This is a genomic window from Kribbella sp. NPDC003557 (genome assembly GCF_040610805.1).
In the GTDB taxonomy this organism is placed as follows: domain Bacteria; phylum Actinomycetota; class Actinomycetes; order Propionibacteriales; family Kribbellaceae; genus Kribbella.
This window is the reverse complement of the sequence record NZ_JBEXMY010000005.1, coordinates 756766-872108: the sequence shown is the minus strand read 5'-3', so window position 1 is coordinate 872108 and position 115343 is coordinate 756766. Positions and strand designations below refer to the sequence as shown.

The window sequence follows — 115343 nt, the reverse complement described above, 5'->3', positions numbered from 1 at the left end:
CGCGAAGATGTCAGAGAGAGGTGATGGTGACGCCGAGGGACCGCATGTTCCGGGTCCAGGTCTCCAGCGTCAGCAGCTGCCAGATCTGCTTGGAGTAGTCCTCGCGCCCGGCCCGCTCGTCGTCGACCAGCTTCTGTACGGCGGCCTGCCGCAAGAACCCGCTCCCGACCAGCTCGCCGCGCAGCAGCACGTCGTCCACCAGTTCGCGCAGGTCGTTGCGCACCCACGCCCGCAGCGGCGCGCTGAACGACGCCTTCGGCCGGTAGATGATCTCCTTCGGCAACCACGCCTCGGCGGCCTTCTTCAGCGCCAGCTTGCCGACCCGGCGGTGGATCTTCTCGCTGCCCGGGATCGAGAACGCCGCACGCGCGACGATCGGGTCCACGAACGGCGTCCGGACCTCCGTCGAGGCCGCCATGCTGGACCGGTCCGTGTAGGCGAGGTTGAGACCGGGCAGGAACAGCCGCGAGTCCGCGAGGCACATCCGGTTCACGTGGTCGTCGAGCGTGGTGTCGTGGTAGATGTCGCTGTGCTCGGCGAGCAGCTTCCCGACGTACGGCTCGAGGTCGGGGCTCAGCAGGCCGGCCAACTGGTCGCCGTCGTACATCGTGTAGCTGCGCCGGAACGCGGTCTCCTCGGGCAGGTTCGCGAACGTCTCGAACCGCTTGGCCCAGCGTGCGTACCGCAGGCCGCGCCCGTTCACCGTCACCGGCAGCCGCCGGACGAGCGGTCCCACGACGCCGTTCCGCAGTGCGCCGGGAAGTCGCTGATACTGCGCGCCCATGACACAGGCGAGGTGTTTCCGGTAGCCGCCGAACAGTTCGTCGGCGCCCATCCCGGACAGCAGCACCTTCACGCCCGCGTCCCGCGCGGTGTCGCACATCAGCAGCGTGTTGATCGCGGCCGGGTCGCCGATCGGCTCGTCCAGGATGTCGACGATCCGCGGCAGCAGGTCGACGACGTCGGGCGCGATCTCGATCTCGTGCAGGTCGATCCCGAACTGCTGCGCCAGCTTGCGCGCGTAGACCGCGTCGTCCGGCATCGCCTCGAGCTTCTGGTCCTGGGCGCGGAACGTGATCGTGTACGAGTCGACGCCGGGGTCCATCTGCTTCGCGAGCACCGTGACCAGGCTGGAGTCCAGCCCGCCGCTCAGGAACGTCGACACCGGGACGTCGGCCACCAGGTGCGCGGCCACGGACTCCTCGATGACCTGGCGCAGGTCGGCGCGCGGACCGGCCGCGGCCTCGGTGGCCACCTCGGTCACCCGCCAGTACGTCGCGTGCCGGCTGCTGCCGTCCGGCCGGAACTCCGCCCACGAGCCGGGCGGCAGCTTCTCCACACCGTCGATCGCGCAGCGCTGCTCGGGCAGCCAGTAATAGAGCATCGACGCGATCAGGGCGCCCGGCTCGGTCCGCAGTTCGGAGCCGACGGCTGTGACGAGGGCCTTCAGCTCGGACGCGAAGATCACGCCGCCCTGACGGCGCAGGAAGTACAGCGGCTTGATGCCGAGCGGGTCGCGGGCCAGGTACAGGCTGCCGCTGTCCTCGTCCAGCATCGCGAACGCGAACATGCCGCGGAACCGCTGCAGCGCGTCCGGGCCCCAGCGGCGCCAGGCCTCCAGTACGACCTCGGTGTCGCCGTGGGTCCGGAAATGCACACCGGACCTGGACAGCTCGGCGCGCAGCTCCTTGTAGTTGTAGAGCTCGCCGTTGTAGCAGATCGTCAGGCCCTGCTTACTGAACGGCTGGTCCGCCGCCGACGACAGGTCGATGATCGACAGTCTTCGATGCGCCAGCTGGGCGCTCACATCGGTCTCTTCGAACCGGTAGATCCGGCTCGCGTCGGGTCCGCGGTGCGCGATCCGGTCGCTCATCGCCTCCGCGAGCGCGAAACCGTCGTGCTGCTGGTAGCAGCCGGCGATGCCGCACACGTCAGGACCCCGCGGCGTTCTTGACGCCGGTGATGTCGCCGAGGTGGCTGACGTGCCCGGTGAGCTGGTCGTACACCCCGAGGTACGCCTTCTGCTGGTGCTTCCACGCGAGCACCCGCTCGACCCGTTCGCGGCCGAGCTTGCCCATCCGGCGCCGGCGGACCTCGTCGTCGAGCAGCTCGACGATCGCGTCGCCGTACTGCGCCACGTCGTTCGGCTCGACGTACACCGCGGCGTCCGCGGCGGAGACCTTGGTCTCGACCAGGTCGAAGGCGACGACCGGGAGCTCGAAGGCCATGTACTCCATGGTCTTGTTCATCGTCGACACGTCGTTGAGCGGGTTCTTCGGGTCCGGCGACAGGCCGAGGTCCGCGGTCGACATCACCGCGCGCACCGTCTCGTCCGGCACCCGGCCGGTGAACTCGACATGCTGCTCGAGCCCGAGCTGGTCCCGCAGCGCGACCACCTCGTCGAACGAGTCGCCGCCGCCCATCAGCGTGAACGCGATGTCGGTCCGGCCGAGTGTGTTGACGATGTGGTCCGCGGCGCGCACCACGATGTCGACGCCGTCCTGCGGGCCCATCACGCCGATGTAGGTGACCAGGTGGCGATGACCGCGGCGCAGCGACTCGTCCGGCCCTTTGTCATGGTCGCGGAGCAGTTTGTCCGGGTCCGGCCCGGTGCGGACCACGGTCACGTCGTGGTTCGCCTTGCCGCTGCGGGTGATCGCGATCCGCCGGTACGAGTCGTTGGTCGAGATCACGTGGTCGGCCTGGCGGTGCGTCGTCCGCTCCAGGAACCGCAACCCCTTGTACGGCAGGCTCGCCGTCCCGCCGAACCGGGACTGGAACAGCTCCGGGCACAGGTCGTGGTGGTCGAACACGAACCGGGTGCCGTCGAGCCGGCGCAGCAGCATCGCGATCGGCCAGAAGATGTCCGGCGGGTTGCAGGCCTGCAGCACGTCGAACCGGCCGGCCTTGCGGGCCCGGAAGACCAGGCGCAATGTCATCAGGAACGAGTACGCGTACTCCCAGACGAAGCTGATCTTGCTGCCGCCGGGCGCGTAGGCCTTGTACTTGTGCGCGGTCACACCGTCGATGACGTCGTACGACGGATCGCCCGGGCCCTTCGGGCAGACGACCGTGACGTCGTACCCGGCCGCCACCAGCGCCTGGCACTCCAGCCAGACGCGGCGGTCGAACGGCACCCAGAGGTTCTGGATGATGATCAGCACCCGCGGACGGCTCACCAGCCCACTCCTTCGTATCCGTGCAGCGCCTCGACGTCGGCGCCGAGCCGGCCGCTGAGGTCGATGATCCGGGCCGGCGGCGTCGCCAGGAGCGCGTTGACCGCCGCGCTGTCGGTGGCCGAGACGATGGCCAGGTCGGCGCCTTCGAGCGCCGTCGACGCGTTGTCGGTGAGCACTCGCTGCAGGTGCGGCAGCTTCGAGCTGACATGTCTCAGGTTTGCACCGACCAGACGGGTCGGGTTCACGATTGCGTCGTAGATCCGCAGGTTGTAGCCCTTGCCGATCAGGCGTTCGGCGAGCTCGACGTTCGGGCTCTCCCGGAGGTCGTCGGTGGCGTGCTTGAAGCTCAGGCCGAGCAGCGCGATCTCGCGGCCGGGACCGGCGATCACCCGGTCGACGACGTCGCGCACGCTGCGTTCGTTGGTGGCCAGCGCGCCGGCCAGCAGCGGCAGCTCGGTGTCGTTGGTCCGCGCGAGGTGCAGCACCGAGCGCAGGTCCTTCGGCAGGCAGGAGCCGCCGAACGCGAAACCGGGCTTCAGGTAGTACGGCGAGATGTTCAGGCTGGTGTCCTGCACGAAGATCTTCATCACCTCGCGCGAGTCCACGCCGAAGTGCCGGAAGATCCGGCCCATCTCGTTCGCGAACGAGACCTTGGTGGCGTGGAACGCGTTGCAGGCGTACTTGAGCGCCTCCGCGGTCCGCACGTCGACGGTCTGCACCTCGACACCGAGGAAGGAGAACAGCTCCGTCAGCGCGGCCGCGGCCTTCGGGCTGCGGGTGCCGACCACGACGAACGGCGGCTCGTAGAAGTCCGCCAGGCCGGATCCCTCGCGGAGGAACTCCGGGCACATCGCCGTACCGAAGGTGAGACCGTCCGGCGGCGGGACGTCGGCGAGCACCTTGCCGACCACCTCGTCGACGGTGCCGGGCGGAACCGTGCTGCGGACCACGATGGTGTGGAAGCCGGAGTCCGGCCGGACCACGACCTGCGCGGCCTCGGCGATGTCGCGGACCGCCCGCTTGATGTAGGTCAGGTCGGTGCTGCCCGCCTGCGTGGACGGGGTGCCGACACAGATCAGCGAGACGTCGGCGCCGTCGAGGGCCAGTCGCGGATCGGTCGTCGCGTGCAGCCGTCCCGAGGTGGCGCCGGCCGCGACCAGTTCGTCGAGGCCCGGTTCGACGACCGGGCTGTGTCCCTGGGTGATCGGTTCGACCTTCGCCGTGTCGACGTCCACCCCCCACACGTCGTGCCCGGCGGCCGCCAGACAGGCCGCCGTCACCGACCCCACGTACCCCAAGCCGAACACGGCCACCTTCATAACGCCCCCCACAGGCTCATGACGCGGTTTCGCCCACGTCCCACAGCGCCCATGAGAGCGGCCGCGACGCCGTCCTGATACATGCCGGCCGAAGAAAATCGCCGGAAGGAATTTGCCTGTATCAACGGGCGGTCCCGGTGATCTGTATTGGTCGACAGACCAGTGCTGGGGTGAGGGGACAATCGATGAAGGTTCTGGTCAGCGGGGACCGGGGTTACATCGGAGCGGTGATGGTGCCGTTCCTGCGGGCCGCCGGGCATCAGGTGGACGGGCTGGACACCGGCCTCTACGAGGGGTGCGACCTCTTGGGCGGGCCGGAGCCGATCGGGAACCGTGTGCCGCGGGACATGCGGGACGTGACGGCGGGGGAGCTGGCGGGGTACGACGCGGTCGTCTGCCTGGCCGCGTTGTCGAACGACCCGCTCGGGCACCTCAACCGCGACGCCACGTACTCGGTCAACCTCGAAGGGACACTGAACCTCGCCCGCGCGGCGAAGGACGCCGGTGTCGGGCGGTTCCTGTTCGCGTCCTCGTGCAGCCTGTACGGCGCGGCGGGCTCGGAGGCCGTCGCCGAGGACGCCGAGATGTTCCCGGTCACGCCGTACGGCGAGACGAAGGCGCTCGCGGAGCAGGAGCTGTCCAAGCTCGCCGACGACAGGTTCAGCCCGACGTATCTGCGGAACGCGACCGCGTACGGCGCCTCGACCCGGCTGCGGCTCGACATCGTCGTCAACAACCTCACCGCGATCGCGCTGACGTCCGGCCAGGTCCGGCTGGAGAGCGACGGCACCCCGTGGCGGCCGCTCGTCCACATCGAGGACATCAGCCGGGCGTTCCTGACCGTGCTCGAGGCGCCGCGCGAGACCGTCCACGACGAGGCGTTCAACGTCGGCCGGTCCGAGGACGTCGTCCAGGTCCGCGACATCGCCGAGATGGTCCGCGAGGCGGTGCCCGGGTCGACGCTGTCGATCGCCGACGGCGCCGGACCCGACCTGCGCAACTACAAGGTCGACTTCAGCAAGCTCAACGACACGTTCCCGGACCTGAAGCTCGCCTGGACCGTGCGCACGGGCGTCGACGAGCTGTACGACGCCTACCAGCGGCACGGCCTCACGCTCGACGACTTCAACTCGGCCCAGTTCGTCCGGCTGCGCCGTATCCAGCAATTGCTGGCGGCAGGCCTGGTCGACGACCAGCTGCGCCGGCAGACCGACGCGCAGTTCCCCGGACCGAAGGAGATGGACTGATGGCGATCGCGTGCCGCCTGTGTGGCGCCGAGTTGACTCGGACTTTCGTCGACCTGGGCATGTCGCCGCCGTGCGAGAGCTACCTGCGTGCCGACCAGCTGGACAGCGGTGAGACGTTCTACCCGCTGCACGTGCGGATCTGCGACAACTGCCTGCTGGTCCAGCTCCCGGCGTACGTCGCCGCCGACGACGTCTTCAGCGACTACCTCTACTTCTCGTCGTACTCGACCAGCTGGGTCGAGCACGCGCGCCGCTTCGTCGTCGACATGCAGGAGCGGCTGCGGCTGGACGGCGACAGCCTGATCGTCGAGGCCGCCAGCAACGACGGCTACCTGCTGCAGCACGCCGTCGCGCTCGGCGTCCCGGTGCTCGGCATCGAGCCGGCCGCGAACATCGCGAAGATCGCCAACGAGAAGGGCATCCGCACCGAGAGCTACTTCCTCGGCGAGGAGACCGGCCAGGACGCGGCGTCCCGGCACGGACAGGCGGACCTTGTCGTCGGCAACAACGTGTTCGCGCACGTCCCGGACATCGTCGACTTCGCCAAGGGCCTGCGGGCGCTGGTGAAGGACGACGGCCTGGTGTCGCTGGAGTTCCCGCACCTGCTCCGGCTGATCGAGAACCGCCAGTACGACACGATCTACCACGAGCACTACCAGTACCTGACCCTCAAGACCGCCTCCGCCGCGCTGGCCGCGGCCGGCCTCAAGGTGGTCGACGTCCAGGAACTGGCCAGCCACGGCGGCTCGCTGCGGGTCTTCAGCACCCCGGCCGAGACCGCGGGCGATCCGTCGGACCTCGTCGTCAAGGTGCTGATGGACGAGGAGGAGGCCGGACTGCACACGGTCGAGGGCCATCTCGGCTTCGCGGCCGAGGTCTTCACGATCAAGTCCGACCTGCTCGAGTTCCTGATCCAGGCGCAGCGCGACGGCAAGTTCGTCGCCGGCTACGGCGCGCCCGGCAAGGGCAACACGCTGCTCAACCACTGCGGGATCCGCGAGGACCTGCTGCCGTACACGGTCGACCGCAGCCCGCACAAGCACGGGATGTACCTGCCCGGTACGCACATCCCGATCTTCGCCCCGGAGCGCCTGGCCGAGACGCGCCCCGACTACATCGTGATCCTGCCGTGGAACCTGCGCGCGGAGATCGTCCAGCAGCTCGGCTACGCACGGGAGTGGGGCGCGAAGTTCGTCGTACCCATTCCGCGTCTCGAAGTGATCTGACAGCACTTGTGTGGGGGAAGGAACAGCGCGATGAAGGTCGTGATCTTCTGTGGAGGGTTCGGGCTGCGGATGCGCAGCGGCGTCGACTCCGCACCGAAACCGATGATGACGATCGGCGACCGGCCGGTCCTGTGGCACGTGATGCGCTACTACGCGCACTTCGGCCACACCGAGTTCATCCTCTGCCTGGGCTTCGGCGGCTCGGCGGTCAAGGAGTACTTCCTGCGGTACGAGGAGACGGTCTCCAACGACTTCGTGATGACCAAGGGCGGGCAGCGGATCGAGCTGCTCGACTCCGACATCAGCGAGTGGAAGATCACCTTCGTCGACACCGGGATCGACACCAGCATCGGTGAGCGGCTGCGCCGGGTCCGGCCGTACCTGGAGGACGACGACGCGTTCCTGGCCAACTACGGCGACGTGCTGACCGACGCGCCGATGGACAAGATCGTCGACCACGTGATGACCAGCGACATCACCGCCAGCCTGCTCGCGGTGCCGCCGCAGGCGTCGTTCCACGTCGTCGAGTTCGGCACCGACTCGCGGATCACCGGGCTGCGCTCGGCGGCCGACCTCAACGTGTGGATCAACGGCGGGTACTTCGTGATCAAGAAGGACATCTTCGACGTCCTGCACGAGGACGAGGACCTGGTCGGCGACGCGTTCCCGCGGCTGGCCGCGATGAGCAAGCTGGAGGCGATCCCGCACCACGGGTTCTGGGCGCCGATGGACACGCTCAAGGAACGCAGCCAGCTCGAGGAGCTGTACCGGTCGGGGAAGAAGCCGTGGGCGTTGTGGAGCCACGACAACCGCGGTCACAACGGGCGGGTCCTGGACAGGACCTCCGAGGGGCTGTCCGACGGGCCCGTAGTGGTGGCGATCTGATGCTCCCGTTCCAGCTCGGCCTGATCGACGGGCCGGTCCACCTGGTTGCCCTCGGCGCCCATCCGGACGACATCGAGATCGGCTGCGGCGGCACGCTGCTCAAGCTGGCCGAGTCGGTGCCGGAGCTGACCGCCGAGTTCGTGATCGCGACCGGTACGCCGGCGCGCCTGGAGGAGGCGCGCCGCGCGGCGGAGCTGTTCCTGCCGGAGTGCGAGGTGAGCGTGACCTCGGCCGGGCTGCCGGACGGCCGGCTGCCGGCGCACTGGAACGAGACCAAGGAGTTGCTCGAGGCAACGGCTCGCGAGGGCCGCCGCCCCGACCTGGTGCTGGCCCCGAGCCGCACCGACGCGCACCAGGACCACCGGCTGATCGCCGAGCTCGCGCCGACGGTGTGGCGCGACCACCTGGTGCTGCACTACGAGATCCCCAAGTGGGACGGCGACTTCGCCCGGCCGTGGCTGTACGTCGAGCTCACCGAGGAGCAGCTGCGCGACAAGGTGGCGCTGCTGCACAAGGCGTACCCGTCCCAGGTCCCGCACGACTGGTTCGACGAAGAGGTGTTCGCCGGACTGGCGCGGCTGCGCGGCATGGAGTGCCGGGCGCCGTACGCCGAGGCGTTCACGACGGCCAAGGCCACGCTGACATGGTGAACGAGGGAGGCGCAGTGAGCTTCAGGTGCCGTGGGTGCGGGTCGGTGGACGCCGTATCCGTCGTGGACATCGGTGACCAGCCGTGCGCGGACTACTTCCCGGCCGCCGATGCCCCGGGCCCCGATCCGCGCTGGCCGCTCGCGCTGTGGCTGTGCCGGGACTGCACGCTGGTGCAGCTCGGCCCGGTCGAGGCACAGATCGCCGAGGAGCCGCTGGCGGTGGAGTCGGCGACCAGCCGGGCGCACGCGGAGGCTTCGGTCAAGGAGATCCTCCGTGACTACCCGGAGCTGAGCGGTGCGGTGGTCTTCGAGTTCGGGAGCCCCCACGGCGGGTCCTGGCTCGATCACCTGACGGCGGCCGGCTGCACGCTCGCCGCGGACGGCGAGCAGGCCGGCCTGGTGATCGACGTGCACGGGATCGTGCACGAGCCGCAGTACGGTGCGTCGCTCGAGCTGCGGGCCGAGCGGCTCGCGCCGGGCGGGCTGCTGGTGATGGAGTTCCACCACCTGCTGCCGCTGTTCATCGGCAACCAGTTCGACACGATCCGGCACGGGCACTGGGCGTACGTGTCGCTGCGGGCGCTGCGGAACCTCGCCGCCCTGCACGGCCTGGCGGTCGAGTCGGTCCGGCAGGTCGACATGTACGGCGGCAGCCTGATGGTGATGCTGCGGCACACCGCCGACGCGCGGCCGGACAGCTCGGTCGACGTGGTGCTGGAGGACGAGGACGCCGCGGGCCTCGCGGACGAGGTCCAGCTCGGCAGCCTGCAGGAAGCGGCCTGGCACGCGGCCGGCGCACTGCACGACGAGCTGGTCCGTCACAAGGCCGCCGGACGAACCGTGCTCGGCTACGGCGCCCCGTCCAAGGCGCCGGTACTCCTCGACCTCAGCAAGGTGACGACGGACCTGCTGCCGTTCACCGTCGACCTCGCTCCCGGCAAGCACGGCCGCCGCATCCCCGGCGGCTGCCTGGTCCCGATCCGCCCGATCGCCGACCTGAAGGCAGCCAAGCCCGACGTCGTCCTGGTCCTGACGTGGGACATCGCCGACGAGATCATCACCCAGCTGGAGGCCGATGGCGGCTGGGGCACGACGTACCTCGTGCCGCTTCCCGAACCGCACGAGAGGGGTCGCTAGCGATGCATGGCGTCCTGCGCCGGCTCACCTGGGGCCTGGCCGACCAGGCTGTGACCAGCCTGGTCAGCTTCGTCGTGGGCATCGTCGTCGCCCGGCAGCTCGGCGCGCTCGAGTTCGGCGCGTTCAGTCTCGCCTGGGTGACGTACGGCGTGGTGGTGAACATCTCGCGGGGTCTCGCGACCGACCCGCTCGCGGTGCGGTTCAGCGGCGTCGAGCGACAGGCCTGGCGGACCGCCGTGGCGAGTTCGTCCGGCATGGCGATCGTGGTCGGCTTGCTGACCGGCGCGGTGTGTGCGCTGGCCGGCCTCCTCATCGGCGGCGGGACCGGAGCCGCGTTCCTGGCGCTGGGCGCCGTGCTGCCCGGCCTGATGCTGCAGGACAGCTGGCGGTTCGCGTTCTTCGCGTCCGGCCAAGGAGGCAAGGCGTTCGTCAGCGACATCACCTGGGCCCTGGCCCTCGTCCCGTTGCTGTACCTGGCGTCCCGGGACGCCAGCGTGACCAGGTTCGTGCTCGCGTGGGGCGGCGCGGGGATCTTCGCCGCGCTGGTGAGCGGGTTCCAGGCCGGCGTGCTGCCCCGGGTCTCGCGGGCGTGGCGCTGGCTCAGCGACCACCGCGACCTCGGCCTGCGGTACCTGACCGAGAACCTCACCCTGAGCGGCGCCTACCAGCTGCGGATGTACGGACTCGGCGCGTTCGCCGGTGTCGCGGCCGTCGGCACCGTCCGCGGCGCCGAGATGCTGCTCGGCCCGTTCTTCATCGTGCTGTCCGGCGTCGGCCTGGTCGCGGTGCCGGAAGCCGCCCGGGTCCTGCGCCGGTCGGTGCGCAGACTGTCGGTCTTCTGTCTGCTGCTCGGTGGCGCGCAGGCGGTCGCCGCGCTGGCCTGGGGCGTCCTGTTGCTGTTCGCGCTGCCCGACGAGTGGGGACACGCGCTGCTCGGCGAGGTCTGGCTGACCGCGTCGGCGCTGATACTTCCGGCAACCTTGTCGGTGACCTTCGCCGGCTTCAACACCGGCGCCGCCGCGGGCCTGCGGGCGCTCGGCATCGCGCGACGCAGCCTGCGGGCCCAGCTCTGCGCGTCGACGTTCTACCTGGTCGGCGGTGTCACCGGCGGCGCGATCGGCGGCGCGCTCGGATCGGCCTGGGGCGCCGCCTGCGCGACCTTCTCGGCCGCGTTCGTCTGGTGGTTCACGTTGCGCACCGGGATCCGTGAGCGCGAGCAGCTCGAATCGGAACTGGACTCCGTGCAGGAGATGCCTGAAATGAGGAACACATGAACGCGGTACCGCGGCTGACCGTCGGCCTTCCGGTCTACAACGGCGAGAAGTACCTGGCCGAGTCCCTGGACGCGCTGCTGGGGCAGAGCTACGGCGACTACCGGATGGTGATCTCCGACAACGCCTCCACCGACGCGACCGAGGAGATCTGCCGGGAGTACCTGGCCAAGGACCCGCGGATCAGCTACTACCGGCAGCCGGTCAACATCGGCGCCACACCGAACCACAACTGGTGCTTCGAGCACTCCGACACCGAGCTGTTCAAGTGGGCGTCGTACGACGACCTGTACGGCAAGGAGCTGCTGGGCCGCTGCATCGAGGCGCTCGACGACGACCCGTACCTGGTGCTCGCGCACGCCTACCAGGCGATCATCGACGGCAACGGCGACATCGTGCTCGAGGTCGACTACCCGCTCGACACCGCGAACCCGCACGCCCCGGACCGGTTCCGCAGCCTGCTGTTCGACGTCGGCGGCGACGACTTCTACGGCGTGATGCGCTCCGACATCCTCCGCCGGACGCCGCTGAACGGCAGCTACCACCACTCCGACCGCACGATCATGGCCGAGCTGGCCCTGTACGGCCGGTTCCACCAGGTGCCGGAGCTGCTGTTCTTCCGCCGGGACCACCCGGACCGCGCCGAGCGGGCCAAGCCGACGATCAGGTCGCGCTCGGCGAACATGGAGCCGCGGCGGGCGAGCCGGCTGCGCAACCCCACCGTCCGGCTGGTCGGGGAGTACGTCGGCGGTTTCGTCGGCGGCATCCGGCGGGCGCCGCTGTCGTCGGCGGACCGGCGGGAGTGCTACGGCCACCTGGCGCGCTGGCTGGCCGATCGCGCGGTGCGCCGCTCGACGCGCCGGATCGAGGACACCGCGCCCGCGGCGCCGCCGACCAAGATCCCGGACAGCGCCGCGGTCGCCGGTCATCGGGAGGTCTCGTAGGCATGCGGAGCCCAGGCAGGCAGGATGCGGGCGGCCCACCACGGGTGGCCTTCTTCGGGCTGCTCGGATCCGGGAACCTCGGCAACCACGGGTCCCTCGACGCGATGCTCGCCTTCGTCCGGGACCGGCATCCGGAGGCGCAGCTCAGCTGCGTGTGCTCCGGGCCGGAGGAGTTCGAGCGGCAGTACGGCATCCCGTCGATCGCGATGACCTGGTACCAGGCGCACGGCCCCGGCCGGACCCGTCCGGCCGACGTCGCCCGCAAGGCGTTCGGCAAGGTGGCCGACCTGGTCCGGATGCCCCGGGTGCTGCGCGGATTCGACGTGGTGATCGTGCCCGGTATGGGCGTCTTCGAGACCACGCTGGAGCTGCGGCCCTGGGGTTTCCCGTACGCGCTGTTCCTGATGGCGCTGTCGGCGTCGCTCACCGGTGCCAGGGTGGCCTTCGTCAACGTCGGCGCGAACGTCGCGCGCGAGTGGTCGCTGCGGTTGCTGTTCACCGGCGCCGCGCGCCTCGCGTCGTACCGCTCCTACCGGGACACGTACTCGCGGGACGCGATGCGGCAGATGGGGCTGCGCACGAGCGGCGACGAGGTCTACCCGGACCTCGCCTTCGCCCTGCCCGAGCCGCCGCCGGTCGAGCACCCGCCGCGGACCGTCGGTCTCGGCGTGATGGCCTACCGCGGCACCAACGCCGACCGGGACCAGGCGGACGAGATCTACGCCGCGTACACCGCGAAGATCGTCGAGTTCGCCCGCCGGCTGGTCGACGAGGGGTACCGGATCCGGCTCGTCACCGGCGACCCGTCGGACCTGGCGGTGGTCGAGGCGGTGTACGACGACCTGCGCGCGACCCGTCCGGAGGTCGCCGAGAAGCGGCTGGTCCACGAACCGGCCGCGACGCTGGGCGAACTGATGACGCACCTGGCGGGTGTGGACCTGGTCGTCGCGTCGCGGTACCACAACGTGCTCGCCGCGCTGAAGCTGTCGAAGCCGACGATCTCGATCAGCTACGGGACCAAGAGCGACGTCCTGATGGAGCAGATGCAGCTGGCCGAGTTCCGGCAGCCGATCCGGACCCTCGACGTGGCCCGGCTGATCGACCAGTTCCGGGGGCTGGAAGCGCGCGCGCCGCGGGTGGTGCCGGTGCTGCGGGCCAGGAACGCCGAGTACGTCGAGGCACTCGAGCGGCAGTACGACGTCCTGTCGGCGGCTCTGTTCGGAGCGGCCGGCGTCGCGGCGGAACAGGAGGACCAACGGTGGAAGTGATCGAGGTACCGACGATCGCCGGGGCGCTGCTGTTCCGGCCGTCGCCCCATGTCGACGAGCGCGGATTCTTCTCCCGCACCTTCGACCGGGAGGTGGTGAAGGCGGCCGGGCTCGATCCGGACGCGTTCGTGCAGGACAGCATCTCGCGGTCCCGCCGCGGGGTCGTCCGCGGCATGCACATCCGGTCCGGCCGTGGTGAGGCGAAGCTGGTCCGCTGCTCGTACGGCGCGGTGTTCGACGTCGTCGTCGACCTGCGCCCGGACTCCCCGACGTACCGCAACCGGGAGACCTTCGACCTGACCGGCGACAACCAGGTCACGGTCTACGTACCGGCCGGCTGTGCGCACGGGTTCCAGTCGCTGACCGACCCGGCCGACGTGTCGTACCGGATCGACCGGGCGCACGACCCGTCCGAGGACGTGTCGATCGCCTTCGACGACCCGGACCTCGACATCCCCTGGCCGCTCCCGGTCACGCTGATGTCCGAGCGCGACAAGGCGGCTCCTTCACTCGCCCTGGCGACTGCGAGGCTCTCATGACCAAGTCCTTCGAGAAGTCGGTCCAGGCCAACAAACGGCTGCAGGACCTGATCCCGGGCGGCGCGCACACCTATGCCAAGGGCGAGGACCAGTACCCGTTCGAGATGGCGCCGGTGATCGACCACGGCGCGGGGGCGCACGTCTGGGACGTCGACGGCCACGAGTACATCGAGTACGGCTCCGGCCTGCGCGCGGTCAGCCTCGGCCACGCGCACCCGAAGGTGGTCGAGGCGGTCCAGCGCGAGATCGGCCGCGGCAGCAACTTCGTCCGCCCGAGCATCGTCGAGCTGGCGGCGGCCGAACGCTTCCTCGCGTCGGTGCCGACCGCGGAGATGGTGAAGTTCGCCAAGAACGGCTCCGACGCCACCACCGCCGCGGTCAAGCTGGCGCGCGCGGTCACCGGCCGGCCGCTGATCGCGCTCTGCTCCGACCACGCCTTCTTCTCGATCGACGACTGGTTCATCACCCGGACGCCGATGTCGGCGGGTATCCCGGACGAGATCGGCGAGCTGACGGTCGGCTTCCCGTACGGCGACCTGGCCGCGACCGAGGAGGTGCTGCGCCGGCACGAGGGCCGGATCGCCTGCCTGATCCTGGAGGCCGCGACCCAGCACGAACCGCCGGCCGGGTACCTCGAAGGCCTGCGGGATCTCGCGCACCGGTACGGCGCGCTGCTGATCTTCGACGAGATGATCACCGGCTTCCGGTTCTCCGAGGCCGGGGCCCAGGGCCTGTACGGCGTGGCGCCCGACCTGTCCACCTTCGGCAAGGCGCTCGGCAACGGGTTCGCGGTGTCCGCGCTGGCCGGGAAGCGCGAGTTCATGGAGCGCGGCGGGCTCCGGGACAGCCACGAACGGGTGTTCCTGCTGTCCACCACACACGGCGCCGAGACACACGCGCTGGCGGCCGCCGTCGCGGTGATGGACGTGTACGCCGAGGAGGGCGTCGCGGCCCGCCTGCACGAGCGCGGCGAGCGGCTGGCGAAGGGCGTGCGGGAGGTCGCGGCCGCGGCCGGCGTCCAGGACCACGTGCTGGTTCGCGGCCGGGCCAGCAACCTGGTCTTCGCGACCCTCGACGAGAACCTGGAGCCGTCGCAGCCGTACCGCACGTTGTTCCTCCGCGAGCTCCTGCTCGGCGGCGTGATCGGTCCGTCGTTCGTGGTCAGCGCGGCGCTGACCGACGAGGACATCGACCGGACGGTGGCGGTCGTCGCCGGGGCCTGCGAGGTGTACCGCGCGGCACTCGACGCCGGTGACCCGAGGGGGTGGACGGGCGGACGGCCGGTGAAGCCGGTGTTCCGCCGGTACGTGTAGGAACCACACGACGACGTGCCCTCGCGGGCGCGCCCGCCGATGAGCCTCTCGTCGAGGCAGCGGCTGGGGGACGGGGACTTGGTCCGAGCCGGACTGGCCGGCTCGACGAGAGGGGGGTTTCATCATGCATTCCATCTATGTCGACGCCGAGTTCACCGACGACGAGCGCCGGCGGAAGCTGTACGAGGGCGACCTGTTCGTCTACTCGCCACGGGCATCGACGCTGGCGCTCACCGAGTTCGCCGGGGAGATGGCCCGGGAGGCGTTCGGTCCGCTGGATCCCGAGACGGCGCAGTACGAGATGGCCGTCGAGGACTACGCGGCGCTGCTGGCCGAGCTGAAGCCGCGCTTCATCCACCACCCGGAGTCGAAGCGGCTGATCCAGGACATGCTCGTCGACTTCGGGTGCGACGACGAGCAGACGTACTTCGACGTCCCGCGGATGCGCAGCTCGACGTCGAACGACTACCTGACCACCGGGATCGCGTTCGCGTTCCACCCGCACCGGGACACCTGGTACTCGGCGCCGTACGTCCAGCTGAACTGGTGGCTGCCGATCTTCCCGATCAGCCACGACAACGGGCTGGCGTTCCACCGCAAGTACTGGCAGACGCCGCTCAGGAACAGCTCGCGGGTCTACAACTACGCGGAGTGGAACGAGACCAGCCGGAAGATCGCGGCGACCCAGATCGGCACCGACACGCGCGTGCAGCCGGTGCCGGAGGAGGAGGTGGAGCTGATCCCGCAGATCCGGCCGATCGTGAAGCCCGGCGGCGTCATCCTGTTCTCCGGCGCCCAGTTGCACTCGAGCGTGCCGAACACCTCGGGCCGGACCCGGTTCAGCATCGACCTGCGCACGATCCACCTCGGCGACGCGCTGGAGGGCCGGGCGGCGCCCAACATCGACTCGGAGTGCACCGGCACCACGATGGGCGACTACCTGCGGGTGAGCGACCTGGAGCACGTCCCGGCCGAGGTGATCGCGGCCTTCGACGCGCCGAAGGCCGCGGCCGTCTAGAACCGGTCCCGCAGGAACCGGTCGATCAGCAGGCCGGTGAGCGGCACGACGAGCAGCGCACTGCCTACCCCACCGACGGTGTCGGTGGGGTAGTGCGCTGTCAGGAAGATCTGCGCCCACGCCATCAGCGCGCCGCCGATGACGGTGCCGGCCAGCACGATCATCGTCCCCGCGACCGGTCCCGCGTGGACCAGATCGGCCAGCAGGAGACCGAGCACGAGGCCGAGTGCCGCGATCGCGGCGGTGTGTCCGCTCGGGTAGGACAGGAAACCGTCGTGGATGGTCCGATCGACGACATGCTTCAGGCCGGTGGTCAGGATCCCGATCAGCGCCGACGCCACCAGCGCGGTGACCGCCAGCGCCCGGCGACCGGCGACCAGACACAAAGCCGCGGTCGCCAGGACGACCACGGCCCGGCCGACGGGCTCCCCGAGCGCGTCCAGCGCGAGAGCGACGTCGTGCGCACCGGACGGTGCGCCGTCGACGACGGATTGGGCCCACCGGTCCAGCCGTCCCGCGCGAACATCTCCCCAGTACGTCACCGCGAGCACCACGACGACGAGCAACCCCAGGATCGTCAGCGCCACGGCCGGTTGCCGTAACGCGGGCGCCACCGCCGGCCGCCCGCCGGCCCCCCTCGAACGCGTCGCAGCCTCGTCCATCACCCACCCCCAGCTACGACTGTAGCCACAATTCTGCTGTCGCCGACCTGATCGTCGCTCGCGGCCTGCCCGCGTAGTAATGTTCGGTGACTCGCCGCCGACGCGCGGGTGAACAAGGACACGCTGCACTCCACGCTGGACACTGTTAGTGACCGGCTGGTTGCGGGAGGGAACGAGGGGCCGCTGTGAGCGGAGCAGAAGCGCCTGACGCTGTGGACAGCCGTCGGCCGCTCTGGGTCGTCCCGCACGAGGTCCCGGCGATCGTTCCGCTGCCGTCGCGGTCGACCGAGCCGCGCTGGGTGGGGGTGTACCGCTGGGCCGCGGTGGGCGGGGACCTGCTGGCGGCGATGCTCGGCGTCTCGATCGCGCTGCTGACCCGGTTCGGGTACCACGTCGGCTCGAGCTATCTGATCGTGAGCAGCGTGCTGCCGCTCGCCTGGGTCGCCGCCGTCTCGTTGTCGAAGGGGTACGACCCGCGCTTCTACGGGGCCGGGCCGGACGAGTTCCGGTCGCTGCTGCGGGCCGGCGTCGGACTCACCGCGGCGGTCGCGATGACGTCGTACGTGACCAAGGCCGAGATCGCCCGCGGCTTCGTGGTGCTGGCGATCCCGGTGATGGTGATCGCCGCGTTGCTGCTGCGGTACGCGTTGCGGAAGGACCTGCACCGGCACCGGGTCCGAGGGCGCTGCATGCACAGGGTTCTCGTGGTCGGGCGCAGTGGCCCGGCCGCGACGCTGTGTGAGCACCTCGAGAGCCGCCCGACCGACGGCTTCCGGGTGGTGGCGACCTGCCGGCCGCGGGGCGAGTCCGGTGAGGTCGAGGCGCTCGACGAGCCCGACATCCTGGCCGCCGCCGACCGGCACGCGGTCGAGGTGGTCGCGATCGCGACCGACCCGGAGCTGGCCGGTCAGTCGCTGCGCCGGCTGTCCTGGGCGCTGGAACAGCGCGGTATCGAGCTGATCGTGTCCCCGGGGATCATCGAGGTCGCCGGTCCGCGGATCTCGGTCCGCCCGGTCGCCGGGCTGTCGCTGCTGCACCTGGAGCGGCCGTCGGTCAGCGGCGGGCCGCACCTGATGAAGGCGGTCTTCGACCGGATCGTTGCCCTCGGCATCGTGGTCGTGCTGGCGCCGGTGCTGGCCGGCCTGGCGCTCGCGGTGAAGCTGTCCAGCCGCGGCCCGGTGCTGTTCCGGCAGCAGCGCGTCGGCCGTGCGGGCGTCGAGTTCACGATGCTCAAGTTCCGCAGCATGTACGTCGACGCGGAGGCGCGGCTCAGCGACCTCTACGCGTTGAGCGACGGCAACGGTGTCATCTTCAAGATGCGCAACGACCCGCGGATGACCCCGCTCGGCCGGTGGATCCGGCGGTTCTCGCTGGACGAGCTGCCGCAGCTGTTCAACGTGCTGCGCGGCGACATGTCGCTGGTCGGCCCGCGGCCGCCGCTGGCCGAGGAGGTCGCGCTGTACGCCGCCGACGACTCGCGGCGGATGCTGGTGAAGCCCGGGATGACCGGGCTCTGGCAGGTCAGCGGCCGCAGTGACCTGTCCTGGGACGAGTCGGTCCGGCTCGACCTGCGGTACGTCGACAACTGGTCGATGACCTTGGACCTGCTGATTCTCTGGAAGACCGTGCGCGCGGTGTTCTACGGCGCGGGAGCGTATTGATGGCCAATGAGTTGCCCAGGCATGCACCGGTGTACGTCGCGGGTCACCGCGGTCTGGTCGGGTCGGCGCTGTGGCGCCGGCTCGAGGCCGCCGGGTACACGCACCTGATCGGCGCCTCGTCGTCGGAGCTGGACCTCCGCGATCGCGCCGCGACGTTCGACTTCCTGCGGCACCACCGCCCGGCGGCGGTGATCGACGCGGCGGCGCGGGTCGGCGGCATCCTGGCGAACCGGGACCACCCGACCGAGTTCCTCAGCGACAACCTGCGCATCCAGGTGAACCTGATGGACGCCTGCCTGGAGGTCCGGACGCCGCGGCTGCTGTTCCTCGGGTCGTCGTGCATCTACCCGAAGTACGCCGAGCAGCCGATCCGCGAGTCGAGCCTGCTCACCGGCGAGCTCGAGCCGACCAACGACGCGTACGCGATCGCGAAGATCGCCGGCATCATGCAGGTCCAGGCGGTCCGCCGGCAGTACGGCCTGCGCTGGATCTCCGCGATGCCGACGAACCTGTACGGTCCGAACGACAACTTCGACCCGGCGTCGTCGCACGTCCTGCCGGCGCTGATCCGCCGCTTCCACGAGGCTCGTGAGGCCGACGCGCCCGAGGTCGTGCTGTGGGGGAGCGGTACGCCGCGGCGTGAGTTCCTGCACGTGGACGACCTGGCCGACGCGTGCCTGCACCTGCTGGAGCACTACGACGCGCCGGAGCCGATCAACGTCGGGGTCGGCGCGGACGTGACGATCCGCGAGCTGGCCGAGCTGGTCGCCCGGGTGGTCGGCTACACCGGTGCCCTCAGCAATGACCTGTCCAAGCCGGACGGCACCCCGCGCAAGCTGCTCGACGTGAGCCGGCTGCAGGCGCTGGGCTGGAAGCCGTCGATTTCCCTCGAAGACGGTGTGGCCGCCACCTACCGCTGGTACGTGGAGAACGTCACATGAAGAAAGCATTCATCACCGGTATCACCGGCCAGGACGGTTCGTACCTGGCCGAGTTGCTGCTGGCCAAGGGCTACGAGGTGCACGGCCTGATCCGCCGCGCGTCGACGTTCAACACCAAGCGGATCGACCATCTGTACGAGGACCCGCACGCCCAGGACAAGCGGCTGTTCCTGCACTACGGCGACCTGACGGACGGCTCCCGGCTCGTCACGCTGCTGGCCTCGATCCAGCCCGCCGAGGTGTACCACCTGGCCGCGCAGTCGCACGTGCGGGTGAGCTTCGACGAGCCGGAGTACACCGGTGACACCACCGGGATGGGGACGACGCGGCTGCTCGAGGCGATCCGGATGATCGGGCTGGACTGCCGGTTCTACCAGGCGTCCTCGTCGGAGATGTTCGGCGCGACCCCGCCCCCGCAGAACGAGGACACGCCGTTCTACCCACGCTCGCCGTACGGCGCGGCGAAGCTCTACAGCTACTGGATGACCCGGAACTACCGCGAGGCGTACGACATGTTCGCGGTGAACGGCATCCTGTTCAACCACGAGTCCCCGCGGCGCGGCGAGACGTTCGTGACGCGGAAGATCACGCGCGCGGTGGCCCGCATCAAGCTCGGCCTGGAGCAGCGCCTGTACCTGGGCAACCTGGAGGCGTCCCGGGATTGGGGGTACGCCCCGGAGTACGTCGAGGGCATGTGGCGGATGCTGCAGCACGACACCCCGGCGGACTACGTGATCGCGACCGGCACGTCGTACAGCGTCCGGGACTTCGTCGCGTTGTCCTTCGCGCACGTCGGGCTGGACTGGGAGAAGTACGTCGACCACGACCAGCGCTACGAGCGCCCCACCGAGGTGGACTCGCTGATCGGGGACGCGTCCAAGGCCACCACCGAGCTCGGCTGGAAGGCCCAGGTGCACGTGCCCGAGCTGGTCCGGATCATGGTCGACGCCGATCTGGCGGCGCTGACGGAACGGGACGACTGATGACCGACATCCAGGCCGAGCCCACGACGGCCGCCGACCGCGTCGACGTGCTGGGCATCCACGTCAGCGTGACGAACCTCGACGACACGGTCGGCACCTTCGCCGGCTGGATCGAGCGGGGTGACCGGCAGCTGGTCTGCGTGACCGACATGAACGCGCTGCTGCACGCCCGGGCCGACGAGCGGCTGACCGAGGTCTACAACACGTCCGGGCTCACCGTGCCGGACGGGATGCCGCTGGTCTGGGCGGGCAAGAAGGCGGGCTTCGAGCGGATGGACCGCGTGGCCGGTCCGGACCTGCTCGAGCGGGTGCTGGCGGAGTCGGCGCAGCGCGGCTGGACGCAGTACTTCTACGGCGGGGCCGAGGGGGTGGCCGAGGAGCTGCGCGAGCGGTTCCAGGACCTGCACCCGGCGTTGAAGGTGGTCGGCGTCGAGTGCCCGCCGTACCGTCCGCTGACCGACGCGGAGGACGCGGAGACGGTCGCGCGGATGAACGAGGCCCGCCCGGACATCGTCTGGATCGGGCTCGGCGCGCCGAAGCAGGAGCGCTGGATGGCCGACCACCGCGACCGGCTGAACGCGACGATCCTGATCGGGGTCGGCGCGGCCTTCGACTTCCACACCGGCCGGCTGGACCGCGCGCCGCGGTGGATGCAGCGCGCCGGACTCGAGTGGAGCTACCGGTTGTACAAGGAGCCGCGCCGGCTCTGGAAGCGGTATGTGCTCGGCATCCCGCGTTTCCTCCTGGGCGTTCTCCGGCATCCGCCGCGCCCCCTCTAGAGTGAGGCGGTGAGAATCCGGCGGCCGAAACTCCGGCGGCTGGCCGGACCGGCCGGCCGCGCGGGATGGGGTCTGGCCGATCAGGCGCTGTCGAGCCTGAGCAACCTGGCCGTCGGTGTCGTGGTCGCGCGGTCGAGCACGGTGGCGGACTTCGGTGTGTACGCGCTGGCGTTCGGCGGCTACACGATCGCGTTGAACGTGTCCCGGGCCGTCGCCACCGAGCCGCTCGCCGTCCGGCACTCCGGCGACAGGACCCCTGACTGGCAGCGCGCCGTACGGGCCAGCACGGCCACCGCGCTGCTCACCGGATTCCTGGCCCTGCTGGTCGGTCTCGCCGTCGTCGCCGTTCCGGCCGTGCCGTCGAAGGGCGTACTCATCGCCTTCGCCCTCACCATGCCGGGGCTGCTCCTGCAAGACGCCTGGCGCTGGGCGTTCTTCGTCGTCGGTGAAGGGCAGAAGGCGTTCGTCAACGACTTCATCTGGCTCCTGGTCATGCTGGCGATCTTCGGCGGGCTCTACCTCACCGACACTGCCTCCGCGTTCACGTTGACGTTCGCGTGGGGTCTCGGCGCGGTGGTCGCGGCGGTCGCCGGGCGCTTCCAGGCGGGCGTCGCGCCGCGCCGGCAGCTGATCCGCGAATGGGTCCGCCGGAACTGGGACCTGACCCCGAAGTACGTCGGGGAGATGCTCGCGGTGTCCGGCACCATCCAGGTCTACATGCTCGGCATCACCGCGGCCGCCGGCCTGGTCGCGACCGCGGGTATCCGCGGCGCCCAGGTGCTGCTCGGCCCGGTGAACGTGCTGAACCAGGGCATCCGGATGATCTCCGTCCCCGAGGCGGCCCGCGCGCTACGGCACTCGTACCGAAGGCTGTGGCTGGTCGGGCTCGCGATCTCGCTCGGCGTCGGCGCGGGCGCGCTGGCCTGGGGCGCGGTCTTCCTGCTGCTGCCCCCGGTCGTCGGGCGGGAGCTGCTCGGCCCGGGCGTCTGGACCCAGGCCCACAACGTCCTCGTCCCCGTCATCCTGCTGCAGGCCCTCGGCGCCTCCAACGCCGGCGCCTTCGCCATCCTCCGCGCCCTCACCGCCGCCACCCGCGGCCTCCGCGTCCGCCTGATCTCGTCCGTCGTCCTGATCACCTGCGGCATCGGTGGTGCCTACCTGTGGGGTCCGGAAGGCGCCGCCTGGGGTCTCGCCGGCGCCTCCTTCGCGACCCTCCTGCTCTGGTGGAACGAAGCTCACCGAGCCATCGCCGCCCACCGCCGCGTCAGCGCACGGTGACGGTGGCGTAGCCCCCTCGGACGGTGTGGTTCCCGTCGGAGACCTCGATCCGGTACATCTGCGACGTTCTGGCCGGCGCCGTCGTGTCCGTGAGGGTGACCGTCGGACGGGACCAGAACGCGGAGCTGGCGGTCGTGGTGGCGACGACGGTGTTGGCCGCTCCGCGGAGAAGACGGTACGTCAGGCGTACGTCGTCGTTGTCCAGCGAGGCTTGGACGCTGGCCTTCACCTGACCGGCTGCCGGACTGGACAGCGTCGGCAGTGCCGGGGCGAGCGGTGCGGCACCCGGGCCGAGATTGGTGAACCGGGTCAGGCCTTGCTGCCCGACGCCGTTGACCTTGGTGAAGTCGCCGCCGATCCACAGATCGCTGCCGCCGCTGGCGGACACGAGCGGCCCGACCTCTGTCGGCGGCCCGGCGTCCGTGTTCGGGAACCATGGCCCGAGCGAGCCGTTGGCCGGGTTCTGGAGCAGCAGGAAGTGGTTGCCGCTGCCATCGGGGAAGGCACCGGGGCAGCTGTGGGCGTGTGACCCCTTGAACAGCCACCCGTTCACGACGGTCACCGCCTCGGTCGCGCCCAGGCACGTGTTCTTCCAGACCAGGTTGCCGGTGCCGACATCCGCCGCCCAGGTCCCGTCGAAGCATCCCCGGCCGTCACCCGCGTTCGCGAAGTACACCCGGTTCCCGGACGTCTCGATGTCCTTGACCCGCGACGTGCACCCACTCGACGGCAGCGGTACGGCGGCGGCCGCCGTGAACGGCAGCAGTGCGCCGGTCGAACTGCTGACACTGGCCACCGCCCAGCGGCTCGTCGCGCCGATCCTGGCGAACGTCCCGCCCAGGTAGACCTTCGAGTTGTCGTCGGCCGCGTCGATCGCGTACACGTCGTTGTCCGCGTTCGGGTTCCACGGCAGCAGGGCGCCGGTGACGGTGCTGATCGCGGCCGCCCGGTTGCGGGTCACGCCGTTCACGAGGCCGAAGGATCCGCCGAAGTACAGGCTGGTCCCGCCGACCGCGAGCGCCTTCACCCGGTACGACACGCGTGGCGCGATGGTCGCGACCAAGGCGCCGGTCGCGGTGTCGAAGGCCGCGATCCGGTTGCGGACCTGGCCGTCGACGCGGGTGAAGTCCCCGCCGACGTACACCCGCGAACCGTCGGTGGACGCGACGACCGCCCAGACGATCCCGTTCAGGACGTGGTTCCAGCCGGTGTCGAGCGCGCCGGTGCTCTGGCTGAAGGCGGCCAGGTAGGTCCGGCTCGCCTGCCTGGTCCCGGCCGGCGCGCCCGGCGGACGCACCGTCAGGAACCGGCCCCCGGCGTACACCTTGCCCTTGGCAACGGCGAGCCCGAGCACGCTGCCGTCGGTCTGCCAGGCGGCGGCCGCGACCGCGGTCAGGCCCGCCCCGGTGCTGACGGCGGGTCGTGCCGGCACCGCCGCCAGCACGAGTCCGCCGATGCCCAGCGCAACGAACAGTCTTCTCCCCATGATCGTTCCCCCCAGTCACCAAGCTACGACCGAGGGTGCCGATCCGGAAGGGAGCGTTACGGGATCTTCACGCTCGCCGAGGCGCCCTTCCTGATGTTGCGCCCGTCGTGGACCTCCACGTGGTACGTGTACGTCGAGCCGCGGGCGAGGCCCCGGTCGACGACCTGGTAGACCTTGCGGGGCTGCCAGAAGTACGACGTGTACTTGTTCGAGCCGACGTTCAGCGAGCCGCGGAACACGTTGTACGTCAACGTCAGGTTGTCCAGGTCGTAGGTGTCGGCGTAGCTCACGTACACCCGGCCCGACGACGTCGCGGTCAGCGTCGGAGCCTTCGGCAGGCCGGGGGCCGCGCCGCCGGCCACGTTCGTGAAGCGGGTGATGCCGACCTGGATCGTGCCGTTCACGTGCAGGAAGTCGCCGCCGACCCACAGGTCGGTGTCGGTGCCGGCCATCGCCAGCGGGCCGACCTGCGTGGTGCTCTTCGGGTTCGCATCGGTGTTCGGGAACCACGGGCCGAGGTTGCCGTTGATCGCGCTCTCGACCAGCAGGTAGTGCGTGCCGGTGCCGTCCGGGAAACCGTTCGGCGACGAGCTGCAGTTGTGGGCGTGCGAGCCCTTGTAGACCCAGTTGCCGATGGCCTTGATCGCCTCGGTCGCGCCCAGGCACTTGTTCTGCCACAGCAGCTGGCCGGTGCTCACCTGGGCGGCGAGGACGCCGTCGTAGCATCCGCCGCCGTCGCCGCCGTTGGAGACGAAGACCTTGTCGCCCAAGGTGTCGATGTCCTTGACACGCGTGGTGCAGGTCGCGGTCGGCTTCGGGATCGCCGCCGCGGCCGGGAACGCGAAGGCCGCGCCGGTGGTGTTGTTCAGCATCGCCAGCGAGTAGTGGTCCTTGCCGTTGATCGTGCTGAACGGGCCGCCGACGAACACCCGGGTGCCGTTGTCGGCCACGTCGACCGCGTACACGTCGTTGTTCGCGTTCGGGTTCCACGGCAGCAGGTCGCCCTGGATCAGCCGGACCGCGCCCAGCCGGTTGCGGGTGGCGCCGTCGATCGCGCGGAACGCGCCGCCGATGAACACGCTGTTGCCGTAGATCGCCAGCGCCTTCACCCGGGCCGCCACGACCGGGTCCCAGGCCGCGACCAGCTTGCCGGTGGCGACCGAGAACATCGCGATCTTGCTGCGCCGGATGCCGTTCACCGTGGTGAAGTCACCGCCGATCACCACCCACTTGCCGTCGGGGCTGGTGGCGATGGCGTACACCGGACCGTTCAGCGTCGGCGCGAAGGCGGTCGGCTTGCCGGTGGTGCGGTCGAAGGCGGCGACGTACGTGCGGACCGCCTCCGGGGCCTGGCCGGAGGCCTTGCCCGGCTGCCGGAGCCTGGTGAACAGACCACCGGCGAACACGGTGTTCCCGGCGATCGCCAGCGCGTTCACGCTGTTGTTGGTCTGCCAGGAGGTCTGCTTGATCGCGGAGACCGCGGAAGCGAAACCCGGCTGCGCCGCCTCCACCGGTGGTCCGGAAGGGATCAACGCTGCGGCCACCACGGCCACGACGGTGACAGCGGCCAGCACTAACTTCTTCATTTAGGTCCTTCGACTGGGCGGGGATCAGTCAGCGCGCGCCTCATCACGCACCAGCGAAGGACCTTAGCGCTGCAGGAGGCCCACTGGAAACGGGCCTCCTGCTCGCGTTATGACTTTGTGCTAGAGAAGCCTTTTCACCTGGCGGCGTAGTGGGACTGGACCTGGAGCGGTGTCAGGGCGTACGGGTAGACGGCCGCCTCGTCGATGCCCATTCCGGTCTGGGTCGCTCCGCCGCCGGGCCACGAGTTGGTCAGGTCGTAGCCGACCCGCCACCATCCGTAGTAGATCGACGCCGATCCCACCAGGGCGCTGCCGGACAGGACACCGTCGACGTACAGCTTCATGGCGCCATTGCCATCTGTACCGTCGTAGCTGCCGACGACGTGGTGCCACTGGCCGTCGTTCTTGCCCGACGGGCTGGTCAGTGTGCGCTGCGAGCCGTCGTTGACGCCGAACACGATCGAGCCGTTGGTGCGCATGTACAGCATCCGGTCGCCGCCACCGCCGCTGTTTCCGGTCTTCGAGTTGCCGAAACCGATGATCCGGCCGCCGCGGTTGAAGCCGCTCTGCTTGACCCACGCCTCGACCGTGAACTGCTGCGGCATGCTGTACGCCTTCTCGCCGACCATCCGCCCGCTGCTCGTGCTGGTCGTCATCGCGGTGTTGCCGGCGATGGCCCCGGCGCCGCCCAGCGTGACGCCGGTGAACGTGCCGTTGTTGCTCTGCCCGGAGGAGTCGACGGACGTCGTCGTGCCGGCCGGCTCGCCGAGCCGCCAGTACGCCTGCGGTCCGTCGGCGTTGACGATCTGGTCGTACGCCGTCGACGCGGCCGAGGCGACCGTGATCGGGTCGGAGTAGTTGCCGCGGACCGTCGTGCTGCCGTCGGTGACCTCGACGCGGTAGTTGGTCTGCTCACCCGGCGCCGACGAGGTGTCGGTGTAGCTCAGCCACGGCCGGTCCCACGGCGTCGACTTGGCCGTCCAGGTCGCGATCGTGGTGTTGCTGAAGCCCTTGAGCAGCCGGTAGGTCAGCGTGCTGTCGTCGTTGTCGACGACGGTCGGGAAGTGGATCTGCACGACCCCGGGCTGCACGCTGTACGGCGTCAGCTTGGCGGGCTTGGCCGGCGCCGCGCCCGGCGCGGCGTTGGTGAACCGGGTCAGGCCCTGCTGGCCGGTGCCGTTCACGTTCAGGAAGTCGCCGCCGACCCACAGGTCGTTGCCGCCGGTCGCGAACGCCAGCGGGCCGACATTCGTCACGCTGTTCGGGTCGGCGTCGGTGTTCGGGTACCAGGGGCCGAGTGTGCCGTCGGTCAGCTTCTCGCTCAGCAGGAAGCGGTAGCCGAAGCCCTGCGGGAAGCCGCCGGCGCCCTGGTTGGCGCAGTCGTGCGCGTGCGAGCCCTTGTACAGCCAGCCGTTGACGACCTTGACCGCCTCGGTCGCGCCGAGGCACTGGTTCTTCCACTTCAGCGTGTTGGTCGCGATGTCGGCCGCCCAGGTGCCGTCGAAGCACCCGCCGCCGTCACCGCCGTTGCCGAAGTACACGGTGTCGCCGCTGGCGTCGATGGACTTCACCCGGGTCGTGCAGGACCCGTTCGGCGGCGGCACGGCGGAGGCGCCGGGGAACGGCAGCACCGCGCCGGTCACCGGGTCGAGGCTCGTCACCGTGTTCTGCGTGGTGCCGTTGACGGTGCTGAACTGGCCGCCGGCGTACACCTTGGAAGCGTCGTCGGCCGCGTCGACGGCGTACACGTCGCCGTTCACGGCGGGGGCCCAGGGCAGCAGTGTGCCGGTGTCGGTGGTGACCGCGGCCAGCCGGAGCCGGTCCACGCCGTTGACCAGGCCGAAGGAGCCGCCGAAGTACACCGTCGAACCGGACACCGCGATGCTCTTGACGCGATACGAGACCGACGGCTTCCAGTTCGCCACGAGCGCGCCGGTGGCGGTGTCGAATGCGGCGATCCGGTTGCGGGTCTGGCCGTCGACCGTGGTGAAGTCGCCGCCGACGAAGATCCTGGAACCGTCGGCCGATGCGGCGACCGCGTAGACCTGACCGTTCAGCACCGGGGTGAACGTGGTGACCAGCGCACCGGTGCCGGCGTCGAAGGCCGCCAGGTACGCCTGGCCGACCTCGCCGGTGCCGGGCGTGGCGCCCGGCGGGCGGACGCTGGTGAAGCGTCCGCCGGCATACGCCTTGCCGTCGGCCACCGCGATGCCCTGGACGCTGGCGTTGGTCTGCCAGGTCGAGCTCGCCGTCGCCGCGAGCGACGCCTCGGTGCTGTGTGCCGGCGCCGCGATCAGCACGGTCCCGACGACGGCCAGTGCCGTCCCTACGACCCCCAGCCGCGTGAACAGCCGTCGTTTCGTCATGTAGCGGTGTCCCCCCTTGGACATGATCGGCGCAGGCGGCGCCTGACCCCTCAGAAATCCCCCGGGAAGAGAGTAGGGCACAACCACGAGATCGCGTGAGCGTCGCGTCCGCACCTGTGGATATCCTGGGGCGCCGGCGAACCAGGAGGCCGGCTAACTGGAGGTAGGGGATGGAACCGGGCACCGTGGTCTGGCGGGAGACCGCTCAGTCACTGCTGCGGCAGAAGTGGCTGATCCTCGGGTGCATCCTGCTCGGACTGCTCGGCGCCTCCGTGTTCGCGCTGTCCCAGACCGAGCGCTGGACCGCCTCGAGCCAGCTGGTGATCGGCCCGGCGGTGCCGCCGGCGCTGGTCGGGAAGCTGTCGACGTCGGCGGACAAGAGCGGCCCGCTGGGCATGGACCTGCCGGCCGAGACCCAGGCCCGGGTGATGGCGAGCCCGACGCTGCTCAAGGCGGTCGTCAAGGCGCTCGGGATGCCGGACAACGACCAGACCATCCAGGACCTGGCCGCGGTGACCCGGGTGAAGGCCGTCACCGACAACGCCTACCTGGTCACGACCGACGGCCCGACCGCGCAGAAGGCGGTCGACCGGGCGAACGCGATCGCCGCGATCTATCTGGCCCAGCGCAACGCCGAGGCGAAGGCGCTGCTGACCAACCTGGCCGAGCAGGCCCAGGCCCGGTCGAAGACGGCGACGCAGCAGTCCCGCAGCCTGGTCAGCCAGATCGACGAGGCGGTCGGCCGCGGCGACAACCAGACCGCCGCGGCGCTGCGCGACCAGCGCGTCGGCCTGGCGACCGAGGCCCGGCAGGCGGCCGACGACGCGGCCGCGATGCTGAAGGCGCTGTCGACGGTCGGCTCCGGCAGCCAGCTGGTGACACCGGCGACCACCGATACCGCCAGCTCGTCGCCGATGGTTGCCCGCGACATCCTCGTCGGCGGGATCCTCGGCCTGGTGCTCGGCTTCGGCCTGGCGCTGCTCCGCTCGCACCTGACGCCGTACATCCTGACGCGCGACCAGGCGGCGCGGGCGGCCACGGCGCCGGTGATCGCGGCCTCCGAGGGCAACCGGCGGCGGATCTGGCAGCGGTCCGCTCCGGAGCTTCCGCAGTACGAGATCACCGCGCTCGGCGCCGAGGCGAGCGGTGCGCTGGCGCGGCGTGAACTGAACCCGCGGGCCTTCGCCGGCGGCGGCCCGGGCGCGCTCCTGGTCGTGTCGGCGTCCCCGACCCCGAACTCGGCCGGTATCGCGCTGGCCATGGCCGAGGCGAACGCCCGCGACGGCCGCGAGACCCTGCTGGTGCTGGCCGACATCGAAGGTACGCCGGTGCTCCCGCATCTCACCGGCCACGAGGGCCTCACGGACCTGGTGAACGAGCCGGCCGCCACCCGCGCGATCCGGGCCCGGAAGCTGTTCCGCCCGGGCACCGTCGCGGACCTGTACGTGCTGCCGCCGGGCCTGAACCACGAGGAGACGGCCGAGGCGGTCGGTCCGTCGCTGGTCCCGGGCATCGTCGCGGACCTCCCGCCGGGGTACTCCGTGGTGATCCACGGTCCCGCCTCCGTCGGGCGGCACGGCATCACGCCGCTGGCCGCCGCGGTCGACGCGTCGGTGCTGGTGGTCCAGGTCGGCCTCGACAAGGAGATGGACGTCGCGCGGCTGACGGGCGCGCTGCAGTTCGCCGGCGCCCCGGTGCTCGGCGTCGTCCTGATCGGGACCTCGACGCAGGACGAGACGCTCGGGATCCCGCTGAACTACAAGCCGCTGGACGCGGGCACGCCGTCGCGCTGATGGCCAGCATGTCGGGCACACGCTTGGCTCCGGCGGTGCCGGGCACGGTCGAGGGCGAGAGCGAACGGCCGGCCTGGTTCTGGCTGATGCTGTGGTGCCTGTTCGTGCTCGGCGTGCAGCCGTGGTCGTCGCGGGTCGCGGCGCCGCAGGGCACCACCGGGTCGACGAACAGCATCGCGAAGGGTCTGCTGCTCGGCGCGGTCTTCCTGGTCGCGCTGGCGGCGACCAAGCCCGGCTTCCGGACGCGGGTGAATCCGTCCAGCTGGCTGTACGTGATGTACGTGCTGTTCGCGTCCGCGACGGCGTTCCTGCTGGCCGAGCCGATGGGGCCGTTGACCCGGCTGGCCCGCTTCCTGCTCGGCCTGGTGCTGATCTTCCTGCTCTGGCGGCCGTTGGTGCAGGTGCCGGAGCGGCTGGTCCGCGCGCATCTGTGGGCCCACCTGTTGCTGGCGGCAACTGTCGTGCTGAGTCTGGCGTACGCGCCGTCACAGGCGTGGCGCCCGCTCCGGTCCTTCGGCACCGGGTACCGGCTGCAGGGCGTCATCATCCCGATGCTGCCGCCACGCGTCGGCGAGGTCGGCGCGGTGCTGCTCGGGCTCGCGCTGATCGGGCTGGTCTGCCGGAAGCTGTCCGCGCTGCCCGCGGTGACGCTGATCGGGCTCGGTGGCGTCCTGATCGCGGCGAGCCGGACGCGGACGTCGGCGGCGGCCGTCGCGTTCGGCCTGGTGATCGCGCTGATCATCACGCGGAAGACGTGGCTCGGCCGGATCGCCTGCCTGGTCGTACCGGGACTGCTCGGTCTCGCGTTCCTGACCATCGGGTCGCTGCACGACTGGCTGTTGCGCGGTCAGAGCACCCGGCAGATCAGCTCGCTGAGCGGCCGGACGACGAGCTGGCAGGCGGTCATCGACGAGAAGGTGTCGACGCAGACCGCGATCATCGGCCACGGCCTCGGCAACAAACGGGTGCTGCTCACCCGCGGCGAGGGTGACGTCGACGTGATGGCGATCGACAACAGCTGGCTCGGCCTGTACTGGGAGACCGGGCTGCTCGCGGTCGCGATCGTCGGGCTCGCGCTGATCCTCGCCTGGGTGTCGGTGCTGCGCGCGCCGACGCCGTACGTCAAGGCCTGCGGCGCCCTGCTGCTCGGGTACGTGACGGCCGCGTCGCTGAACGAGAGCGGCCTGTCGGACCTGTCCTCGATGACCGTGCACCTGCTGGTGGCGGCGGCCATCTGCGACGCGGACCGGCTCAGACAGCGAAGACGTTCAGCTGCTCACTGAGTCCTGGTCGAAACCGGACTGCTGCCACTCGGACCAGGTCATCGTCCTGCCGCGGTAGGCGAAGCTGCCGGTGCCCTGGTAGCTGTTGCGGCGGAAGGTGATGGCTCCGGCCTGTGTGGGGGAGCGCTTGTTCTCCACGACGCCGAGCGCCGACGAGCCCGTCATCACGACCAGGTTGCCCTCGACCAGGACGTTGCGCAGGACGTACTTGCCGCGCGGACCGTCGCCGCGGGTGCGGGACTGGATCGACAGCGCGTTGCGGTTGTCCTGGATCAGGTTGCCGCGGACCTGGACGTCGGACGAGGTGTTGACGTTGATGCCGCCGCCGTCCCAGAGCGTTCCGCCCGAGCCGCGGCCGGTGCCGAACCCGTTGTGCTGGACGACGTTCTGGTCGATCACGCCGGCGTAGCTGATCTCGTACCGGATGCCGTCCGCGGCGTTGTCGCGGATCCGGTTCCCGGTGATCCGGCGGTCGTACTCCGCGATGTCGCTCCACATCCCGATGCCCTTGTTGGCGACGATGTCGTTGCCGCTCACCTCGCCCGACGACCGGGTGGACTTGATCCCGCCGGACTCCCAGTCCGCGATCCAGAAGCCGTCGGTGTTGTTGCGGGTGACCAGGTTCGCGGTGATCCGGACGCCGGCGGACTTGTACTGGCCGATGCCGAGCTGGCCGTTGTCGGCGACCGTGTTGCGGCTGAGCTCGGCGTCGTCGCCCTCGATCACCATGATGCCGACGGCGTGGTTCCAGCGGACCTCGTTCGCGATCACCTTCCAGCCCGAGCCGGCCTGGACGGCGCCGGCCTGCGGCTTCGACGCGAAGTGCTCGATCGTCAGGCCGGTGACGGTCACGTCGTCGGCCGACTTGTCGATCGCCGTGGGCGTCCGGGACATCTCGACGACGTGGCCGGCGGGGTCGTCGGCGACGTACACGGCGTTGGCGGTGTAGTCGCCGTAGAACGTGCCGGGCTTCACCTGGGCACGGCTCATGACCCGGGTCAGATGCTTGCCGTCGACGAACAGCTGTTCGCCGAGCTGGCAGGGCTTGGTCTTGTTGTCCTCGCACTGGCCCTTGAGCGCGTACGCCGCAGGCAGCACACCCTGCACCGACCAGGCGGAGCCGTCGCGGGTCCATCCGGTGAGGCGGACTGCTCCGCTCAGTACGGCGCCGGGGTCGCCCGCCAGCGTGTCGCCCTCGCGGGGATGGATCGCTTTGGTGAGGCGGTGGATGCCTTGCGCGAAACAGAACGTGGTGCCTGCCGGCGCCGCGTCGATGATCGGCTGCGGGTCGGCGCCGACCGCGACGGCGGTTCCCTTGCACGGTTTCGCCGTACTCGGCCCTGTCGGTCCGAGTACGCCGGTGGCCGCGGACGGGGGAGCGGTGGGGACGGTCACCGTGACGGTCGGTGGAGCCTTCGACGGCTCGGGACTGCTTCCCGTGTCCGTACAACCCGACAACACCAGCACCGCGGCACCAGCAGCCGCGACGGCCCCACGCCTCATCCCGGTCCCTTCACGCACCCCCGGCGAACAGATTGCGTGAGACTACCGGTTGGACAGGTACGTGTCCTTCGCCAGGTCGTACGCCAGCGCCTTCGCGACCTGCAGCGCGTCGTCCTCGTCCAGCCGGTGCTGGACGACGAGGTTGGCCAGGTATCCGGCGTCGATCCGGCGGGCCAGGTCGTGCCGGGCCGGGATCGAGAGGTACGCGCGGGTGTCGTCGACGAAGCCGCTGGTGTTGTAGAAGCCGGCCGTCTCCGTGACCAGCTCGCGGAAGCGGCGCATGCCGTCGGGGCTGTCCAGGAACCACCACGGCGCACCGAGCCGCACCGCCGGGTACACACCCGCGAGCGGTGCCAGCTCGCGCGAGTAGACGGTCTCGTCGACGGTGAAGAGCACCAGCCGGAACCCGTCGGCGTGCCCGAACCGCTCGAGCAGCGGCCGCAGCGACCGCGTGAACTCGGCCGCGACCGGGATGTCGTGCCCCTGGTCCGGACCGTACGTCGCGAAGATCGCCGGGTCATGGTCCCGCAGGACACCGGGGTGCAGCTGCATGACGAGGCCGTCCTCGGCCGACATCACCGCCGACTGGTACAGCATGTGCCCGGCGAACGCGGCCGCGTCCTCGGGCGTCACGTCGCCCTTCAACGCGCCCGCGTAGATCCGCTGCGCCTCTGCATCGGTCAGCGGTACGGCGGCCGCGCTGAGGTGGCCGTGGTCGGTTGCCCGGGCGCCCGCCGCGACGAAGGCCTGGCGGCGCTGCCGGAGGGCCTCCAGGAATCCGTCGTACGTCGAGGTGTCGACGTCGGCCAGCGCACCGAGCTGGGCGACCAGCGCGGGCCAGCCGTCCCGGTCGACGTGCGCGACCGCGTCCGGGCGGAAGGTCGGCACCACGCGGCCGGGCAGGTCCGCGGCGAGCTTCGCGTGCTGGGCGAGGTCGTCGGTGGCCGCGTCGGTGGTGGAGATCAGCTCGATGTTGAACCGGTCGAGCAGCGCCCGCGGCCGGAACTCGGGCTCCGCGATCCGCGCCATGATCTGGTCGTAGAGCTCGTCGGCGGTCTCCGCGGACGGGTGCACGGTGAGCCCGAGCACCTCGGCGAACTCGTGCTCCAGCCAGTACCGGCTCGGAGTGCCGAGGAACAGGTGCCAGTTGGTGCAGAACTCGCGCCAGATCTCCCGCGGCTCCGCGGTCTGCCGGCCGTCGCGGCGGGGCAGCCCGAGCCGGTCTGGGGAGACGCCCTGGGAGACCAGCATCCGGGTCACGTAGTGGTCCGGAACCACCAGCAGCTCCGCCGGGTCGCCGAACGGCGCGTCGGTGGCGAACAGCCCGATGTCGACGTGACCGTGCAGGCACAGCAGCGGCAGGTCCTTCGTCGAGGCGTGGATCCGGCGGGCGACGTCCCGCGCGGCACCCGCCGGCAGGGCGCGGTCCGGATGGGGCTGCAGTGCCTTCGGCATGGGTCCTCCGTTGCTGGGCTGAAACGTCCTCTGCAAAGGATTGCAGTCGGGGCTTGTCAGCACAAGTGAGCGTCCGGTGGATGGGTTCTTGACACAAGCTGCAACCGATTGCAATGGTAGGGCGACCCCTGGGGAGATGAGCATGGCGGCGACGATTCGGGATGTGGCTCGGCTGGCCGGCGTATCGCCGTCCACGGTGTCGCGCGCGCTCTCGCTGCCCGCGATGGTGAACGCCGCCACCCGGGCCCGGGTGGCGGCCGCCGTCGAGCAACTCGGCTACGAACCGAACCGGGCCGCCCGCGGCCTGATCACCGGCCGGACCGGCACCATCGGCCTGGTCGTCCCCGATCTCGCCAACCCGTTCTTCGCCAGCCTCACCAAAGGCGTCCAGGCGCGCGCCCGGCACCACGACGTCGCGGTCTTCGTCGCGGACACCGACGAGGACCCGGCGGCCGAGGCCGGTCTGGTGCGGGCGCTGTCCAAGCAGGTCGACGGCGTCGTGCTGTGCTCGCCGCGGGCCGGTGACGAGGAACTGGCGGCGATCGCGCAGGACACCACCGTCGTGCTGGTGAACCGCTCCGCGGCGGGGATCCCGGGGATCGCCTACGACAACGAGGACGGCATGCGGCAGGCCGTCGCCCACCTCGTTGCCCTCGGCCACCGCCGGATCGCCTGGGTCGGCGGACCGGCCACGTCCTGGTCGACCCAGCACCGCGGCCTCGGCCTGCGGAACGCGGTCGAGTCCCTGCGGGCCGAGCTCGCGCCGGTCGGCAACTTCGCGCCGACCTACGAGGGCGGCATGGCGGCGGCGGACCAGGTGGTCGCGACCGGCGCCACCGCGGTCGTCGCCTACAACGACCTGGTTGCGATCGGCCTGCTGGCCCGCCTGCACAGCCGCGGCATCTCGGTGCCGGGCGACCTGAGCGTGGTCGGCGTCGACGACATCGCGATGTCGCGGATGGCGCGGCCGGCGCTGACGACGGTCCGGCTACCCAAGCAGGAGGCCGGCCGGATCGCCGTCGAGCTGCTGCTGGCGATGCTCGACGACCCCGACGGTCCGGGCGCCGCCGCCAGACACAGGCAACTGCACGGGGAACTGCACGGGGAACTGATCGTCCGGGACTCGACCGGACCAGCACCACAGAAGTGATCACCCCGGCCGGCGGCGACGCCGCGCCGGGCCCGCCCTGATCCGAGGAGACACCCGATGCATCTGCAGCGGAAGATGATCGCGGCCACCGGTCTGTTGGCCGTGCTCGCCGCGCTGACCGCGTGCGGCGCCCCGGCGCCGAACAAACCCGCCACCGACGGCGGCGGCGACGTACCCGAGAAGCCGGCCAAGGCCGTCACGCTGAACATCCTCGACGTGGCCGGCAATCTGCAGCTGACCCAGCCCATGATCGACGACTTCGTCCAGCAGCACCGCGACGTGGTCTCGAAGGTCACCTACTCGAAGGGACCGGCGCCCGAGCTGGCCGGCAAGATCAAGGCCCAGCAGAACGCGAACCGGGTCGACATCGACCTGGTGCTGACCGGCACCGACGGGCTCGCGGCCGGCCAGGAGCAGGGGCTGTGGATCGACCTGCTGTCGAAGTACTCCGACCGGCTGCCCGGGATGAAGGACTACCTGCCGCCCGCGCAGAAGATGCAGGAGCTCGGCGGCAAGGAGGGCGTGACGGTCACGTACTACCCGTCCGGCCCGCTGCTCGAGTACATGCCGGCGAAGGTGCCGTCGCCGCCGAAGACCGCCGCCGACCTGCTCGCCTACGCGAAGGCCAACAAGGGCAAGGTCATGTACGCCCGGCCGGCCAACTCCGGCCCCGGCCGCACGTTCCTGATGGGCCTGCCGTACATCCTCGGCGACAAGGACCCGAAGGACCCGGTGAACGGCTGGGACAAGACCTGGGCGTACCTGAAGGAGCTCAACCAGTCCGTCGACTTCTACCCGTCCGGCACCGCCGACACGATGAAGGCGCTGGCGAACGGTTCGGCGAACATCATCGCGAGCACGACGGGCTGGGACATCAACCCGCGGGTGCTCGGCACCGTCCCGAAGGAGGCCGCGATCACGCCGCTGGAGGGCTTCCACTGGGTGACCGACGCGCACTACGCCGTCGTACCGAAGGGTGTGTCGGCCGACAAGCAGGCCGCGATCCTGCAGCTGCTGCAGTTCATGCTGACACCTGAGCAGCAGGCCAAGGCGTACGACAAGGGCTACTTCTACCCGGGCCCGGCGATCAAGGGCGTCGAGCTGGCGCAGGCGCCGCAGGAGAGCAAGGACGCGATCACCGAGTTCGGCCGGCCGGAGTACGACAAGCTGATTGCCGACAATCCGACCGAGGTGCCGCTGGACGCGAAGGCGCTGGTGGCAGCCTTCGACAAGTGGGACCGCGAGGTCGGCGGCAGCAAGGTGAAGAGCCAGTGACCGGTTTCGAGCAGCTCCGGCTGGACGGTGTCACCCGCCGGTTCGGCGCGGCCGATACCCCGGCCGCACTGAGCGGCCTCGACCTGACCATCGAGCGGGGCGAGTTCATCGCCCTGCTCGGTCCGTCGGGCTGCGGCAAGTCGACGGCGCTGAACTGCCTGGCCGGCTTGCTCCCGCTGACCGAAGGCTCGATCTGGCAGGACGACCAGCGGATCGACACGCTGCCGCCCGAGAAGCGCGGCTTCGGCATGGTGTTCCAGAACTACGCCCTGTTCCCGCACCTGACCGTCCGGGACAACATCGCCTTCGGGCTGCGGATGCGGCACCTGCCGAAGGCCGACGTCCGGCGGCGGACCGCCGAGGCGATCGAGATGGTGCAGCTGACCGAGCACGCGAGCAAGCTGCCCGGCCAGCTGTCCGGCGGGCAGCAGCAGCGCGTGGCGATCGCCCGTGCGACCGTTCTCGAGCCGGCGCTGGTGCTGATGGACGAACCGCTGAGCAACCTCGACGCCAAGCTCCGGCTGGAGATGCGCACCGAGATCCGCCGGCTGCACCAGTCGCTCGGCCTGACGACGGTGTACGTGACGCACGACCAGGAGGAAGCGCTGAGCATGGCCGACCGCCTGGTCGTCATGCGGCAGGGCAAGGTCCAGCAGATCGGTACTCCGGAGCAGGTCCACACCAAGCCGTCGACCTGGCACGTCGCCGACTTCATGGGCTACCGCAACCTGCTGCCGCTGAAGGCCGCGCAACTGCACGGCGACCAGGTGACGGTCGAGCTCGGCGGTACGCCGGTACGCGGCGCGGCACAGGGCGCCGTCGCGCACGGCGACGACGTGATCGCCGCCGTCCGCCCCGAGGACCTCAAGCTCGGCGACGAAGGCGTGAAGGGACTCGTCGAGGTCGTCGAGTACCAAGGCCGCGAGCGGGCCGTCGAGGTGGTGCTGGACGGCGACGTGCGGGTGCATGTCCGGACCGAGCAGCGCGTCGAGCCGGGGGAGCAGGTGGCGCTGGCCGTCGCCCCGGGACGGCTCCTGGTGTATCCGTCGTGAGCGCGACCTGGCAGCACCGGCTGGCCGAGCGCGGCGTCGACCGGCGGCTGTGGTTGTTGCTCCCGGCCACGATCTTCGTCCTGCTGCTGTTCGTCTACCCGTTCCTCTACGGGCTCAGCCTGTCGTTCCAGCCGATGGACGGCGGCGGCGTGCTGGCCAACTACGACAAGTTCTTCAGCGACGCGTACCAGCGGGACACGATCGCGACCACGCTGAAGATCGCCCTGCCCGCGGCGCTGCTGAACGTGCTGGCCGCGGTGCCGATCGCCTTCCGGCTGCGCGGCCGGTTCCGCGGCAAGCGGCTGCTGACCACGATCCTCGTCGTGCCGATCACGCTCGGGACGGTGCTCACCGCGCAGGGGCTGCTGAACTACCTCGGCCCGACCGGCTGGTTCAACCGCGTCCTGCTCGACCTGCACCTCGTCGACGATCCGATCCGCCTGACGAACAACTACTGGGGTGTGTTCTTCTCGCTCGTCATCACCGGCTTCCCGTTCGCGTTCCTGCTGGTGCTGTCGTACCTGTCCGGGATCGACCCCACGCTGGAGCGGGCCGCCGCGACCCTCGGCGCGTCCCGGGCGCAGCGCTTCCGCCGGATCACGCTCCCGTTGCTGGCGCCCGGACTGGCGACAACCTTTCTGCTCACCTTCGTCCTCGCGTTCTCGGTGTTCCCGTCCGCGGTCCTGGTCGGTAACCCGGCCGGCTCCACACGGGTGATCTCGCTGGCGGCGTACCAGGCGGCCTACGAGCAGTACGACTACGCGTACGCGTCGGCGATCGCGATGGTGATGGGCGCGGTCGAGCTGATCGTGGTCGCGATCGTGCTGGTCTGGCGGTCGCGGCTCTACACCGGATCGACGGGAGGCAAGGGATGAGACTGCGAACAACCCCGCTCGGGTGGATCATCTGGGCCGTCGTCGCGTTCTTCTTCGTCAATCTGGCCGGCGTCGTCTTCTCGGTCCTGGTCAGCTCGTTCGGCACCCAGTGGTTCGACACCTGGTTCCCCAGCGGCTTCACCACCCAGTGGTACGGCGACGCGTGGCGCGAGTTCACGCTGTTCCACGTCATCGTCGTCACGCTGCTCGTGTCCGCGCTGGTCGTCGTACTGTCGGTCCTCGTCGGTGCGCCGGCGGCGTACGTGCTGGCCAGGAAGAACTTCCCCGGCAAGCGGCTGGTGTACCTGACCTTCCTGCTGCCGATCCTGATGCCGCCGATCACGTACGGCATCCCGCTCGCGACCGTGCTCTACAAGTTCGGTTTCGCGGGGCACCTGTCCGGTGTCGTGCTGGCGAACCTGGTGCCGTCGGTGCCGTTCGTGATCCTCACGATGACGCCGTTCATCGAGCAGGTCGATCCGCGGATCGAGGACGCGGCCCGGATGCTCGGCGCCGGCACCCGCGCGGTGTTCCTGAAGATCCTCGCGCCGCTGCTCGTCCCGGGTCTGCTGGCCTCGGCGATCCTGGTACTGGTGCGGACGGTCGGGATGTTCGAGTTGACGTTCCTCACCGCCGGACCGGACTCGCAGACGCTCGTGGTCGCGTTGTACTACTCGATGTCGGCCGCGGGGATCCGCGCCCAGCAGTCGGTCGACGCGATGGCCGTGATCTACACCGCGATGATGCTGGTACTGCTGGTGGTAGCGCTGCGCTTCGTCAACCCGACCCAACTGGTCGCCCGAGTGAAGGAAGAACCGTCCGAATGAATCCGAGCAGGCTGCGTCTCACCAACCTTCCCGTCGCGCCCGCGATCGACCCGCGCGCGGTGTCGGTCGGCATCGTGCACCTCGGGATCGGTGCGTTCCACCGCGCGCACCAGGCCGTCGTCACCGAACGGGCCGCGGTGGAGACGGGTGAGACCCGGTGGGGGATCACCGGCGTGAGCCAGCGGTCCGCCACGGTCCGCGACCAGCTGGCGCCGCAGGACGGGCTGTACTCGGTCCTGGAACGCGGCCTCGGTGACCCGTCGGTCCAGGTGATCGGCAGCATCCGCGAGGTCCTGACCGCGCCCGAGGACCCGGAGGCCGTGGTCGCGCGGATCGCGGACCCGGCGGTGTCGGTGGTGACGCTGACCGTCACCGAGAAGGGCTACCGGGCAGCCGGGGACGGGCTGAACCTGGACGACCCGGAGATCCGGGCCGACCTGACCGGGCGCCCGCCCCGTACCGTCGTCGGCCAGCTGGCGGCGGCGATCGCCCGGCGGGACGAGCCGCTGACGATCGTCTCCTGCGACAACCTGGTGGCGAACGGCCCGTTCCTGCGCACGCTGGTGACCGATTACTTCGAGGCGCTCGGGAAGACCCCGCCGGCGTTCGAGGCGACCCGGTTCCCGGCCAGCATGGTGGACCGGATCGTGCCGGCGACCACCGACGCGGACCGCGACGAGGCCGCCCGGCTGCTCGGCGTCCGGGACGAGGCCGTGGTCGTCGCGGAACCCTTCCTGCAGTGGGTGATCGAGAACGACTTCGCCGGTGCGCGGCCCGCCTGGGAGCGCGGCGGCGCCGTCCTCACCGCGGATGTCGCGCCCTGGGAGCAGGCCAAGCTGCGGATGCTGAACGCCACGCATTCGATGCTCGCGTACCTCGGTGCGCTGCGCGGGTACGAAACGATCGCCGAGGCGGTCCGCGACGAGGAGCTCGGCGGGCTCGCGCGGCAGCTGATGACCGACGACGTCGTCCCGACGCTGACGCCGCCCGACGGGCTGGACCTGGCCGCGTACGGCGCGACCGTGCTGGAGCGGTTCGAGAACCCGGCGCTGAAGCACCGCACCCGGCAGGTCGCGATGGACGGCTCGGTGAAGCTGCCGGTGCGGATGCTCGGCACGGTCCGGGACCGCTTGGCGGCCGGCGCCGAGCCGCGGATGATCTCGCTCGCGGTCGCCGCCTGGATGGTCTACGTGCACCGGACGCCGGACCTCGACGACCCGCAGGCGGACCGGCTGAAGGCCGCGGTCGCGGGGGTGACCGAGCCCGGCCGGCTGGTCGACGCCCTGCTCGCCGTCGACTCGATCTTCACGCCCGACCTCCGCGACTCGGCCCTGTTCCGCGACCTCCTCGTCGACCACGTCAGTTCACTGGCAACCTGAGACCAGTTGTTGCTACCGGAGACCTGGCACAGCAGGTCTCCGGGTACCACTTCAGGTCTCAGCATTCAGTTGGGCAGGATCCTGAGGATTCCGGTCGCGTCCAGGATCGCCCTGCCGAGGGTAAAGACGCTCGCGGTGTCCTGGCCGGTGGCGCGCCACTCCTTCGCGGTGTACCACTGGCCGGCCTTCTGGAACCGGTCGGCGGTGAGGCTGTCGAGGATGTAGGTGTTGTCGTTGAGGGTGACCTCGCCGGCCGGGATCACCGCACCGGAGTTCTGCACCATGCCGGTCGCGGTGGTCCCGCCGCGCATCGTCACCTGGTTGCCCGAGACGACGATGTCGCGGAGCACGTTGGTGCCCCACGGGCCGGAGCCGCGGGTCCGGGACTGGATCGCGATCCCGTTCACGTTGTTCGCCACCACGTTGTCGCGGACCTGGACGTTCGACGACGTGTTCACGTTGATCCCGCCGCCGTCCCACAGCGACGTCCCCGAGCCGCGGCCGGTGCCGAAGCCGTTGCCGCTGATCACGTTGTCCGCGATGACGCCGTTGCGCCCGATCTCGTAGCGGATCCCGTCCGCCGCGTTGCGGAGGATCTGGTTGTTGCCGAACGTCCGGCTGTCGTCGTAGGCGTCGCTCCACAGGCCGATGCCGCGGTTGTACTGGATGAGGTTCCCGCTCACCGAGCCGCCGCTGGACCAGGTGGTCTTGATCCCGCCGGACTCCCAGTCCGCGATCCAGAAGCCGTCGGTGTTGTTGTAGCTGACCTCGTTCGACGCGATGGTCGCCTTGAGTGTGCTGTACTGGCCGATGCCGAGCTGGCCGTTCGAGTGGATGTGGTTCTTCTCCAGGACGGCGCCGTCCGCGTTCACCAGCATCGCGCCGACCGCGTGGTTCCAGCGAATGTCGTTCGCGAACACCTTCCACCCGAGGCCGAGAACCACGGCGCCGCCCTGCGGGGGCGTCGCGAAGTGCTCGATCGTCAGCCCGCGGACGGTGACACCGGTCGCACCGGACTCGATCGCGGTCCGCGTCTTCGACATCTCGATCGAGTGCCCGGCCGGGTCGCTGCCCAGGTAGACGGCGTTCGCCGCGTAGTCGGCGTAGAAGGTGCCAGGGGCAACCTTGTCGCGCGTTGCCACCCGGGTCAGGTGTTTGCTGTCCAGGAACAGCTGCTCGGCCAGGTAGCAGATGTTCGCCGTGTTGTCCTCACACTGCCCGGTCTGCGGGTACGCCGGCGGCAGGGCTCCCGTGGTCACCCAGTCGCCGTTGTCCGGCGTCCAGCGAGTCAGCCTGACGGATCCGGTGAGTACGGCGCCGCTGTTGCCGGCGAGCACCTGGTCGGCCTTCGGGCGGATCGTCTCGGTGATCCGGTGCCAGCCGGCGGTGAAGCAGAACGTCGTACCGTTCGGCCACGCGGCGACGACCCGGGCGGCGTTGTCGGTGGTACGGATCGTCACGCCGGTACAGGGCGGCGCGAGCGCGGGACCGGTCCGGAACGTGCCGTCGGCCGGTGGTGTGGACACGGTCTGCTGGTCCTCGAACGGCAGGCCGTCGCCGGCCGGCGCGCTACTCGCGGGCAGCGGGCCGACGGCAACCAGTCCGGTGCCGAGTGCAACAAATGCCAGAAATGTAATTCTCATAGCGGAGCCTCCGGTGGCACAGGTAGCCCTGAGCGCACCCCCCATGGCGCGGCTTCGCTACGCAGGTTACCCCTACGTCACGTAGTCATGGCAATACGTAGCGCACAAATATGTTGCGATGAGCAAGCGATCGAGCGGCGGTCCGATCGGTGGTCCGGTCGGTGGTCAGTCGGCGAGGAAGCTGCCGATCTTGTCCAGGCCCGCCTGCCGCCAGCCGGCCGCGGTGAGCTTGGCGCCGAAGCGGGAGAACCGCTGGGTGGCGAGGTCGTCGAGCAGGTACTTGTTGCCGCTGAACACCACTTCACCGGCCGGCACCTCGGCGCCGGAGTTCTGCACCATGCCGGTGGCCTGGGTGCCGCCGGTCATCTCGATCGTGTTCCCGGTGACCTCGACGTCGCGCAGCAGGTAGGTCCCCCACGGGCCGGTGCCCCTGGTCCGGGACTGGATCGTCACGCCGTTGACGTTGCCCGACACCCGGTTGCCCTTGACCGTGACGCCGGACGAGGTGTTCACGTTGATCCCGCCGCCGTCCCACAGCGACGTCCCGGAGCCGCGGCCGGTGCCGAACCCGTTGCCGGTCACCGTGTTGCCCTCGATCGTGCCGTTGCGGCTGATCTCGAACCGGATGCCGTCCGCGGCGTTGCCGACGATCTGGTTGCCGCTGATCACCCGGCCGTCGTCGGCGACGTCGGCCCACATCCCGATGCCCTTGTTGGCCTTGATCACGTTGCCGCTGACGGTGCCGGAGGAGCGCGTGGACTTGATGCCGCCGGACTCCCAGTCGGCGATCCAGAAGCCGTCGGTGTTGTTCGAGCTGATCACGTTCCGGGTGACGGCCGCGGCGGCCGAGCTGTACTGGCCGAGGCCGAGCTGGCCGTTGTGGTGGATCAGGTTCTTGTCGACCTTCGTGCTGTTCGCCTTGACCAGCATCACGCCGACCGCGTGGTTCCACCGGACGTCGTTGGCGGTCACCTTCCAGCCGGGCCCGGAGACGAGCGCGCCGGCCTGCGGTGCGCTGGCGAAGTGCTCGATGGTCAGCCCGCGAACGGCGACACCGCTCGCGCCGGACTCGATCGCGGTCGCGGTCTTCGACATCTCGACCTCGTGACCGACCGGGTTGCTGCCCAGATAGATCGCGTCGGCCGCGTAGTCGGCGTAGAACGTGCCGGCCTTGACCGCGGCCAGGCTCGCGACCCGCGTGAGGTGCGTGTCGTCGAGGAACAGCTGCTCCCGCAGGTAGCAGATGTCGGCTGTGTTGTTCTCGCACTCACCGCTCTTGCCGTACGCCGGGGGCAGCGCGCCCCGCACCACCCAGACCGACCCGGAGCGGGCCCACCCGGTCAGCGGGACCGAACCGGTGAGGACGGCGCGCTGGGCGCTGGCGAGCACCTGGTTCGCCTTGGGGCGGATGGTGTCGCCGATCCGGTGCAGGCCGGCCGCGAAGCAGAACGTCGTACCGGCCGGCTTCGAGCTCACGATCGCCTGGGCGTCCTGGCCCGGCGTGATCACGACGCCGGTGCACGGCCCGGCGACGGCGGGCCCGGCCTCGTCGGAGTCGACGACCGGCGGCTTCGGGAGCTTGGGCTCGACCGGCTTCGTCGGTGTCGTGGCGGGCTTCTTCGGATGCGTGGTGGTGCCGGGCTTCTTCGGTGCGACAGTGGTGGTGGCCGTGGGCTTCGGAGACGTCTTCGCGGGTGGCGTCGCGGTCGACCTGCCCGGGCGGTGCGAAGGCAGCGCGCGGGACGCGGCCTGCTCGGACTCCTGCACCTTCGCGGTGGTCGTCGCCTTGTTCTCCTTGGCGATCACCGGCACCGCGACTGTAACGACCGCGACCGCCGCAGCGATGAGCGCTCCGAACCACAACTTCCTCAATGCACTCTCCTGGGAGCGGGCGAGACAGAGCGGGAGACAGCGGGGGACAAGGTGTAGCCATCCAGGGACTTAAGGTAGTGCCATGCGGGTCGCAATGCTGCACAACCGTTACCGGACCGGTCAACCCAGCGGCGAGAACACGGTTGTCGCGCAAACGATTGATTTGTTGCGTAACTCAGGACATGAGCTCGACTTCTACGCCCGGAACAGCGACGACATCGCCGAACTCGGGCGAAAAGATCGCGCACTGTTACCGTTCCGCTCCGTCTGGTCATTTTCGGCGGAACGCGATTTAACAAAGCTATTGCAGGCGCAGCGGCCCGATGTCGTGCACGTGCACAACACTTTTCCGTTGTTCAGCGCGTCGGTGCTGCGTGCGGCGTACCGGCTGGACCTCCCGATCGTGGCGACGTTGCACAACTTCCGGCTGCTCTGCGCGAACGCCGTGCTGCAGCGCGACGGCGGGCCGTGCGAGTCGTGTGTCGGCAAGCTGCCGCTGCCCGCCGTGCGGCACGGGTGCTACCGCGAGTCGCGCGTGCAGACCCTGCCGCTGGCATTGAGCATCGGCGTACACAACACCCTGCACACGTGGCAGCGGTACGTCGACACCTTCGTCGTCTCGTCCGCGTTCGTCGGCGAGCGGTACGCCGCGGCGGGATTCGATCCGGAGCGGTTCGTGGTGAAGCCGCACGCCGTGCCGCATTCGGGGGCGGTGCGCAGCGGTGCCGGGGACGCGGTCGTGTTCCTCGGGCGGCTCAGCGAGGACAAGGGATTCGCGGATCTCCTGCAGGCGTGGGATTCCTCGCTCGGCCGGCTGGTGGTCGTCGGCGACGGTCCGCTGCGGGCGGCCGCCGAGGACCGGGCCCGCCGGGACCCGTCCGTTCAGGTGCTCGGGCAACTACCGTGGGCGGCCGGGATGGAAATCCTGCGGTCAGCGCGCGCCGCCGTCGTTCCGGCGCGTTCCTATGAGAGCTTCGGTCTCGTGGTGGTGGAGGCTTTCGCCCACGGCGTGCCCGTGGTGGCGTCCAGGCTCGGGGCGCTCGCGGAGCTGGTCGACGACGGAGAAACCGGTGCCCTGACCGTGCCCGGTGATCCGGAAGGATTGCGGAAGGCGATCGGGTTGGTGGCTGATCCCGAGACTTCGATAGCCTTCGGCGAACGAGCCCGTCAGGTCTACCTGGAGCGCTTCACACCGGAGCGCGACCTGGTGGCCACGGAAAGGATCTACTCCGATGCGATCGCCCGGCACTCCGCCAGCGACCGGGCGCGCACGGCAGGTTCAGGACACGAGCACGGCTGACGCAGGGGGCGGCGTCGTGCCGGAGGGACATCAGGAGTTCGCGTTGGGGGATAGCAGTTCGGGTGGCGCGGTGCAGGCGCCACGGGTCGGCTGTGTGGCCGGGGTCTTCGACCTGTTCCACGTCGGCCATGTCGACGTGCTCGAGCGGGCGCGGCGGTACTGCGACCGGCTGGTGGTGGCGGTGCTGTCCGACGACTGGGCGCTGGACGCCTGGGGCGGGCGGCCGTTCGTGCCGCTGCTCGAGCGGGCGCAGATCGTCGAGCACCTGCGGTGCGTCGACGAGGTCGTCGCGGTCGACGACGTCCGGGCCGAGTGGCTCACCGGTGTCGTCGGCGCGCAGACCGTGTTCGCCGCGAGCGGCGCGGACGGCGTGCTGGGCGTCGAGGAGCTCGACGGGATCCCGGCCGGCCTGATCACCGTCCTGCCCGCCGGCCGCGGCTCCCGCAGCCCGATCCTGCGCGCCGCCATCGACCAGCGGCAGTCCCGCAGCTCGAACGTCGCATGAGCGAGCCAGCGGTGGGCGGAGCCGGGCTGCGGGCGACGGTCGCCCAGCTGTCCCGCGCGCAGAAGCCGTCGGCCGGGACACCGGCGTACTCGCGGTTCGTGAACCGGCGGATCGGCCGGGTGTTCGCGGCCGCGGCGTTCCTCGGGCGGCGCACGCCCAACCAGGTCAGCCTGGCGAGCGGCTTCTGCTCGCTGATCGGCATCGTGCTGGTGGCCTGCGTCCGGCCGTCACTGGGACTCGCGGTGCTGGTGACGGCGCTGCTCGTGCTCGGCTACGGGCTCGACTCCGCGGACGGGCAGCTGGCCCGGCTGCGCGGCGGCGGGTCGCCGTTGGGGGAGTGGCTCGACCACATGATCGACGCGGTCAAGATCGTGCTGCTGCACAGCGCCGTACTGATCTCGTTCTACCGTTTCGATGCCTTTGACAACGATCTGGTGCTGCTCGTGCCGCTGGCGTACGTGTGCATGTCGTCGGTGCTGTTCTTCGGGCTGATCCTGATCGACCAGCTGCGCCGCCGGCACGGCGCGGCCGGCGAGCCCAACCAGCGGGGCGATTCGGTGGTCAAGTCGTTGCTGATCGCACCGACCGACTACGGCGTCCTGTGCCTGGTCTTCCTCGCCTTCGGCACGCCGTCGCTGTTCGTCGTGCTGTACGGCGCGCTGCTGGCGCTGAACCTGCTCTTCCTGGCTGCCGCGGTCGCGAAGTGGTACCGGGAGATGGCCGCGCTCGGGGTGCGCGCCTGATGGCCGTCGTCGGGTACGCGCCCGGGGTGTACGACATGTTCCACATCGGGCACCTGAACATCCTGCGCCGCGCCCGCGAGCACTGTGACCACCTGATCGCCGGGGTCGTCGAGGACGACGTGGTGGCCCGGATCAAGGGCCGGCCGCCGGTGGTGCCGCACGAGGAGCGGATGGACGTCGTCCGGGCGCTCGACCTCGTCGACGAGGTGGTCAGCGACTGGTCCAGCGACAAGTTCGAGATGTGGCAGCAGCTGCGCTACGACGTGTTGTTCAAGGGCGACGACTGGAAGGGAACCGAGAAGGGGACCAGACTGGAAAGGCTGCTCGGCGAAGTCGGTGCCCAGGTGCACTACTTCCCGTACACCGCCTCGACGTCGAGCACCGATCTGCGCAGGCTTCTGGAGGGGATGAGCTGATGCCGGGCCGGCCGAAGGTACTGCTCAGCGCGTACGCCTGCCGGCCGGCAGGCGGGTCCGAGCCGGGCGCCGGGTGGGCGTGGGCGAAGGCCGCGGCGCGGGACCACGACGTCTGGCTGCTGACCCGGGGCAAGTTCGCGCACGAGATCGCCGAGGAGCTCGCGGCACGGCCGGTGCCCGGCCTGACCGTCGTACCGCTGGAGATGCCGCGGTGGATCCTGCGGCTGCGGCGGCGCCCGTCGGACGTCTACTGGTACTACCCCCTGTGGCAAGGGCTGGCGCGGCGGACCGCGCGGCGGCTGCACGCGGAGCACTCGTTCGACGTGATCCACCACCTGACCTTCGCGGTCGACTGGATGGGTGCCGGGGTGGTGGAGCGGTCGTCGGCGAAGGTCATCTGGGGCCCGGTCGGCGGGTCGACGACCGCGCCGTTGTCGATGGCGCACTGGCTCGGGCCGCGCGGTGTGATGGGCGAGCTCGTCCGCCGTGCGTACACCGGGATCCGGCGCCGCGCGACCGGGCGGCGGATGGCGCAGATCGCCGACCTCATGGTTGCCCAGAACAACGACGTCGCCGAGGTGTTCCGCCCGTACGCGCGGGAGATCGTGGTCCAGCCGAACGTGGCGATCCGGCGCTTCACCGCGTCCGGTCCGTACGAGCCGTTCGGCGCGCCCGGGGTGAAGACGGCGCTGTTCGTCGGCCGCCTGATCCCGTGGAAGGGCGTGCTGCTCGCGATCAGCGCGCTGGCCCGGCCCGAGGCCGCGGACTGGGAGCTGCGCATCATCGGCGACGGCCCCGACTGGGGTCGCGCGGAGAGCCTGGCCTGGCAGCTCGGCGTCCGGGACCGGGTCGAGTTCATGGGCGCGCTGCCCCGCGATGACGTCCTGGCCGCGATGTTCCGCGCCGACGCGCTGCTCGCCCCCGCGATTCGCGAAGCCGCCGGCTGGGCCGTCACCGAGGCCCTCGCGTCCGGCTGCCCGGTGGTCTGCGTCGACCGCGGCGGCCCGGCCGTCATCGTCGGCCCCGACGAAGGCGTGACCGTCCCGTGGCGCGGCGACGTGGTCGGCGAGCTGGCCAAAGGCCTGGCCTCCCTCCGCGGCCGCATCACCCCCGTGGACCGCTGGGGCCCCGACCGCCTCCCAGACCTCCTCGCCGAGTGGTACTCCCCGGCCCGCGTCACCCGCTGACCAACACGAGGGGATAACCCTGCCTGTTGGGGGTTCTGCGTTGGTACGAGAGCAGAGAACCCCCCACTCGAGGGGATATGGGTTGGAACGGGTTGTCCACAGGTGAGGCGACGGCGGGCGCGCGGGAGGGGCCGTCTGGTCAACCATTGAGCGGTGAACGTCCGACTCAAGCTGATCGCGGCAGACCAGGGCGGTGTCTTCAGCCGCCGTCAGGCGCTTGCCAGCGGCTACACGCCTGACCAGATCGTTGCCTACCTGCGGGACGGACGCTGGGAGCGAATCCGGCGCGGGCAGTACGCCGAGCCGGCCGACATCAGTCAGTTGGAGCCGTGGCAGCGCGCCGGATGGATTCATCGTCGGAAGATTCACGCGGCGATGAACTCACTGCGATCAGGTTCGGTGGCCGTGAGCCACCAGTCGGCGCTCGTACTGCACGGGTTGCCGACCTGGGCGCTGGACCTCAGCCGCGTACACGTCAGTCGAATCGAAGGGCGATCGGGCGGCACCGTCGCCGACGTACAGCATCATCTCGGTCGCCTGGCCCTCGAGGACCTGACCGTGGTCGACGGACGGGTGGTGACAACAGCAGGCCGAGCGGTTGTCGAGACTGCGTGTGCGACGTCCTTCGAGGCTGCTGTGGTCGGAGTCGACGCGGCGCTCCGGGCCGGCGGTTTGAGCGCTGAGGACATGCGCCGTCTGGTGGAGCTGACCGCGTTCTGGCCCGGGAGCGCGAACGCCCGCGCGGCGCTGCGGTTCGGGGACCGGCTCTGCGAATCCGTCGGTGAGTCGCGGATGCGGGTGTTCTTGTACGAGCAAGGTTTTCCTGCGCCGGTGCTGCAGGCTGAGTTCCGCGATCGTCAGGGTTTCATCGGACGCGTTGACTTCTACTTCCCGGAATACCGCCTCGTGCTCGAGTTCGACGGTCTGCTGAAGTACGGCGGCGGAGAGGCGGTTGTGTTGATCGGGGAGAAGCGCCGCGAGGACCGTCTGCGGGCGCTCGGGCTGACGGTCGTACGGAGCGTCTGGTCGGACCTGGATCACCCGGCCCGCCTCGCGGCGACCCTCCGCGACCAATTCGCCGCCGCCCGCCGGACTGCCTGACCCGCCCGCCCCGCCGAGCTTCGAGGGGATATCCGCGCGACTTGGGGGTTCTTCGTCGGCGTACCAACGGAGAACCCCCACGACGAGGGGGATAACCCCGCGTCGTGGGAGTGGAGGTCAGTCCCGGGCGGTCTTGCCGGGGAGGGCGAGCATGCGGTCGAGGGCGACCTTGGCGTGGTGCTCGGTGTCGGGGTCGACCTTGATCGGGTTGACGACGTGGCCGGCGACCAGGTTCTCCAGGGCCCAGACGAAGTGCGGCAGGTCGATGCGGTTCATCGTCGCGCAGTAGCAGACCGTCTTGTCGAGGAAGACGATGTTCTTGTCGGTGTGCTGCTTCGCGAGCCGCTGGACCAGGTTGAGCTCGGTGCCGACGGCCCACGACGTCCCGGGCTCGGCGGTCTCCAGCGCCTTGATGATGTACTCCGTGGAGCCGACCTGGTCCGCCTTCGTGACCACCTCGTGGCGGCACTCGGGGTGCACGATCACGTTCACGCCGGGGACCCGGGCGCGGACGTCGTCGACCGACTCGGCGGTGAAGCGCCCGTGCACCGAGCAGTGCCCGCGCCACAGGATCATCTTCGCCGCGGCCAGCTGCTCGTTCGTCAGGCCGCCGTTCGGCTTGTGCGGGTCGTAGACCACGCAGTCGTCGAGCGACAGGCCGAGCTGCAGGACGGCGGTGTTGCGGCCGAGGTGCTGGTCCGGCAGGAAGAGCACCTTCTCGCCCTGCTCGAACGCCCAGTTCAGCGCGGTCTCCGCGTTGCTCGACGTACACACGACGCCGCCGTTGCGGCCGCAGAACGCCTTGATGTCGGCGCTGGAGTTCATGTACGTGACCGGCACCGTCACGTCCGCGACGCCGGCGTCGGCCAGCGCGTCCCAGGCGGCCTCGACCTGCTGGATGCGGGCCATGTCCGCCATCGAGCAGCCCGCCGCGAGGTCCGGCAGGATCACGGTCTGCCCGTCGTTGGTGAGGATGTCGGCCGACTCCGCCATGAAGTGCACACCGCAGAACACGATGTACGGCGCGTCGGGCCGGGCGGCCGCGTCGCGGGCCAGCTTGAACGAGTCACCGGTGACGTCCGCGAACTGGATCACCTCGTCGCGCTGGTAGTGGTGCCCGAGCACGAACACCTGGTCGCCGAGCGCCGCCTTCGCCGTCAGCGCCCGCTCGACCAGGTCCGGGTCGGACGCCGGCGGGAGCGCGCCCGGGCACTCGACACCGCGCTCGGAGTGCGGGTCGGTGTTCTGCCCGAGGAACAGCAACGGAAGGGACTTCGAGCCGTCTGCGATCGTCGTCACGGCAGATATCGTCGCACGCCCGCCGCCGGACGCCGCCCGGCAGACGTCACTGCTCAGAGTGTGAAATCAGTACGCTGCGGGTGTGAAGACCGCAGGCCTCGTCCTGGCCGCCGGCGCCGGCCGCCGGATGGGCACGCCGAAAGCCCTCGTCCGCGACGCCGACGGCACAGCGTGGGTGGTCCGCGCCGCCCGCCTACTGGCTGAGGCAGGCTGCGCACCGGTGGTGGTCGTCGTCGGCGCTGCCCCCACCGAGGTCCGCGCCGAACTGGCGAACGAAACGGTCGAGGTCGTCGAAGCAGTCAACTGGCAGGAAGGCATGAGCGCCTCACTACGAGCAGGCCTCACAGCTGTCCCCGCTCAGGGCGTCGACGCGGTGGTTGTCGTGCCGGTGGATGTTCCGGGGCTGACGGTCGCCGCCGTGCGGCGGGTTGTGCACGAGGTCGGGTCCGAGGCGCTGGCGCGGGCGACGTACGACGGGATGCCGGGGCATCCGGTGGTGATCGGGCGGGTGCACTGGGACGGGGTGATCGCGTCGGCTCGGGGTGATGAGGGGGCGCGGGGGTACTTGCGGGCGCACGACGTGGTGCTGGTGGAGTGCGGGGACGTGGGGGACGGCGCGGACGTGGACACGGTCGCGGAACTTCCGCCGGGACACGGGTGAGGGTTGGCAAGTTCCGGAAGTAGGTGAATGCTGAAGGAGTGAGTGCCGTCGGCTCGGCGGCGGAGCTGGCCGAGTGTCTGCGGACGACCGGGTACCTAGCCGACGAGGGCTTGGCCACGGTCGGGTATCTCGCGCTCGCGCTGCATCGCCCGCTGCTGCTGGAGGGCGAGCCCGGCACCGGCAAGACCTCGCTCGCGTCCGCCCTCGCCGAAGCGCTCGACGTCGACCTGATCCGGCTGCAGTGCTACGAGGGCATCGACGCGTCGCAGGCGCTCTACGACTGGGACTTCCCGCGGCAGATCCTGCACCTGCGCACCGTCGAGGCGACCAGCTCCGACGCCGCGGTCGAGGAGGTGGAGAAGAGCCTCTTCGACGAACGTTTCCTGCTGTCCCGCCCGGTCCTGCGGGCGCTCCGCGAGAGCCCCGCCGTCCTGCTGGTGGACGAGATCGACCGCGCCGACGACGAGTTCGAGGCGTTCCTGCTCGAGGTGCTGTCGACGTACGAGGTGACGATCCCGGAGCTCGGCACGATCAAGGCCGAGGTGCCGCCGATCGTGGTGCTGACCTCGAACCGCACCCGCGAGGTGCACGACGCGCTCAAGCGCCGCTGCCTCTACCACTGGATCGACCACCCCGGCCTGGCCCGGGAGATCGAGATCGTCCGCACCCGGCTGCCCGAGGTGTCGGCCCGGCTCGCCGAGCAGGTCACCCGGTCGGTGCAGCGGATGCGCGACCTCGACCTGCTGAAGCCGCCCGGTGTCGCCGAGACCCTCGACTGGGCGCGCGCCCTCGATGCGCTCGGCACCGATGTCCTCGACATCGAGACCGCGGCCGCGACCCTCGGCGCCGTCCTCAAGTACCGCGAGGACACCGACCGCGTCCGCGAGTCCCTCGACCGGCTGCTGGCGAGCTGATCGCGATGTCGGGGCCTGATCTCGCGCTCGCCGGGTTTGCCACCGCGCTGCGCCACGCCGGCCTCGCGGTCACCGCCGACCGCGTGCACCTCTTCCTGCAGGCGGTCGCCGCTCTCGACGCCACAGCGACCGCCGACGTCTACTGGGCCGGCCGCGCCGCGCTCTGCAGCGGTCCCGACGACACCGCCCGGTACGACGAGGTGTTCGCGGCCTGGTTCACCGGCGGCAGCCGGTCGCGCGGCGTCGTCCCGAGCCGCACCCCGCAATCGTCCGTCCAGGCCAACCTCGGCGACGCGGGCGAGGAGGCCGAGGGCGACCACACGCTGAACGTCTCCGCGAGTACGACGGAAGTCCTCCGGCACCGCGACGTCGCCGAACTGTCGGCCGCCGACCGTGCCGAACTCGCCCGCCTGTTCGGCACGCTCCGCCCGCGCGTCCCGACCCGCCGCGCGAACCGCCGCCGCCCGTCGCATCGCGGCGAGATCGACCCGCGTCGTACGTTGCGCGCGCAGCTCCGCCAGGTCGGCGAGCCGGCCCGCGTCCGCTACCGGCGTCGCGGGGTCCGGCCGCGGCGGGTCGTCGTACTGATCGACGTCTCCGGCTCCATGCGCCCGTACGCCGACAGCCTGTTGCGGCTCGCGCACGTGATGGTCCAACAGGCGCCGCGGGCGGTCGAGGTCTTCACGATCGGCACGCGACTCACGCGCGTCACGCCGGCGCTGCGGCACCGCGACGCCGAGTTCGCGTTGCGCTCGGCCGGTGACGTCGTACCGGACTGGTCGGGCGGGACACGGCTGGGCGAGGTGCTGAAGGTGTTCCTGGACCGCTGGGGACAACGCGGTACGGCGCGGCGGGCGGTCGTCGTGGTCTGCAGCGACGGGTGGGAGCGCGGCGACGCGGCGCTGCTCGGGGCGCAACTGCAGCGGCTGGCCGGCCTGGCGCATCGCGTGGTGTGGCTGAACCCGCATCGCGGCAAACGCGGCTACGAGCCCGTGCAGTCGGGCATCGTCGCGGTCCTGCCGCACCTGGACGATCTGGTGGCCGGGCACAGCCTGGCGAGCTTCGCCGAACTTCTGGAGGTGGTCGCCGATGCGTGATGTGCTCGACCGGTTGCTGACCTGGTGGCAGGCCGGCGAATCGGTTGCCGTCGGCACCGTGGTCGCGACGTTCGACTCGGCGCCGCGGCCGCCGGGTGCGGTGATGCTGGTCGGTCCCGGGCTGGAGGCGGTCGGCAGCGTGTCGGGCGGCTGCGTCGAGGGGGCCGTGTACCAGCTGGGCGAGGAGATCCTGGCCTCGGGCGAGCCGGTGCTGCAGCGGTACGGGGTCAGTGACGAGTCGGCGTTCGCGGTCGGGCTGACCTGCGGCGGGATCATCGACGTGTTCGTCGAGAAGGTCGACCGGGCGTCGTTCCCGGAGCTCGAGGAGGTCGCCGCGGACATCGCGGCCGGCCGCCCGGTCGCGGTCGCGACGGTCGTGTCCCACCCGGACCCGGCCCGCGTCGGGCGCCGGCTGATCGTCCGCCCGGCGCCGGGATCGGCAGCGGCATCGGCATCGGCGTCGGGAACGGCGGCTGGGACCGAGGTGCTGGCGAGCGGGGGACTGGGATCGGACCGTGCCGACGACGCGGTCGTCGACGATGCCCGCGGGCTGCTGGCCAACGGGCGCTCGGAGACCTTGGAGTACGGGCCGGACGGGCAGCGGCGCGGTGAGGGGATGCGGGTCTTCGTGTCGTCGTTCGCGCCGGTGCCGCGGATGCTGGTGTTCGGCGCGATCGACTTCGCGGCCGCGGTCGCACGGCTCGGGTCGTTCCTCGGGTACCGGGTGAGCGTGTGCGACGCGCGGGCCGTGTTCGCGACGGCGTCGCGGTTCCCGTTCGCCGACGAGGTGATCGTCGACTGGCCGCACCGGTACCTGTCCGCCGAGGCCGACGCCGGCCGGATCGACGACCGGACGGTGATCTGCGTCCTGACGCACGACCCGAAGTTCGACGTACCGCTGCTGGAGGTCGCGTTGCGGCTGCCACAGCTCGCCTACATCGGCGCGATGGGTTCGCGGCGCACCCACGACGACCGGCTGAAGCGGTTGCGGGAGGCCGGACTGGCCGAGGCGGAGCTCGCCCGGCTGGCGAGCCCGATCGGTCTCGACCTCGGCGCCCGGACGCCGGAGGAGACCGCGGTGAGCATCGCCGCGGAGATCATCGCGCAGCGGTGGGGTGGCGCGGGGCAACGGCTCTCGGCCGCGGCGGGACCCATCCACCACTGAGCACAGCAACACCAGGACCCTTGTGGTCCACATCACAACAGGGGCAGGATCGAAAATACGGCGGTTGCTGACATCTGGAGGCGGGGCGATGACCCGGATCACGGTGAAGGTCGACGGAAGCAGCTTCACGGACGACGTGGAGCCGCGCACGCTGCTGGTGCATTATCTGCGCGAGCAACTGGGAAAGACGGGCACCGTGGTCGGCTGTGACACCGGCAACTGCGGCGCCTGCACGGTGCACCTGGACGGGCGGAGCGTGAAGTCCTGCTCGCTGCTCGCGGTCCAGGCCGACGGTCACGAGATCACCACCATCGAGGGTCTCGCGACGAACGGGCAGCTGCACCCGATGCAGCAGGCCTTCCACGAGAACCACGCGTTGCAGTGCGGTTACTGCACGCCCGGCATGATCATGCAATCCATCGATCTGATTGCCGACAATCCGAATCCCAGCGAGGAGGACATCCGGCTCGGGCTCGAGGGCAACCTGTGCCGCTGCACCGGCTACCAGAACATCGTGAAGGCGGTCCGCGCCGCGGCCGGAGGTGCCCAATGACCGCCACCGAGGAACGCCCGGCCACCGAGGTCGGCAACGCGCGGCTGCGCAAGGAGGACGCCCGGCTGATCACCGGCCGGACCCGCTGGACCGACAACATCGTGCTGCCCGGACTGCAGCACATCGCGATGGTGCGCAGCCCGTTCGCGCACGCCCGGATCACCGCGATCGACACCGAGGCGGCGAAGGCGGCGACCGGGGTCGTTGCCGTCATCACCGGTGCCGACATCGCCGACGAGCAGGGCGCGCTGCCGAACGCCTGGGCCGTCATCCCCGACCAGAAGGCGCCGGTGCATCCGTCGATGGCGGTCGAGCACGTCGCGTTCGCCGGCGAGATCGTCGCGATGGTCGTCGCCCGCACCGCCGCCGAGGCGAACGACGCGGCCGACCTCGTCGACGTCGACTACGAGGAGCTGCCGCCCGCGCTCGAGCTGAAGGCCGCGTCCCGCGACGAGGTGATCGCCCATCCGGATCTCGGCACGAACGTGTCCGCGGTCTGGGCGTACGACTCGGCCGAGTCCGGCACCGGCGGCGACGTCGAGGCGGCGATCGCGGCGGCCCGCGACGGCGGCGTCGTGATCGAGCAGGAGTTCCGCCAGCAACGGCTGATCCCCGCGTTCATGGAGCCGCGGTCGATCGTCGTCGACCCGACCACCGAACAGATGACGGTGTGGTCGTCGACGCAGGTGCCGCACTTCGTGAAGATCTTCATCGCGCTCGTGCTCGGCATCCCGGAGAGCAAGGTCCGGGTGATCGCGCCGGACGTCGGCGGCGGCTTCGGCGGCAAGCTGCAGTTCACGCCGGAGGAGGTGCTCACGGTCATCGCCGCCCGGCGGACCGGGAAGCCCTGTAAGTACAACGAAACCAGGTCCGAGTCGCTGATGGCCGCGCACCACGGACGCGACCAGTGGCAGCAGGTCACGCTCGCCGCGAACGCCGACGGCACGGTCACCGGGCTCAAGGTCGAGCTGATCGCCGACATGGGGGCGTACCTCGGCCTGGTCACATCGGCGATCCCGCTGCTCGGCGCGTTCATGTACAACGGGATCTACAAGTTCCCGGCGTACCACCTCGGCATCACCAACGTGTTCACGAACAAGACGTGGACCGACGCGTACCGCGGCGCCGGCCGGCCCGAGGCGACGTACGCGATCGAGCGGCTGATGGACGAGCTGGCCGCCCGGGTCGGCGCCGACCCGCTGGACATCCGCGAGCGGAACTGGATCAAGCACGACGAGTTCCCGTTCTCGACGGTGTCCGGGCTGCGCTACGACTCCGGCAACTACGAGGCCGCGACCGCGAAGGCCCGCGAGCTGTTCAGGTACGACGACCTGCGCAAGGAGCAGGCCGAACGCCGCGAGTCCGGCGACCCGGTGCAGCTGGGCATCGGCGTGTCGACGTTCACCGAGATGTGTGGTCTGGCGCCGTCGCGCTGGCTCGGCTCGATGGGGTACGTCGGCGGCGGCTGGGAGCACGCGTCGGTGCGGATGCTGCCGACCGGCAAGGTCGAGGTGGTGACCGGGACGAGCCCGCACGGGCAGGGTCACGAGACCGCGTGGAGCCAGCTCGTCGCGGACCGGCTGGGCGTGGCGTTCGAGGACGTCGAGGTCCTGCACGGCGACACGCAGGTCGCCGTCCGCGGGCTCGACACCTACGGATCGCGGTCGCTCGCGGTCGGCGGGATGGCGGTGCTGGCCGCGGCGGACAAGGTGATCGAGAAGGCGAAGCCGATCGCGGCGCAGCTGCTCGAGGCGAACACCGACGACCTGGAGTTCACCGCCGGGCGGTACGGCGTCCGCGGCACCGAGGCCGGGATGACGATGGCCGAGCTGGCGTTCGCGGTGTTCCAGGGACACAAGCTCGACGGGTCCGCCGAGGGCTGTCTGGACGCGGACGCGACGCTGGACCCGGACGACTTCTCGTTCCCGCACGGAACGCACCTGTGCGCGGTCGAGGTCGACACCGAGACCGGCGGCACGAAGATCCGGTCGTACGTCGCCGTCGACGATGTCGGCGTGGTGGTGAACCCGTTGATCGTCGAGGGGCAGGTGCACGGCGGACTCGCCCAGGGCATCGCGCAGGCGCTCTACGAGGAAGCGGTGCACGACGACTCCGGGACGCTGATCACCGGATCGTTCGACCAGTACCTGCTGCCGGGGGCACCTGATCTGCCCGGCTTCGACACGGCGCGGACCGAGACCCCGGCGACCACGAACCAGCTGGGTGTGAAGGGGGTCGGCGAGGCGGGGACGATCGCGTCGACGCCGGCGGTCGTCAATGCGATCGTCGACGCGCTGCGGCCGATGGGCGTCACGGACGTGCCGATGCCGTGCACGCCGTACCGGGTGTGGAAGGCGATCCAGGAAGGAGCGAGCTCATGATCCCGGCGGCGTTCGAGTACTTCGCGCCCACGACGGTCGACGAGGCGCTGGGGCTCCTGCGGGAGCACTCCGACGCGAAGGTGCTGGCCGGCGGGCAGAGCCTGATGCCGGCGCTGCGGCTGCGGCTGGCGGCACCGGAGACGATCGTCGACATCGGGAAGATCGACGATCTGCGTGGTGTGCGGGACGACGGCGACGCGCTGGTGATCGGCGCGATGACACCGCACAGCACGGTCCAGTCGGATCCGCTGGTGGCCGAGCACGCCCGGCTGATCTCGTTGGCGACGGCAACGGTCGGCGATCCGCAGATCCGGCACCGCGGCACGTTCGGCGGGTCGCTGGCGCACGCGGATCCGGCGGCTGATCTGCCCGTGGTCGCGGTGGCGCTGGACGCGTCGTTCGTGATCGCCGGGGCCGGCGGACGGCGGACCGTGGCGGCCGCGGACTTCTTCCAGGGCGTCTTCAGTACAGCGCTCGGCGACGACGAGCTGCTCGTCGAGGTCCGGGTGCCGAAGTACACCGGCTGGGGCGCGCACTACGAGAAGTTCAGCCGGGTCGCGCAGGGCTGGTCGATCGTGTCGGTCGGAGCGGCCGTGCGCGTCGACGGCGGCGCGATCGCGGAGGCGCGGGTCGGACTCGGCAACATGGGCCCGACCCCGGTGCGGGCGACCGCGGTCGAGGCGGCCCTGGTCGGGCAGCCCGCCACCGCCGACGCCGTCCGCGAGGCCGCGGCACGGGCGGCGGACGGGACGGCGCCGGTGACCGACCTCAACGGTGACGCCGACTACCGGCGGCACCTCGCCGCGGTGCTCACCCGGCGGGCGGTCCTGGCAGCGGCAGGTACGGCGTGAAGCTCGAGCACACGTTCGTCGTACCGGCGCCGGTCGAGCAGACCTGGGCCGCGTTCAACGATCTCCAGCGGGTGGTGCCGTGTTTCCCCGGCGCCACTCTGGAGTCGTACGAGGGTGACGACTTCACCGGCTCGTGCAAGGTGAAGCTCGGGCCGGTGTCCCTGCAGTACACGGGCACCGGCACTTTCGTCGAGCGCGACGAGGGCGACCATCACGCGGTGATCGAGGCCAAGGGCAAGGACCGCCGCGGCAACGGTACGGCGAGCGCGCACGTCACCACCCGGCTGACCGGCACCGCGGACGGCTCCACCGAGGTCACCGTCGACACCGAACTGACCATCACCGGCCGCCCCGCCCAGTTCGGCCGCGGCCTGATCCAGGAGGTCTCGGACAAACTCCTCGACCAGTTCACCGCCTGCCTGAAGACCAAGCTGGACACCACCGCCGAAGCCCAGCCCGAACCAGCCGCCGAGACGCCCGTCCGGGAACCACCGACCGAGCCGGAGTCCGACGCCGTCGCCCTGGACCTAGGTAGCACCCTCCTGCCGGCTCTCGCCCGACGCGCGACGCCATACCTGATCGGAGCCGTCGTGGCGTTGCTCCTACGCCGCCTGTTCAGCCGGTGAGAGGTCAGGCCGCCTCGGCGCTCAACGTGTGGGCGACCGACCGCCGGGCGGCCAGCCGTGCGGGCAGCGCGGTGAGTGCCGCGGTCACCAGCAGCGTCGCGAGTACGGCGGCCAGCAGCCACCAGCGTGGCGGCATGGTCGTCGGCCCGCGGCTGGTGAACGCGAACAGGAGAACGCCCAGGTACACCCCGGCGACAGCACCCGGCACGGCCGGCAGGAGCTGCGCGAAGGAGAGCCCTGCCGAGACTTGACCAGGCGTTGCGCCCAATGCGCGCGTGATCGCCAGGCTCGCCCGGGCCTCCATCGCCGTCATCCAGGTCATCGCAATGGTGTTCACCAGGGCCAGCACGACGAGCGTGACGGTCACCGCCAGCAGGAGGCGACGGTCGACCACGTCCCGCTCGTTCGGTAGCGAGGACGCTATGCCATAGCCCCGCACTGGTTGCGCGTAAAAGCTCAACAACGCAGTCAGACCGGTCAGCGTCACCGCGGTCGAGCCTGAGTGGAGGGCTGCGCGCACTGGACGACGTACGGTCAACCGCAACCCGAGCAGCAGCGGTGTGGGCAGCAGCGCCGACAGAGACGTCAGCCACGGACGGTGGCGCGGGTACTGCGCGGTGCTGGTCAACGCGGCGACCGTTGCAGTGCGAAGAGCCCGCACCGTCGGCGGCAGTGTCGTCAGCAGCGCTACGCCTAACGCGAGAGCAGTGGTTGCTGCGAGAGTGAGGCCTGTCGGGCCCAGGACCTCGCCGATGCGACTGGCGGTCGGGTTGGCGATCGCAGGCTCGACAAGACGCGCGACAACCAGCCCCGCTGCCTCTGCCACCAGTGCGAGCACGAGGTACTCCGCCAACAGGACCAGGCCGATCAGCTCGGGCGTGGCACCGACAGCCTTGAGCAGTCCGGCTCGACGGGTCTGTTCTGCAGCACGTCCGGCCGCGAGGGCGGCTACGCCGGCAACGGCCAGGAAGCCGAGCAGCCAGCCTCCGACGACAAGCATCGGCTGGGTGTTCTGGACGATGTGCCCGTCCTGGACAGCGATGAACTGCCACGAATGCATGGTGAGCCGGACCGACGGGTCGCGGTGCGCGAGCCGGAAAGCCTCTGTGGACTCAGGGTCACGCAGCTTGAGGTCCAAGGCCGTGGTGATCGTCAGGTCCCGTCCCGCGAGAGCACGAGCGTCCGACGCGGTCAGCCAGAGCAGACCGGTGTAATCGCTCGGTCCGCCGAGCGGGCCGATCCCTGCGGACCAGGGATAGATCGATGTCGCCGCGGTGACGGCGATCCCGACCACCGGGAACGTGCGACCGGAGACAGTGACTCGGTCGCCGACCTGGACGTCGAGCGCTGTCGCGAAGCCGCGTTCGACGACAGCTCCACCGGGACGCAGCCATGCGCCCGAGGTCACCAGCGGGCGGTCGACCGCGCCAGGAGTCGGACTCGCGCCGTGAACCACCGCGGTGGAGGTGTGGCCGTGAGCGGTCAGGGTGCCGTAGACGATGTCGTACGGACCGTTGTGGTCGACAACCCCGTCGTCCTTGGCCAGCGCCTGCAGGGCCGCGGTCGTCGCGGGACTGGTGTCCGGCGCGAGTACGACGAGGTCCGGGCCGGCCGTGGCGGCCCGCGTCTGCACGTACAAGGACTGGCTGGCGTTGTACAAGGACAGCCCGAGCGCCAGGGTGGCGGTGGCTGCTGTCACCGCGAGCATGAGCATCGCTGCGTGCGCCTTGTGTCGTCGTACATCAGCAAGCACTAGCCGTACGACGAGGACCACGCGACCCACGCCGGTCAGCTCTCCAGCCCGATGAGTCCACCGAGGCGACCCGCGCCGGTGCCGGCCAGCAGGGTGTCGTCGACGAACATCCCGTCGCGCATCGAGATCAGCCGGTCCGCGGTCGCGGCCACCCGCTCGTCGTGCGTGACGACGATCAGGGTCTGCCCGGTCGCCCGCAGGTCGGCGAAGATCCGCAGAACGTCGAGCGTTGCCGCGCTGTCGAGGTTGCCGGTCGGTTCGTCGGCGAGGACGACCTGCGGCTCGTTGGCCAGGGCGCGCGCGATCGCGACCCGCTGCCGTTGGCCGCCGGACAGCTCGGCCGGCAGGTGGCGGGCCCGATCGGCGAGCCCGACCTGCTCGAGCAGTGCGTCGGCGCGACGCCGGGCCGCGCGGCGCGAACGACCGGCCAGGAGCGCCGGCAACTCCACGTTCTCGGCGGCGCTCAACTCGTCGACCAGGTGGAAGGCCTGGAAGACGAATCCGACCGAGCGTCGGCGCAGTCGTGCCAGCGCGCGCTCACTCAGCGCGTCGGTCCGGCGTCCGGCCAACCGGACCTCACCCGAGGTGGGTCGTTCGAGGCCGCCGAGCAGCTGCAGTAGCGTCGACTTGCCGCAGCCGCTGGGTCCCATGACCGCGACCGTCTGGCCCTCGGGTACGTCCAGATCGACGGCGTCGACCGCGCGGACCCAGCTCTCGCCGTCACCGTGTTCCTTCACCAGCGCGCGGGCCCGGACCAGGGGAGTCGACTCGTTCATGCGTCCTCGGATTCGTTGCGCCGGGAGTAGTCGCGTTCACAGGCGTCGAGCCAGCGCAGGTCGGCCTGCAGCCGCAGGACGACGCCTTCGAGCAACGCGGTGGCCGGCGAGTCGGTCGGCTCGACGAGCGCGGACTGCTGCGCCTCCCGCAGGGTCCGCAGGAGCTCACGACGCTGCGCGGCGACGAGTTCGACCGGGTCGGCGAGCCGGGACGCCGCGGCCGCGACGAGCTTGAGATGGAACTCGACGAGGTCCGGCTTCGGCCAGCCCACCTCGGTCAGCCACGCGGCGACACGCTCCTGTCCGGCGGGAGTCACGGCGTACACCTTGCGGTCCGGTTTCTCGTTCGCGCCGTCGGTCCGCTCGCAGACGACGAGACCCGCCTTCTCCAGCCGCGCCAGGGTGACGTAGATCTGCCCCGGATTCATCGGCTCCCCGAACGGCCCGAGACTGCGCCGCAACCGCGCCCGCAACTCGTACCCGTGCGACGGCTCCTTGGCCAGCATCGCCAGCACCGCGTCCTGCACCCGACCCCCTAACAGTTAGCTAATAGATAGCCGTTATCTGCAGGGGATGTCAAAGCCCGTCCCGGCACGCCCGATCCGCGAGCCGCGTTGTCTCCGGCAGGCGATACCGCGGCGCCAGGTGCAAGACGTGGGCGACCGCGGTCGCGAGGCTCACGCGATGCCCTATGGACACGTAGACCGGCTTCACGCCGTCCTGAGTTCGCAGCGCCGCCCCGACCACCTCGTCGTCGTCGACCACAGCGGCCGTAGCGCCACGATCCCGGCCCAGTTCCCCGTGTATCCCGACGAAGGCGTTCTTCGCGACTCCGATCGCGGGAATGCCGGTCAGTACGCCGAGGTGGCAGGCCAGCCCGAACCGCCGCGGATGCGCGAGCCCCTGGCCGTCACACACCAGCAGGTCCGGCGCTGTCTTCAGCCGCCCGAGTGCGGTGAGCAGCCCTGGTACCTCCCGGAACGCGAACAGCCCGGGCCGGTACGGGAACCGCGTTTCCCCGACGACGACGGCGCGATCGATCTCCGTGAGTGTCTCCCGGTCGAGCACGACGACCGCCGCGGCGAACCGGTCCCCGTCGTACGCGACGTCCAGGCCGGCCACCTGCCGCACGGCGCCGGGGGCGTCGGTCGGATCGACCAGTGGCCGCAGCTCTTCCTGGACCGCGATCGCCTCGGCCTCGGTTGTCGGCCAGTCCATCAGTCGAAGGCCGGCGCCCCGGAGGGCGGCCATTCGACGAGTTCGATGCGATAGCCGTCGGGGTCGGTGAGCCAGCAGGTCTTGGGGCCGTCCGGGCCGCCTGGTAGTTCGACGGGGCCGGGGTGGAGGCCGCCGGCGGTGAGGTGGTCGATGGTGTCGGCGAGCGACTCGACCTCGATCGCGAAGTGCTCGAACCCGCGGACCTCGACCGGGCCGTCGGCGGGCCGGTGGACGAGTTCGAGCGACACCGACGACTCGCCCGGCAGCCGGAGCCAGACCAGACTGGAGCCGTCGTCGAACGGGATCTTGCTCAGCTCGACGTACCCGACCGCGGTGTAGAAGCCCAGCGACCGCTCCAGGTCACTCACCCGCAGCGCGAACAGAATCGTTTTCATCCACCGATTGTCCCGGTCCGTGGGCGCGAGGTGGGGGAGGAGACGGGTAGGAGAGGATGTGCGCATGCGGATTCTGATTGCGCCGGACAAGTTCGCGGGGACGCTGACGGCCGTCGAGGCTGCGGCGGCCATCGAGGAAGGATGGCGGCGGCGGGACCCGGAGGCCGAGGTCCTGGTCGCGCCGATGGCCGACGGCGGCCCGGGCTTCATCGACGTGCTGTCCGCCGTCGTGGACGGCAAGCTCCTGTCGGTCACCGTCCGCGGACCGCTCGGCGACGAGACCCCCGCGACGGTGCTGCTCGCGGGCGAGACGGCGTACGTCGAGACCGCGCAGGCGTGCGGGCTGCACCTGGTGGAGCCGAAGCAGCGCCGCCCCGAGGACGCGACGACGTACGGCGTGGGCCAGCTCATCACGGCGGCCGTGGACGCTGGCGCGCGGCGGATCATCCTGGGCCTGGGCGGCTCCGGTACGAACGACGCGGGTGCCGGCCTGCTCGCCGCGCTCGGCGCAACCGGCGAGGGCGGCCAGCTGGACGCCGGCGCTGCGGGCCTGGCCGGGCTGACTTCTGTCGACCTGGGTCCGGCCCTCGAGCGGGTGGCCGGGATCGAGTTCGTCGCGGCGAGCGACGTGGAGAACCCGATGCTCGGGCTGCGCGGCGCGACGAACGTGTTCGGCACCCAGAAGGGCATCACCGACGAGCGCAAGCCGGTGGTCGACGGCTGGCTGACGCACTTCGCGGAGCTGGCCGGCCGGAAGACCGCGGACCAGAAGGGCGCGGGCGCCGCGGGCGGCCTCGGGTACGCGCTGCTCCTGCTCGGCGCCGAGCGGGTCTCCGGCATCGACCTGGTCGCCGAGCTGACCGGGTTGAAGCAGAAGGCGTCGCAGGTCGACCTGGTGCTGAGCGGCGAGGGCGCGTTCGACTTCCAGTCCCGCGACGGCAAGGTGATCGCGGGGGTCGCGAAGGTGGCCAACGACGCGATGCGGCCGTGCGTCGTGCTGGCCGGGAAGGTGCTGATCGGGTCGCGCGAGATGCGCTCGATGGGCGTCGAGTCGGCGTACGCGCTGGTCGACGCGGTCGGCGAGGAGCAGGCCTTCGCGGACCCGCAGGGATCGCTCGCGGCGGTCGCGGAACGGGTCGCCCGGACCTGGGCCCGCTGACCCGCTGAGCGTCACCTTCCGGCCGCACCGGTGGTGACTGGTTGATCACCTCGTGACCGGGATCGTTGATCTGTGAAATTGGTGTGCGACCATGGGAATGAGCGCGGGCCGACCGGTGTTGGCCAGTGTTGACAAGAGACTTCCGTGCCGGGCAGCCGTAGGCCGGGCACTTGAGTAGATGACTGGAGTCAGGGATGACTGAAGCGCAGACCGAGCAGGCCGTGGCCACGGGTGTTCTCCTCACCGACGGGGCCGCCGCCAAGGTGAAGGCGCTGCTCGACCAGGAAGGCCGCGACGACCTCGCGCTGCGGGTCGCCGTGCAGCCGGGTGGTTGCTCCGGACTGCGGTACCAGCTGTTCTTCGACGAGCGTCAGCTCGACGGCGACGTGGTGGCCGACTTCGGCGGTGTGAGTGTCGTCACGGACCGGATGAGCGCTCCGTACCTGAAGGGCGCGTCGATCGACTTCGTCGACACGATCGAGAAGCAGGGCTTCACCATCGACAACCCGAACGCCACCGGCTCCTGCGCCTGCGGCGATTCGTTCAACTGAGCTGAAGCACCCGAAGCCCCTGGTCACCCCGGTGTGACCAGGGGCTTCGGCCTGTCCGGACTTCGGTAGCGACCGTACCGATGTGTGAATCCAACGCTTGTTGGGTACGCGTTGCTGTGTGTGGGACTACATAACTGAGCGTCACTCCCAGCTGCTGTACCAGAGCTATCAGCACCTCAGCCTGGTCATCCAGTGCGTGCTGCTGGCGACCGTGATCGCGGTCGGCCTGGCGGTCGTCGTGCACCGCAACCCGCGGATCGCGTCCCTGGCCGGCGCGGTCAGCGCGGTCGGTCTGACCATCCCGTCGTTCGCGCTGCTCGGCCTGATGATCCCGGTGGCCGGCATCGGTACGGCGACGTCGGTGGTCGCGGTCACCTTCTACGCCTGCCTGCCGATCCTGCGGAACGCCGTCGTCGGCCTGGCCGGCGTCGACGCCACGCTGATCGAGTCGGCGCGCGGGATGGGGATGGGCGCCGCCCGGACCTTGCTCCGCATCGAGCTGCCGCTCGCCTGGCCGGTGATCCTGGCCGGCGTCCGGGTCTCGGCCCAGATGTCGATGGGGATCGCGGCGATCGCGGCGTACGTGCTCGGGCCCGGCCTGGGCAGCTTCATCTTCACCGGTCTCACCCAGATCGGCGGCAAGAACGCTCTGAACTCCGCGCTGGTCGGCACGATCGGCGTCGTCCTGCTCGCCCTGATCCTGGACGCCGGGCTGCTGCTCGTCGGCCGCCTGACCACCTCGAGGGGTATCCGTGCCTGAATCCGAACCCGGCGTCAGCGGCGTCGACATCGAGCTGACCGACGTCGTCAAGCGGTACCCCGGCCAGAAGAAACCCGCCGTCGAAGGCCTGTCCCTGCACATCCCGGCCGGCGAGATCGTGATGTTCGTCGGCCCGTCCGGATGCGGCAAGACCACCTCGCTGAAGATGATCAACCGGCTGATCGAACCGACCTCGGGCAGCATCCGGATCGGCGGCGAGGACGTCAGCCGGAGCAACGACGACGACCTGCGCCGCCGGATCGGGTACGTGATCCAGGGCGGCAGCCTGTTCCCGCACATGACCGTGACGCAGAACATCGCCCTGGTCCCGGGGCTGCTCGGCTGGGACAAACGCCGTACGGCCGAACGCGTCGACGAACTGCTCGAGCTGGTCGGCCTCGACCCGGACCGGTACCGCGGCCGCTACCCGCGCGAGCTGTCCGGCGGCCAGCAGCAACGCGTCGGCGTCGCGCGCGGGCTCGCGGCCGACCCGCCGGTGATCCTGATGGACGAGCCGTTCGGCGCGGTCGACCCGATCACCCGGCAGCGGCTGCAGGACGAACTGCTCAGCATCCAGGAGGAGCTGCGCAAGACGATCGTCTGCGTCACCCACGACTTCGACGAGGCGGTGAAGCTCGGCGACCGGATCCTGATCCTCACCGAGGGCGCGAAGATCGCCCAGTACGACACCCCCGAGGCGATCCTGGCGAACCCGGCCGACCGGTTCGTCGCGGACTTCGTCGGCGCCGGCGCGGCGCTCAAGCAGCTCACCCTCAGCCGGGTCAGCGAGATCGAGCTCACCCAGCCGACCGTCGCGGAGATCGGCGACCCGGCGCCCGAGGTGCTGCGGGCCGCGAAGGCGGCCGGCGACGACTCGGTCGTCGTCCTCGACCGGCGGCGACGGCCCGTCGACTGGATGTGGACCGTCGACCTGTCGGACGTCGCCAACGTGCCCGCGCCGCACGAGGACACCGACCTGGTCACGATCGACCGGCGCGCGACCCTGAACGACGCGCTCGACACCATGCTGATGTCCAGCCACGGCAGCGCGGTCGTCACCGGCCGCCGCGACGAGTACCTCGGCGTCGTCGACTTCCAGACGGTGCTGGCCCGCATCCAGGACGGCAACGGCCCCGACGGCAACGGACTGCCGGAGGCGGAGGTCGCACCATGACCGCCGTGGATCCCGGACCCGACCTGAAGCCGCGCGAGAACCTCGCGGACGCGAAGGCGACCGCCGCCGGGCTGGCGTCCGGCCGCGCGCGGCGGCCGTCGTGGGGACTGCTGATCGGGCAGCCGCTGTTCGTCGCACTCGTGGTCGTGTGCTGGGCGATCTGGCGGTCACAGGCCGAGCTCGACTCGATCGAGCAGCGCCAGCTCGACTGGAAGCTGGTCGGCCGGTTGACGATCGAACACCTGGAGCTCACCGCCGTCGCCACGGTGATCGTGCTGCTGGTCGCCGTACCGCTCGGTATCCTGCTGACCCGGCCGCGGGCCCGCCGGGCCGCCCCGATCGTGGTCGCGATCGCGAACGCCGGCCAGGCCGCGCCGGTGATCGGCCTGATCGTGCTGCTCGCGATCTGGCTCGGGTTCGGTTTCTGGACCGCGATCCTCGCGCTGTGCCTGTACGCGATCCTGCCGGTGCTGCGGAACACGATCGTCGGCCTGCAAGGCGTCGACCCGACGCTCGTCGAGGCCGGCCGCGGCATGGGCATGTCGAGCGCCGCGGTCCTCGGCCGGATCGAGCTGCCGCTCGCGGTGCCGGTGATCATGGCCGGCATCCGCACCGCGCTCGTGCTGGTCGTCGGTACGGCGACGCTCGCCACGTTCATCGACGCCGGCGGGCTGGGCAGCCTGATCACGACCGGCATCCGCCTGCTGCGGTACCCGGTGCTGATCAGCGGCGCCGTCCTGGTCGCGGCGCTCGCGCTGCTGATCGACTGGGCGGGCCGCGTACTGGAAGAAGTCACCCGGCCGAGGGGGCTGGGATGAAGCGGCTCGTCGCGGCGGCGTCCGCGCTCGTCCTGATCCTGTCCGGTTGCGGCCTGGGTACCAGCGGCGGTTTCGTGCCGACCGGCGCGCTGCAAGGGGAGCTCTCGTCGGTGAAGAGCCTCGACGGCCTGACGATCGGCATCGGCTCGAAGAGCTTCCAGGAGCAGTTGATCCTCGGCAAGATCGCCGCGATCCTGATGCGCTCGGCCGGCGCGGACGTGCAGGACCTCACCAACATGCCCGGCAGCGACACCTCCCGCCAGGCGATGATCCAGGGCCAGATCCAGATGGCGTGGGAGTACACCGGGACGGCGTGGATCTCGTACCTCGGCCACGACACCGGCATCCCCGACAAGCAGAAGCAGTACGACGCGGTCGCCAAGGAGGACGCCGACAAGTACGGGCTGATCTGGCTGAAACCGGCGCCGATGAACAACAGCTACGGCTTCGCGATGACCCGGAAGGAGTCCGAGCGGCTGCACGTCACCAAGCTGTCGCAGGTCGAGTCGCTGCCGGTGAAGGAGCGGACGTTCTGCGTCGAGTCCGAGTTCGCCAACCGCAACGACGGGTTCGAGCCGATGCTGAAGCATTACGGGATCCCGTTGGGTTCCGGCGTGCCGCGGGACAACATCCGGACCCTCGACACCGGCGCGGTGTACGCCGCGACCGACAAGGGGGACTGCCGGTTCGGGGAGATCTTCACGACCGACGGCCGGATCAAGTCACTGGATCTGGTTGTGCTGCAAGACGACAAGAAGTACTTCCCGGCGTACAACGTGGCTCCGGTGATCAGCAAGAAGGTGCTCGACAAGTACCCGCAGCTGCGGGACCTGCTGCAGCCGGTGTCGGACAAGCTGACCGACGAGGTGCTGATCGACCTCAACGCACAGGTCGACGTCGACGGACGTGAGCCCGCCGACGTCGCCATGGACTGGTTGGTGAAGGAAGGCTTCGTCAGCCGTGACTGACGCTCTCCTCGCGGGCCCGCTTCGGCAGTAGGTACGACACCGCGAGGCTGACGACGAAGAGTCCGATCGCGACCAGGACCGACGTCTTGGTCGCGCCCAGGAACGCGTGGGCCGGCAGCAGCTGGAAGAAGATCGTGCCGATCACCGCGACGCCGATCGCCCCGCCGTACTGCTGCATCGCGGTCAGGACGCCGGACGCCGAGCCCGCCGCCTGGTCGTCGATCGAGGCCAGGATGATGTCGAACAGCGGTGCGAACACCAGGCCGGCGCCGATCCCGGTGGCCAGGGTCGCGGGGACCAGGTTCCAGATCGTGGTCGCGTCGCCCTGGGTGTGCAGCGTGAACCAGACGCCGGCCATCGCGACCGTCATCACCGCGATGCCGAGCTGCAGCGCCTTGCGGCCGAGCTTCGGGGCGAGCAGACCGCCCGACAGCGGTGCGCCGATCGCGATGCCGAGCGAGAACGGCACCATCGCGAGGCCGGCCTTCAGCGGGCTGTAGTGCAGGCCGAGCTGGGTGAACAGGTTGAACACCAGCATGAAGCCGTTCATCGCGAGGAAGAACGTGGTGATCACGCCGAGGCCGGCGACGTACCCGCGGTTGCGGAACAGCGACGGGTCGATGACCGGGTTGCCGGACCGGCGCTCCCGCCAGCCGAACAGGGCGAAGACCACGACCGACGCTGTCAGCATCAGGATTGTCCACAACGGCCAGCCGAGCTCACGGCCCTGCACGAGCGGGTAGATCAGCAGACCGGACGCGAGGCTGACCAGGACCACGCCGGCGGCGTCGAGCCGGGACGCGCCGGCGGTCTTGACCTCGGGCATGAAGCGCAGCGCGCCGGCCAGGGCGGCGATGCCGATCGGGACGTTGATGAAGAAGATGGTCCGCCAGCCGGCGTCGAACCAGTTCGCGTCGATCAGCACACCGGCCAGGATCGGGCCCGCGACCGCCGACAGCCCCATCACCGGGCCGAACATCGCGAACGCCTTGCCGAGCTCGTCGGACGGGAAGATCGACTTCAGGATCGCGAAGCCCTGCGGGATCATCACCGCGCCGAGCAGACCCTGCGCGACCCGGCTGCCGATCAGCAGCTCCGGACTGGTCGCCAGGCCGCAGACCGCGGACGCGACCGTGAAGCCCAGGGCGCCGATCACGAACAGCCGCCGCCGGCCGACCAGGTCGCCGAGCCGGCCGAACGTGATCAGGCCGATCGCGAAGGCCAGCGTGTAGCCGGCCAGCATCCACTGCATCGCCGACTCCGACCCGCCGAGCTCGGCCCGGATCGACGGGGCGGCGATGTTGACGATCGTCGCGTCGACCAGATCCATGATCTCGGCGACCAGGATCGTGGCGAGCACGATCCAGCGCCAGCGGTACGGCGTACCACGCGCGGCCGTCGTGGTGTCCGGGGTGGTGCCGGACGCGGCGTCGGAGGTGGTGCCGGTCGGGGATTCGGGTGAGGTTTCGGTGGTGGTGCTCATGGTGGGCCCCCTCGAGGTTTCGAACGGTGTTCGTTGACGAACACTGTTCTACTCCCGAACGGTGTTCGCGTCAAGTACAGTGTTCGTATGACCCAGCACCCGTGGCAGCCGATCAGTCCCGCGAAGCCCGCCCGCGCCGCGAAGGAGCCGCTCAACCGCGAGCGGATCGTCGACGCCGCGATGCGGGTCCTGGTCAGCAACGGGTACGACGCGGTCTCGATGCGGAAGGTCGCGCAGGAGCTCGGCACCGGGCCGGCCTCGCTCTACGCCCACGTCGCGAACAAGCGGGAGCTCGACCAGTTGCTGGTCGAGCGCGCCGCGTCGCAGATGAAATTCGACGAGGAGGTCGACCCGGAGCGCTGGCAGGAGCAACTCAAGGCGATGATGCGCGAGATGCTGCGGGTGCTACGGGCCAACCCGGGCGTCGCGCAGGCCTCGATCGGCCAGGTGCCGCTGGGGGAGCGGGCGCTCCGCAGTACCGAGCGGATCCTGACGCTCTTGAAGGCCGGCAACGTCCCGGACCAGGCCGCCGCGTGGGCCGTCGACCTGATCCCGCTGTACGTCACCGCGGTCGCCTTCGAGGAGACGGTGCAGAGCGCCACCAACTGGACGCCCGAGGATGTCGAGGGCTTCATCCGCGGCCTCCGCGAGTACTTCGCATCGCTGCCGGCGGACCAGTTCCCGCTAACGGTCGCCCTCGCCGGCCCGATGACATCCGGCGCAACCGGCGACGAACGCTTCGAGTTCGGCATCACAGTCATCACCGCCGGCCTAGCCTCCCTAGCCAAACCCCACTAACCGAACCGAGCACCCCCGAGCCGAGCTGGCCGGGATGGCCGGGGTGGCCGGGGTGGCCGGGGTGGCCGGGGTGGCCGGGGTGGGCTGTGTAACCGGGTTGTAAACACGGAGGGCAAACCGGGGGCGACTGCTTGTGGTTCACGAATGCACATGGTTAACCTTCGGATTGTCAACAAAACTACGACTTCGCTCCTGCGGCGTGTGGTTTACGCGCGGGTGGGCACACGGGTGAGGCCGTATGACGACAGGAGGAAGACCGTGGACGCCGAGACCCCGCCAGTGAGCCCGCAGCCGTCTGGTGGTGGGCCGGCCCAGGACCGGCCGCCCGTGACCACCGAGAAGGAGCAGCCGCCCGGGGTGCTCAGGAAGGCGATCGCCGCCTCGGCGATCGGCAACGCGACCGAGTGGTTCGACTACGGCATCTACGCGTACGGCGTCACGTACATCTCGGCGGCCATCTTCCCGGGTGACACCGAGAGTCAGACCCTGCTCGCGCTGATGACGTTCGCCGTCTCGTTCCTGGTCCGCCCGCTCGGCGGCCTGGTCTGGGGCCCGCTCGGCGACCGGCTCGGCCGCAAGCACGTGCTGGCGATCACGATCCTGATGATGTCCGGTGCGACGCTGCTCGCCGGTCTGGTTCCGTCGTACGACTCGATCGGCCTGTGGGCGCCGATCCTGCTGGTGCTGCTGCGGATGGTCCAGGGCTTCTCGACCGGTGGCGAGTACGGCGGTGCCGCGACCTTCATGGCCGAGTACGCGCCGAGCCGCAAGCGCGGGTTCCTCGGCAGCTTCCTGGAGTTCGGCACGCTGGCCGGCTTCTCGCTCGGCGCGCTGCTGATGCTGGGCTTCTCGCTGGTGCTCGGCGACGACGCGATGCACGCCTGGGGCTGGCGGCTGCCGTTCCTGGTCGCCGCGCCGCTCGGCCTGGTCGGCGTCTACCTCCGGTCCCGGCTGGAGGACACCCCGGTCTTCCGCGAGCTCGAGGCGAAGGGCCAGAAGGAAGAGGAGACCGCGACCCAGTTCAAGGATCTGCTGGCCGGCTACTGGGGCCCGATCCTGCGGCTCGGCGGCATGGTCATCGCGCTGAACGTCGTGAACTACACGCTGCTCACCTACATGCCGACGTACCTGGAGAAGGAGATCGGCCTGAGTGCCGACCAGTCGCTCATCGTGCCGATCATCGGAATGTTGACAATGATGATCTTCGTGCCGTTCGCGGGGCGGGCGTCGGACCGGATCGGCCGCAAGCCGTTGTGGTGGGCGTCGTTGATCGGGTTGTTCGTGTTCGGTGTCCCGATGTTCCTGCTGATGGGGACGAACCTGGCCGGCGCGATCATCGGCTTCGCGGTCCTCGGTCTGCTGTACGTGCCGCAGCTCGCGACGATCTCGGCGACCTTCCCCGCAATGTTCCCGACGCACGTGCGGTACGCCGGATTCGCGATCGCGTACAACGTGTCGACGTCGCTGTTCGGCGGTACGGCGCCCGCGGTCAACGACTGGCTGACGGCCAAGCTGGGCGACTCGCTGGTGCCGGCGTACTACATGATGGCGGCCTGTCTGGTCGGCGCGCTCGCGCTCGCCCGGGTGCCCGAGACGTCGCGGTGCCCGCTCAACGGCACCGAGATCCCGGGCACCGAGGACGCGCCGCCGCCCGTGGCCCTCGAGCCGGCCCACGCGAAGGCCTGACTCCGAGGCACTGACAAACCGGCCCGCGCTTTCCGGAACTGAATCGCCACCTGCTGCGAGACATGTTCCGGAAAGGGCGGGCCGGCCTCGTTCTGTCCGTCAGCCGACGACGGCGGTGACCGCGTCGGACCAGATACCGGCCGCTTCGTCGACCTCGTCGGGGGAGACGACCAGCGCGGGGATGAAGCGGACGACCTGCCCCCAGGCCCCACAGGTGAGCAGCAACAGACCGCGCCGCGCCGCCTCCTGCTGGACCGCGGCGGCCGTGACCGGGTCCGGCTTGCCGTCCGCGTCGCGGAACTCGTTGCCGATCATCAGACCGAGGCCGCGGACGTCGGTGATCTGCTCGTGCTTGTCCGCAACCAGTTGCAGCGACTGCTTGAGCTGGGCGCCGCGGTCGGCGGAGTTCTGTACGAGCCCCTCGTCCTGGATCACATCGAGCGTCGCGAGTGCCGCCGCGCAGGCGACCGCGTTCGCGCCGTACGTGCCGCCCTGGGAACCGGGCCACGCCTTCTCCATCAGCTCCGACGACGCGGCGATGCCGGACAGCGGGAAGCCGGAGGCGAGACCCTTCGCGGTGACCAGGATGTCCGGGTGTGACCCGAAGTGGTCTCCGCCCCAGAACTTGCCGGTCCGTCCGAAGCCGGTCTGGACCTCGTCCACCACGAGCAGGATCCCGTGCGCGTCGGCGCGCTCGCGGAGGCCCGCGAAGAAGCGCTCGTTCGCCGGGACGTAGCCGCCTTCGCCGAGCACCGGCTCGACGAAGAACGCCGCGGTGTCGGCCGGGGTGGTCAACGTCTGCAGGGTGTAATCGAGCTGGCTGAGCGCGAAGTCGGTCGCCTGCTCGACCGGCCAGCCGAAGTGGCCGGGGTCGGGGAACGGCGAAACCTGGACTCCGGCCATCAACGGGCTGAACCCGGAGCGGAACTTGGTCCCGGACGTGGTCATCGAGGCCGCGGCCACGGTCCGGCCGTGGAAACCGCCGTGGAACACGATCACGTTCGGCCGGCCGGTCGCCTGCCGGCTGAGGCGCAGGGCGGCCTCGATCGCCTCGCTGCCGGAGTTCGCGAAGAACATCCGGTCGAGGTGCCGGGGGAGCACCTCGCCGAGCCGCTCGACCAGGGTGAGCAGCGGCCGGTGCATGACCGTCGTGTACTGGGCGTGGATGATCCGGCCGACCTGCTCCTGCGCCGCCGCGACCACACGCGGATGACAGTGCCCGGTCGACGTCACGCCGATGCCGGCGGTGAAGTCCAGGTATCTGCGGTCGTCCTCGTCGAACAGCTGGACGCCCTCACCGCGGGCGGCCACCACGCCGGTCGCCTGTTTGAGGATCTGCGAGAGCTCGGCCACGGGCTTCCCTCTTCCCTCGTGAGCTGTAGGATTGTTGACAATCAGCCTATCTCAGCAGCCGAAGCCGGTGAAGGGGTGCAGATGGACGAGTCGAGCGTGGTCGGGGCGGTCGAGAAGCGGTTGTTCATCGACGGGAAGTGGGTCGAGGCGACCCGGGGCGCGACCTTCGACGTGGTCGATCCGTCGACCGGCGAGGTGCTGTGCGCGGTCGCCGACGCCTCGCCCGCGGACGGCCGGGCCGCGCTCGAGGCCGCGGTCGCCGCCCAGCCGGACTTCGCCCGGACGTCACCACGCGAACGCGCCGACATGCTGACCACGGCGTACGAGCTGCTGATCGAACGCGCCGACGAGCTGGCCCTGCTGATGACGCTCGAGATGGGCAAGCCGCTGCCCGAGGCCCGCGGCGAGATCGCGTACGCGGCCGAGTTCTTCCGGCACTTCGCGGGCGAGGCCGTGCGGATCGATGGCGGCTACCAGACCGCGCCGGCCGGCAACGCGCGCTTCCTGATCACCAGGCAGCCGGTCGGCCCGTGCCTGCTCATCACCCCGTGGAACTTCCCGATGGCGATGGGCACCCGCAAGCTCGGCCCGGCGATCGCGGCCGGCTGTACGAGCGTGATCAAGCCCGCCCACCAGACGCCGCTGTCGATGCTGGCGCTGATGGGGATCCTGGCCGAGGCCGGCGTCCCGGCGGGTGCCGTCAACTGCGTCACCGCGATGGACGCGAACGGCGTGATGGAGCCGCTGATCCGGTCGGGGCTGGCGCGCAAGCTGTCCTTCACCGGCTCCACGCGGGTCGGCCGGATCCTGCTCGAGCAGTGCGCGGAGAAGGTGCTGCGGACGTCGCTCGAGCTCGGCGGCAACGCGCCGTTCATCGTGTTCGAGGACGCCGACCTGGACGAGGCGGTGACCGGCGCGATCGCGGCGAAGATGCGGAACATGGGCGAGGCCTGTACGGCGGCCAACCGGATCTTCGTGCACGCCTCCGTCATCGACGAGTTCGGCCGCCGGCTCGCGGAGCGGATGGGCGCGCTGACGGTCGGCCGCGGCACCGAGCCGGGCGTGAATGTCGGCCCGCTGATCGACGAGGCCGGCCGCGACAAGGTCCGTTCACTGGTGGCGGACGCGGTCGGCCGGGGCGCGACCGTCCTCACCGGTGGAGTGGTGCCTGAGCACAACCGCGGGTACTTCTACCCGCCGACGGTCCTCACCGGCGTACCACGGGAGGCCGCGATGGCGGACCAGGAGATCTTCGGCCCGGTCGCGCCCCTGACGCCGTTCAGCACCGAGGAGGAGGTGGTGCGCGCGGCGAACGACACGGAGTACGGGCTGGTCGCCTACGTGTTCACGAACGACCTGCGGCGGGCGCTGCGGGTCGCGGAGTCGATCGAGACCGGGATGGTCGGGCTGAACCAGGGCGTCGTGTCGAACCCCGCCGCGCCGTTCGGCGGCGTGAAGCAGTCCGGACTCGGCCGCGAGGGCGGCGCCGTGGGGATCGACGAGTTCCTCGAGACCAAGTACATCGGGATCGCGGTCGGCGACTGACCGGCGCGGAGGCGTGCTCCGGTCAGCGGTTGACGAGTCGTTCGATGGCGTCGTCCATGTGGACGATCAGGACCTGGTCCGCGATCTCGGCGTCGCCTTGGTACAGCGCCTCGGCGAGCGCGAAGTGCTCGGCCGCACGGAAATCGACGGCGGAGTAGGTCTCCTCGAGCGCATGGATGCACATCCGGGTCTCCACGATCGACGTCCGGTGCATCCGCAGCAGCCGGGGACTGTCGGCCAGCCGGACGAGCAATTCGTGGAACGCGATGTCGAGTTCGCCGATCGCGGCCGGATCGCCGTCGGAGGCCGCCATCTGGTCGACGATGGCGAGCAGCGCCTTTCCGGCCGCCGCGTGGTCGCCACGGAGGATCTTCCGGATCGCGGCGCGCTCGATCGCCTCGCGCGCGAGGTACATGTCGCGGATGTCGTCCGGCGTCATGTCGATGACGAACAGGCCGCGGTTGCGGATCGAGACCAGCAGACCCTCCTGGGTCAGACGCTGCATGCCTTCCCGCAACGGCCCGCGGCTGACGCCGAGCTTGCGGGCCAGGTCGGCCTCGCCGAGCTGTGCGCCGGGCTTCAGCTCCCCGTGGCCGATGGCCTTGCGCAGTTTGTCGGCGATGATGCTCGGCGTCGACTCCTGGGCCAGCGGCTCGATGTAACTGGTCACTCCGAATTCCCCCTTGTGGCGAACAACGTCCCCAGATCTGGCAAAGACGGTACAGGCCCGGCCAACTGGAGCCCTTTCCAGACCGTCACCTGGTTCGCGGTGAGCACCGGTTTGCCGACCGCGGCCTCCAGGTCGCCGACGATCCCGAGTGTGTGCATCGCCGTGTCCGGCACCAGCACGGCCTCGGCGTCCGGGTGGTCGGCCGCCTTGACCATCGCCACCACCTGCTCGGGCGCGAGGGTGCCGACCTCCGCCGCGGTGATGATCCCGTTGCTGCCCATCGACACCACGTCGAGGCCGCCCGCGGCCAGGAACCGGACGAAGTGCTGGGCGACGTCCTCGGGGTACGACGCCGCCACGGCGACCCGTTTCAGGCCCAGTGCCCGGCACGCGTCGACGAACGCGATCGAGGTCGACGAAGCCGGTACGCCGAGCGCCTGCGCGACGCCGGCCGCCTGGATGTTCGCCCCCTCCGGGCCGAACACGAAACTGCCCGAGGTGCACGCCCACATCACCGCGTCCGGCCGCGCCGGCGCCAGCTCGGCGGCGCCCTCGGCCAGTCGTTCCGCGCGGCCGAGATCGAGGAGCGCGTCGACCCGGTGCGCGTCCTCGCCGACCGAGGTGATGACGACCGGAAGCTTCACGGAACCGTCGAGCCGCGCCTCGAGCGACGGGTAGTCGTCCTCCGCGCTGTGTCCGGGATAAAGGAGTCCTACCGTGACCATCTGGCCTCCTGGCTGGTCGAGCGACCGAAAGGTAGATTGTCGACAATGTTAACCCCAGAGCATTCCGGCGCCGGATCGTCGGCGTACGACGCGGCGCGGCTGGTCGCCACGCTGCGCCGGGAACTCCGGGGCGAGGTCGGCGACGACCCGCGGACGCGGGCGCTGTACGCCGCGGACGGGTCGAACTACCGCGCGGTGCCTGACCTGGTCGTCGTACCGGCCGATGCCGAGGACCTCGCCGCGGCTGTTTCGCTGACCGCGGCCGCCGGTGCGCCGGTGGTGCTGCGCGGCGGCGGTACGTCGATGGCGGGTAACGCGATCGGCGGCGTGGTGATCGACGCGTCCCGGCACGTGAACCGGATCCTCGACGTCGACGGGGCCGCGCGGACGGCGATCGTCGAGCCGGGCGTCGTCCTGACGGATCTGCTGGCGGCCGCGAAACCGCACGGGCTGGCGTTCGGCGCGGATCCGTCGTCGGCGAGCCGCGCCACCCTCGGCGGCATGATCGCGAACAACGCGTGCGGAGCCCACTCGGTCGCCTGGGGGACGACTGCCGACAATCTGCGATCGCTCGACGTCGTCCTCGCCGACGGCACCTGCCTGACGCTCGACTCGCCCGTGCACCCACCGGGTCAGGTCCGGGGCGGGACCGCTGATCCCGGTCCGGATGTGCGTGCGGCGTTGGCGCGTCGGCCGGGGCGGGAGGGCGAGTTGCATCGGGCTCTGCAGGCCTTCGCCGAGCGGAACGAGTTGCTCATCCGGCGCCGGTTCGGGCAGTTCACCCGGCAGATCTCCGGGTACGCGCTGCATCGTCTGCTGCCCGAGTACGGCTATAACGTCGCTGGTCTGCTGGCCGGCAGCGAGGGCGGCCTCGCCGCGACCCTGCGCGCCACCGTCCGCCTCATGGAGTTGCCCAAGGCAAAGGTTCTGTGTGTGCTCGGGTTCGCCGACTCGATCACGTCGGCCGACTGCGTACCCGTCGTCCTGCGGCACGCGCCGCTCACGATGGAGTCGATCAACAACGAGCTCGTCGACCGGCTGCCGACTGAGGTGCGCGACGCCGCGGTGCACGCCGGGCTCCCGGCCGGGAACGCGTGGCTGCTGGTCGAGATCGGCGGCGACGACGAGCCGGACGCTGCCTTGGCCGCGCGCGCGATGCTCGACGAGCTGCGGGATTCCGGCGCGACGGCCTCCCTGGTGACCGACCCGAAGGCGCAAGCGGTGCTGTGGCGATGCCGTACGGACGCCGCCGGTCTGGCGACGCGGCGCGCGGACGGAGCCGAGGCGTGGGGCGGTTGGGAGGACGCCGCCGTACCGCCGGAGCGCCTGGGTGCGTACCTGCGCGGCCTCGACGAACTGCTCGGGCGGCACGGCCTGTCGGGGGCGTCGTACGGGCACTTCGGCGAGGGCTGCATGCACATGCGGATCGACTTCGACCTGCTGAGCGCGCGGGGCATCGCGACGTACCGGGAGTTCGTCGAGCAGGCCGCGGACCTGGTCGTCGAACTCGGCGGCTCGGTGTCCGGCGAGCACGGTGACGGGCGGGCGCGCGGCGAACTGCTGAGCAGGATGTACGGCGCCGACGGGGTCGCGCTGTTCGGCGAGCTGAAGCGGATCTGGGATCCGGCGGGCGTCCTGAACCCGGGCGCGATCGTCGACCCGCCGCCGCTCGACCTGGCGATCCGGCACGACGGGCCGGCCAAGGATCGCAGATTGCCGACGATCTTCGACTACCCGGACGACGGGCACGACTTCGCGCAGGCACAGCGCCGGTGTGTGGGGATCGGGAAGTGCCGGCAGACGTCCGGCAGCGTGATGTGCCCGAGCTATCAGGTCACACACGAGGAACTGCACTCGACGCGCGGGCGTGCGCATCTGCTGTGGGAGATGCTGCAGGGCGACCTGATCACGGACGGGTGGCGGTCGACCGAGGTCCGCGACGGGCTGGATCTCTGCCTGTCGTGCAAGGGATGTCTGTCGGACTGCCCGGTGAACGTGGACATGGCCACGTACAAGGCCGAGTTCACCCACCATCACTACGCACGCCGCCCGTGGGCCCGTCCGCTGTCGCACTGGTCGATGGGCTGGTTGCCGCTGTGGTCACGCCTCGCGTCGCGCGCACCCGGTGTGGCGAACCGCGTCGCCCGCCTGCCGCTGACCAAGCGCCTAGGAGGTATCGCCGCCGAGCGCCAGGTCCCGCCCTTCGCCTCGGAAACCTTCACCCACTGGTTCACCCATCGCACCGCGCCGCAGGGGAGCGCGGAGCAGGTTGTCCTGTGGCCGGACACCTTCACGAACTACCTGGCGCCGGAGATCGGACGTGCCGCCGTGGCAGTGCTGGAAGCTGCCGGTTACGAGGTCGTGGTGCCGGCGAAGCCCGTGTGCTGCGGCCTCACCTGGATCTCGACAGGCCAGCTGACCACCGCGCGCCGTGTCCTCACCCGATCCCTTCGCGTACTCGCGCCACACCTTGAGGCCGGCACCCCGATCGTCGGTCTCGAACCCAGCTGTACGGCGGCCTTCCGCCACGACGCGCCTGCTCTGCTTGTCGACAATCCTCTCGCCGCGTCGGCGGCCGCGAACATCCGCACGTTCTCGGAGCTCCTCGTCGAATCCGGCTGGCAGCCGCCGCACGTCGGCGGAGCGGCGTTCGTCCAACCGCACTGTCATCAGCACGCCGTCCTCGGCTTCGACGCCGACCGCAAGCTGATGGCGGCGGCCGGTATCGAGGCCGGCCTCGCGGACCCGGGCTGCTGCGGTCTCGCCGGCAACTTCGGCTTCGAGCGCGACCACTACGACGTCTCCAAGGCCGTAGGCGAGCGCACGCTGCTCCCCGCCGTACGGTCGTTGCCCGAGACAACCGCTGTGCTGGCCGACGGTTTCAGCTGCCGGACACAGATCGCCCAGGCGACCCCGCGTACCCCCACCCATCTCGCGCAGGTCCTCGCCGAGGCGCTCCCACCGCGCCCGAACTAGGTGTTGCCGACTATCACATTGTTGACGAAAGCCGGTTAAAGGCGTGTCGCGGTGTGGACGAGGTCGGCAACGGCTCGGGACCTGCTGTGTGGTGGCCAGGCGATCACGGTCGTGACGGCCGGTGCGTCCGGCACCGGCACGACTGCGTGGTCGTCGCCCAGTTGGTCTCCGAGCGACTCGGGCGCGACGACGCAGGCCAGTCCGAGCGCGATCAGCTGGAACAGTTGGGTCTGGTCGCGGATCTGCGGGCCGGGGCCGTCCGGATAGGTGCCATCCCATCGAGGCCAGCGCGGCAGGGGCAGGTCCGTCTGGGCGTTGATCTCGGCCAACGACAGTTGCGCCCGGTCGGCGAGGGGATGACCCGCGGGCAGGACCGCCACCTGCTGTTCGGTGTGCAGATCCTCGGTGTCGAATCCGGCTGTCGTGTCGTACGGCCGGTGGAGCAGAGCAACGTCGGCACGCCCGGTGCGCAGCAGACTCTCCGGCTCGCCAGGCCCGCACAGCACCACCTCGACGGCCACGGCGCCCGGTTCAGCGGCGTAGGCGTCCAAGAGCTTCGACAACAGTTCCGTTGACGCACCGGCCTTGGCCGCCAGCACCACCCCAGGCTGGTCGGCCGCGGCGCGGCGGGTGCGCCGCTCGGCGGCTTCGACCGCTTCGAGCACGGTCCGGGCCTCCCGCAGCAGCACCGACCCGGCCTCGGTCAAGGTGATTGCGCGAGCAGTGCGGTGCAGCAGAATGACCCCGAGTCGCCGTTCCAGTTGCTGGATCGCCCGCGACAGCGGTGGTTGCGCCATCGCGAGCCGCTGCGCCGCCCGCCCGAAGTGCAACTCCTCGGCGACGGCGACGAAGTATCGCAACTCCCGCGTCTCCACCGGCCGATCGTATCCGGCGCTGACCACGACCAATACCCGTGCGGTATCACCGCCCACCCGACCGGTCTTGGACGCCCCGGCCGGGGCCGCACCATGATCGACGGCATGAGTGAACGGACAGTCGCGCTGGTGACCGGCGCGAACAAAGGCATCGGGTACGAGATCGCCGCAGGCCTGGGCGCCCTCGGCTGGCGAATCGGTGTGGGCGCGAGGGATCAGCAACGCCGCGACACCGCGGTGGCGAAGCTGCGCGCGGCCGGGACCGATGCGTTTGGCGTGCCACTCGACGTCACCGACGACGCGAGTGTTGCCGCCGCGGCCGAGTCGATCGCCGGGCAGGCAGGAGGACTCGACGTCCTTGTCAACAATGCGGCGATCACCGGCCGCCTGCCACAGACACCCACCACGATCGAGCCCGCGACCGTACGAGGTGTCGTGGAAACCAACGTGATCGGCGTCATCCGGGTCACCAATGCGATGCTGCCGCTGCTGCGCGGCTCGGCGTCACCGCGCATTGTCAACATGTCCAGCAGTGTCGGCTCGCTCGCTCTGCACACCGCGGCCGATATCGACCTGGGCCCGGTTCCCACCGGCTACTTGGCCTCGAAGACCTTCCTCAACGCCATCACCATCCAATACGCCAAGGAACTGGGCGACACCAACATCCTGATCAACTCCGCCTGCCCCGGTTTCACTGCCACTGACCTGAACGGCTTCCGCGGCGTCCGCACACCACAGCAGGGCGCGGCCATCGCGATTCACCTCGCGACCCTGCCCGACGACGGACCGACCGGCGGATTCTTCGACGACGCCGGAACCGTCCCCTGGTAACTACACCGCGAACCGTTCCCGTTCTCGACCAGGCCCCGCGACTAGCTCGTCACCAGCTTGTCGGCGGCGCGGCGGAGGCGGGTGACGCCTTCGTGGATGCGGTCGGGGGCGGTCGACGCGAAGCAGACGCGGAAGGCGTTCTGGAAACGTCCGGTGGGGGAGAAGGCCGGTCCGGGGATGAACGCGACACCCTCGGCGAGCGCGATCTCGAACAGTTCCTCGGTGTTGACGCCGTTCTCGAGCGTCACCCAGAGGAAGAACCCGCCTTCCGGATCCGTCCAGCGCGCGATGTCACCGAAGTGCTCGGTGAGCGCCGCATGCATTGCCTCCTTGCGCCGCTTGTACTCCGCTCGCTGCCGGACGAGGTGGTCCTCCAGGTGCCCGCCGGCGAGGAACCCGGTCAGCAACCGCTGCGCGGGAAGGTTGGTGCAGGTGTCCATCGCCTGCTTCGCGTTGATCAGCAGCGGCTGCAGCTCGGGATCGGTGTCCACCCAGCCGACGCGCAGACCGGGCGCGACGATCTTCGAGAACGTCCGGACGGCGAAGACCAGCGGATCGCCCCCGCCGAGCTCGCGCAACGTCGGGAGAGGATCGCCGGCGAAGCGCAGCAGACCGTACGGGTCGTCGTCGATCACCATCGATCCCCACGACCGGGCCAGCTCCAGCAGGCGCTGCCGCCGGTCGAGGGAGAGCGTCGCGCCGGACGGGTTCTGGAACGTGGGGATCGTGTAGATCGCCTTCGGTGTCCGCCCGTCGAGCAGCCGCGGTAGATCGTCGACAATCATGCCGTCGTCGTCCACCGGCACCTCGAGCAGCTCGGCGCCGTACGAGAGCGCGGTCGCGCTGCCGTTGGTGTACGTCGGGGACTCGACGACGACCAGGTCGCCCGGGTCGACGAAGATCTTGCAGAACAGGTCGAGGCCCTGCATGCCGCCGGCCGTGACGGTCAGGCGCTCGGCGGTCGTCTCGTCGCTGGTCCCGCGCAGCATCTCCAGCAGCGCCGCGTGCAACGGCGGGTCGCCCTCGGTCGCCGCGTAGTCGAACGCGTCGGGCCGGCTCAGCTCGTCGGTCGCGATCGCGGACAGGATCCGCGCCGGTACCGCCTCGGCGGCGGGCGATCCCATCGCGAAACGCACGATGTCGTGCGTCTGCTTGTGCAGGAGCGACGTACTCGAGTCGATCACCGACCCCACCAGACCGGTGGCGCGGGCGGCGTACGGGAGTGCTGACAAGGGGCTACCTCCTGATCGTCAGTTCGTGGGACAGACCGGTCAGTCGTTCCACTCCGTCGGCGCTGACCGCGACGGGCTCGGACAGTTCGTATCCCCACCCGTCCATCCAGATGCCGAGGATGACGTGGAACGCCATGCCCGCGGTCAGCACCGTGGTCTCCTCGGGGCGCAGGCTGACGGTGCGTTCGCCCCAGTCCGGCGGGTACCCGATACCGATCGAGTACCCGATCCTGGATTCCTTCACCAGCCCCTGCGCCGCGATGACGGCGTTGAACGCGGCATGCACGGCGCCGCCGGTGACGCCTGGCCGGATTGCCGACAATGCCGCCCGCATGCCGTCGGCGACGATCTTCGCGGTCTCGCGGAGCCGTCGGGGCGGGTCGCCGAGCATCACGGTGCGGGCGAGCGGCGCGTGGTAGCGGCCGTGGACGCCGGCCAGTTCGATCGTGGTTGCCTCATTGTCGACGAACGGACGATCGCTCCAGGTCAGGTGCGGCGTCCCGGCGGCATCGCCGGTCGGCAGCATCGGCACGATCGCCGGGTAGTCGCCGCCGTGCTCCGGCGTCCCGGTGGCCTGCGCGGCGAGGATCTCGGCGGCGACGTCGCACTGCCGCCGGCCCGGCCGCAGCCGGTCGAGCGCGACCCGCATCGCCTGCTCGGCGATGGTGCCCGCGATCCGGAGCTGGTCCAGCTCGTACGGCGACTTGACCAGCCGGACCCAGTTCACCAGCTCGGCCGAGTCGACCAGCCGGCGTCCGGGCAGACCGTTGCTGAGGGCAAGGTAGCCGCGGGCGGTGAAGTAGTGCGCGTCGCTCTCGACGGCGACGTCCGCACCGGCCGGGATCAGCTCGTGGCAGATCTTCGCGATCCAGTCGTACGGGTGGACGTCCGGCCGGTGCACCAGCACCTCCGGGTACCCGTGCGTCTGGTCGGCGCGCAGGTTGCTTGTGTACGACGCGCCGGCGGCGTCCATCGCCCGCGCGAAGAACTGCACGTCGCCGTCGGCCGGCACCAGCAGGCACTGCGGCGTGTAGAACGACCAGGCGTCGTAACCGGTCAAATAAAAGAGGTTCGCCGGATCGCTGACCACGAGTGCCCCGAGCCCACGCTCGGCCAGGATGGCGCGGACTCTGGCCAGCCGGGCTGCGTACTCGTTCATCCGATTGTCAACAATCGTTGTCCTGGACCGATCCCTTGGCGACCGGCGAGCTCGAGCGCGGACCACATCGTGACCTGGTTCGCGGTCAGCACCGGCTTGCCGAGCGTGGCCTCCAGCCCGGCGATCACGTCGTACGTGGGCAGGTTGGTGCAGCTGATGAAGATCGCCTCGACGGCGTCGCTGTCGACGCTGCGGACCAGTTCCACCGTCGTCTCGTACGGGACGGCCCAGATCTGCGCGATCAGTCCGAGCCCGGCGGTCGCGATCACCTCGATCCCGGCCTGGGCGAGGAACGCGCTCAGCCCGGCGGTCAGGTCGTTGGTGTACGGCGTGACCGTCGCGATCCGGTTGACCCGGAGCCGGCGCAGCGCGAGCAGCAGCGCGCCGCTGGTGGTCACCGCGGCCGGCGCCCCGGCGCCGACCATCGCGTCCACGAGCGCGAGCTCACCGGTCAACCCGCCGACGAAGCTGCCGAAGGTGCACGCGTACGCGACCACCAGCGGGCCGACCGGCAGCACGTTGTACGTCGTCCGCGCGATCAGGTCCGGATCCGAGATGTGGACCGCCATCTCGACCGTGGCGGCCATCGGCGCGTACGGCGTGCGCGTGACGTGCAGCGTCACGTCGTCGGGCGCCCAGCGCCACAGCTCGCGGTCGAGCGCGAAGTCGTACGGCGCGACGACGCCGATCCCCGTCTGCAGCAGTGGCGGCACCGCCGCCGGCAGCGGGTGGGTGGAGGGACGCGTGCTCATGCCAGTCAGTGTGCGGCGCGAGGGAGATTGTTGACAATCCTACTAGCGAGTTCCTAGCCTCGATCACGTGCCAGCCCTCCCGCCAGCAAGCACCGAGCGACCTGTCGTCGCGGTGCTCTGCGAGCGCGCGACCGACCGGCCGCCGGGCCTCGAAGGGCTGCCGGTCGACTTCCGGTACTGCGCCGCGGACGGGTTGGCCGCCGCGGTCCGGGGTGCGCGCGCCCTGATGCTGTGGGACTTCTTCTCGACGGCGGTCCGGGACGTCTGGGCGGAGGCCGACGCGCTCGAATGGATCCACGTGACCGCGGCCGGCGTCGACACCCTGCTCTTCGACGAACTGCGGGACTCCGCGGTCGTGGTCACGAACGCGCACGGCGTGTTCGACCGGCCGATCGCCGAGTACGTGCTCGGCGCCGTGATCGCGCACGCCAAGGACAGCCTGCGCAGCTTCGACCTGCAGCGTGACCGGCGCTGGCAGCACCGTGAGACCCGGAGCGTGCTGGGCGCGAAGGCGCTGGTCGTGGGGACCGGCGCGATCGGGCGGGAGACGGCCCGGCTGCTGCGTGCGGCCGGGTTGGAGGTGCGGGGTGCCGGCCGGGTCGCGCGAGGGGACGACCCGGACTTCGGCACGATCGTTGCCAGCGGCAATCTGCCGGACGAGGTCGGTTGGGCCGATCACCTGGTGATCGCGGCGCCGTTGACCGCGGCGACGCGCGGGCTCGTCGACTCCGCCGTCCTGGCCGCGATGCGACCGGGAACGCACCTGGTCAACATTGCCCGCGGTCCGATTGTCGACGAAACGGCACTGCTCGCGGCGGTCCGTAGTGGACGGATCGCCGCCACGCTCGACGTGTTCGACACCGAGCCGCTGCCGCCGGACCATCCGCTCTGGGACGCGCCGAACGTCACGGTCACCGCACACATGTCCGGCGACGTGGTCGGCTGGCGCGACACCCTGGCGGCGCAGTTCGCGACGAACGTGCGGCGCTGGCTGGCCGGCGAACCGCTGCAGAACATCGTCGACAAGAAGCTTGGCTACATTCCGACGGGAGATCGATGACCGAGGCAACCGAGCTGGTCGAGGGCTACCGGACCGGCGCACTGTCGCCGGTCGAGGCGACACAGCAGGCGCTGGACGCGATCGAACGCTACGACGACCAGGTCAACGCCTTCGTACTCGTCGACGCGGAAGGCGCCCTCGCCGCCGCGAAGGAGTCGGAGGCCCGCTGGCACGCCGGTACGCCGCTCGGGCCCGGTGACGGGGTGCCGACATCCATCAAGGATGCTTTGTGGACAAAAGGCTGGCCGACAATGCGCGGCAGCACGATGATCGACCCGGCCGGGCCGTGGGACGAGGACGCGCCGTCCGTGGCCCGGCTGCGTGAGACCGGCGCGGTCATCCTCGGGAAGACGACCACGCCGGAGTACTCCTGGAAGGGCGTGACCGACTCCTTCACATATGGCGCGACCGGCAACCCGTGGGATCCGGCGAGAACATCGGGCGGCTCGAGCGGCGGCTCGGCGACCGCGGTCGGCCTCGGGATGGGTGTGTGGTCGCTCGGCACCGACGGCGGCGGATCGGTCCGGATCCCGGCCGCGTTCACCGGCACGGTCGCGCTGAAACCGACGTACGGGCTGATCCCGCTGTTCCCGCCGAGTGCGTTCGGGACGTTGTCGCACGCGGGGCCGATGACGCGGACCGTGCGCGACTCTGCCGCCCTGCTCGACGTGGTCACCGGGTTCGACCCGCGCGACTGGTCGGCGATGCCGACGCCGGCCCGGTCCTTCCTGGACGGTCTCGACGACGGTGTGGCCGGCCTGCGGATCGGATTCTCGCCCAATCTTGGTTTTGTTGACAATCAGCCGGAGGTCGACGCGCTGGTACGTGCCGCGGTCGCGGTCCTCGCGGAGCTCGGCGCCGAGGTGACCGAGGTGGATCCCGGGTTCGCGGATCCGATCGACGCGTTCAACGTGCTGTGGTGGTCCGGCGCCGCGAAGGTGTTGTCGGCGTACACGGTCGACGATCGGGTCGACCCGGGACTGCGGCGGGTGGCAGAGCAGGGGTCGGCCTTCTCGGCGTCGGACTTCCTCGACGCGACCAACGTCCGGATGGAGCTCGGGACGCTGATGGGTCGCTTCCACCAGCGGTACGACGTACTCGTGACGCCGACGCTGCCGATCACGGCGTTCCCGATCGGCCAGGACGTGCCGGACGGTTCGTTGTCGCCGGACTGGACCGACTGGACGCCGTACACCTATCCGTTCAACCTCACCCAACAGCCGGCGCTGAGTGTGCCGTGCGGCTTCACGAACGACGGTCTGCCCGTGGGGTTGCAGATTGTCGGACCGCGACATGCCGACGCGCTGACGTTGCGGGTTGGTCAGGCGTATCAGGCCGCGACCGACTGGCACCGGCGTACCCCGACCTTGGAGGGACGATGAAGCACATCACGGTCAGCCTGGACAAGCGCGGGGTGAGCTGCGTGGCGAAGCTGCTCGACGACGTGGCGCCTCGGACCTGCGCCGCGGTGTGGGACGCGCTGCCGCTGTCGGCGCCGGTGTTCCACGGAAAATACGCGCGGAACGAGATCTACACCTTGGTTCCGGCGTTCGCTGCCGATCCGGGCAGGGAGAACACGACCGTCACGCCGATCCCGGGGGACCTGTGCTGGTTCTCGTTCGACTCCGACGACCTGGGGAATCCCGCGTACGGGTACGAGAACACGACCGGCACCGGGACGACCGGCGCGATCGTCGACCTCGCGGTGTTCTACGGCCGGAACAACCTGCTGATCAACGGCGATCAGGGGTGGGTGCCGGGAAACGTTTTCGGCGCGATCACCGAGAACCTCGACGAGTTCGCCGCCGCCTGCCAGGACCTGTGGATGGGCGGGGCGCGCGGGGAGACGCTGTCCTTCAGTCGGTTGTGAGGGACTGCTGCAACTCGGTGACCCAGTCGTGCGAGTCCTCCGGGGTGTCGAGGTAGAGCTCGCGGGCCGGCTCGGCGGCGCGGCGGCCGTTGTCATCGAGCCAGCGCGCGAGGGCCTGCCAGGGCGGCAGCACCTGATCGATCGGTCCGCGGTGCACGAGCGTCGCGGCCTGCGTCGCGGGCAGGTCGATCACGTCGAGCCCGTTGAGGTTGCCTCCGGCATCGACGGCGGCCGGAACCGTCGCGCGTACGACGACCTCGTCCTCGGAGCCCTGCTCGTACAGACAGGTCAACCGGCCGGCCGGGCGGACATCCGCATCCGGCAGCCGTCGGCCGAGTTCCGCGCAGAGGGGATGCACGACGGGCGTGATGTCGTCCGGGGTGAAGCTCGCCGCCGTCGCGGTCAGGCCGACGAGTCGTACGGCAGGCAGGTCCTTCACAACGACGTCGGCGGCCGGAACGTCGTTCTCCAGGCCGCGCAGCCGTGACTCGACCTGGGCGAGCCGCGCCTGGCTCTCGGCCAGTGTGGTCTCCAGTTGTGCGCGTCGCATTGTCAACATTGTGCGGAGTTCGGCCGGGCCGAGGTCGTCCGCGATCATCGTGGCAACCTGGTCGAGGGAGAAGCCGAGATCCTTGAGCGCGACGATCCGGTTCAGGTCGGCGAGCTGCGCGGCGGTGTAGCTGCGGTACCCGGTGGCGGGGTCGACGTACGCGGGGCGCAGCAGGCCGATGGCGTCGTAGTGCCGGAGCATCCGAATCGACACCCGGCCGTGGCGGGCGAACTCACCGATCGCGAACATGACGGCAGTCAACCAGCCAGGAGTTCCGCGAACGTGATCGCGGTGTCGTCCTCGTGCCACGGGCCGATCACCTGACCGCCGATCGGCAGGCCGGCCGACGTGTGCCCGATCGGCATGCTGAGCGCGGGATGCCCCGTCAGCGCGGCGTGGGCGATCCAGAACACCTGCGTTTCGTACGGCAGACCGTCGATTGTCGACGATCCGTGGGGGAACGCGACGGTGAAGCTCGTCGGGCAGAGAAAGACGTCGACATCCTCGAAGTACCGCTGCCACCCGGCACGCGCCTGCATCCGCCGCCGATCCAACGCACGCACATCTCCCAACGACAACCCACCGCCACCGCCGCCACCGCCACCGCCGCCAATGCCGCCACTGCCGCCGGAGCCAGCGGAGCCGCCGGAGCCACCGCTGCCGCCGGAGCCGCCGCTGCTGCCGCCGGAGCCGCCGCTGCTGCCGCCGCCGCTGCGACCGCCGCTCCTGCTTCCGCTGTCACCGCCACCGCTGCCGTCGCCGAAGACGTCGTCGCTGTCTGAGTCGGCGTGGAGGGCGAAGAACAATTCGACCTGGCGCCCGAACTCCTCGGCCTGTTCGTTCGGGTCGACGCCGTCCGGCCAATTGTCAACAATCTTCGCGCCGCTTCTCGCGAGCCGGTCGACGACGTCGGACAGCGCGTCCCCGACCTCAGCACTGACCGGCGCCGCGGGGTGATCCATGACGACGCCGACGCGATAGTCCCGCAGGCGGTCGTGCCGGGGACGGGGGAGAGTGTACGAGTACGGCGCCTCCGGCCCGGCGGTGGCGCGGAGCGCGATCCGTAGATCGGCGGCCGAACGCGCGAGTGGTCCGATTGTCGACAAGTTCGGCAGCTCGGTCGGAAGGTACGGCGTACCCGGCACCTGGAAACCACGCTGCGGGACCAGACCGTTCGTGGGCTTGAGGCCGTACACGCCGCAGTACGCCGCCGGCAGACGGATCGAGCCGACAAGGTCGGAGCCGTACTCGAGATAGGTGAGGTCGGCGGCGAGCGCGGCCGCTCCGCCGCCGCTCGATCCGCCGGGTGTCCGGCCGAGATCGGCGGGGTTGTTCGTCCGCCCGTAGATCTCGTTCGCAGTCTGGCCGAAGTCGGCGAGCATCGCGTGGACGTTGCTCTTCCCGACGACGATCGCCCCCGAACGCTGCAGCCGCTCGACGACGACCGCGTCCCGTTCGGCGACGCACTCCGCGAACGCCGGAACACCCCACGTGGTGTGCAACCCGGCGACGTCGAAACAGTCCTTGACCGTCACCGGCACGCCATGCAGCGGCCCGAGCGTCCCGAGCGGCTCGAGTGGCCCGAGCGGCACTTGCGGCCCCACCGGCACTTGCGGCCCGAGCTGCGCCCGCGGCCCCCGCGGACCGAGCGACGCCCGCGGCCCCAGCGGTTCGCGCGGTCCGCGCCGTCCGCGCGGACCCCGCGGCCCGAGCGACGCCCGCGGCTCGAGCTGTGCCTGCGCAGCGACCATGGCGTCGGCGCGGTCGGCCGCCGCCAGCGCGTACTCGCGGCGTACCTCGACGACCGCGTTGACCTTGTCGTCGGCCGCGATTCGCGCGAGCAGTTCCTCGGTCACCTCACGCGACGACACCTGACCTGTGCGGATCTGCTCCGCGATCTCTCCTGCAGTCATCATGCGCCCGGTCTATGACCTGACACAGTGTGAGGGTCAACGCCCGACTTCGACCCCGTTGTGGAAGACCCGCCGGATCCGGCTGTCGAGCGCCGCGCAGTCGAGCTCGGTACCTTCCAGCAGCACCAGGTCAGCACGTTTGCCCACCGCGATCTCGCCGCGGTCGTCCGCCAGCCCCAGCAACCTCGCCGCGCCGATCGTCGCCGCACGCAGAGCACCCGCATCACCGAGACCGGCGGCAGCCAGATGCTTCAGCTCCCACAGCACCTCGGTATGCGGCCGCACCGGATTGTCAGTACCCATTGCGATGTCCACTCCCGCGGCGATCGCGAGCCGTACCGATTCGCGATGCGCCTCGGCCGCGCCGGCTGGTACAGCCGTCGGGTCGGACTGCGTGACCGAGAGCGTCGGCACATACCAGGTGCCGGATGCGGCCATCGCCTGGACGGCGTCCTCGTCCAAGTACGTCCCGTGCTCGATGCTGCCGGCACCGGCTCGCGCGGCGAGCTCCGCTGCCCGGGCGCCATGTGCGTGCACCATGACGCGCCGCCCTCCCCGCCGCTGCGCCTCGTCGACGAGCGCGCTCATCTCCTCCTCGGTCAGCTCCAGGTCCGCGAGACCCTTGCCGATCGCCATCGACCCGGTAGCGGTCACCTTGATCCAGTCCGCGCCGGCGCGGATCATCCGCCGGACGACGGCCCGCGCCCCGTCGGCCCCGTTGAAGATCGGATCCGGCAGCGAAGGATCCTCGAAGAAGTCGACCGGTCCGGTCCGCGGCGCCCAGAGATCGCCGATGCCGCCGGTCGTCCCGACCTGCCGCAGACTGAGCAGCACCTGCGGCCCGTCGATCCAGCCCTTCTCCACGGCCATCCGTACGCCGGCATCCGCGCCCCACGCGTCCCGCACGGTCGTGACGCCGAGGCCGAGGAGCGTTCGCAGCACGGGTATGGCGGACAGCGGGCGCACGGATCGCGGCAGCCCGAACGGGTCGATCCGCGTCTGCGTGATGCACAGATGCGTGTGGCAGTCGATGAACCCCGGCACCAGCAGCCCGCCGTCGCATTCGACCGCGTCGTCGCCGTCCAGCCCAACGCCGACCTCGACGATCCGCTGACCTTCCAGCACCACGTCCGCCGCATGCGCCGTACCGGACTCGACGTCGAGAACCGAACCACTCCGAAGAAGCAGCCGGCGCGTCACGTCGGCCCCGATCACAGAAGCCTCAGCGCGGCCAGGGCGTACGCGCGTGCTGCGATGACGAGCTCCGCGACGGCGACGGACTCGTCAGCCCGGTGGGCCTGGGTGGTGACCGAGCCGGGGCCGAGGACGACGACCGGTACGCCGAGGTCGCGCGCGACGTACCCGCCGTCGCACGCCGCGGTCCAGCCGGCCAGCGGGAGTGGCGCTCCGCCGGCGTCGAACCGGGCGGCCTCGGTGACCCGGACCAGTTCGTGATCCTCGGGGGTCTCGAAGGCGGGCATCTCCATCGGCATCGCGAGCTCGACCGTGAGCCCGCGATCCTCCAGGTGCAGGGCGGCGACCCGGCGGCCAAGGTCGGCGAGGACCTCGGCGGGGGACTCGCCCGGCAGGAGCCGGCGGTCGGCGACGACCACACAGTCGGCGGGGACGATCGAGCCGCCGGTGCCGCCGTTGATCTGGCCGACGCTCCAGGTCGCCGGGCCGAGCAGCGGGTGCGGCGTGGCGGCGAGTTCGTGGTGCAGGCGTTCGATCTCGGCGACCACCGCGGCCGCGCCGTAGATCGCGTTGGCGCCGCCGTCGGGGTTGCCGGCGTGCGAGGCGCGACCGTGCACCGAGACCTGGAGGTACGAGTCACCGCGCGCCGCGATGATCGTCTGCAGGTCGGTCGGCTCGGCGGTGATGCACCCGACGTACCGACGGGGCGTGGTGCCGGTGCCGGTGTCGGCGCTGGTGGTCCTCGCCCCTGTCCTTTCCGCTTCAAGTCTATCGACTGACGGCCCGGCCGATTCGGCGTTGTCCACAGGCCCGTTGGCTTCGATGTAGGCACGGATGCCCTTGCCGGTTTCTTCTTCGTCGATGACGGCTACCAGGTCGACCGGGCCGGCGAGAGAGGTGCCGCGGAGGGCGACCAGGGCGGCGAGGGCGGCGGCGAGGCCGCCTTTCATGTCGGAGGCGCCGCGGCCGTAGATGCGGCCGTCGCGGAGGAGCCCGCCGTACGGATCAACGGTCCAGCCGTCGCCGACGGGGACCACGTCGGTGTGCCCGAGCAGCAACAGGCCGGGACCGTTGCCCCCGGCAAGCGTGACCGAGATGTTGTCCCGGTCACGCTCGACGGGTGCCGTCCGGACGTCGAGGCCGAGTTCCCGCGCCGCCGCGGCGAGAGCGGCCACGGTGGCGCTCTCCTCGCCGGGCGGATTCTGGCCGGGCGCCCGAAGCAGGTCCTGCGTCACCCGGACCAGCAGGTCCTCGTCGATCCGGTCCAGCACTGTCTGTTCGGCGGGCGTCAGGCTCATGCCCACCAACCATAGGGTCAGCTCCCGGCCAGGTACGCCCGCCAGCCGCCCGCGGCCGTGATGTCACGCGCCGGATCCGCGGCGTCCGCCGTACAGACGAACCCCAGAACCTGCTGACCGTCCGACAGTTCCACAGGACCGATCGCCAGCGGAGGGTCGATGGTCGTCGCGAAACCACCCAGCTCAGCCGCGGGCAGCCTCCACACCTCGACCTCGAACCCCGGACCGTCCGCGCCCGTCAACGTCCGGGTCAGCCCAGGCCGTGGCCCGTCGACGAGGTACATCCGGTACGACGACGCGGTCCGCGCGGCGAAAGCGAGCTGCGCACCACGCCGTACCAGCTGATCGTTCAGCGGCTGACCGGACAGATGAGCGCCCGCGACCGCCAGCAGAACGCCGCCGTCCGGACCTGCCGCAGGCACATCCTCACCACCCCAAACAGCCGCCAGATCGATCAGCTCGCGGTCGTGCCCGGCCGGCGCCAGGAGCTGGATCCCGAACGGCAGACCGTCCGCGCGATCCGGTCCCGGGAACGCGACCGCGCACAGATCCAGCAGGTTGACCATGTTCGTGAACCGGCCGAGGCGGCTGTTCGCGCCGATCGGATCGGCCGCGACGTCTGCCAGCGTGGGATGCCCGGGCGTCACCGGCAGCAGCAGCGCGTCGAGCTTCGTCCACAGGTGCTCACTCGCGCGGGCCAGGGTCGCCAGCCGGTCGAAGCCCGCGAACGCGGCGGCCGCGGTCAGCGAAGCGCCGCCCCGCACGATCGTCCGCACGGTCGGGTCGACCGCCGGATCATCGTCCAGCTTGTCCCCGAAGGCGAGCCAGCGCTCGGCGAGCCACGGCCCGGAGTACAGCAGGTCCGCTGCCTCGAGCAGCGGCCGCACATCTACCTTCACGACATCGCCGAGCCGATGAGCCTCGGCGAGCGTCTCCTGCCAGGCCGCCTCGTGCAACGGATCCAGATCCAGCCCGATGTCCGGTACGCCGATCACGCCGCCGGCCCCGGCCCGCCGCCGCGGCAGATCGGCGACTCGTCGCGACCACGCGTCGTCCGGGTCGTACGCGACCATCACCTCGTACGCCGCCCGCGCGGTGGCCACGGTTCGCGCCATCACGGTGACGCAGTCGAGCGACCGGCAGGCCGGTACGACGCCGCGCGCCGACACCAGCCCACGACTCGGCTTGATGCCGACGAGGCGGTTGAAGGCGGCCGGCACCCGACCGCTGCCGGCCGTGTCCGTGCCGAGCGCGAAGTCGACCTGACCACTCGCGACGGCGACAGCACTGCCCGAACTCGACCCGCCGGACACATGCCGGTCGGAGAAAACCGAGTGACACGCGCCGTACGGCGATCGCGTGCCGACCAGCCCGGTCGCGTACTGGTCGAGGTTCGTCTTGCCCAGCGGTACGGCGCCGGCCGAGATCAGCTGGTCGACCACGAACGCGTTGCGCTCCGCAGGACGGGCGTTGCGCGGATCGCCGGCCGTCGTCGGCACCCCGGCGAGATCGATGTTGTCCTTGAGCGCCATCGTCAGCCCGTGCAGCGTCCCGGGCCGCGGCGCGACCGGGTCGACCCGGGTGATCCACTCGTTGTTCATGCGCCCCACCGTGCCCTCTCGGCCTCGAACGCGGCGCGGCGTCTGGCCCGTACGCTCGCGATTTCCACAGGTGCCTCCTGCTCGATCCGGCGGACGTCGGCGATCGAGAACGTCGCCGGTGCGGTCTTGAGATCCGCGCGTCCGGCGGCGATCTCGGCCCGCTCGTGGGCGAGTTGTTCCGCGCTCACCGGGGTGAATCTGATCAGGTCGAACTGCCGCAACAACCATGGTTGCTCGTCGGCGGGGGAGAGCCGCCAGACCGGGACGGTGCGACCGACCAGCTGGTACCCGCCGGGACCTTCCATCCCGTACACACACAGGTAGATCCCGCCGATCCCGACCGCGTTCTGCGGCGTCCAGGTCCGGGCCGGGTTGTACTTCGTCGTGACGAGCCGGTGCCGCGGATCGACCGGTACGGCGACCGGCGCGCCGAGGTACACGTCGCCGAGACCGACCACCAGGTACGTCGCGGCCTGCACGATCTCGAACACGTCGTCGCGCGCGCCGAGGTCGTTGACCCGCCGGATGAACTCGACGTTGTCCGGGCACCACGGCGCGTCCGGCCGCACCGACGTCGCGTACCGGCGCATCGCCTCGTGTGCCTCCGGGTGGTCGAACGCGATCGGCAGCACCACCTCGCGGGCCGGCAGTACCACCGTCTCGGGATCACCGAGTCCGGCCGCCAGGAACGCGAGCTGTTCCGCGAGCGAGGTGAGCGCGATCCGGGCCGAGTCGACCGCAACCAGCAGCGACCGTACGCCCTCGACGATCTCGATCACGCCGGCCGGCCGGTCATCCCGGAGGGCCTGGGCCAGCAGGTGGATCCACACCCGGACCGTGAGATCCAGCTCGGCCGGTCCTGCCTCGACGAGCAGGTGCCGTTCACCTGCGCATCTGATCGTGTACGCCGGGGCGGGGCCGGCCGGATCGCCTCGGTGCAGCGTGGTCGGGCGCTCCGGCGTTCCGGTCGAGACGGCGACGGGGGCCGGATCCTGGCGCAGGTCGGTCAGCCAGCGCCGACGGGACCGGATCGCTTCTGCTGCGGCCTCCTGCGTCACCGGGACCAGTTGGACGGAATCGCCGGCGCTCAGTTGACCGAGCATCCAGCGGTCGGCCTCGATGACCACGGCGGGGACCACGAAACCGCCGAGGGACGGGCCATCCTTGCCGACGATCACCGGGGTGTCGCCGGACAGCATGATGCCGCCGACCGGGTACGCCGAATCGTGGACGTTCGACGGGTGCAGGCCCGCCTCGCCGCCGTCGGTCCGGGCCCAGCCGGGCGTCGGGCCGATCAAGCGGATCCCGGTGCGATCGGAGCGATGGTCGACAATCCAGTTGTTCGCGAAGAACGTGTCGACACCTTCCGCGGTGAGATGCTCCGGCGCGCCGTGCGGCCCGGGGATGACGCGGACCTGCCAGGAGCCCGACATCGTCGGCAGTTCCACCGACAGCGGGGTCAGCAGGTTCTCCTGCCGGCCCAGCGGAATCCGGTCGCCGTCGGCCAGCGGGCGACCGTCGTGACCGCCGAAGCCGCCGAGAATGAACGTGGAGCGGCTCCCGAGCACCCGCGGCACGTCCAGCCCGCCCTGGATCGCCACGTACCCGCGCATCCCGGGACCGTCGAGCGGGCCCACGTCCAGCACGGATCCGGCCGGCCACAGCACGACCATTCCCGGCGTGATCGGCAGATTGTCGACAGTTGCATTGCGCACCGCGCCGCCGACACAGATCAGCCGGTCCTCGTCGCACGTCAGCACCGGCCCGGCGAGCACACACTCCAGTCCGGCCGCCGTCTCCGGATTGCCGACCGCCGCGTTCACGAGCGCGAACGTGAGCTCGTCAGCCGCGCCGGACGGCGGCACGCCGACATCCCACAGTCCCGGCCGCCCGGCGAGATCCTGCACCGTCGTCTGGACACCACGATTGTTGACAATGATCACGGCCACCCGTCACCACCAGCCCAGCAACTGGATCGGCGTCGGGTTCCAGCCGTTGCACGGATTGTTGATCTGCGGACAATTGCTGATCAATGCGAACAGGTCCCGGCTCGCCGTGATCTCGACGTACTTGCCCGGCGCCGACAAACCGTCCTCGAACGTCAGGCCACCGTCCGACGTCACCGGCACGTTCATGAAGAAGTTGATGTTGTGCGTGAGCTGACGCTGACCGATCCCGGCCGCCGCGCCGTACCGCAGGAAGGTCTGCCGGCAGGCGTGCTGGTGCCGCGTGAACTCGCCGTACCGGATGACGTTGCTCTCCTGGGAACAGGCGCCGCCGACGGTGTCGTGCCGGCCGCACGTGTCGTCCGTGATCACCGCGAGTTCGTCGAGTCTGGTCGACAACAGTCGCGACCCGGTGGTCAGGAACACCGCCCGCTGCTCGCGGATCGTGTCGAAGGCGGAGTAGCGGTTGTCGATGTCGTGGGCGTCGTAGAACAACGTGTCCACGGCCTGGTTGCCGTGCAGGTCCACGATCCGCAGGCGGCCACCGGCCGGAACGGTCACGAGGGCGCCGTCACCCGCCGGTATGACGGTGTCGAGGCTTGTGTCGAGGCCGGTTGTCGTCTCGGTGACGGTCATGCGATCAACTCCCGGGTCAGACGCAGCGCACGCATCGCTTCCTCCCGCAGGCCGGGATCGTCGGTGTGGTCCGGCGTCTCGATCTGTACGGCGACACCGACGCCGGGCAGGTCGGACAGCGCATGAGGCGCGGTCGACACGAAGACCAGGAGGTCCTGATCCGCGCGGAGCGTGACGGTGTCACCCGCACGGGCGTGGCCGCCGACGAAAGCCAGCGATGCGCGGGCGTCGTCCGCGACCGCGACCTTGCTGAAGAAGTTGATGCAGCCGTGCAGATCGGCCTCGCCGAAACCGTGCTTCACGAGTTCGAGCAGCAGCAACCGGTCGGGGATCGCGCCGGTCAGGCAGTCGTGCCAGTCGAGGCTCGAGGCGACGACCGTCGCCAGCGCCAACCCGCGATCGGACATCAGCACCATGCCGGGCTTGATGCGGGCCGACATCTGCGCCTTCAGCGTGTCGGGGATGTTCAGCCGGTCGAGGCGGTCGGCGCCGACGATCAGCACCGACGCGTTCGCGCCGTCGGCGAGTGCGGTCAGCGTGAGGACGCGCCCGGCCCGGACCGGCGCGGACCACGCCGCATCACCCGGGATGTCGTGCGTATGCGTGGCGGTCATGCCCCGGCTCCTTCCGCCTCGACGACCGGCGCGGACGCGCGCAGTGGGACACCGATCGATGCGAAGTACGCGCTCCGCTGAGCCCGATACGCGAGGACGCCGCCGACCGCGACGACACCAAGGGTGATCAGCGGCAGATAGTGCAGGTACCAGCCCTCACCGGCCGGGTCGTAGACCTCCGCGCGCGGCCAGCCGAGATTGATCGCCATCGCGAGTCCGTAGCCAACGGCAACGAAGTTGACCACCACTCCGAACCGCCCCAGCGAGAACAGCGACCGCCCGTTCTCGTCCGCGCCGTCGGACAATCCGCGGCCGGTCAGCCGTCGCACCAGCAGCGGCGCAGTGACCATCAGATACGCGACGTAGAGCAGCATGATGCACACGCTGGCCAGTCCCAGGAACAGACCGGCATTCCCCACGTTCACGACCAGGCACACACCGGCCAGCACACCAGGCACCACGGTCGCGGCCACCGGCGTACCGGTCCGCGCCGACACCTCGCGGAGCTGCCGCGACCCCGGCAGCACGTTGTCGCGCGCCATCGAGAAGATCATCCGCGCCGCCGCGGTCTGGATCGCCAACGTACACACGCAGACCGCGAGCGCGACGTCGAGCAACAGGAGCTTGCCGGGCGTCGTACCCAGCCGGCTCGTCAGCACGTAGGGGAGACCTTGCGTGGCGAGGTCGCCGTCGGTCAGCGACGGCGCGGCCATCAACGCCGCGACGATCAGGAAGGCGCCGCCGATCCCGGACGCGACCACGGCCCGGATGATCGTCCGCGGAGTCGTCGCGCGCGGCTTGTGCGTCTCCTCCGACAACTCGCCCGCGCTGTCGAACCCGACCAGCACGTACGCCGCCATCAGCGCCGACACCAGCAGTGGTACGACGTACCCGGTCGTGCTGTCGAGATTCGTCGTGTGCAGGACGACGGACGGCCCGCGCTCCGCCTTGCTGGTCAGCAGGACAACGATCAGCACGACACCGACCAGCTCACAGGTCACGCCGACCGAGTTCACGACCGCCGTGATCCGCACGCTCGTCGCGTTGAGCACCGTCGTCGCGACGAGCAGGAGGCATCCGAGCAGTACGGCGTTCGCGGCGCCGTCCCGCGACGCCAGCGCCGGATCGGTGCCGACCAGCTGGAACCCGGGCCAGACCGCGGGCAGCACGACCTGCAGTGCGATCGCGGCCGTGGCCAGCGTGATGATCTGCGCGATCACCATCGTCCAGCCCGCGAACCATCCGACGACCGCGCCGCCGAGCCGCCGGGCCCACTGGTAGATCGCGCCGGACAGCGGGTACCGCGCCGCGAGTTCGGCGAAGCACAACGCCACCATCAGCTGGCCGGCGAGGACGGCCGGCCAGGTCCAGAAGAACGCCGTACCGCCGAAGCCGAAGCCCAGGCCGAACAGCTGGAAGACGGTGGTGAGGATCGACACGAACGAGAAACCGGCCGCGAACGACGCGTAGCTGCCGACGCGGCGCGAGAGCTGCTGGCTGTAGCCGAAGCGGCCGAGATCCTGGGCGCCCAGCTCATCGGTGGTGAGTGTTTCGGGAGATGCTGCACTGATACCTGGACTGGCTGCTGGCATTCCGGCCTCCGCTGGATCGGCCCGGAATGCGCGCACGGCAGCCCGGGGCCTTCAAGGCCTCCCGGGCTTTTGTCCCGCCGTGGAACGGCGCCGCCGCTTCGGCGACAGCACCGCCTCCCCTCTCGGACCAGTCCTGCCCGTACGTCGACGAGCAGCGGAACCCTAGGGGCGCCCCGCCGTCCCGGCGGGTCCTTTCCAGTTCAGGGCGCGCCGGTTTCAGCGGTCGTCCTCGCGTGTAACGCGAAAGTAAAGGAATCCTCTCAGCCCCGCCGCTCCACGGCGAGGACGGTGAGATCACAGGAGATCACAGGAGATCACAGGAGATCACAGGAGATCACTGGAGATCACAGGCCCTGGCGGAATCCTTCGCGCCAGGACGCGTAGCCGGGCTGCCAGTCGAAGGTCCGCTTGGCGAGGGAGTTGTCGACGCCGCGGATCTCGGTGAACGCCGCCACGCCGACGTCGCCGACCGCGAGCCGCCCGAGCCAGGCAGGGATGTGCCGCGGCGCCTTCGCGCCGAGGATCCTGGCCAGTTCGGGCAGCCAGACCGCCGCCTGCGCGGGGTCGTCGTCGGCGATCTGGAACACCCCGGTCACGTCGCTCTCGACCGCCTTCACGGTCGCCGCGGCGGCGTCGTCGTAGTGGATGAACGACCAGACCCCGGTGCCGTCGCCGATGATCGGCAGCCGCCGCTTCTGGATCAGCTCGACCATCGAGCCGCCCTTGCCGAGGTCCGCGGTCGGACCGTAGAAGTTCGCGTATCGCAGCGCGACGCCCTCGATCCCTTCGGTGTTCACCGCCGCCGACTCGACGTACTTGATGCCGGCCATCGTCTGCCGCTGCGCGGGCACCGGGTTCGGGTCGAGCGGGTCGGCCTCGGTCTTCGCCGCGGATCCGCCGTGCTGCATGTTCCAGCCGGCGTACGACTGGACGACGAACCGTCGTACGCCGGCAGCCTTGGCGGCGGCCAGGAGGTTGTCCGTGCCGTCCGTGCGCAGCCGGTTCGTCGTCGCGAAGCTGTCGTCGAAGTGCTTGAAGTCGATGCCGCCCTTGAGCGCGGTCATCTGGTGTACGACGACCTCGGGCCGGACCGACTCCACGGCGGCGCGCACCGCGGCGGCGTCGAGGCCGTCCGCGAGGACCGCCTCCGCTCCGAAAGCCCGCACACCGGCCGCGCCGGACTCGGACCGGGTCATCCCGGTCACCTCGTGCCCGGCCGCGAGCAGTTGCGGCACCAGGGATCGGCCCAGTCCGCCGGTCGCTCCTGCCACCAGAACCTTCATGTCATCCTCCGTCGTCGGTGATTACGACTCGGAGGACACGCGCCACTTCAGTCCTGTGACATCTAGTCCGAAGAAATCTTGAACTCCGTCGGGCCGAAGGACACGTTGAGCTTGCCGTCGACCGTCATGGTGCCGCCGTCGACCCGGCAGGTGAGAGTGGCGACGAACGGCGTCTCCACCCAACGCAGCGTCGCCACGAACGCGTCGCCGTCGCCGTACGCGCTGGTCAGCACGCGCTCGCCGGCCTCCGGAGCCGCGTCGTCGACCGTGCCCGGCGCGGCCTGCTCCTGCCAGTCACCGGCCGCGCACCGGAGCTCGTGAGTGCTGTCGTCGGCCAGGTCGCTGAACGTGAACGTGCCCGTCCCGTCCGCGTCGATCCGGACCGAGGTGAGACCGGCAGGGTTGGCTGCCGCGAACCGGTACGTCTGACCGTCCCCGGCGGCCGGTGCGGCACCAGCCGGCGGCAGCAGCTCCAGCCGCTCGGGCGGTGCGACGTCCGGCACCTCCTTGCCCTCGAGCACGGGCAGCAGGTGCTCCCACGTCGTGTTCAGGATGCCCTGCATATCGGTGGTCGAGCTGGTGATGATCAGCGCCGCGTCGTAGTCGGGGAAGACCAGGCAGAACTGCCCGAACGCGCCGTCACCGCGGTACGTGTTGTGGCGGCCGCGCCAGAACTGGAAGCCGTAGCCCTGTTTCCAGTCCGGGTTCTCCTCGGTGTCGTTCGGGACCTGCCTCGAGGTCGCCGCCTCGAACCACTCGGCCGGGACGAGCTGCTTGCCCTGCCACTCGCCGTGCTGCAGCAGGAGCTGCCCGAAGCACGCCAGTGACTCGGTGTTGATGCTCAGCCCCCAGCCGCCGACAGTGATGCCTTCCCGCGACACCTGCCAGGTCGCCTCGGTCGCACCGAGCGGCTCGAACAACCGCGGTCGCAGGTAGTCGAGCAGCCGCTCGCCGGTGAGCCGTTGCAGGATCGCGGACAGCATGTAGGTCGCGCCGCTGTTGTAGACGAACACCGTGCCGGGCTCGTGCTCCACGTCGAGACCGAGGAAGATCTTGACCATCCGCCGGTCCCGGCTGAGCGCCTCGACCGTGTCCTTGGAGTGGCCGGTCGTCATCGTCAGCAGGTGCCGGACCTTCATCGCGGCCAGGTTGTCGCTGACCGTCTCGGGCAACTCGTCCGCGTCGAAGAACGAGATCACCTGGTCGTCCAGTGACAGCAGGCCCGCGTCGATCGCCAGCCCGATACCCGTCGACGTGAAGCTCTTCGACACCGAGAACAGCAGATGCCGGTCCTCGAGCCGGTACGGCGCCCAGGCCTTCTCGAGCACCACCTGCCCGTGCCGCAGCAGCATGAGAGTCTGGATCTCCGGCCCGCCCGCGTCGAGCGCAGCGACGAAACTGCCGAGCGCCGTTCCGGACAACCCCTGGGCTTCTGGCGTACTCCGTGGAAGTCTGCTCACACCCAGAACGCTATCTCCCGGAACGGACAAATATCAGGTGAGTTCTGCCAAGCGGGCAGCCGTGATCGTGAACCCGGTGAAGGTCGACGGCGACAAGTTCCGCAAGATCGTCGAAACCGCCCTGTCCGAACGGGGCCTCGACGAGCCGTTGTGGCTGGAGACGACCGAGGACGACGCCGGCGTCACCATGGCCCGCCGCGCGATCGACGAACAGGTGGACCTCGTGCTGGTCGCCGGCGGTGACGGCACCGTGCGCGTGGTGTGCGCCGAGCTCGCCCGCACCGCGATCCCCGTCGCCGTGCTGCCCGGCGGCACCGGGAACCTGCTCGCGCGCAACCTCGGCATCTCGCTCGACCTCGACGTCGCGCTGACCGAGCTGCTCGACGGCTCGGAACAGCGGATCGACAGCGTGCTGGTCGAGGGCGACCAGCTGACCACCGACCGGTTCGTCGTGATGGCCGGTCTCGGTCTCGACGCCGCGATCATCGAGGACGCGCCCGACGACCTGAAGAAGCGGGTCGGCTGGGCGGCGTACGTCGTGTCGACGCTGAAGAACCTGAACCACCCGTCGGTCCGGGTGACGATCACGGTCGACGACGAGCTGCCGGTCCGCCGGCGTGCACGCACCGTGGTGATCGGCAACGTCGGCACGTTGCAGGCGAACATCCCGCTGCTGCCGGACGCCAAGCCCGACGACGGCACGATCGACGTCGTCGTGCTCGCGCCGCGCCGGATCACGCACTGGCCGCGGCTCGCGCTGGGCCTCGTCGTCAAGTCCTGGCGCGAACGCCACGTCGAGCGCTTCACCGGCCGCCGCGTCCAGGTCCGCGCCGACCGGACGGTCCGCCGCCAACTCGACGGCGACGCGGTCAGCGAGGGCACCTCGCTGACCGCGGAGGTCGATCCGTCGGCCTTGGTCGTCCGGGTCCCTTAACGCTGGACCAGTACGGCGACCGTGCGGGCCGGGACGGTCGCCGTGCCCGTCGCGGACGACCAGGTGGTCTGTTTGACGACCGGGTCCGAGCCGCCTGCTTGGACGGGGGACAGGGACAGGTTGGCGCCGGTCAGGCCCGGGACCTGCTGGGTGACCGCGGCGTTGGTGGAGTTGAAGACGACCACGAGGCCCTTCAGCGACGGGTCGACGTCAGCGCCGACCGTGTCGTCGATGCGCATGGTGATGACGCCCGGCGTCGCACCGCTCAGCGGGAAGCTCAGCTTCTGGTTGATCAGCGCGGCCGAACCGAGCCGGAACAACGGAGTGGAGAACCGGAGCTTCAGCAGGTCGGCTGCTGCCGCGGACGCTGTCGCCACATCGGTCGCCGACGGCTTCGGCGCCGGGTCGGCGAGGAGCGGCTTCATGTACGGCCACTTGGCCTCGTTGTCGGGCTTCGGCGGCAGGCCGTGGCCGAAGCCGTTGTCGGCGCCGGTCCAGTCGAGCGTGTTGAACCAGTCGCCGGAGTCGTACGAGTTGCGGTCCAGCGACTTGCTGCGCAGCATGTCCGCGCCGGCGTGCCAGAACGACGGCGTCTGGGCAAGCGCGGTCGTGGCCAGCGACAAGGTGTTCATCCGGATCCGGTCCGCCATCGGCAGGCCGGCCGGGAGCTTGTACGTCAGCGAGTCCCACAGCGTCTCGTTGTCGTGGGCATCGACGTAGGTGATCACCTCGTCCGGCTGGTCGGCGTACCCGGCCGGCTGGCCGTTGTAATCGACCTGGTCGCCGCGGACCGGCTGTCCGGACTCCGCCGACGTGAAGCTGAACGACCGTAGGTTGGCGGCCAGCCCGAGCTGGACCAGGTCGGTGTCGTGGGCAAGTCGTTGCGCGCGCTGGGCCGGCGTACCGTTCACCGGGTCGCCGTTCGGGTCGCTCGCCTCGCCGGAGCCGAAGCCCTGGATCCGCGGGTTGTCGTCGAACGGCCCGCCGCCGCGGACCGCGTCCCGCAGCCGGTCGGAGAACGTGCCGATCCCGGTGCCGCCGAGGTTGCCCTGCCGGGCCTGGACGAACAGTGCGTCGTCCGCGACCTCGCCGAAGTTCCAGCCCTCGCCGTACAGGTAGATCGACTTGCCGTCCACGCCGTCCTTGGCGAGCGTCAGCTTGTCCAGCGCGGCCCGGACCTTCAGCATGTTCGCCTTCGTGTGGTGACCCATCAGGTCGTACCGGAAGCCGTCCACGTGGTAGTTGCGGGCCCAGCTCACGGTGCCGTCGACCATGATCTTCTCGGCCATCGCGTGCTCTGTCGCGATGTTGCTGCAGCAGGTCGAGGTCTCGACCTTGCCGGTCGCGTTCAGCCGCTGGTAGTACCCGGGCACGATCCGGTCGAGCACCGACGTCGGGGCCTGGCCGGCGGCCGGCGTGTGGTTGAACACCTGGTCGAGCACGACGCGCAGACCGGACTTGTGCAGCCCGCCGACCATCGTGCGGAACTCGGAGACCCGGGCCAGGCCGTCCTTCTGCGTGGCGTACGAGCCTTCCGGCGCCAGCCAGTGGAAGGGGTCGTAACCCCAGTTGAACCCGTCCTTCGCAGCCACGGCTGTCACGCAGGCCTGCTGCTGGTCGGAGTCAGGGGCGTAGGACTTGAGATCACAGGCCGGTGTCTGCTGGCCGGTCTCAGGGATCGACGCGATGTCGAACGTCGGCAACAGGTGCACCGTGTTGAGGCCCGCCGCCTTCAGTGTGCGCAGATGCTTGGTGCCGTCGCCTTCGTCGGCGAAGGCCAGGTAGGAGCCGCGGTGCGCGGCAGGCACTGTGCCGTCGTTGATGGAGAAGTCACGGACGTGCAGCTCGTAGATCGTGGAGTCGACACCACGGGCGAGCCTCGGGGAAGGGGTCTTGGACCAGAGCGCCGGCTTTCCGGCCGGGTCGTTCAGATCGACCGCGACGGAGTACGCCGAGTCCGTGGTCAACGCGACCGAGTACGGGTCCGTGACGACGTTCGTCTCCACCTCGCCGGTGCTGGGTGCATAGACCGTCACCTGATAGCGGTACGGCGCGTTCTTCCACGACGGCCGTCCGACGACGGACCAGGCTCCGTCGTCGCCTCGCCGCATGCGGACCGTCGACGATCCGATCAGCAGCTTCACGTCTTGAGCCGTCGGCGCCCACAGCGTGAAGGTCGGTGCGGCGCCTTGCCACGTGACGCCGTACGAGCGCGCTGTCGCGCTCCCGTAGACGTCGTCCAGGACACCGGGGATCTGTACGCCGGTTGCGTCCAGGAGGCGGCCGGTGTCGTCGTACTGGGCCAGCCCCAGTTGGCCGGTGAGGATCTTGGCGACGTCGCCGTTGTCCAGACGCAGGGTTGTGTAGCCCGGCTTCACCTCGGTGGTGTCGTAGCGCAGTGCGGCCGACGAGCCGCCGATGTCGTTCGCGTCGACCTTCAGCGCGCCGGTGTCCGACCAGTGCAGCTGCCACCGGTACCGCTCGGGGTGGGCGACCGCCGGTACGGCGAGGGTGTCGCGGTCGAGCCAGTACGCCTTCGCCTGGCTCAGGTCCGGCTGTGCGCCGGGCTTCGCCGTCGTCACCGTGAACTGGTGGGTCGCGAGCACGTACGAGAACGTGACGACCAGGCCGTCGCTCGGCACCGAGACCGGCACGTTGTTCGCCGGGTAGCTCTCGTCCCAGGACAGGTTGTGCGCGACCTTCGCCTCATAGTTGCCCGCCTCCAGCTCGCTGGTGGACCAGGTGTAGGTCCCGTCACCGTCCTCGTCGGTCAACCAGGGTCGCATGCAGGCGGGATCCCAGTCGGCCGGACAGCCCAGCTCGGACTGGTACGACCCGGGCGCTGTGATGATCGGGCCCTGCGCTGTGGACGTGGCGTAGTGCCGGCCGTGCTCGTAGTAGAAGGTGACTGGGCCGTTCGGCGCGGTGTACGAGATGTTCGCGCCGTTCTGCACGCCGCCGGCGCCGTAGTTCTCGTCCCAGGTCTTGTTGATGGCCGCCTTGTACGCGTGCTCGCCGGCCGGCAGCGTGTACGTGCCCTTCCAGACCTTGTCCTTCGGGTCCAGCGTCAGCTGCGCCTGGTCGCAGTCCGGCGACCAGTCGGCGGGACAGCCCATCTCACTGTTGTGGTCGCCAGGCACGGACACGTTGGCAGGCTGGACGACAGGGCCGGTACCACCACCGCCACCACCCGGTGCGGCAGCGTCGCCCACGACGCCGTACGAGCCGGAGACGGAGTAGTTGCCTGAGACATCGCGCAGCACCGCGCGGTACTCGAGCAGTGTCCCCTTCGGCAGGCCGGAGACGTCGTGGAAGACGCGGTACGGCGCGTTGTCGTCCGCACCGAGGCGCTTCCACTCCGTCGTACCCACGGGCCGGTAGCCGAACGTCACAGTCGCCGGGGTGTTCGCGGGAACCGCGGCCGCGATCTCAGCACGCCCACCGACCGTCGCGCCGAGCTCCGGCGAGCTCATGTAAACGCTGGGAGCCTTCGTGCGCGCGGGGACCTTGTTCTGGGCCTGGTAGACCGTCACGGACAGCGGGGCCTGGCTGACGACGACCCTGCCCTCACGGTCGGTCTTCACCGCCTTGGAGCCCCCGTAGACGGGCTTCAGCCACGTGTTGGAGCCGTACGTCGGCACAGTGGCGGACGCAGCGGTCGTCGAGTTGTTCGCGACGACCAGGTACTCGACGTTGTCGCTGCCGAGCCTGCTGAACGCGTACAGCCCGTTGAACTTGGACGAGTACCGGTGCACCTGCCGGCCGTCGGACAGGGCCGGGTACTTGGCGCGCAGCTTCGCCAGGTCGGCGATGTGCTTGTACATCGGCGCGTTGACGTCGTACCGGTCCTTGCTGCCGATCGTCGTCGTACCGGTGCCGTCGACGACCTCGTCGTCCGCGTAGTCGGCGGTCTGGGTCGCGAACATGTCTTGCCGTGCGTCCTTGTCACCGCCCGGGCCGGTGAAGCCCTGCTCGTCGCCGTAGTAGACGACCGGCTGGCCGCGGGTCAGGTACATCAGCGAGTGCGCCAGCTTGTCCCGTGACAGCAACTCCGGACCGGACGCGCCGCCCTGCTTCAAGAATGTGCCGACGCGGCCCATGTCGTGGTTGCCGAGGAACGTCGGCAGCTCGTACGCGTTCGAGTCCGTGTCGGTGTAGTAGTCGTCGTCGGCGTAGAAGTCCTGCAGCTTGGTGCTCGGGTCGCCCTTCGCGTACGCGACCGCGTTCTGCTGGAACCCGAAGTCGAGCGTGGCCTGCAGCGCACCCTTGGTCGTGTACGTCGACATGAACTGCGGGTTGGCGTCGAAGACCTCGCCGAACATGAAGAAGTCCTTCGACCCCGCGGACTGCGCCGCGGCCAGGATCTGCGGCGAGAACTTCTGCCAGAACTCGATGTTGACGTGCTTGACGGTGTCGATCCGGAACCCGTCGATACCGAACTCGGCCCAGGTCTTGTAGACGTCGATCATGCCGTCGCGGACCCGCGGTTGCTCGGTGAACAGGTCGTCCAGCCCGACGAAGTCGCCGTACTCGGCGCTCTCGCCGGCGAACGTCGAGTCGCCGCGGTTGTGGTACAGCGTCGGGTCGTTCAGCCAGGCCGGCACCTTGACGGTCGCGTCGGCCGAGGTCTTGAAGACCGGCACGTTCGGGAAGCTCACGTTCCGGTCGAGCGGCGGGAACGTGTCGCCGCCGGCGTACTGCTTGTCGTCGAAGGCGACGCCGCTGGCATCCTTGTACGGCGAGGTCGACTTCGGGATGTAGCCGTACTGGCCGGACTGGTACGCGATCACGTCCGCGGTGTGGTTGGTGATGATGTCGAAGAAGACCTTCATGCCCTTGCGGTGCGCGAGGTCGATCAGCTGCTTCATGTCCGCGTTGGTGCCCAGGTGCGGGTCGATCTGGGTGAAGTCGGTGATCCAGTAGCCGTGGTACCCGGCGCTGACGTCAGCGCCGGAGCCCTGCACCGGGCGGTTCTTGAACGACGGCGTCAGCCAGATCGACGTCGTCCCGAGGGACCTGATGTAGTCGAGCTTCTGGATCACACCGGCCAGGTCGCCGCCGTGGTAGAAGCCCTTGTCCTTCGGGTCCAGTCCGGTGGTCAGCCGGTCGCCGGTGAGGCCGCCGTTGTCGTTGGACTTGTCGCCGTTGGCGAACCGGTCCGCCATCAGGAAGTAGAACCGCTCCTTGGTGAGGTCCGGCCGCAGGCTCGGCGTGGCCAACGCACGGTCGGCTGCCGTGACGGCTGGTCCGGCCAGATTCACCGGCTTCACCGTGACGACGTGACTGGTGTCGTTGTAGCTGAACTCGAGCTTGGCCGGGCCCTCGATCCGCAGCGGGATGTTCGGGCCGTTGAGCACGCCGCCGGCGCCGTAGTTCTCGTCCCAGCTCTTGTTGACCGTGACCTTGAACTCGTACGACCCCGCCGGTACGTCGAACACCTTCGTGTACGGCGCGGCCGCGCCAAGGCTGGTCGCGTCGCAGCCAGGGTCCCAGTCGCCCGGGCAGCCGAGCTCACTCTGCAGCGAGCCTGCCACTGTGATGACCCTGTCCGCGGCTACTTGTGCCGGGGCCGGTGTCGCCGTACCCAGTCCGAGTACGACCACCGCAGCCGCAGTGAAACCTGCCGTCCAACGCCTGAACCCGCGCATCACGGTCCCCTCCCCGCCAACTGATCTGCCGGGGACGCTAGCCGCCGCCCTTTACCGTGAGGAGGGCTCGAAGATCACGGTAAGGTCACGAGGTCCGGGAGTGTGGTCTCGATCGGTGTACGCAGCACTGTCGTCGCGTGCTCGTCGTACGGCGTCGGCTGCGCGTTCAGGATCATCAGCGGCTTCCCGGCCTTCAGCGCGACGTCGCAGAGGCCGGCGGCTGGATAGACCTGCAGCGACGTGCCGATGGCCAGGAACAGGTCAGCTGACTCAGCGGCCGCGACAGCCCGGTCCAGCACGACTGGGTCGAGGGCCTGCCCGAAGGAGACCGTCGCGGACTTCAGGATGCCGCCACAGACCTCACAGGCCGGGTCCTCGTCGCCTGACTCGAGCCGGGGGAGTACGTCGGCCATCGGGATCCGCCGGTCGCACTGGAGGCAGTCGACGTAGCGGACGCTGCCGTGCAGCTCATGGACCAGCTCCGGCGACGAGCCGGCCTTCTGGTGCAGCCCGTCGATGTTCTGCGTCACCAGGCCGGTCAGGCGACCCTGCCGCTCCAGCTCGACCAGGGCCAGATGGCCCGGGTTCGGCTCCACGGTCCAGGTCGGCACCGCGAGACGGTGTTTCCACGCCGCCACCCGCACCTCGCGACTGGCGACGTACTCGTCGATGTCGAACATCGCCTCGGCCGCCGGGTCCTTCGTCCACACCCCCTGCGGCCCCCGGAAGTCCGGGATTCCCGACGCGGTCGAGATACCGGCTCCGGTCAGCACAGCGATGCGGTCAGCTCGGATCACCCTCCGACGGTACCCAGTCCTGGGCCAGGACGGACATCACGATCTCGTCCACCCATTCGCCGTCCCACAGCAGCGCGTCCCGCAGGACGCCCTCGACGGTGAAGCCGGCCTTCTCGTACGCCCGCTGGGCGCGCGGGTTGAACGCGTACACCCCGAGGCTGATCCGGTGCAGGCCGAGCTGCTCGATGCCGTAGCCCACGATCAGCCGGGTCGCCTCGGTCCCGAGACCCCGGCCCTGGCCGGACGGGCCGATCAGGATCCGGAAGTTGCAGCACTGGTTGTCAGGGTCCCACTCGTTGAGCACAGCCTCGCCGACGACGACGCCCGAGGCCTTGTCGACGATCGCAAGGTCCAGCCGGTCGGTCTGGTCCTTGCGGGTCCGGTACCACTCGCGGGCCTTCTCCTCGCCGATCTCGCCGTGGCTGCCGGTCAGACGCGCCACATCCGGGTCCTCCATCGCGGCGGCGAGGGCTTCGTAGTCACCCTCGTTCACGGGCCGCAGGACGACGAGGTCCCCGGTGAGCTTCGGCTTGTGCGCGAAGTCGGTCACGCGGCGCAGTGTGTCAGCTGACCCGCCGTACGACGTACTGGTTTTCGCCGGCCGACACCAGTTCCTGGGAGCGCATCCGGCACCAGGCGGGGATGTCGGTCGCTGCGGCCGGGTCGTCGGCCAGCACGGTGACCGTGTCGCCGACGGCAACGGTCGGTAGCGTCTTGGCCAGTTTGATCACCGGGAGTGGGCAGAGCAGGCCGGTGCAGTCCAGGTCCACGTTCACATCCCCACCTCGGCCCGGATCCGCCGCACGATCCCGGGCAGCACCGCACAGAACCGCTGGACGTCGCCGTGACTGGTGTCGCGTCCCAGAGAGACACGGACGTTGCCGTGGGTGAGCACGCCCATCGCCGCCAGGACGTGAGACGGCCGGAGCGTGCTCGACGTACAGGCCGAGCCGCTGGAGACGGCGAACCCCTCCGCGTCCAGTGCGGTCACCAGCGCCTCACCGTCCACGTACAGACAGGAGAACGTGAGGATGTGGGGCAGGCGGTCCGTCGGGTCACCCACGACCTCCACGTCGGGGATGTCCGCCGCCACCCGGCTCCGTACCTCGTCGATCCAGGCCCTGTGCTGCTTGCCGAGCTCCTCGGCCTCAGCCAGCCGGGCCTGCAGCGCGGCGGCCGCGGCCAGTGCGCTGGGTACGTTCGGGAACCCGGGGGAGAGGCCGTCCTCCCGCTCGTCCATCGGCCATGCCGGTGCGATCCGCGTGCCCTTCTTCACAGCCAGCAACCCGACACCGGCCGGTCCGCCCCACTTGTGCGCACTGGCGGCCAGCGCCGACCACCCCTCCGGCACCGCGTCGTGCCCCACGGACGCCGACGCGTCCACGAACAGCGGTACGTCGCCACAGTCCCGCGCGATCGCGGCGAGCGGCTGCCTGGTGCCGACCTCGTGGTTGGCGGACTGAACCGCGGCCACGGCCACGCCAGGCCGCCGTACCGCGTCCTTGAACGCCTCCTGGTCCACCCGGCCCCGAGCGTCCACCCCGACCTCGACCCCCTCCGCCCCGGCACTGTGCAGCACGGCTGAGTGCTCGACGGCCGTATGGACGACAGTGGTCCCGATCCGGCGACGAGCGGCCCGGAGAGCGGTCAGACCGGCCTGGATCGCCGCCGTCCCGGAGGTGGTCAGGTACAGCTCGTCGGGCCGTGCCCCGACCGCCTCGGCCAGCACCGCGCGGGCGTTGTCCAGCAGCAGTCTCGCCGTCCGGCCCTCGTGGTGCAGACGCGCCGGATCGGCCCATCCGGAATCGACTGCCGAGAGCAACATCTCCCGTGCCGCGGGGTGCATCGGCTCGGCCGACGCGGCGTCCAGATACGTACGCTCGCTCACACGGGAAACGCTAAGCCCTACCTATGCGCAGAGACGCGAAAGGTGTCCAGTAGTGTTTGGTCGTCAGTCTCACTTGGGAAGGGAAAGGCGCCCCGTGGGTTCGAACGGCACGCCCGGAGTGGAGGAGCGACCGGCAGGTTCTGCCGGCGCCACACGGCCGGCGAAGCGTCGCCTGCTGGTCGGCAGTGCAGTGGTGCTGGGCACCCTGCTGCTGACCGGTTGCTCGACGGCGACCACTGAGCAGTGGAAACGACTCGGTCTGCCCGAGGGCGCATCGGACCGGACCGAGGCCATCCGCAGTCTCTGGATCGGGGCCTGGATCGCCGCCCTGATCGTGGGCGTGATGGTCTGGGGCCTGATCCTGTGGGTCGTCGTGCGGTACCGCAAGCGCAACGACGACGCACCCCGGCAGGTGCGCTACAACCTGCCGCTCGAGGTGCTCTACACCCTGGCGCCGTTCGCGATCATCGGCGTGCTCTTCTTCTACACCGTCGAGCACGGCAACCAGGTCACGAAGATGAGCGCCGACGCGCAGCACACCGTGAACGTGGTGGGCCAGCAGTGGCAGTGGACCTTCAACTACAAGGACACCGTCGACGGGCAGCAGGGCGTCTGGGAGACCGGCACGCTGGACAAGCCCGCGACGCTGTGGCTCCCGGTGAACGAGTCGGTGCACTTCGACCTGACCTCGCCGGACGTCATCCACTCCTTCTGGGTCCCGTCGTTCTACTTCAAGCTCGACGTCATCCCGGGCAAGACCAACAAGTTCGAGCTGACCCCGACCAAGACCGGCACCTTCGCCGGCAAGTGCGCTGAGCTCTGCGGCCTGTACCACAGCCGGATGGTCTTCAGCGTCAAGGTGGTCAACCGCGACGAGTACGACGCACACCTGCGCGAGCTGGCCGCCAAGGGCCAGACCGGCGCCGCAACCGGTGGCGGCGACGCCACCACCATTCCCGGTACAGGGGGCGAGAAGTGACGGACTTCGCCGAGCGCACCGGCGCCATCGGCAGCACCACCGCGCTGCCCCGGCGGCGCACCAAGGGCGAGCTGCTGGTCAAGTACCTGACCACGACCGACCACAAGCTGATCGGGCACATGTACCTGGTCACGTCGTTCGCGTTCTTCCTGATCGGCGGCGTGATGGCGCTGCTGATCCGCGCCGAGCTGGCCAAGCCGGGCCTGCAGATCGTGAACGAAGAGGTCTACAACCAGCTCTTCACGATGCACGGCACGATCATGCTGCTGCTGTTCGCGACCCCGCTGTTCGTCGGCTTCGCGAACGAGATCATGCCGATCCAGATCGGCGCCCCGGACGTCGCGTTCCCGCGGCTGAACATGTTCAGCTACTGGCTGTTCCTGTTCGGCGGCCTGATCACGATCAGCGGCTTCTTCACCCCTGGCGGCGCGGCCGACTTCGGCTGGTTCGCCTACGCCCCGCTGTCGAACGCGGTCCGTTCGCCGGGCATCGGCGGTGACCTGTGGATCATGGGCCTGTGGATGGCCGGTCTGGGCACGATCCTCGGCGCGGTCAACTTCATCACCACGATCATCACCATGCGCGCACCCGGCATGACGATGTTCCGGATGCCGATCTTCACCTGGAACATCCTGGTCACGTCGATCCTGGTGCTGATCGCCTTCCCGATCCTGGCGGCGGCGCTGCTGGTGCTGGAGGCGGACCGAACACTCGGGGCACACGTCTTCGACGCGGCCAATGGCGGGCCGATACTCTGGCAACACCTGTTCTGGTTCTTCGGGCATCCCGAGGTATACATCATCGCGCTGCCGTTCTTCGGCATCGTCACCGAGATCCTGCCGGTCTTCAGCCGCAAGCCGGTCTTCGGCTACATCGGCCTGGTCAGCGCGACCCTCGGTATCGCGGTCCTCTCGGTCGCGGTGTGGGCACACCACATGTTCGTCACCGGCGCGGTGAACCTGCCGTTCTTCTCGTTCATGACGTTCCTGATCGCCGTCCCGACGGGTGTGAAGTTCTTCAACTGGATCGGCACGATCTGGGGCGGGTCGGTGTCGTTCGACACGCCCATGCTCTGGTCGATCGGCTTCCTGACGACCTTCCTCTTCGGCGGTCTGACCGGCGTCATCCTGGCGTCGCCGGCGCTGGACTACCAGCTGTCCGACTCGTACTTCGTGGTCGCGCACTTCCACTACGTCGTCTTCGGCACCGTGGTGTTCGCGATGTTCGCCGGCTTCTACTTCTGGTGGCCGAAGTTCACCGGGCGGATGCTGGACGAGCGGCTCGGCAAGCTGCACTTCTGGCTGCTGTTCGTCGGCTTCCACACCACCTTCCTGGTGCAGCACTGGCTCGGCGTCGAGGGCATGCCGCGCCGCTACGCGTCGTACGGCGCCAACGAGGGCTTCACCACGCTGAACGAGGTGTCCAGCGTCGGGGCCTTCATCCTGGGCGCGTCGATGCTGCCGTTCTTCTACAACATCTACAAGTCCCGCAAGACCCCGCTGGTCGGCGTCGACGACCCGTGGGGCTGGGGCCGGTCGCTGGAGTGGGCGACCAGCTCGCCGCCGCCGCGCCACAACTTCGAGAAGCTGCCCCGGATCCGCTCGGAGTCCCCGGCGTTCGACCTCCACCACGCCGACATCGCGCTGGCGGAGTACCCGGACAACCGGGCCGGCGAGGACAACCTGCTGGACGCAGGTGAGGACCAGGGCCGCGTCGAGCACCTGATCGAGCAGGTCGACGGAACTGACGGGACCGAGGGGAAGGACAAGGCGTGAAGGTCGAAGCCTGGGTCTTCGGGATCCTGAGTGTGTTCGTGCTCGTCGTCACGCCGATCTACTGGCTGATGTCGGAGGACCCGACCGGCACCACCGCGCTGGTGATGACGTTCTTCCTGTCGCTGCTGGTGGCGTTCTACCTGAGCGTCACCGCCCGGCGGATGGACGCCCGGCCGGAGGACCGCAAGGAAGCGGAGATCGTCGAGGGGGCCGGCGAGCTCGGCTTCTTCCCGCCGCACTCCTGGTGGCCGCTGTGGTGCGCGCTGACGCTGTCGGTGGTCGTCCTCGGCGTCGTCTTCGGCTGGTGGCTGTTCATCGCCGGCTGCGGCATCGGCATCGTGACGCTGAGCGGGTTCATCTTCGAGTACTACCGCGGTGACCACGCTCACTAGTTGAGAGTCGTACGAAAAACGCCGTCCGGGAACGAACCGGGCGGCGTTTTCGTGCGTCTTCAGTAGTGCCCACGGGTACAGAGGGTTGTGGTCCGTACCGGTACGGTGGCGTGCGGATGCACAGAATTGTCGCTGCGGCAGGTTACCCTTACCGCGGTTTGACTAAACAGGGGAGAGCTGGGGAATGGTGAGCGGTTCGGTGAGGAAGCACGGCCTTGCCGTGGCAGGAATCTGCGTCCTGCTGCTGGCCGGGACGGCCTGTAGCGACACCAAGGCCGACGGCGGCGGTGGCGGCGGGCAGTCGACACCCGGTGCGTCGACGTCGCAGAGCAACACGCCAGGCGCCTCGAGCACCCCAGATGCCTCGAGCACCCCGTCGGAGTCCGCCGCGGCGGCCAACATCGCCGTGGTGCCCGCCAAGGGCGCGACCGCGGTGCAGCCCGACAAGCCGGTGACGGTGACCACCACGGCCGGCAAGCTGACCGCGATCACGCTGAAGGACGACGACGGCGACAAGGTCACCGGCAGCTTCAACACCGAGAAGACCCAGTGGACGTCGCAGCCGCAGCTCAAGCCCGGCGCGTCGTACACGGTGACCGGCTCGGCCGAGGGCACCGACGGCGCCACCGTGCCGATCAGCTCGACCTTCAAGACGCTGAAGGCGTCGAAGAGCCTCAAGGCCTCGGTCGTCCCGCTGAACGGTGAGACCGTCGGCGTCGCGCTGCCGATCCAGATCTTCTGGAACAACCCGGTCAAGGACCGCGTCGCGGTCGAGAAGCGGCTGTCGGTCAAGACGTCGGTCCCGGTCGACGGCAGCTGGCACTGGGTGAACAGCAAGCAGGTCAACTACCGCCCGAAGAACTACTGGCCGGCCGGCACCAAGGTGACCGTGAACATCGACACCCAGGGCGTCAACGCCGGTAACAACACCTGGGGCACCTCCGGCCGGACGATCGCGTTCAACATCGGCAAGTCGGTGGTCAGCAACGTCAACGTCAAGACCCACAAGATGACGGTGACGATCAACGGCAAGCTCGCCCGCACCATCCCGATCACCGCAGGCAAGGACGGCTTCACCACCCGCAGCGGCGTGAAGGTGATCATGGAGAAGTACACGGTGAAGCGGATGGACGCGGCCACCGTCGGCCTCAAGCCCGGCGACCCCGAGTACTACAACATCCCCGATGTGAAGTGGGCCCAGCGCGTCACCAGCTCCGGCGAGTTCATCCACGGCGCACCGTGGTCGTCCGGCAGCCAGGGCAGCGCCAACGTCAGCCACGGCTGCGTCGGCATGAGCCTCAAGGACGCCCAGTGGTACTTCAACCAGACCCTCCGCGGCGACCCAGTCATCGTCACCGGTACCGCCCGCCACATGGAGCCCGGCAACGGCTGGACCGACTGGAACACCACCTGGGCGGCATACAAGGCCGGCTCCGCCCTCTCCTGACCCTCCGACCCAACAGCCTCCCCACCCGCATGCCCGCGGCCGGGAGGCTGTTGTGTATCTCGCCCCGGCCCACCCCGCCCCGGACTCGCAACCGCAGCAGCCTCCCGAGCACGCCCGCCGTCAGCAGCCACGGCGAACGCCGCCCGCCAGCCACCCTCACCACCAG

General features: G+C 70.1%; 98 protein-coding genes. 57 read left to right on the top strand and 41 right to left on the bottom strand.

From position 1 onward, the window contains the following. Positions 1-10 precede the first annotated feature (10 nt). Genes asnB through ABZW60_RS24650 form a run of 3 tightly spaced genes read right to left on the bottom strand, consistent with a single transcriptional unit; the run spans position 11 to position 4498 of the window. Complete coding sequence (gene asnB / locus ABZW60_RS24660; RefSeq protein WP_355480474.1) at positions 11-1930, bottom strand: asparagine synthase (glutamine-hydrolyzing); 1920 nt, start codon at positions 1928-1930, stop codon at positions 11-13. 1 nt (position 1931) lies between these two features. Continuing rightward, the gene (locus ABZW60_RS24655; RefSeq protein ID WP_355480472.1) at positions 1932-3179 is read right to left on the bottom strand and encodes a glycosyltransferase family 4 protein; all 1248 of its coding nucleotides are present in this window, start codon (positions 3177-3179) and stop codon (positions 1932-1934) included. After that, positions 3176-4498, bottom strand: coding sequence for a UDP-glucose/GDP-mannose dehydrogenase family protein (locus ABZW60_RS24650; RefSeq protein WP_355480470.1), 1323 nt, complete (start codon positions 4496-4498; stop codon positions 3176-3178). Before ABZW60_RS24650 ends, ABZW60_RS24655 begins: the two co-directional genes overlap by 4 nt. Positions 4499-4683: 185 nt before the next feature. On the opposite strand from ABZW60_RS24650, the gene ABZW60_RS24645 reads away from it, so the two are divergent. From ABZW60_RS24645 to ABZW60_RS24595, 11 genes are all read left to right on the top strand, one after another. Further along, a complete protein-coding gene (locus ABZW60_RS24645) occupies positions 4684-5745 on the top strand; it encodes an SDR family oxidoreductase (RefSeq protein WP_355480468.1) in 1062 nt (353 codons plus the stop codon). Further along, positions 5745-6971 (top strand): class I SAM-dependent methyltransferase, encoded by a 1227-nt coding sequence (locus tag ABZW60_RS24640; protein WP_355480466.1) that lies wholly within the window; start codon positions 5745-5747, stop codon positions 6969-6971. The genes ABZW60_RS24645 and ABZW60_RS24640 overlap by 1 nt, the downstream gene beginning before the upstream one ends. A 30-nt stretch (positions 6972-7001) precedes the next feature. Then, on the top strand, positions 7002-7856 hold the full coding sequence (locus ABZW60_RS24635) for a glucose-1-phosphate cytidylyltransferase (RefSeq protein ID WP_355480464.1): 855 nt from the start codon (positions 7002-7004) through the stop codon (positions 7854-7856). Continuing rightward, entirely contained in the window at positions 7856-8506 is a 651-nt protein-coding gene (locus ABZW60_RS24630) for a PIG-L family deacetylase (protein WP_355480462.1), read from the top strand. The genes ABZW60_RS24635 and ABZW60_RS24630 overlap by 1 nt, the downstream gene beginning before the upstream one ends. Then, positions 8500-9642, top strand: coding sequence for a methyltransferase C-terminal domain-containing protein (locus tag ABZW60_RS24625; RefSeq protein ID WP_355480460.1), 1143 nt, complete (start codon positions 8500-8502; stop codon positions 9640-9642). Before ABZW60_RS24630 ends, ABZW60_RS24625 begins: the two co-directional genes overlap by 7 nt. Positions 9643-9644: 2 nt before the next feature. Then, positions 9645-10916 (top strand): hypothetical protein, encoded by a 1272-nt coding sequence (locus ABZW60_RS24620; protein ID WP_355480459.1) that lies wholly within the window; start codon positions 9645-9647, stop codon positions 10914-10916. Beyond that, positions 10913-11857 (top strand): glycosyltransferase family 2 protein, encoded by a 945-nt coding sequence (locus ABZW60_RS24615; RefSeq protein WP_355480457.1) that lies wholly within the window; start codon positions 10913-10915, stop codon positions 11855-11857. The genes ABZW60_RS24620 and ABZW60_RS24615 overlap by 4 nt, the downstream gene beginning before the upstream one ends. A gap of 2 nt (positions 11858-11859) precedes the next feature. Further along, on the top strand, positions 11860-13125 hold the full coding sequence (locus ABZW60_RS24610) for a polysaccharide pyruvyl transferase family protein (protein WP_355480455.1): 1266 nt from the start codon (positions 11860-11862) through the stop codon (positions 13123-13125). Then, positions 13116-13664, top strand: coding sequence for a dTDP-4-dehydrorhamnose 3,5-epimerase family protein (locus tag ABZW60_RS24605; protein WP_355480453.1), 549 nt, complete (start codon positions 13116-13118; stop codon positions 13662-13664). Before ABZW60_RS24610 ends, ABZW60_RS24605 begins: the two co-directional genes overlap by 10 nt. Beyond that, complete coding sequence (locus ABZW60_RS24600) at positions 13661-14977, top strand: glutamate-1-semialdehyde 2,1-aminomutase (RefSeq protein WP_355480451.1); 1317 nt, start codon at positions 13661-13663, stop codon at positions 14975-14977. The genes ABZW60_RS24605 and ABZW60_RS24600 overlap by 4 nt, the downstream gene beginning before the upstream one ends. Before the next feature lie 124 nt (positions 14978-15101). Continuing rightward, entirely contained in the window at positions 15102-15995 is an 894-nt protein-coding gene (locus ABZW60_RS24595; protein WP_355480450.1) for a hypothetical protein, read from the top strand. Here the strand turns inward: ABZW60_RS24595 and ABZW60_RS24590 are convergent. Next, a complete protein-coding gene (locus tag ABZW60_RS24590) occupies positions 15992-16582 on the bottom strand; it encodes a phosphatase PAP2 family protein (RefSeq protein WP_355480448.1) in 591 nt (196 codons plus the stop codon). The two genes, ABZW60_RS24595 and ABZW60_RS24590, sit on opposite strands and share 4 nt — an antisense overlap. A gap of 260 nt (positions 16583-16842) precedes the next feature. Between ABZW60_RS24590 and ABZW60_RS24585 the strand changes: the two genes are divergently transcribed. The 5 genes from ABZW60_RS24585 to ABZW60_RS24565 are packed head-to-tail and all read left to right on the top strand — an operon-like array spanning position 16843 to position 22299. After that, a complete protein-coding gene (locus ABZW60_RS24585) occupies positions 16843-18318 on the top strand; it encodes a sugar transferase (RefSeq protein WP_355480446.1) in 1476 nt (491 codons plus the stop codon). After that, positions 18318-19259: a GDP-L-fucose synthase gene (locus ABZW60_RS24580; RefSeq protein WP_355480444.1), complete on the top strand. Its 942-nt coding sequence runs from the start codon at positions 18318-18320 to the stop codon at positions 19257-19259. The genes ABZW60_RS24585 and ABZW60_RS24580 overlap by 1 nt, the downstream gene beginning before the upstream one ends. After that, entirely contained in the window at positions 19256-20242 is a 987-nt protein-coding gene (gmd, locus tag ABZW60_RS24575; protein ID WP_355480442.1) for a GDP-mannose 4,6-dehydratase, read from the top strand. Before ABZW60_RS24580 ends, gmd begins: the two co-directional genes overlap by 4 nt. Continuing rightward, positions 20242-21021 carry a WecB/TagA/CpsF family glycosyltransferase gene (locus tag ABZW60_RS24570; protein ID WP_355480440.1) on the top strand — a complete coding sequence of 260 codons (780 nt, stop codon included), beginning with the start codon at positions 20242-20244 and terminating at the stop codon, positions 21019-21021. The genes gmd and ABZW60_RS24570 overlap by 1 nt, the downstream gene beginning before the upstream one ends. 9 nt (positions 21022-21030) lie before the next feature. Further along, complete coding sequence (locus ABZW60_RS24565) at positions 21031-22299, top strand: hypothetical protein (protein WP_355480438.1); 1269 nt, start codon at positions 21031-21033, stop codon at positions 22297-22299. Here ABZW60_RS24565 and ABZW60_RS24560 read toward each other — a convergent pair. The 3 genes from ABZW60_RS24560 to ABZW60_RS24550 form a co-directional block, all read right to left on the bottom strand. Next, positions 22286-23785: a fibronectin type III domain-containing protein gene (locus tag ABZW60_RS24560; RefSeq protein ID WP_355480436.1), complete on the bottom strand. Its 1500-nt coding sequence runs from the start codon at positions 23783-23785 to the stop codon at positions 22286-22288. The two genes, ABZW60_RS24565 and ABZW60_RS24560, sit on opposite strands and share 14 nt — an antisense overlap. 56 nt (positions 23786-23841) lie before the next feature. Then, the gene (locus ABZW60_RS24555) at positions 23842-25371 is read right to left on the bottom strand and encodes a fibronectin type III domain-containing protein (protein WP_355480434.1); all 1530 of its coding nucleotides are present in this window, start codon (positions 25369-25371) and stop codon (positions 23842-23844) included. A 134-nt stretch (positions 25372-25505) separates the two neighbouring features. Next, positions 25506-27737 (bottom strand): LamG-like jellyroll fold domain-containing protein, encoded by a 2232-nt coding sequence (locus tag ABZW60_RS24550; RefSeq protein ID WP_355480432.1) that lies wholly within the window; start codon positions 27735-27737, stop codon positions 25506-25508. Between the two features lie 170 nt (positions 27738-27907). Here ABZW60_RS24550 and ABZW60_RS24545 point away from each other — a divergent pair, with 170 nt between their 5' ends. Both ABZW60_RS24545 and ABZW60_RS24540 read left to right on the top strand, forming a co-directional pair. Next, entirely contained in the window at positions 27908-29530 is a 1623-nt protein-coding gene (locus ABZW60_RS24545) for a Wzz/FepE/Etk N-terminal domain-containing protein (RefSeq protein WP_355480430.1), read from the top strand. 8 nt (positions 29531-29538) lie between these two features. Then, entirely contained in the window at positions 29539-30813 is a 1275-nt protein-coding gene (locus ABZW60_RS24540) for a hypothetical protein (RefSeq protein ID WP_355480428.1), read from the top strand. Here the strand turns inward: ABZW60_RS24540 and ABZW60_RS24535 are convergent. Further along, positions 30799-32316, bottom strand: coding sequence for a right-handed parallel beta-helix repeat-containing protein (locus ABZW60_RS24535; RefSeq protein ID WP_355480426.1), 1518 nt, complete (start codon positions 32314-32316; stop codon positions 30799-30801). The two genes, ABZW60_RS24540 and ABZW60_RS24535, sit on opposite strands and share 15 nt — an antisense overlap. Positions 32317-32358: 42 nt before the next feature. Then, the gene (uxaC, locus tag ABZW60_RS24530; protein ID WP_355480425.1) at positions 32359-33771 is read right to left on the bottom strand and encodes a glucuronate isomerase; all 1413 of its coding nucleotides are present in this window, start codon (positions 33769-33771) and stop codon (positions 32359-32361) included. A 142-nt stretch (positions 33772-33913) separates the two neighbouring features. Here uxaC and ABZW60_RS24525 point away from each other — a divergent pair, with 142 nt between their 5' ends. From ABZW60_RS24525 to ABZW60_RS24500, 6 genes are read left to right on the top strand one after another with little or no spacing between them, the layout of a single operon-like run. Then, a complete protein-coding gene (locus ABZW60_RS24525; protein WP_355480423.1) occupies positions 33914-34921 on the top strand; it encodes a LacI family DNA-binding transcriptional regulator in 1008 nt (335 codons plus the stop codon). Between the two features lie 57 nt (positions 34922-34978). Continuing rightward, positions 34979-36196 (top strand): extracellular solute-binding protein, encoded by a 1218-nt coding sequence (locus ABZW60_RS24520; RefSeq protein ID WP_355480421.1) that lies wholly within the window; start codon positions 34979-34981, stop codon positions 36194-36196. Next, complete coding sequence (locus tag ABZW60_RS24515; RefSeq protein WP_355480419.1) at positions 36193-37248, top strand: ABC transporter ATP-binding protein; 1056 nt, start codon at positions 36193-36195, stop codon at positions 37246-37248. Before ABZW60_RS24520 ends, ABZW60_RS24515 begins: the two co-directional genes overlap by 4 nt. Continuing rightward, a complete protein-coding gene (locus ABZW60_RS24510; RefSeq protein WP_355480417.1) occupies positions 37245-38123 on the top strand; it encodes a sugar ABC transporter permease in 879 nt (292 codons plus the stop codon). The genes ABZW60_RS24515 and ABZW60_RS24510 overlap by 4 nt, the downstream gene beginning before the upstream one ends. Next, entirely contained in the window at positions 38120-38950 is an 831-nt protein-coding gene (locus ABZW60_RS24505; protein ID WP_355480416.1) for an ABC transporter permease subunit, read from the top strand. The genes ABZW60_RS24510 and ABZW60_RS24505 overlap by 4 nt, the downstream gene beginning before the upstream one ends. Next, positions 38947-40329 carry a mannitol dehydrogenase family protein gene (locus ABZW60_RS24500; RefSeq protein ID WP_355480414.1) on the top strand — a complete coding sequence of 461 codons (1383 nt, stop codon included), beginning with the start codon at positions 38947-38949 and terminating at the stop codon, positions 40327-40329. The genes ABZW60_RS24505 and ABZW60_RS24500 overlap by 4 nt, the downstream gene beginning before the upstream one ends. A gap of 65 nt (positions 40330-40394) precedes the next feature. Here the strand turns inward: ABZW60_RS24500 and ABZW60_RS24495 are convergent, their stop codons facing one another. Both ABZW60_RS24495 and ABZW60_RS24490 read right to left on the bottom strand, forming a co-directional pair. Continuing rightward, on the bottom strand, positions 40395-41972 hold the full coding sequence (locus ABZW60_RS24495) for a right-handed parallel beta-helix repeat-containing protein (RefSeq protein ID WP_355480412.1): 1578 nt from the start codon (positions 41970-41972) through the stop codon (positions 40395-40397). Between the two features lie 165 nt (positions 41973-42137). After that, positions 42138-43844, bottom strand: coding sequence for a right-handed parallel beta-helix repeat-containing protein (locus tag ABZW60_RS24490; RefSeq protein ID WP_355480410.1), 1707 nt, complete (start codon positions 43842-43844; stop codon positions 42138-42140). 82 nt (positions 43845-43926) lie between these two features. On the opposite strand from ABZW60_RS24490, the gene ABZW60_RS24485 reads away from it, so the two are divergent. The 6 genes from ABZW60_RS24485 to ABZW60_RS24460 all read left to right on the top strand — a co-directional run bounded on the left by ABZW60_RS24485 (position 43927) and on the right by ABZW60_RS24460 (position 49096). Next, positions 43927-45144, top strand: a complete 1218-nt coding sequence (locus tag ABZW60_RS24485) for a glycosyltransferase family 4 protein (protein ID WP_355480408.1) — start codon at positions 43927-43929, stop codon at positions 45142-45144. A 43-nt stretch (positions 45145-45187) separates the two neighbouring features. Beyond that, positions 45188-45649 (top strand): adenylyltransferase/cytidyltransferase family protein, encoded by a 462-nt coding sequence (locus tag ABZW60_RS24480; RefSeq protein ID WP_355480406.1) that lies wholly within the window; start codon positions 45188-45190, stop codon positions 45647-45649. After that, on the top strand, positions 45646-46392 hold the full coding sequence (locus ABZW60_RS24475) for a CDP-alcohol phosphatidyltransferase family protein (protein ID WP_355480404.1): 747 nt from the start codon (positions 45646-45648) through the stop codon (positions 46390-46392). Before ABZW60_RS24480 ends, ABZW60_RS24475 begins: the two co-directional genes overlap by 4 nt. After that, entirely contained in the window at positions 46392-46808 is a 417-nt protein-coding gene (locus ABZW60_RS24470; RefSeq protein ID WP_355480402.1) for an adenylyltransferase/cytidyltransferase family protein, read from the top strand. Before ABZW60_RS24475 ends, ABZW60_RS24470 begins: the two co-directional genes overlap by 1 nt. Then, positions 46808-47995 (top strand): glycosyltransferase, encoded by a 1188-nt coding sequence (locus ABZW60_RS24465; RefSeq protein ID WP_355480400.1) that lies wholly within the window; start codon positions 46808-46810, stop codon positions 47993-47995. The genes ABZW60_RS24470 and ABZW60_RS24465 overlap by 1 nt, the downstream gene beginning before the upstream one ends. A gap of 153 nt (positions 47996-48148) precedes the next feature. After that, positions 48149-49096 carry a type IV toxin-antitoxin system AbiEi family antitoxin domain-containing protein gene (locus tag ABZW60_RS24460; RefSeq protein ID WP_355480399.1) on the top strand — a complete coding sequence of 316 codons (948 nt, stop codon included), beginning with the start codon at positions 48149-48151 and terminating at the stop codon, positions 49094-49096. 117 nt (positions 49097-49213) lie between these two features. Here the strand turns inward: ABZW60_RS24460 and nadA are convergent, their stop codons facing one another. After that, entirely contained in the window at positions 49214-50395 is a 1182-nt protein-coding gene (gene nadA, locus ABZW60_RS24455) for a quinolinate synthase NadA (RefSeq protein ID WP_355480397.1), read from the bottom strand. An 82-nt stretch (positions 50396-50477) separates the two neighbouring features. Between nadA and ABZW60_RS24450 the strand changes: the two genes are divergently transcribed. The 8 genes from ABZW60_RS24450 to ABZW60_RS24415 all read left to right on the top strand — a co-directional run bounded on the left by ABZW60_RS24450 (position 50478) and on the right by ABZW60_RS24415 (position 58643). Then, entirely contained in the window at positions 50478-51056 is a 579-nt protein-coding gene (locus ABZW60_RS24450; RefSeq protein ID WP_355480395.1) for an NTP transferase domain-containing protein, read from the top strand. 38 nt (positions 51057-51094) lie between these two features. Continuing rightward, the gene (locus tag ABZW60_RS24445; protein WP_355480394.1) at positions 51095-51970 is read left to right on the top strand and encodes a MoxR family ATPase; all 876 of its coding nucleotides are present in this window, start codon (positions 51095-51097) and stop codon (positions 51968-51970) included. Positions 51971-51975: 5 nt separating this feature from the next. After that, positions 51976-53067: a VWA domain-containing protein gene (locus ABZW60_RS24440; RefSeq protein ID WP_355480392.1), complete on the top strand. Its 1092-nt coding sequence runs from the start codon at positions 51976-51978 to the stop codon at positions 53065-53067. Next, complete coding sequence (locus tag ABZW60_RS24435) at positions 53060-54232, top strand: XdhC/CoxI family protein (RefSeq protein WP_355480390.1); 1173 nt, start codon at positions 53060-53062, stop codon at positions 54230-54232. Before ABZW60_RS24440 ends, ABZW60_RS24435 begins: the two co-directional genes overlap by 8 nt. Positions 54233-54320: 88 nt before the next feature. Beyond that, positions 54321-54785 carry a (2Fe-2S)-binding protein gene (locus ABZW60_RS24430; RefSeq protein ID WP_355480389.1) on the top strand — a complete coding sequence of 155 codons (465 nt, stop codon included), beginning with the start codon at positions 54321-54323 and terminating at the stop codon, positions 54783-54785. Further along, positions 54782-57166: a xanthine dehydrogenase family protein molybdopterin-binding subunit gene (locus tag ABZW60_RS24425; protein WP_355480387.1), complete on the top strand. Its 2385-nt coding sequence runs from the start codon at positions 54782-54784 to the stop codon at positions 57164-57166. Before ABZW60_RS24430 ends, ABZW60_RS24425 begins: the two co-directional genes overlap by 4 nt. Then, positions 57163-58017 carry a xanthine dehydrogenase family protein subunit M gene (locus tag ABZW60_RS24420; RefSeq protein ID WP_355480385.1) on the top strand — a complete coding sequence of 285 codons (855 nt, stop codon included), beginning with the start codon at positions 57163-57165 and terminating at the stop codon, positions 58015-58017. The genes ABZW60_RS24425 and ABZW60_RS24420 overlap by 4 nt, the downstream gene beginning before the upstream one ends. After that, positions 58014-58643, top strand: coding sequence for an SRPBCC family protein (locus ABZW60_RS24415; protein ID WP_355480384.1), 630 nt, complete (start codon positions 58014-58016; stop codon positions 58641-58643). Before ABZW60_RS24420 ends, ABZW60_RS24415 begins: the two co-directional genes overlap by 4 nt. Before the next feature lie 4 nt (positions 58644-58647). Here the strand turns inward: ABZW60_RS24415 and ABZW60_RS24410 are convergent, their stop codons facing one another. From ABZW60_RS24410 to ABZW60_RS24390, 5 genes are read right to left on the bottom strand one after another with little or no spacing between them, the layout of a single operon-like run. Next, positions 58648-60426, bottom strand: a complete 1779-nt coding sequence (locus ABZW60_RS24410; protein WP_355480382.1) for an FtsX-like permease family protein — start codon at positions 60424-60426, stop codon at positions 58648-58650. A gap of 5 nt (positions 60427-60431) precedes the next feature. Continuing rightward, the gene (locus ABZW60_RS24405) at positions 60432-61172 is read right to left on the bottom strand and encodes an ABC transporter ATP-binding protein (RefSeq protein WP_355480380.1); all 741 of its coding nucleotides are present in this window, start codon (positions 61170-61172) and stop codon (positions 60432-60434) included. Next, positions 61169-61699 (bottom strand): PadR family transcriptional regulator, encoded by a 531-nt coding sequence (locus ABZW60_RS24400; RefSeq protein ID WP_355480378.1) that lies wholly within the window; start codon positions 61697-61699, stop codon positions 61169-61171. The genes ABZW60_RS24405 and ABZW60_RS24400 overlap by 4 nt, the downstream gene beginning before the upstream one ends. Positions 61700-61748: 49 nt before the next feature. Continuing rightward, the gene (gene nfi, locus ABZW60_RS24395; RefSeq protein ID WP_355480377.1) at positions 61749-62390 is read right to left on the bottom strand and encodes a deoxyribonuclease V; all 642 of its coding nucleotides are present in this window, start codon (positions 62388-62390) and stop codon (positions 61749-61751) included. Further along, on the bottom strand, positions 62390-62785 hold the full coding sequence (locus tag ABZW60_RS24390) for a VOC family protein (protein WP_355480375.1): 396 nt from the start codon (positions 62783-62785) through the stop codon (positions 62390-62392). Before ABZW60_RS24390 ends, nfi begins: the two co-directional genes overlap by 1 nt. A gap of 64 nt (positions 62786-62849) precedes the next feature. On the opposite strand from ABZW60_RS24390, the gene ABZW60_RS24385 reads away from it, so the two are divergent. The 6 genes from ABZW60_RS24385 (at position 62850) to ABZW60_RS24360 (ending at position 68215) form a co-directional block, all read left to right on the top strand. Continuing rightward, positions 62850-63944, top strand: a complete 1095-nt coding sequence (locus ABZW60_RS24385; RefSeq protein ID WP_355480373.1) for a glycerate kinase — start codon at positions 62850-62852, stop codon at positions 63942-63944. Between the two features lie 194 nt (positions 63945-64138). After that, a complete protein-coding gene (locus ABZW60_RS24380) occupies positions 64139-64495 on the top strand; it encodes an iron-sulfur cluster assembly accessory protein (protein ID WP_130446795.1) in 357 nt (118 codons plus the stop codon). 118 nt (positions 64496-64613) lie between these two features. Continuing rightward, entirely contained in the window at positions 64614-65255 is a 642-nt protein-coding gene (locus ABZW60_RS24375) for an ABC transporter permease (protein ID WP_355480370.1), read from the top strand. Continuing rightward, the gene (locus tag ABZW60_RS24370) at positions 65248-66429 is read left to right on the top strand and encodes an ABC transporter ATP-binding protein (protein WP_355480368.1); all 1182 of its coding nucleotides are present in this window, start codon (positions 65248-65250) and stop codon (positions 66427-66429) included. Before ABZW60_RS24375 ends, ABZW60_RS24370 begins: the two co-directional genes overlap by 8 nt. Continuing rightward, on the top strand, positions 66426-67247 hold the full coding sequence (locus ABZW60_RS24365; RefSeq protein WP_355480366.1) for an ABC transporter permease: 822 nt from the start codon (positions 66426-66428) through the stop codon (positions 67245-67247). The genes ABZW60_RS24370 and ABZW60_RS24365 overlap by 4 nt, the downstream gene beginning before the upstream one ends. Further along, positions 67244-68215, top strand: coding sequence for a glycine betaine ABC transporter substrate-binding protein (locus tag ABZW60_RS24360; RefSeq protein WP_355480364.1), 972 nt, complete (start codon positions 67244-67246; stop codon positions 68213-68215). The genes ABZW60_RS24365 and ABZW60_RS24360 overlap by 4 nt, the downstream gene beginning before the upstream one ends. Here the strand turns inward: ABZW60_RS24360 and ABZW60_RS24355 are convergent. Then, positions 68202-69698: a DHA2 family efflux MFS transporter permease subunit gene (locus ABZW60_RS24355; RefSeq protein ID WP_355480362.1), complete on the bottom strand. Its 1497-nt coding sequence runs from the start codon at positions 69696-69698 to the stop codon at positions 68202-68204. The two genes, ABZW60_RS24360 and ABZW60_RS24355, sit on opposite strands and share 14 nt — an antisense overlap. 87 nt (positions 69699-69785) lie before the next feature. Between ABZW60_RS24355 and ABZW60_RS24350 the strand changes: the two genes are divergently transcribed. Both ABZW60_RS24350 and ABZW60_RS24345 read left to right on the top strand, forming a co-directional pair. Continuing rightward, positions 69786-70496 carry a TetR/AcrR family transcriptional regulator gene (locus tag ABZW60_RS24350; protein ID WP_355480361.1) on the top strand — a complete coding sequence of 237 codons (711 nt, stop codon included), beginning with the start codon at positions 69786-69788 and terminating at the stop codon, positions 70494-70496. Between the two features lie 327 nt (positions 70497-70823). Continuing rightward, on the top strand, positions 70824-72182 hold the full coding sequence (locus tag ABZW60_RS24345; protein WP_355480359.1) for an MFS transporter: 1359 nt from the start codon (positions 70824-70826) through the stop codon (positions 72180-72182). 99 nt (positions 72183-72281) lie between these two features. Here ABZW60_RS24345 and ABZW60_RS24340 read toward each other — a convergent pair whose 3' ends face one another. Next, the gene (locus ABZW60_RS24340; RefSeq protein ID WP_355480357.1) at positions 72282-73535 is read right to left on the bottom strand and encodes an aminotransferase class III-fold pyridoxal phosphate-dependent enzyme; all 1254 of its coding nucleotides are present in this window, start codon (positions 73533-73535) and stop codon (positions 72282-72284) included. Positions 73536-73616: 81 nt separating this feature from the next. On the opposite strand from ABZW60_RS24340, the gene ABZW60_RS24335 reads away from it, so the two are divergent. Continuing rightward, positions 73617-75080, top strand: coding sequence for an NAD-dependent succinate-semialdehyde dehydrogenase (locus ABZW60_RS24335; protein WP_355480355.1), 1464 nt, complete (start codon positions 73617-73619; stop codon positions 75078-75080). Positions 75081-75102: 22 nt separating this feature from the next. Here ABZW60_RS24335 and ABZW60_RS24330 read toward each other — a convergent pair whose 3' ends face one another. Beyond that, complete coding sequence (locus ABZW60_RS24330; RefSeq protein ID WP_355480354.1) at positions 75103-75750, bottom strand: GntR family transcriptional regulator; 648 nt, start codon at positions 75748-75750, stop codon at positions 75103-75105. Then, a complete protein-coding gene (locus tag ABZW60_RS24325) occupies positions 75747-76475 on the bottom strand; it encodes a maleate cis-trans isomerase (RefSeq protein ID WP_355480352.1) in 729 nt (242 codons plus the stop codon). The genes ABZW60_RS24330 and ABZW60_RS24325 overlap by 4 nt, the downstream gene beginning before the upstream one ends. Before the next feature lie 45 nt (positions 76476-76520). Between ABZW60_RS24325 and ABZW60_RS24320 the strand changes: the two genes are divergently transcribed. After that, complete coding sequence (locus ABZW60_RS24320; RefSeq protein WP_355480350.1) at positions 76521-79451, top strand: FAD-binding and (Fe-S)-binding domain-containing protein; 2931 nt, start codon at positions 76521-76523, stop codon at positions 79449-79451. A gap of 35 nt (positions 79452-79486) precedes the next feature. Here the strand turns inward: ABZW60_RS24320 and ABZW60_RS24315 are convergent, their stop codons facing one another. Beyond that, positions 79487-80326, bottom strand: a complete 840-nt coding sequence (locus ABZW60_RS24315; RefSeq protein ID WP_355480349.1) for a LysR family transcriptional regulator — start codon at positions 80324-80326, stop codon at positions 79487-79489. 93 nt (positions 80327-80419) lie between these two features. Between ABZW60_RS24315 and ABZW60_RS24310 the strand changes: the two genes are divergently transcribed. Continuing rightward, positions 80420-81157 (top strand): SDR family oxidoreductase, encoded by a 738-nt coding sequence (locus tag ABZW60_RS24310; protein WP_355480347.1) that lies wholly within the window; start codon positions 80420-80422, stop codon positions 81155-81157. 41 nt (positions 81158-81198) lie between these two features. Here ABZW60_RS24310 and ABZW60_RS24305 read toward each other — a convergent pair whose 3' ends face one another. Genes ABZW60_RS24305 through ABZW60_RS24295 form a run of 3 tightly spaced genes read right to left on the bottom strand, consistent with a single transcriptional unit; the run spans position 81199 to position 84300 of the window. Further along, complete coding sequence (locus ABZW60_RS24305) at positions 81199-82389, bottom strand: PLP-dependent aminotransferase family protein (RefSeq protein ID WP_355480345.1); 1191 nt, start codon at positions 82387-82389, stop codon at positions 81199-81201. A 4-nt stretch (positions 82390-82393) separates the two neighbouring features. Then, positions 82394-83548, bottom strand: a complete 1155-nt coding sequence (locus ABZW60_RS24300; protein WP_355480343.1) for a M24 family metallopeptidase — start codon at positions 83546-83548, stop codon at positions 82394-82396. Next, complete coding sequence (locus ABZW60_RS24295) at positions 83545-84300, bottom strand: Asp/Glu racemase (protein WP_355480341.1); 756 nt, start codon at positions 84298-84300, stop codon at positions 83545-83547. Before ABZW60_RS24295 ends, ABZW60_RS24300 begins: the two co-directional genes overlap by 4 nt. A gap of 67 nt (positions 84301-84367) precedes the next feature. On the opposite strand from ABZW60_RS24295, the gene ABZW60_RS24290 reads away from it, so the two are divergent. The 3 genes from ABZW60_RS24290 to ABZW60_RS24280 are packed head-to-tail and all read left to right on the top strand — an operon-like array spanning position 84368 to position 87230. Next, positions 84368-85360, top strand: coding sequence for a D-2-hydroxyacid dehydrogenase (locus ABZW60_RS24290; RefSeq protein ID WP_355480339.1), 993 nt, complete (start codon positions 84368-84370; stop codon positions 85358-85360). Further along, positions 85357-86742, top strand: coding sequence for an amidase (locus ABZW60_RS24285; protein ID WP_355480337.1), 1386 nt, complete (start codon positions 85357-85359; stop codon positions 86740-86742). The genes ABZW60_RS24290 and ABZW60_RS24285 overlap by 4 nt, the downstream gene beginning before the upstream one ends. Next, entirely contained in the window at positions 86739-87230 is a 492-nt protein-coding gene (locus tag ABZW60_RS24280; protein WP_355480336.1) for a DUF3830 family protein, read from the top strand. The genes ABZW60_RS24285 and ABZW60_RS24280 overlap by 4 nt, the downstream gene beginning before the upstream one ends. Here ABZW60_RS24280 and ABZW60_RS24275 read toward each other — a convergent pair. From ABZW60_RS24275 to ABZW60_RS24225, 11 genes are all read right to left on the bottom strand, one after another. Beyond that, entirely contained in the window at positions 87217-88029 is an 813-nt protein-coding gene (locus ABZW60_RS24275) for a MerR family transcriptional regulator (RefSeq protein WP_355480335.1), read from the bottom strand. The two genes, ABZW60_RS24280 and ABZW60_RS24275, sit on opposite strands and share 14 nt — an antisense overlap. Before the next feature lie 8 nt (positions 88030-88037). Beyond that, positions 88038-89696: an amidase family protein gene (locus ABZW60_RS24270; protein WP_355480334.1), complete on the bottom strand. Its 1659-nt coding sequence runs from the start codon at positions 89694-89696 to the stop codon at positions 88038-88040. 33 nt (positions 89697-89729) lie between these two features. After that, a complete protein-coding gene (locus ABZW60_RS24265) occupies positions 89730-90908 on the bottom strand; it encodes an amidohydrolase family protein (RefSeq protein WP_355480332.1) in 1179 nt (392 codons plus the stop codon). Further along, entirely contained in the window at positions 90905-92185 is a 1281-nt protein-coding gene (locus tag ABZW60_RS24260) for a M20/M25/M40 family metallo-hydrolase (protein ID WP_355480330.1), read from the bottom strand. Before ABZW60_RS24260 ends, ABZW60_RS24265 begins: the two co-directional genes overlap by 4 nt. A 17-nt stretch (positions 92186-92202) precedes the next feature. Beyond that, entirely contained in the window at positions 92203-93786 is a 1584-nt protein-coding gene (gene atzF, locus ABZW60_RS24255; RefSeq protein ID WP_355480328.1) for an allophanate hydrolase, read from the bottom strand. Further along, the gene (locus tag ABZW60_RS24250) at positions 93783-95735 is read right to left on the bottom strand and encodes a 5-oxoprolinase/urea amidolyase family protein (RefSeq protein WP_355480326.1); all 1953 of its coding nucleotides are present in this window, start codon (positions 95733-95735) and stop codon (positions 93783-93785) included. Before ABZW60_RS24250 ends, atzF begins: the two co-directional genes overlap by 4 nt. Before the next feature lie 3 nt (positions 95736-95738). Then, entirely contained in the window at positions 95739-96368 is a 630-nt protein-coding gene (locus ABZW60_RS24245; RefSeq protein ID WP_355480324.1) for an urea amidolyase associated protein UAAP2, read from the bottom strand. Then, a complete protein-coding gene (locus tag ABZW60_RS24240; RefSeq protein ID WP_355480322.1) occupies positions 96365-96982 on the bottom strand; it encodes a DUF1989 domain-containing protein in 618 nt (205 codons plus the stop codon). The genes ABZW60_RS24245 and ABZW60_RS24240 overlap by 4 nt, the downstream gene beginning before the upstream one ends. Continuing rightward, positions 96979-98574, bottom strand: a complete 1596-nt coding sequence (locus ABZW60_RS24235) for an amino acid permease (protein WP_355480321.1) — start codon at positions 98572-98574, stop codon at positions 96979-96981. Before ABZW60_RS24235 ends, ABZW60_RS24240 begins: the two co-directional genes overlap by 4 nt. Positions 98575-98918: 344 nt before the next feature. Then, positions 98919-99857 carry an NAD(P)-dependent oxidoreductase gene (locus ABZW60_RS24230; protein WP_355480319.1) on the bottom strand — a complete coding sequence of 313 codons (939 nt, stop codon included), beginning with the start codon at positions 99855-99857 and terminating at the stop codon, positions 98919-98921. 62 nt (positions 99858-99919) lie between these two features. Further along, positions 99920-101317, bottom strand: coding sequence for a serine hydrolase (locus tag ABZW60_RS24225; RefSeq protein ID WP_355480317.1), 1398 nt, complete (start codon positions 101315-101317; stop codon positions 99920-99922). A gap of 37 nt (positions 101318-101354) precedes the next feature. Between ABZW60_RS24225 and ABZW60_RS24220 the strand changes: the two genes are divergently transcribed. Next, positions 101355-102251, top strand: a complete 897-nt coding sequence (locus ABZW60_RS24220; RefSeq protein WP_355480316.1) for a diacylglycerol kinase family protein — start codon at positions 101355-101357, stop codon at positions 102249-102251. On the opposite strand, the gene pulA is transcribed toward ABZW60_RS24220, so the two are convergent. The 5 genes from pulA to ABZW60_RS24195 all read right to left on the bottom strand — a co-directional run bounded on the left by pulA (position 102248) and on the right by ABZW60_RS24195 (position 110584). Then, positions 102248-107785, bottom strand: coding sequence for a pullulanase-type alpha-1,6-glucosidase (pulA, locus tag ABZW60_RS24215; protein WP_355480314.1), 5538 nt, complete (start codon positions 107783-107785; stop codon positions 102248-102250). The genes ABZW60_RS24220 and pulA overlap by 4 nt on opposite strands. A gap of 188 nt (positions 107786-107973) precedes the next feature. After that, a complete protein-coding gene (locus ABZW60_RS24210) occupies positions 107974-108696 on the bottom strand; it encodes a Sir2 family NAD-dependent protein deacetylase (RefSeq protein ID WP_355480312.1) in 723 nt (240 codons plus the stop codon). Next, on the bottom strand, positions 108683-109246 hold the full coding sequence (locus tag ABZW60_RS24205; protein WP_355480311.1) for a GNAT family protein: 564 nt from the start codon (positions 109244-109246) through the stop codon (positions 108683-108685). The genes ABZW60_RS24210 and ABZW60_RS24205 overlap by 14 nt, the downstream gene beginning before the upstream one ends. Before the next feature lie 13 nt (positions 109247-109259). Further along, on the bottom strand, positions 109260-109472 hold the full coding sequence (locus ABZW60_RS24200; RefSeq protein WP_355480309.1) for a sulfurtransferase TusA family protein: 213 nt from the start codon (positions 109470-109472) through the stop codon (positions 109260-109262). Continuing rightward, positions 109469-110584 carry an aminotransferase class V-fold PLP-dependent enzyme gene (locus tag ABZW60_RS24195; RefSeq protein WP_355480307.1) on the bottom strand — a complete coding sequence of 372 codons (1116 nt, stop codon included), beginning with the start codon at positions 110582-110584 and terminating at the stop codon, positions 109469-109471. The genes ABZW60_RS24200 and ABZW60_RS24195 overlap by 4 nt, the downstream gene beginning before the upstream one ends. Positions 110585-110777: 193 nt before the next feature. Between ABZW60_RS24195 and coxB the strand changes: the two genes are divergently transcribed. The 4 genes from coxB to ABZW60_RS24175 all read left to right on the top strand — a co-directional run bounded on the left by coxB (position 110778) and on the right by ABZW60_RS24175 (position 115177). Beyond that, on the top strand, positions 110778-111563 hold the full coding sequence (coxB, locus tag ABZW60_RS24190) for a cytochrome c oxidase subunit II (protein WP_355480305.1): 786 nt from the start codon (positions 110778-110780) through the stop codon (positions 111561-111563). After that, positions 111560-113338: a cytochrome c oxidase subunit I gene (ctaD, locus tag ABZW60_RS24185; RefSeq protein ID WP_355480303.1), complete on the top strand. Its 1779-nt coding sequence runs from the start codon at positions 111560-111562 to the stop codon at positions 113336-113338. The genes coxB and ctaD overlap by 4 nt, the downstream gene beginning before the upstream one ends. Beyond that, positions 113335-113730 (top strand): cytochrome c oxidase subunit 4, encoded by a 396-nt coding sequence (locus ABZW60_RS24180; protein WP_355480301.1) that lies wholly within the window; start codon positions 113335-113337, stop codon positions 113728-113730. Before ctaD ends, ABZW60_RS24180 begins: the two co-directional genes overlap by 4 nt. A gap of 199 nt (positions 113731-113929) precedes the next feature. Then, positions 113930-115177 carry an Ig-like domain-containing protein gene (locus ABZW60_RS24175; protein ID WP_355480299.1) on the top strand — a complete coding sequence of 416 codons (1248 nt, stop codon included), beginning with the start codon at positions 113930-113932 and terminating at the stop codon, positions 115175-115177. Positions 115178-115343 lie beyond the last annotated feature (166 nt).

What these genes read in the sequence shown, in the direction of transcription:
- ABZW60_RS24650 (WP_355480470.1), bottom strand. Translation starts at nt 4,498, where the DNA reads ATGAAGGTGGCCGTGTTCGGCTTGGGGTACGTGGGGTCGGTGACGGCG.
- ABZW60_RS24645 (WP_355480468.1), top strand. Translation starts at nt 4,684, where the DNA reads ATGAAGGTTCTGGTCAGCGGGGACCGGGGTTACATCGGAGCGGTGATG.
- ABZW60_RS24640 (WP_355480466.1), top strand. Translation starts at nt 5,745, where the DNA reads ATGGCGATCGCGTGCCGCCTGTGTGGCGCCGAGTTGACTCGGACTTTC.
- ABZW60_RS24635 (WP_355480464.1), top strand. Translation starts at nt 7,002, where the DNA reads ATGAAGGTCGTGATCTTCTGTGGAGGGTTCGGGCTGCGGATGCGCAGC.
- ABZW60_RS24630 (WP_355480462.1), top strand. Translation starts at nt 7,856, where the DNA reads ATGCTCCCGTTCCAGCTCGGCCTGATCGACGGGCCGGTCCACCTGGTT.
- ABZW60_RS24625 (WP_355480460.1), top strand. Translation starts at nt 8,500, where the DNA reads ATGGTGAACGAGGGAGGCGCAGTGAGCTTCAGGTGCCGTGGGTGCGGG.
- ABZW60_RS24620 (WP_355480459.1), top strand. Translation starts at nt 9,645, where the DNA reads ATGCATGGCGTCCTGCGCCGGCTCACCTGGGGCCTGGCCGACCAGGCT.
- ABZW60_RS24615 (WP_355480457.1), top strand. Translation starts at nt 10,913, where the DNA reads ATGAACGCGGTACCGCGGCTGACCGTCGGCCTTCCGGTCTACAACGGC.
- ABZW60_RS24610 (WP_355480455.1), top strand. Translation starts at nt 11,860, where the DNA reads ATGCGGAGCCCAGGCAGGCAGGATGCGGGCGGCCCACCACGGGTGGCC.
- ABZW60_RS24600 (WP_355480451.1), top strand. Translation starts at nt 13,661, where the DNA reads ATGACCAAGTCCTTCGAGAAGTCGGTCCAGGCCAACAAACGGCTGCAG.
- ABZW60_RS24595 (WP_355480450.1), top strand. Translation starts at nt 15,102, where the DNA reads ATGCATTCCATCTATGTCGACGCCGAGTTCACCGACGACGAGCGCCGG.
- ABZW60_RS24580 (WP_355480444.1), top strand. Translation starts at nt 18,318, where the DNA reads ATGGCCAATGAGTTGCCCAGGCATGCACCGGTGTACGTCGCGGGTCAC.
- gmd (WP_355480442.1), top strand. Translation starts at nt 19,256, where the DNA reads ATGAAGAAAGCATTCATCACCGGTATCACCGGCCAGGACGGTTCGTAC.
- ABZW60_RS24570 (WP_355480440.1), top strand. Translation starts at nt 20,242, where the DNA reads ATGACCGACATCCAGGCCGAGCCCACGACGGCCGCCGACCGCGTCGAC.
- ABZW60_RS24560 (WP_355480436.1), bottom strand. Translation starts at nt 23,785, where the DNA reads ATGGGGAGAAGACTGTTCGTTGCGCTGGGCATCGGCGGACTCGTGCTG.
- ABZW60_RS24555 (WP_355480434.1), bottom strand. Translation starts at nt 25,371, where the DNA reads ATGAAGAAGTTAGTGCTGGCCGCTGTCACCGTCGTGGCCGTGGTGGCC.
- ABZW60_RS24550 (WP_355480432.1), bottom strand. Translation starts at nt 27,737, where the DNA reads ATGACGAAACGACGGCTGTTCACGCGGCTGGGGGTCGTAGGGACGGCA.
- ABZW60_RS24545 (WP_355480430.1), top strand. Translation starts at nt 27,908, where the DNA reads ATGGAACCGGGCACCGTGGTCTGGCGGGAGACCGCTCAGTCACTGCTG.
- ABZW60_RS24540 (WP_355480428.1), top strand. Translation starts at nt 29,539, where the DNA reads ATGTCGGGCACACGCTTGGCTCCGGCGGTGCCGGGCACGGTCGAGGGC.
- ABZW60_RS24535 (WP_355480426.1), bottom strand. Translation starts at nt 32,316, where the DNA reads ATGAGGCGTGGGGCCGTCGCGGCTGCTGGTGCCGCGGTGCTGGTGTTG.
- uxaC (WP_355480425.1), bottom strand. Translation starts at nt 33,771, where the DNA reads ATGCCGAAGGCACTGCAGCCCCATCCGGACCGCGCCCTGCCGGCGGGT.
- ABZW60_RS24525 (WP_355480423.1), top strand. Translation starts at nt 33,914, where the DNA reads ATGGCGGCGACGATTCGGGATGTGGCTCGGCTGGCCGGCGTATCGCCG.
- ABZW60_RS24520 (WP_355480421.1), top strand. Translation starts at nt 34,979, where the DNA reads ATGCATCTGCAGCGGAAGATGATCGCGGCCACCGGTCTGTTGGCCGTG.
- ABZW60_RS24505 (WP_355480416.1), top strand. Translation starts at nt 38,120, where the DNA reads ATGAGACTGCGAACAACCCCGCTCGGGTGGATCATCTGGGCCGTCGTC.
- ABZW60_RS24500 (WP_355480414.1), top strand. Translation starts at nt 38,947, where the DNA reads ATGAATCCGAGCAGGCTGCGTCTCACCAACCTTCCCGTCGCGCCCGCG.
- ABZW60_RS24495 (WP_355480412.1), bottom strand. Translation starts at nt 41,972, where the DNA reads ATGAGAATTACATTTCTGGCATTTGTTGCACTCGGCACCGGACTGGTT.
- ABZW60_RS24485 (WP_355480408.1), top strand. Translation starts at nt 43,927, where the DNA reads ATGCGGGTCGCAATGCTGCACAACCGTTACCGGACCGGTCAACCCAGC.
- ABZW60_RS24475 (WP_355480404.1), top strand. Translation starts at nt 45,646, where the DNA reads ATGAGCGAGCCAGCGGTGGGCGGAGCCGGGCTGCGGGCGACGGTCGCC.
- ABZW60_RS24470 (WP_355480402.1), top strand. Translation starts at nt 46,392, where the DNA reads ATGGCCGTCGTCGGGTACGCGCCCGGGGTGTACGACATGTTCCACATC.
- ABZW60_RS24465 (WP_355480400.1), top strand. Translation starts at nt 46,808, where the DNA reads ATGCCGGGCCGGCCGAAGGTACTGCTCAGCGCGTACGCCTGCCGGCCG.
- ABZW60_RS24440 (WP_355480392.1), top strand. Translation starts at nt 51,976, where the DNA reads ATGTCGGGGCCTGATCTCGCGCTCGCCGGGTTTGCCACCGCGCTGCGC.
- ABZW60_RS24435 (WP_355480390.1), top strand. Translation starts at nt 53,060, where the DNA reads ATGCGTGATGTGCTCGACCGGTTGCTGACCTGGTGGCAGGCCGGCGAA.
- ABZW60_RS24430 (WP_355480389.1), top strand. Translation starts at nt 54,321, where the DNA reads ATGACCCGGATCACGGTGAAGGTCGACGGAAGCAGCTTCACGGACGAC.
- ABZW60_RS24425 (WP_355480387.1), top strand. Translation starts at nt 54,782, where the DNA reads ATGACCGCCACCGAGGAACGCCCGGCCACCGAGGTCGGCAACGCGCGG.
- ABZW60_RS24420 (WP_355480385.1), top strand. Translation starts at nt 57,163, where the DNA reads ATGATCCCGGCGGCGTTCGAGTACTTCGCGCCCACGACGGTCGACGAG.
- ABZW60_RS24405 (WP_355480380.1), bottom strand. Translation starts at nt 61,172, where the DNA reads ATGAACGAGTCGACTCCCCTGGTCCGGGCCCGCGCGCTGGTGAAGGAA.
- nfi (WP_355480377.1), bottom strand. Translation starts at nt 62,390, where the DNA reads ATGGACTGGCCGACAACCGAGGCCGAGGCGATCGCGGTCCAGGAAGAG.
- ABZW60_RS24390 (WP_355480375.1), bottom strand. Translation starts at nt 62,785, where the DNA reads ATGAAAACGATTCTGTTCGCGCTGCGGGTGAGTGACCTGGAGCGGTCG.
- ABZW60_RS24385 (WP_355480373.1), top strand. Translation starts at nt 62,850, where the DNA reads ATGCGGATTCTGATTGCGCCGGACAAGTTCGCGGGGACGCTGACGGCC.
- ABZW60_RS24380 (WP_130446795.1), top strand. Translation starts at nt 64,139, where the DNA reads ATGACTGAAGCGCAGACCGAGCAGGCCGTGGCCACGGGTGTTCTCCTC.
- ABZW60_RS24365 (WP_355480366.1), top strand. Translation starts at nt 66,426, where the DNA reads ATGACCGCCGTGGATCCCGGACCCGACCTGAAGCCGCGCGAGAACCTC.
- ABZW60_RS24360 (WP_355480364.1), top strand. Translation starts at nt 67,244, where the DNA reads ATGAAGCGGCTCGTCGCGGCGGCGTCCGCGCTCGTCCTGATCCTGTCC.
- ABZW60_RS24355 (WP_355480362.1), bottom strand. Translation starts at nt 69,698, where the DNA reads ATGAGCACCACCACCGAAACCTCACCCGAATCCCCGACCGGCACCACC.
- ABZW60_RS24350 (WP_355480361.1), top strand. Translation starts at nt 69,786, where the DNA reads ATGACCCAGCACCCGTGGCAGCCGATCAGTCCCGCGAAGCCCGCCCGC.
- ABZW60_RS24335 (WP_355480355.1), top strand. Translation starts at nt 73,617, where the DNA reads ATGGACGAGTCGAGCGTGGTCGGGGCGGTCGAGAAGCGGTTGTTCATC.
- ABZW60_RS24325 (WP_355480352.1), bottom strand. Translation starts at nt 76,475, where the DNA reads ATGGTCACGGTAGGACTCCTTTATCCCGGACACAGCGCGGAGGACGAC.
- ABZW60_RS24320 (WP_355480350.1), top strand. Translation starts at nt 76,521, where the DNA reads ATGTTAACCCCAGAGCATTCCGGCGCCGGATCGTCGGCGTACGACGCG.
- ABZW60_RS24310 (WP_355480347.1), top strand. Translation starts at nt 80,420, where the DNA reads ATGATCGACGGCATGAGTGAACGGACAGTCGCGCTGGTGACCGGCGCG.
- ABZW60_RS24300 (WP_355480343.1), bottom strand. Translation starts at nt 83,548, where the DNA reads ATGAACGAGTACGCAGCCCGGCTGGCCAGAGTCCGCGCCATCCTGGCC.
- ABZW60_RS24295 (WP_355480341.1), bottom strand. Translation starts at nt 84,300, where the DNA reads ATGAGCACGCGTCCCTCCACCCACCCGCTGCCGGCGGCGGTGCCGCCA.
- ABZW60_RS24285 (WP_355480337.1), top strand. Translation starts at nt 85,357, where the DNA reads ATGACCGAGGCAACCGAGCTGGTCGAGGGCTACCGGACCGGCGCACTG.
- ABZW60_RS24280 (WP_355480336.1), top strand. Translation starts at nt 86,739, where the DNA reads ATGAAGCACATCACGGTCAGCCTGGACAAGCGCGGGGTGAGCTGCGTG.
- ABZW60_RS24275 (WP_355480335.1), bottom strand. Translation starts at nt 88,029, where the DNA reads ATGTTCGCGATCGGTGAGTTCGCCCGCCACGGCCGGGTGTCGATTCGG.
- ABZW60_RS24270 (WP_355480334.1), bottom strand. Translation starts at nt 89,696, where the DNA reads ATGATGACTGCAGGAGAGATCGCGGAGCAGATCCGCACAGGTCAGGTG.
- ABZW60_RS24260 (WP_355480330.1), bottom strand. Translation starts at nt 92,185, where the DNA reads ATGAGCCTGACGCCCGCCGAACAGACAGTGCTGGACCGGATCGACGAG.
- atzF (WP_355480328.1), bottom strand. Translation starts at nt 93,786, where the DNA reads ATGAACAACGAGTGGATCACCCGGGTCGACCCGGTCGCGCCGCGGCCC.
- ABZW60_RS24245 (WP_355480324.1), bottom strand. Translation starts at nt 96,368, where the DNA reads ATGACCGTCACCGAGACGACAACCGGCCTCGACACAAGCCTCGACACC.
- ABZW60_RS24240 (WP_355480322.1), bottom strand. Translation starts at nt 96,982, where the DNA reads ATGACCGCCACGCATACGCACGACATCCCGGGTGATGCGGCGTGGTCC.
- ABZW60_RS24235 (WP_355480321.1), bottom strand. Translation starts at nt 98,574, where the DNA reads ATGCCAGCAGCCAGTCCAGGTATCAGTGCAGCATCTCCCGAAACACTC.
- ABZW60_RS24230 (WP_355480319.1), bottom strand. Translation starts at nt 99,857, where the DNA reads ATGAAGGTTCTGGTGGCAGGAGCGACCGGCGGACTGGGCCGATCCCTG.